Below are 115,343 nucleotides of genomic sequence, written 5' to 3' on the forward strand. Positions count from 1 at the left end.
AGCAAAGCGCGTTTAGACGGAAACGCTGTTTTGCTCTCGCTCTTTGGTTCGACGCGTCTTTGCGATTCGAGATGATTCCGTCTAATCGCAAAACGCTCCAGCGCTTCCTGTCGCGAGCGGCAACACATCAGGCCGCCACTGCCCCGCCTGGCCAGCCGCGACGTGATGGCAGATTGCCGAGCCGGCAAATTGCAAGCACGATACCGATACAACCGGTGCAGCGCTCGACAGGTCGAAACGATGCAACAGCAGCTTCCCTCCGTTTACCAACAATTGGGCGGCGAAGACGGTATCTCCCGCCTTGTCGATTTGTTCTACGACATCGTCGAGCAGGATCCGGCGGCGGCGCCCCTCCATGTCCTGCATCTGGACGGCCATGGCGTCGCCCATTCCCGGGTCGAGCAGACCCGCTTCCTGATGGGCTTCTTCGGCGGGCCGCGCCTCTATGTCGAATTCCACGGGCATTCGGACGTCCGCGCCATCCATGCCCATGTGCCGATTACTGCCGAGACCCGCGACATCTGGATCCGCAGCATGGACAAGGCCTTCGACCAGGCCGGCCTGCCGCCTGACGTCAAGAACAGGGCCATGAAGGCGCTGACCACGGCCGCCCGTCTGGTGCACGACGTCAATCCGCTACGCAATCGCAACGACGGAACTGCCGATCGAGCGGGTTCGGACCGCTCCTAGAGCGAGCCTTTTTAGCCGAAGCTCAGCTTGCTTTTCTGCCGGCCGTCCGCCTCGAAATTGGCGGGGTCGAGCCACGCTTCGTAGCCTGCCTTGAGGCGCGGCCATTCACCGTCGATGATCGAGAACCAGGCCGTGTCGCGGTTCTGTCCCTTGGCCACCATGTGCTGGCGGAACACGCCTTCGAAGGTGAAGCCGAAGCGCAGGGCCGCGCGTTTGGAAGGCTCGTTGAGATTGTGGCACTTCCATTCGAAGCGGCGATAGCCCAGCGTCTCGAAGGCATGGCGGGCGAAGAGATAGAGCGCTTCCGTCGCCACCCTGGTGCGGGCGATCGCCGGCCCCCAGAGAATGCTGCCGATCTCGATGACGCCATGCACAGGGTCGATCCGCATCAGGGCCTGGCGGCCCTCGGCCTTGCCGCTCGCCTTGTCGACCACCGCGAAGAACATCGGATCGGCGGTCGAGGAGGCCTTGTCGAGCCAGGCCGAGAAGTCGGCGGCGCTCCCCGGCACGCCCTCGAACAGATAGCGGAAGCGCCCATCGGCCCCGGGCTCCCGGGCCGAATGCAGGAGGTCGGCGCCATGGCGCGCCGGATCGAGCGGCTCCAGGCGGGCATAGCGCCCATCGAGTACCACGCGCTCCGGGCGCGGTACGCCCTTCCAGGTCGAGAGATCCATCGAATGTCCTTCGCGCAGATGCGATCAGATGATCACATTATTGCGGCGTGGCGATGCGTTGTTCAAGCGAAAGCACCTGCTGGCGAACAACGCCGGACAGGGCCTTGGAGGAGGCGACCGAGGTGAAGTCCGTATCGGGATGGGGCACATTGCCGGCACCGCGGAACACCTTCAGGCCATCCGGCATCACCACGATATCGCCATTGCGCAAGGTGGGGTCGACCGAGATCGGGATCTGCGGCAGGCCCCGCGCATTGGACTGGCAGGTACAGGCCGGGTTCTCGCTGTCGCGGAAAGCATAGGCGGTGGGCAGCGCGGTATAGAGGGCGCCGGCCTTGTCGACAGCCGACTCGATCGCCGGCTTGGTGTTGCCATTGCTGCCGTCATTGGAACCGCTCGCCTTGTACAACACCATCTGGCCGCCGGAGCAGGAGGCTTCGCACATCGAGGTCTGCATGTCCTCGTCGCGCTGGGAGCGGATGAATCCCGTGGCGAAATAATAACCGTCGCAGGTGCGCACGCAGTAGCCACGCGCCTTCGGCGTACTCACCACCGGCGCCGGAGCCGGGCGCGAACGCTGCTGCTGCGGCTGCTGTTGCGGCACGGGTGCCGGCGCCGGCCGCGATTCCTGGCGCGGACGGAACAGGAAATCGAACAGGCCGGCCTGAGCGCTGCCACCCACGGCGACCGTCAGGAGCATTCCAGCGGCAAGGGGGGCGGCAAAGCGTCTCAAAGTCATGGTACGGGTCCTACAGATCGTGAAGGGCCGGCAACAGCCGGCCCCGCCTTCTATGCGAGCATCCCGTCAAAATCATGTCGGTGGCGGTTCGTCACCGATTAGTGATTGTCGCGGGGAACCCCATAGGTCTGGGCGACCTTCTGATACTTGACCGCGGGCTTGAGCACCATACCGTCGCCGAGCTGGTCCACCATGGCGCGCTGGATTTCCTGCCAGGGCGTCTGGCTCGGCGCATAATGGAAGCCGCCTGCCGCAGCGAGATCGGCGCGGCGCTTGGCCAGTTCCTCGTCGGAGATCAGGATATTGGCCTCGCCCTTGTTGAGGTCGATGCGCACCTTGTCGCCCGTCTGCAGGATGGCAAGGCCGCCGCCAGCCGCCGCTTCCGGCGAGGCGTTGAGGATGGAAGGCGAGCCCGACGTGCCCGACTGGCGCCCGTCGCCGATGCAGGGCAGCGAGGTGATGCCGCGCTTGATCAGGGCCGCCGGCGGCTGCATGTTCACCACTTCCGCCGCGCCGGGATAGCCGATCGGCCCGGTGCCGCGGATGAACAGCATGCAGTGCTCGTCGATGCCGAGCGAGGGATCCTCGATGCGGTGATGATAGTCCTCCGGGCCCTCGAACACGATGGCCCGGCCCTCGAAGGCGCCGGGGTTCTTGGGATCTGCGAGATAGCGATCGTGGAATTCCTTGGAGATCACGCTGGTCTTCATGATCGCCGAATCGAACAGATTGCCCGAGAGCACGATGAAGCCGGCATCCTGCACCAGCGCGGTGTCGAAGCTGCGGATCACGTCGGGCAATTCGACCTTGGCATCCTTGCAGTTCTCGCCGATCGACTTGCCGTTCACGGTGAGCGCATTCTCGTGGATGAGCTTGTGCTTCATCAATTCGGCGACCACCGCCGGCACGCCGCCGGCATGCTGGTAGTCCTCGCCGAGATATTTGCCGGCCGGCTGCAGGTTCACCAGCAGCGGCACCTTGTGGCCGATGGTCTGCCAGTCGCGGATGTCGAGCTCGACCCCGATATGGCGGGCGATGGCGTTGATGTGGATCGGCGCATTGGTGGAGCCGCCGATGGCCGAATTGACGACGATGACGTTTTCGAAGGCCTCGCGCGTCATGATGTCGGAGGGCTTGAGGTCCTCGCGTACCATGTCGACGATGCGCTTGCCGGTCTCATAGGAAATCTGCTGGCGCTCGCGATAGGGCGCGGGAATGGCGGCCGACCCCGGCAGCTGCATGCCGAGCGCCTCTGCCAGAGAGTTCATGGTGGTGGCGGTGCCCATGGTGTTGCAGTAGCCGGTCGAGGGGGCCGACGAAGCCACCATCTCCATGAAGTTCTCATAGTCGATCTCGCCGGTGGCGAGCATCTCGCGCGCCTTCCAGACCACCGTGCCCGAACCGGTACGCTCGCCATGCCACCAGCCGTTGAGCATCGGGCCGACCGACAGGGCAATGGCCGGAATATTCACGGTGGCTGCTGCCATCAGGCAGGCGGGCGTGGTCTTGTCGCAGCCGATCGTCAGCACCACGCCGTCGATCGGATAGCCATAGAGCAGTTCGACCAGGCCGAGATAGGCCAGGTTGCGGTCGAGCGCGGCACCGGGACGCTTGCCGGTTTCCTGGATCGGATGCACAGGAAATTCGAAGGCGATGCCGCCTGCCTCGCGGATACCCTCGCGCACGCGCTCGGCCAGCACGAGATGGTGGCGGTTGCAGGGGGAGAGGTCCGAACCGGTCTGGGCGATGCCGATGATCGGCTTGCCCGACTGCAATTCCTTACGGGTCAGGCCGAAATTGAGCTGGCGTTCGATATAGAGCGCGGTCATGCCCGGATTGTCCGGATTGTCGTACCAGGCCTGCGACCGCAATCTTTTCGTCTTGTTCTTGGTGTCAGCCATGGCAAGCCTCCCTGTCTTCGTGCCCCGCCTGCGTCGTCGGCAGGTGGCAGTCTTCCTGCAACCAGACGACTTAACACTTTTGTCAGACTATTCGCAACGCCTAAGCGACGAATAGCAGGACGATGCCTTGGGCGGCTTTTTACGGCGAGATCGGAGGCCAAGGCGCTTTGCGGTCCGGCGGAATCGCCGCGAATCGCAGACGCGCGGCACCACCGTCGATAAGCTGTTGTTTCTACGCACTTTCTCAATCGAAAAGTCTAGCGGCTTTTCGGGAAAATGCTCCAGGAATTATTCGGGGAAGGATGGCAATCGACGAGGCTCACGCACCGGCCGATGATGCCGGCCGATAGGTCCAGCGGCGCACGCCCTCCGCCAAGGCCCGCCGCAGCGGTTCGTCATAGAGCTTGAGCAGGACGAAACTCGCCACGCAGACGATGACGATCACGGCCGGCCCTTCGATGCCGGCGTTCTGCTCGCCGAAACGCAGGCGATAGAGGCCGTTGATCCAGCAGAACAGCGGATAATGCAGGCAATAGATCGGATAGGACAGGTCACCGCTGAGGGAAGACCAGGTGGCAAATCGTCCCTGCAGGGCCGTGCGCGCGCCGGCCAGGATCAGCAGGGGCGCCAGCAGCGCGATCCAGACGAGCTGCATCCAGAGCGGCACCTCGAAGGGCAGATAGAACAGCACCGCCATTCCCGCCGCAAGCGTCCAGAACAGGCGCGGGCCGCCCAGCCAGCGCGGCAGGCGGTCGAGCAGGTGAAAGACGGCGACACCGGCGAAGAAGGAGGCTCCGACGCGCGGAAATCCGCGCCAGAACGTATCCGTGGTATCGCCGCCCAGGCCGGTGAAGGGCAGGACCGCCAGGCAGCCGAGGAAGAGAGCGATCGCGAGCGGGAGCTGGCTCACCCGCCGCGTCGTCCACCAGAACGCATTGACGGCCAGTTCCAGGAACAGCGAATATTGCGGGCCGTTCAGCGGGAAGACCTGGGGCCCGCCGATGGCGCCGGGCGCATCGGGATAGGGCAGATTGACCAGGCCGAGCAGCAGGGCCAGCGTCAGCGCGGCAAAGGGCACCTCGCCCTCGAGATGCCCCGAACGCAGCCCGACATAGAGCGCGCTGACCACCAGCCCCAATACGATCAGCGGCATCAGCCGGATCAGCCTGGCGCGCATGAAGCCGGAAAACGACAGGGACTGCCGGCGCTTGCCATAGGCCAGGCTCAGGACGAAACCGCTCAGGCAGAAGAACAGGTCGACGGCGAGGCTGGCATTGGAAGCCAGGCCCGGGATATCGAACCAGTGGCCGAGATGGAAGATCAGCACGGATAGCGCGGCAAAGCCGCGCAAGCCGTCCAATGACGCCAAGTGCTGCGGCGAGCGGCCGGCCTCCCGCTCCCCAGAGCCAAGCGCTTGAGGCGTCGTCACGGCCATCGCCAGTAACCTTCAGTCGTCGATCTTGTTCAAGATCAACCTGAGCCAGATCGCGCCTGTTTCGTCAATTCAGCCACATGGAGGCGTCGCCCTACGCCGACTAGACTTCGGAAGGAGGCAATCATGCCTGGCCTGCCCGGCACTCCGGCTTTCGGATGAAGTCGAAATCATCCTTGACACGCGCCCTACTGCGATTTGCAAAGACAGGAGGATGCGCCCGCATTAAATCTTGCCTTGCTCGCGATTCCCGCCATAGCCCTTGCACCGCCAGGACATGCCATCCCGATGACTTCCCCCAGCGCGCCACATCTCGTTCCGGCCTTCTCGCGCATCGGCGAGGAGAATGCCTTCGCCGTGCTCGCCAGGGCGACGGATCTCGCACGCGAGGGGCGCGACATCATCAATCTGGGCATCGGCCAGCCCGATTTTCCCACGCCCGACCATATCGTCGAAGCCGGCATCAAGGCGCTGCGCGACGGCCATCACGGCTATACGCCGGCCACCGGCATCCTGCCCCTGCGCGAAGCGGTGGCCGAGGACGTCGAGCGCCGCACCGGCGTCGCCGTCTCGCCCGACGAGGTCATCGTGGTGCCGGGCGGCAAGGTCACCATGTTCATGGCCATCCTGATGTTCGGCGAGCCCGGCGCGGAAATCCTCTATCCCGATCCCGGCTTTCCGATCTATCGCTCGATGATCGAGTTCACCGGCGCCACGCCGGTGCCGGTGCCGATCCGCGAGGAGAACGGCTTTGCCTTCTCGGCGGCCGAGACGCTGGCCCTGATCACGCCGAAGACCCGCCTCCTCATCCTCAACTCGCCGGCCAACCCCACGGGCGGCGTCACGCCCAAGGCCGAGATCGACGCGCTGGTGAAGGGGCTGGAGGCCCATCCCCATGTCGCCATCCTCTCCGACGAGATCTACAGCCAGATGAGCTATGACGGGCTCCAGCACGTCTCGCTCCTGAGCTACCCCTCCATCCGCGACCGCCTGATCCTGCTCGACGGCTGGTCCAAGACCTATGCCATGACCGGCTGGCGCATGGGCTTCTCGCTCTGGCCGAAAGCCTGGGGGGATGCCGCCCGCAAGCTGGCGGTCAATTCCTATTCCTGCGTCAATGCCAGCGCGCAATGGGCCGGGCTCGCCGCCCTCACCGGCCCGCAGGACGCGGTGCATGCCATGGTCGCCGAGTTCGACCGGCGCCGGAAGATCGTGGTCGACGGCCTCAACCAATTGCCCGGCGTCAGTTCCGTGGTGCCGAAGGGCGCCTTCTATGCCTTCCCCAACATCCGGGCGACCGGCTGGAAGGCCAAGCCCCTCGCCTCCGCCCTCCTCGAAAAGGCCGGCGTCGCCACCATCGGCGGCCCCGATTTCGGCGTCTATGGCGAAGGCTATGTCCGGCTCTCCTACGCCAATTCCGCCGAGAACATCCGGCGGGCCCTGGCGCGCATGGGCGAGTTCCTCCACGCCAATCCGGGCGCGGGGGCGTAGAAGACGGACGTTGCGATCCGCGTTGGACGAGGCAGGATGAAGCAAGCCGAGGCGCAACGCCGATGTCCCCCTCGCCCCGCGAGCGGGGAGAGGGTAAGGGTGAGGGGCAGCTCAATACTCGCCCACCCCCTTGCGCCGCCCCTCATCCTCACCTTCTCCCCGTAAGAACGGGGCGAAGGAGCGGCCAGCGTCGCGCCACCATCATGCTGGCATAGTGCCCCACGCTTCCACTTCGATCTGAATTCGCAAGGAACAACGACATGACCGATCTCGTCTCCATCGGCGAATGCATGGTGGAATTGTCGCGCCGCGGAGACGGCATGTCGCTGGGCTATGGCGGCGACACCTTCAACACCGCCGTCTACGCCGCCCGCCTCGGGCTCGACGTCGCCTATGCCACGGCGCTGGGGGACGACCCCTATTCCCAGGCGATCGCCGACCTTGCCGCCGGCGAGAAGGTCGGCATGGCCGGCGTGCCGCGCCTGGCCGGCCGGGTGCCCGGCCTCTATGTCATCGAGACCGATGCCAAGGGCGAGCGGCGCTTCTATTATTGGCGCGACAGCGCGCCGGCCCGCAGCCTGTTCGAGCTTCCCGAGGCCGACGCGCTGATCGCCCGCATCGAGAGCGCGGGAATCGTCTATTTCTCGGGCATTACGCTGTCGCTCTATGCGCCGGCGGGCCTGGAGCGCTTCGCTGAGGTGCTGGGCCGCGCCAAGGCCGCCGGCGCCGCGATCGCCTTCGACGGCAATTACCGCCCGCGCGGCTGGGGCGGCGATCCCGCCCGCGCCCGCCAGGTCTTCGGCCGCTTCCTGCCGCTGGTCGACATCGTCATGCCGACCTTCGACGACGAGCAGGCCCTGTGGGGCGATGCCACGCCGCAGGACAGCATCGCCCGCCTCGCCGGCCATGGCATCGGCGAGATCGCGGTGAAGGACGGCACCAACGGCGCCTTCCTGCGCCAAGGCGGCATCGATGGCCATGTGCCAGTGCCGCAAACCGTCTCGCCCGTCGACACCACCGCCGCCGGCGACAGCTTCAACGCCGGCTACCTTGCCGCCCGCCGGCGCGATCGCTCCAATGAAGAAGCCGCCCTGCAGGGCCACCGCCTTGCCGCGCGCGTGATCACCCATCGCGGCGCCATCATTCCTTCCGAGGCGATGGCGGGATTGTGACTCACAATTCACGCGGCTGCCGTTGGAATGCCATGTTCTGTCAGCATGAACGGCCCGTCTCCTGATCCTGGACTGAACAATTCAGGAGTGGATACCGGGCACGGTGGCCACTTCGAACCCGTTCTACTGCTGACAGGGGGCTCTGATCGTATAGAAACGATCCAGCAGCTGGGACAATCGCATTGAAACGGGAACAAGGCATGGCTGAAGTGGTGGGCTCGCTCGACCGCGCCGTGGCGCGCGACGACGGTCCCAAGGTCCCGGCCGCCGCCATCCCAACGGCCGAGCGCCCGAAGACCGGGCTGCTGCAGCGCATCGACTGGAGCAAGGCCGGCCTCCTGGTCGGGCTCGCCATCTTCACCATCGCCGCCGCCGCGCTCTACCAGATCTTTTCCGGCATCACCTGGTCGGAGGTGAACAATGCGGTCTCGCGCATCGCCTGGGGCCAGGTGGCGCTCGCCTTCCTCGCCACCGCTTTCTCCTACAGCGCCCTGATCGGCTACGACCTGCTGGCCCTGCGCCATGTCGGGGCGCGGCAGGTGCCGCTGCCGATCATCGCCTTCACCTCCTTCATCAGCCACGCCTTCACCTACACGCTCGGCTTCGGCGTGCTCACCGGCGGGGCCGTGCGCTGGCGCATCTACCAGTCGCACGGCGTGAAGCCGAGCCTGATCCTGGCCGTGGGCGCCCTGACCACCCTCACCTTCTGGCTCGGCATCGCCACGGTCGCCGCGATCTGCCTGTTGTTCCAGCCCTCGGTGCTGGCCCCGCTGGACGGGCTCGCCCCCGGCCTCAACCTCGCCATCGGCCTCGCCGTGCTCGGCGGCGTCGCGCTCTGGGTGATCGTCTCGGCCGTCCGCCCGCGCACCATCCGCGTCGGCGAGCACGCCATGCCCCTGCCCGGCCCGAGGGCGACGCTCGGGGCCATCCTGGTCGGCCTGCTCGACACGGTGGCCGCCGCCGGGGCGCTCTGGCTGATCATGCCGGCCGGCCCCGATGCCGGCTTCATGAGCTTCCTGGCGGTGTTCGCCGTCGCCACGGTGCTCGGCGTCATCAGCCATGTGCCGGGCGGCGTCGGCGTGTTCGAGACCACCCTGATCCTGGCCCAGCCGCAGATCCCGGCGGCGGACATGCTGGTCTCGCTGATCCTGTTCCGCCTGGTCTACTACGTCATTCCCTTCGCCATCGCCTGCCTGATGTTCGGCGGCTACGAGATCCGCCAGCGCCAGCATTCGGTGGGCCGGATCGCCCGCACCATCCACGAGATCGCCCGGCCGATTATCCCGCGCGCCGCCAGCATCGCGGTGTTCATCGGCGGCGTCATCCTGTTGTTCTCCAGCGCCACGCCCGAGGAGCATTACCGCATCGCCATCCTGCGCGGCGTGGTCCCGCTGCCCTTCGTCGAGGTCTCGCAGCTGGCCGGCAGCATTTCAGGCCTGGTCCTCCTGGTGATCTCCTACGGCCTGGTCCGGCGCATGGCCAACGCCCAGCGCATCGCCGTGCTGCTGCTGGTCGCCGGCGCCGTCTTCGCTTTGTTCAAGGGCCTCGACATCGAGGAGGCCATCATCTGCTCGATCGTCGCCGGCCTGCTCGTGCTCTACAAGGACGAGTTCTACCGCCAGGCGGACCTGTTCTCCGTCCGGCCTTCCTTCGAGTGGATCCTGGCCTGCGTCGTCGCCATCGGCGCCACCATCTGGCTCGGCTTCTTCGCCTATGCCAATGTCGACTACCAGCACAAGCTGTGGTGGGATTTCGCCTATAATGCCGATGCCCCGCGCTTCCTGCGGGCGACCTTGGCCATGGCGGTGGTCGCCATCGGCATCGCCGCCTATATCCTGATGCATCCCAGCCGCGCCGCCTTCGATCCGGCGACGCCGGAGGAGCTGGAAACGCTGGTGCCGCTGATCAGCGATTCCACCCGCTCGGACGCGCATCTGGCCCTGCTCGGCGACAAGCGCTTCCTGCTCTCGGCCAGCGGCAGGGGCTTCACCATGTATGGCGTGCAGGGGCGTAGCTGGATCGCCATGGGCGATCCCGTGGCGCCCGAGGACGAGATCGACGCCATGGTCTGGCGCTTCAAGGAGCTGGTGGACCGCAATGGCGGCACGCCGGTGTTCTACCAGGTCACCACCGGCCATCTGCCCGCCTATCTCGATGCCGGCTTCTCGCTCGCCAAGCTCGGCGAGGAGGCCTGGGTCGACCTGACCAAGTTCACGCTGGAAGGCAGCGAGGGCCGGCGCCTGCGCCAGGCCCGCGCCAAGGCCGAGCGCTCCGGCGCCTCCTTCGAGATCGTGCCGGCGGCCGAGGTCGAGGCCATCCTGCCCGAGCTGCAGGCCGTCTCCGACGCCTGGCTCGACGAGAAGGGCAACAAGGAGAAGGGCTTTTCGCTCGGCTTCTGGTCCGCCGACTATATCCGCCGCTACGACCAGGCCGTGATCCGCCAGGACGGCCGCATCGTCGCCTTCGCCAATATCTGGCGCGGCGCCGACAGGCAGGAATACACGGTCGACCTGATGCGCTATCTGCCTGAGGGCCCGGCCGGCATGATGGACCTGCTCTTCATCGGCCTCTTGGCCCAGGCCAAGAGCGAGGGCTTCGCCTGGTTCAATCTCGGCATGGCACCGCTCTCCGGCCTGCCGCGCCACCGCCTCGCTTCGCTGTGGAGCCGTGTCGGCTCCTTCGTCTACAAGCGCGGCGACCGCTTCTACAATTTCGAGGGCCTCAGGGCCTATAAGGACAAGTTCAAGCCGGATTGGCGCCCGAAATATCTTGCCTTTCCGGGGGGCTTGGCCCTACCGCAGATTCTCATGGATGTTACCGGCTTGATCGCTTCGAGCCCGAGACGCGCTTTGCCCGAGGAGGCCAGTTGATGCGCCGCATCGCCCTGTTCTGTTTCGCCCTGCTGGCCTCCACGGCATCGGCCCTGGCGGCCCCGCGCGAGATCAAGGTGCAGGAGGAGATCCTCGGCACCGTCACCGTGCTCGCCCCCGAGGAGGAGCCCACCAAATTCGTCGCCTTGCTCTCCGACAAGGACGGGCTCACGCCGGCCTATCGCGCCGTGGCCGACAGACTGGTGGATCAGGGCGCCGCCGTGATGCTGATCGATAGCCAGGCCTTCATCGACGGCCTCGCCAAGGGCGACGAGGAGGATTGCCACTACGCCTTCGGCGACATCGAGGATTCGGCCCGCGAGGCGCAGCGCCAACTGGGCATGCAGACCTGGCGCTGGCCGGTGGTGATGGGGCTGGGCACGCTGGGCGGCACCTTCGCCTATATCAATCTCGCCCAGGCGCCCGAGAACACCGCCGCCGGCGCCGTCTCCACCGGCTTTTCCGACGAGATGGCCTCCAAGCTGCGCATGTGCGAGGGCGCCCCCGTCTCCAAGGCGGCCGACGGCAAATGGCAGTACAAGCCGCTCGCCAAGGTGCCCGGGCGCTGGACTTATGTCGGCGCCGCCGCCCCCGACGCGACCACCCAGGCCTTCGTCGCCGGCACCAAGGATGCCCAGGCCGTCGTCGCCGATGGCGGCCCGGATGCCCTCGTCGATGCCGCGGTGAAGGCCGCCGTCGAGATGGGCGCGCCGCCCAACCAGGAACTCGGCGACCTGCCCCTGGTGGAGCTGCCGGCCTCGGGCCCGCCCACGGGCCTTGCCATCTTCATCTCCGGCGACGGTGGCTGGCGCGACATCGACAAGACCATCGGCGAGATCCTGCAGAAGGAAGGCGTCGCCGTGGTGGGCGTCGACTCGCTGCGCTATTTCTGGAGCACCAAGGAGCCCGACGTCATCGCCGGCGACCTCACCCGCATCATCGGCTACTACACCAAGCTGTGGGGCGCCAAGCGCGTCGCCGTGATCGGCTATTCGCTGGGCGCCGACGTGATCCCCTTCGTCTGGCAGAAGCTGCCGCCGCCCATGCAGAAGAAGATCAACCTGCTCGCCATGCTGGGCCTGGAGCCGACCGCCGATTTCGAGATCTCCGTCTCCGGCTGGCTCGGCGTCGCCTCCTCCTCGGACGTCGACCTCAAGCCCTATCTGCCCGGCCTGCCCTTCGAGAAGACCATGTGCTTCTACGGCAAGGAAGAAGTGGTGGAGAACGGCACCGCCTGTGTCTTCCCCGAAATGAGCAAGGCCACGCTGGTGGAGAGGCCGGGCGGGCACCATTTCGACGGGAATTACGAGCCGGTGGCGCGGGCGATTTTGGAGAGGCTGAAGAAGTAGGGTGTGGGGCTAAGCGGAGATCAGGATAGGGATGGGTCTCAGCGAGAGGCTTAGGGCAGGATGCTGGCAGCTTTCCAGTCATGTTAAACGGTGGGGTGAGTCAGCTACGCCCTCGAACGCAGCCTTTCACCTGAGCTATGCGCCGATGAATTTGCACTATATTTTTCATTCAGATTCACCCATGAAACGACGATTTGGATGCGAGCCTCCAAACTACCGAATAGAGCCAGAAGCAAAAAGGAAACTTTTGGTACTGCCAGGGTAAATAGCGGACGCTCAATTCGATGAGCCAGAGTCCTTGAGGACTGTTCTATTAAGCTCTGCCGCGTGGATAACACCACACTTCAAGTTACAGTGTCTCAAAAACGCGGTATTCTCAGAGCAGTTTGAATCTGAGATTTTGTGGGCATCTCGTGGCGGAAGAAGAGAGCCAGAAAACACGACCCTTGGACCCCGATCAACTGGGGAAGATGGCGCAAACGCAATTTGGGTCGCACTGTGTGGGTGGTGGCCTTATTCCCAACGAGTCCAACTATGATCGGACAGGTTGGGACTACATCGTCGAATGGCCCCAAAATATAAACGTAGCTACACTCGATACCAGACCGACACCGATCGCCTGCCACGTCCAGACGAAAGGAGCTTGGGTCGGTAACGTCTCAATCCGGCTTCGGCTGTCTTCCGCTGAGCGATTGGCGAAAGAACCTAAACCAACCTTCATCTATATCTTCGCCGTAGATACCTTGGATGACACCCCCCGATTCGACCATGCCCATGTCATTCATGTTCAAGGCGATTTTTTAGCACTAATTCTGAAAAAACTGCGCGAGACCGAAGCTTCCGCGCAACGCGCAAACGATGTTTATTTCGATGTCACCGTCCCGAAATGGGGAACAAGGGTCGAGCTTGGTGGACGAGCTTTCCGCAAGTTTGTCGAGGACGCAGTCGGCGGATCAATGGCGGACTACATCACGCGCAAGCAGGTGGAGTTACAAACGCTCGGTTATGGCCCGGGTCGCTTCAGGCTGACGACAACGTTCTTTGCGACATCCGAGGACATAGTCGAGGCATTTCTCGGGCTAAAGCGCATTGAGGGGGAGGTAGACGAGCACATAGAAGAGCGGTTCGGAATTAGTCTTCCCATGCCTAGCCTCGATATTGGCAAAGGAACAATCGATTTTCAACCTAACCCCTCGGGCAAATGCGAGATCCGCTTTCGCAAGGACAGCAACCATCCGGCCAGTTCGTTCAAGGGTGACCTATATCGAGTTCCGGAAGCGCTCGTTGATCCACAGACGGCTAGGATTGCGGTCAAAACTGATCTCCTTACCATCACCCTCACTTTGAGGAAGGAAGGAGCGACCGAGGGCGGCCAGGATTTCCGAATTCTGCCTCATCAAGATGTTATCAAAGAAGAGCGTTTCAAGACAGCGAAGTGGAAGAGTTTCTATGATTTCTCGGCGTCGAGCCGTGAGGGACCGATACTAATCGAGATCATCAATCCGAAGTCCGGAGCGAGTATGGTCCACGGCATCATAACACCAGGCGACGACGCGCGAGCAGAGGGCCGTAGGTTGCGGCGCACTTGCTTTCTCCTTCAGAAACTCGAAAGAATTCTCCATGTCGCTGGCAGACCAAATATGAAATTTCGGATTCGAGAACTCCTCGACAAGGCCAGCGACATTGAGATTGCGGCAACCCTGATCGAAAATCCCGCTGCACTATCATCCCTGGGTTTCAAGACGGAGCTAGCACAAGGATTGACGGCAGGCCTATCGGTGCCAATGCTATACTTTCGGTCTTTCGAACTCGGTGGCCATGAAATGGCTTACTGTGCCAAGCTTAATGTTGAAACGATGAGCATCAATAGCGAGGTGACTTGGCGTGGAAGTGAGATGAAGCTCGTCACCCTTGAGCGAATTGGGAAGGCATCAGGGCAAAAAGAGGTGCCCTCGCCGGAGCTGAAGTTATTCCTAGAGCGCACGCAGCGGCAGACGGGTGTTAGTAGCTATTTCCTCGCCGATCCATATGCCCCCAGCGATCGAGGGAGCTAATACCCGCTGCGACGGAGCCTGTTGCCACTTGCAATCCCACCACCATTCCAGTGACTCAATTGAAGACATCAAATCCAATGGAACCAAGTTCAATATTTTTGAATATTCACCCCAGATATATATTAGGAATAAATATCTTAAATATAAATAATATATAAAAATTATATTTAAATGTAAATGACATATAGTTCATAAATTCATCACCTCCAGCAATACTGACTTACCGAGAAAATATGCAAGATAGGACATCTACGCGCCACATATTATGTGGAAACCTGACAATTGAATTGGCTTTTTCGAGTTAAAATAGATACCATCTTCTCTATCTGGGATAAGGCTCTGTGGTGGTTTTGATATGATGATCGATTGGATTGATTTTGGCCAAGTCTCGGCTGAAAGAGATGAAAATCTATCGAAATATTTTTTTGAAAATGGTGTTCTCCAGGCTGTCATTCAAAATCGTCATCAATTCCTAGTTTTGGGGCGGAAAGGTGCAGGAAAGACCGCTGTATTCCAACATCTAAGCGAAAACCCTCAGAGATATATTTCCACTCAAGATATTTCTGTAAACTTATCATTGCAGAACTATAGTTGGGATGTTCACGGCCTTCTTGCAACAGACGGGAAAGCTCAATCTTTAGCATACATTCAGTCTTGGAAGTATGTGATTTATCTTCTTGCAATTAAAAATTTATTAGAAAAATCTGAGGAAAATAAAAAGATAAAGGCTGCCGGAAAAATCATATCAAAGATATATACCTCTCCAACTCCAAGCCTAGGACAGGCTATAGGTCAAAAACTACTTCAGCTTAGCAAATTTAAATTTCCAAGCGCAGGTCTTGATCTTGATGGAGAAAGCATAGATAGTATTTCTGCTGACGGTGGTGAGATTTCATTTGCTGAAGTTCGTGACGACAATCAGCTCCAGGTATCATTGAATAGATCAATCGAGCGTCTTTCTGAGATATTTGAAGACGCCCTGCTTGATGCGCTCAGCAAGAATAGAAGGATATTCGTGTCATTCGACAGAATTGATGAGGCTTGGGATTCTGTTTCTTTTGAAAATAGCCAAAGAATTATCGCTGGCCTTATTGGTGCATCTGAATATATTAATTCTAAATTTAAAGGATACCTTCGCCCAATCGTGTTTTTACGCGAAGATATTTTTGAGACAATAGACTTAAACGATAAGAATAAACTTAGGTCTGACTGCGGGCAACTTCTAGCTTGGAGCAAGGATGGATTAACTCGCATGATTCTCGAACGTGTAAATTTCTTTGCTAAAGCCTCAGACAACCCTGAATTGGCACGAGTTGAAGATCTCTTTGATCGAGATCAAATGCGTCAGCAACGCGCACCTTTCGATCACGTCATGCTTCGAACGATGCTGCGCCCCCGAGATTTCATTAGATTCTTTCAGCTTATTAAAGCTGACATGATAAATAGACGGGACAACCCATTTGAAGAAGAAGCTGTTAACGAAAGTCGATTGGAATGTCAGGCAATATACAATGCTGAGCCGGCTTATTCTGAATGGTTAGTTGAGGAATTACGTGATGAATGGCGCGCTCAATTTCCGGTGATCAACACGCTATTTTCGGCAGTTCAAAGCAATGGTAGAACAAATTTTACTAGAGAAGATTTTTCTCAAGCTCTAATTCAGGTTGGCGCGCAGGCCAATGCCGGCGATGTTAGTGGATACCTCAAGTTTCTATTTGATAATTCGATTATTGGTTTCAGAGTAGGGAAGTCAAACCAGTGGCGTTACAAGTGCTTTTTTAGTTCACAGGGCTTTGTAGAATCCGACCTTTATAAGGTACATGATGGCCTGCACCGTGGCCTAAACCTCACGGAGAGCCGATCTACTTCAGAATCTGCATAATACGATTCCTCCGACTTGCCCCCGTCACATCCCTGTGGAACTTTCCCCCTTCCACCGCCTTTCGGGATGCCCGCCATGCCTCGTCTCAACCGCCGCCAGACGCTGGGCCTCGGCCTGGCCGCCGGCTTTTCCGTCACCATGCTGTCGGGCGCGGCCGAGACCGCCGAGGCGGCGCCTGCCGGCACCACCTTTTCGCTGCTGCTCGTCAACGACATCTACAAGGCCGGCGACACCAAGGGCCGCGGCGGCTTTGCCAAGCTCGCGGCCGTGGTCAAGGCCGAGCGCGCCCGCGGCGTGCCCATGCTGTTCTGCCACGCGGGGGATTGCTTCTCGCCCTCGCTGATGTCGGGCTTCGACCAGGGCGAGCACATCGTCGCCCTCACCAACATGATCCGGCCCGACATCTTCGTGCCCGGCAATCACGAGTTCGATTTCGGCACCGAGGTCTATTTCAAGCGCATGGGGGAAGCGAACTTTCCCTTCTACGCCGCCAATATGCGCCGGGCCGATGGCAGTCCCATCCCCGGCATGAAGGACAATTCGATCCACGAGCTCGGCGGCATCAAGGTCGGCGTCACCAGCCTGGCTTTGGCGGCGACGCCCCAGATGTCGCAGAGCGGCGACCTCGTCTTCGCGCCGGAGCTGGAGACGCTGAAGCGCGAGGTGGAGATCCTGCGCAGAGAGGGCGCCGAATTCATCGTCTGCGTCGCCCATACCGATCGCGACATGGACAATCAGATCGTGCGCTCCCGGCTGGTCGACGTGCTGCTCACCGGCCACGACCACGATCTCGCCATCAGCTATGACGGCCGCACGGTGATGGTGGAATCCAACGAGGAGGGCAATTTCGTCACCGCCATCGATTTCGTGGTGACGGCGAGCGGCGAGGGCAAAAGCCGCAAGATCGCCTGGCTGCCGAGCTTTCGCGTGCATGACAGCCTGTCGGTCGAGGCGGACCCCGAGGTGCAGGCCGCGGTCGACAAGCTCGAGGCCGAGCTCTCGCGCGAGCTCGACGTCGTGATCGCCACCACCGCCGTCGAGCTCGACAGCCGCACCGCCAGCGTGCGGTCGCAGGAAACCGCCATGGGCGATCTCATCGCCGACGCCATCCGCGCCCGCACCGGCGCCGATTGCGCCATCACCAATGGCGGCGGCATCCGAGCCAACAAGCTCTATCCGGCCGGGGCGCGGCTGACCCGCCGCGACATCCTCTCCGAACTCCCCTTCGGCAACACCACGGTGCTGGTCGAGCTCGAGGGTGCCGATATCAAGGCCGCGCTCGAAAACGGCGTCTCGCAGCTGCAGAACTATGCCGGCCGCTTCCCGCAGGTCTCGGGCCTCACCATCACGGTGGATGCCAAGGCGCCGGTGGGCGCGCGCATCGTCTCGGTCAGCGTCAATGGCGAGGCGCTCGATCCGGGCAGGCGCTACAAGCTCGCCTCCAACAACTTCATGCTGGCGGGCGGCGACGGCTATGACGCCATCGGCCGCGGCCGCGTGCTGATCGGGGCGACCGACGGCAAGCTGCTCGCCAATGAGGTGATGGTCTATCTGCGCGAGAAGGGCACGGTGACCACCGGCGCCGGCGGGCGGATCAGGGTGGAGGGCTGAGGGGGGTGGCGTTGGAGCGCGGGCTCTTTACCCTCCCCTCGATGGGGAGGGTCGACGCGAAGCGTCGGGGTGGGGTGACCTTCTTATGGGAAACTGTCCTTCTGTTGACGACGGCCTGCGCAATCCCACCCCACCCCGGCCTTCCAGGCCGACCCTCCCCATCGAGGGGAGGGTACAAGGCGTGCTCTCATCGCAAAGCAAGCCCACGGACGACGCCCCCGCGCTCCCGGGCCCGCCCTCAATGCACGTGGCTTGCCGTCTTCGCCTGGCGCGGCACCGGATCGGCGGAGAGCAGCGGCGCCACGATGATGTCGGCCAGCCTTTCGGCATCGCCGCTGAAACCGTGGCCGCCGGCCTCGCGCAGGATGGCGAAATCCGGGCGCGCCTTGGCCAGGGCCGGACAGGCCAAGGCGGCCATGCGGTCCTCCTGGCCGTAGATGCACTGGACATTGGGCGCGTCGATGCGCGCCGCCTCGGGCAGGAGCGCGATCTCGTTGGGATAGTCGTCGTCGCTGAGTTCCACCCGCATGTCGGTCGCCGGCGCGATCGATAAGAGGGAGACCACCGCGACGATGCGCTTGATGCGCAGGGGCAGGCGGTTATAGACCAGCGGCAGGGCGTCGCCGCCGAAGGAATAGCCGACCAGGGCCACCCGATCGACCGGCCAGGCGGCGCGGTAATGCTTGATGATGCGCTTGAGATCGGTGGCGACCTCGCCCGGATCGCGCTTGGCCCAGAAATAGCGCCTGGAATCGATGGTGACCACGCCGACCCCGCGCCGGGTCAGGGCCGTGGCCAGATCGACGTTGAGCTGGCCCATGCCGCCATCCCCCGTCAGCACCACGGCGAGCCGATGGGCCGGCTCGGCGGGTTCGGAGACGTAGAGCGGCAGGTCGGAGAGCTCGTCCGGGCCATGCGGGCCGGCATCCTTGCCGAGGGCCTCGGCCGCCTCTTCGGCGGCGCTCTCGTCGCCATCCTCGATTTCCCGCAGCGCCATGAAACTGGCGGTGGTCGCCGCCGAGACGTCGGCGCTGGCCAGGGCGGCCTTGTCGATGGCGCAGGCCGAGATCGTATCGGGCCTCATCGTGGTGGTGTGGACGGCGATCACCCCGGCGATGCGATGGCTGTCGGCCTGCAGTGCGAGCGACCGCGCGGCGTCGCGGCCGAGGCCGGCGCCGGCCAGCACAGGCGTGACATAGGGCGCGATCGCCTGCTCGCGCTCGATGCGCAGCGTGGTGTCCTCGATATGGCCGGCGAGTTCGGGGCAGGTCATGCGGCGGTGGCCGCCGGCGGTGCGCCTAGCCGTCGGCCAGTTGAGGCCGATCACCAAATCGCCGCGCTGGCGGAATTCGCTGGCGAGGGTGTCCTCGTCGCGGCCGAAGCCGTCGGCGTCGGACAACAGCACGATGACGTTGGCCGGCTTGTCGGCGGGCTTGTAGAGCTTGACGTCGTCGAAGATCGCGTCCTCGACGTCCTGCGGGGCGGCGGCCTGCGCGGCAGCCGGCAGTTGCGCGAGGATCATCAGGGCGGACAGGGCAAGGAACAAACGCATGGATCACCTGAGGGCATGCGACGGCCCACCGCTTCGCATGCACAAGAACATGTCGTCGGTTCTGGATTGCAGTCCGATCCAGAACCGACGACATGCCCTGAGGTAAACTATGCCCGGCTCGATGTGCTGTCGAGTCCGCGATTGGGCGTAGGCCCATCACTTCATGTTGATGCGCGTCATCACCACGGCGGCCAGGATCAGCACGCCGCCGACAAGCTGGTCGAGGCTCAGCGCCTCGCCGAAGACGAAATAGGCGATGATGGCCGACAGCACCGGGTGCGAGAGCAGGATGATCGCCACCACGCCGGCGGGCAGCCGGCCGATGCCGACCGCGCTCAGCCCCTGGCCGAGCACCTGGCAGATCAGGCCGAGGCCGATCACCACGGCCCAGCCCTGCGGCGACTGCGGCAGGAAGGGGCCGCCCTCGACCAGCACGATGGCGATGAGACCGATTGACGCGACCACGGTGGAGACCAGCGAGGCGTCGGCAGCCAGGCGGGTGTTGCGCGCCACGCGCAGCGCCACGAGATAGAAGGCATAGGCGAGCGCCGCGCCGAGGGCCAGCAGATCGCCCCTGCCCATGGTGAGGCCGGTGCGATGGGCGCCGCTGGTGATGGCCACGCCGACCAGGGCGATGGCCAGAGCCCCCAGCACCGCCGGGCGGATGCGGTCGCGCAGCAGCACGAAGCCGGCGACCACCGAGGCCACCGGCGCCAGGTTCGAGATGAAGCTGGCATTGGCCACCGAGGTCAGCGGCAGGGCGGCATGGTAGAAGGCGAGATCGGCGGCAAAGGCGACGCCCGCGAGGCTGGCCGCCAGCAGGCCCGGCCGGGTCAGCAAGGACGCCATGCTGCCGCGCCCGGCCCGCCGCCGCTCGGCCTCGGCCCAGACGAACAGCACCGGCAGCGAGAATACCAGCCGCCAGAAGGCGGCGGCGGCCGGCGCGACATCGGCGAAGCGGATCAGGATGGGCGACCAGGCGATCGCCAGGACGGAGGCGATCATGGCGCCCAGGCCCACGGAATCGAGGGCAGGAAGACTGGCCGAACGCGGGGCGGAAGCGATGTCGCTCATGACGGACTCGGAGGGGCTGGTACGCGTATTTGGACTCGTCGATGGATAAACGGATCGAACTGGCTCGACCTTTGTCATTGCCGGGCTTGACCCGGCAATCCACGCCCCTTTCAGGCCGGGAAGACGGAGCCGCTGGATGCCCGGGTCAGGCCCGGGCATGACAAAGGCGGAGCTTCAATTGGTTCCGGCCCATGACTTGCCGCCAGAATAAGCCGCGCTTCACATAAGCGAAAACGAATGTATCTTATGGCAGGATTTCATTTCCTTATGGATCTACCTCAATGCGCCATTTCGATACCGACAGCCTGGAAACGCTGGTCACCATCATCGATCGCGGCGGCTTCACCGCCGCCGGCGAGGCGCTCGGCAAGACGCAGGCGGCCGTCAGCGTGATCGTCTCGCGCATGGAGGCGCGCATCGGCAAGCGCCTGCTGGAACGCTCGCGCAAGGGGGTCACGCCGACCTTCGCCGGCGAGATCCTGATCGGCTATGCCCGCCGCATCCTCAGCCTGGAGGACGAGGCGCTCGCCGCCATCGGCGGCGACGAGGCCGCCGGCCGGGTGCGCCTTGCGGTGCCAGACGACTTCGTCGACATGATGGTGTCGCCGCTGATCGGCGCCTTCTCCCGGCGCTTCCCGCGCGTGCAGCTCGAAATGCGCTGCGACCTCTCCTTCCGCCTCGAGCCCATGCTGGAGCGCGGCGAGGTCGATCTCGCCATCATCACCCAGGACCCGGCCCATCCGCTCGGCGAAGTGCTGCGCCGCGAGCCGAGGGCCTGGTGCGCCGCGCGCGATCATCGCCCCGAGCTGATCGATCCCCTGCCGCTCGCCATGTTCCCGGAAGGCTGCCGCTGCCGGCCCGATGCGCTCGCGGCCCTCGATGCCATGGGCCGGCCCTGGCGCATCGCCTATACGTCCAGCCACATGCCCGGCATCCATTCGGCCGTGAATGCCGGCATGGCGGTCACCATTCTCGGCATTTCCTCCATTCCCAAGGAATGGCGCCGCCTGGGCGAGGAGGAGGGTTTTCCGGAGCTGCCGCATCTCGACATCGCCCTGGTCGTGCCCGCCAATGCCAGCGTCGCCACCAAGCGCTTCGCCACCTTCCTGCGCGAAACCGTGCTGCAGCAGGAAGCGCTGGCGGCCTAACACCAGCGGTCGCGATGTTTGACTCATGCGTCATTGCGAGCGCAGCGAAGCAATCCAGGAGCCATGGCTACCGCCTGTTCGGGCCGTGGATTGCTTCGCTGCGCTCGCAATGACGGTACCTGATCGGTCAATCATCGATACCGTTGGTATAAGCAGTTTCCCGAGAGAGAAGCGTCAATCGGCCAAGAGGTCAAACGGCCAAGACGTCAATCGGCCAGGACGCGGTCGTTGCGGCAGACATTCACATTCGTGAAGGTTGCCTCATAGCCGTCGCTGAACCGGACCTTGATGTCGAAGAAGCAGTTGGACCCGCTCATGCTCAGCACCTTCGAGCTCTGCGGGGCGACGGGGGATGCCAGGTCGGCAGGCTGCCAGGGATCGCTTTCGCCGGCATTGGCAAAGAAGACTTCCTGGATGGAACGGCCCGAATTACGATTGACCACCGTCACCGTCCCATCTGCAAAAGCCGATGTAGAGAGCGTCAGGCCTACCAGAACGACCGATCCAAAAGCAAAAATTGTCGTATTTATATTTCTCATTTCTTCTACCGCAGCATTGATAGGGGAATACAATATTAAACTCGACGGTCACTGCCGAATAGACGTTCGGATCAACCTCGACATGACAATGAATCGAAGTCTTTCACCCGCATTCATTCCCGCTACGGTTACTCCTGCCCCAGAATCATTGTCAAGGCACCCCGATGCACTGAAGCAAAGATGTGTTTAGGCGGGAACACTCCCGGCCTCAATTCTTCGTTTCGCTACGTTGTCGTGCTTTCCGGCACCGCCGCCTTTCGGCAAAACGAAGGGCGCCATAGGCCTGCCCTGGCGGCCGGCAGGCCCCAATGAACCCGATATCGCCGGTGCTGTTGCCGCCTCAGGCGCCCAACATGGCGCCATTGATCGCAACGGCGCGGGCAGACAGCAGAAAAGCGACGCTGTCGGCGAGTGCTTCGGCGTCCTTGCCGATCAGATTGATACGGCCGGCGGCCTTGCTTGCGAAATGGCCGATGACGGCTTCCAGCCCGCCGCGGCATGCCGTCGCCGGCCAGTCATTCCCCGATTTCGGCGCCACGAGAACGATAGCGCCCGGCGAGGCCAGCACGGGAAGCACGGCCTCGACGGCCTCGACCGCATGGCCGAGATTGAGCGCCAGCTCGGCCTGCCAGGCCTCCCGTTCCTGCCCCTCGCGCCCCTGCCCTACCGCCATGGTGGCATTGCAGACCAGGCCGTCCAGGCGCCCGAAGATCTCGGTCACGGCGCCGATGAAGGCGGCCGCCTCGCCCGGCACGGAGAGGTCGCAGGCATAGGCGAGGCAGCGTCCGCCATGGCCTTCGATCACGGCATGGGCCTCGGCCAGCTCCTGCGCCGAGCGCGCCGCGATCGCCACCGCCGCGCCCTCCGCCGCCAGGCGCTCGGCAATCGCCCGCCCGACGCCCCGCGAAGCACCCGTCAGCGCGATGACCTTGCCGGCAAGTTCCAGATCCATGCGGCCCCCATTCACAACCGAGCAGCGACAGTATCAGATTGGCGTGTGGAGCGCGGACATCTTGTCCGCTCTTGTAAGGGCGGACAAGATGTCCGCGCTCCATCCCTCACCGCATCAGGCGCGGCACCGTCCCGGTCAGGCCGGTGGCCTCCCGGATGAACAGCCGCTTGGCCGCCGGGAAGCGCTCCACCAGGCCGAGACCGACATCGCGCACCAGGCGGATGGCGTCGTGGTCGTTGGAGAACAGCCGGTTCAGGCCGTCGGTGGCGAGGCCCATCGAGACGGTGTCGAAGCGCCGCCAGCGCTGATAGCGCTCCAGCACGTCCGGGCTGCCGATATCCAGCCCGAGAGCCGCCGCATCCACCACGCATTCGGCGAGAGCCGCCGCATCACGGATGCCCATATTGAGGCCCTGGCCGGCGATGGGATGGATGATATGGGCGGCATCGCCGACCAGGGCCAGCCGATCGGCGATGAAACTGCGGGCAATGCGCATCGAGAGCGGGAAGGCGGCGCGCGGCCCGATCACCTTGAGTTCACCGAGCTTGAGGCCGAAGCGGCGCTCCAGTTCGGCATGGAAGCCGGCATCGTCGAGGCCGAGGATGCGGGTCGCCTCATCCGTCTTCTCGGTCCAAACGAGCGAGGAGCGGCGCCCGGTCAGCGGCAGGATGGCGAAGGGACCGGCGGGCAGGAAATGCTCTTCCGCCCGCCCTTCATGGTCGAGTTCATGCTCGACGGTGGTGACGATGCCGGACTGGCCATAGTCCCAGCCATGCATGGCAATGCCGGCCTGCTCGCGCAGGCGCGAGCGCCCGCCATCGGCCGCCGCCAGCAATTGCGTGGCGATGTCGTCGCCGGAGGGCAGCTCGGCGGTGATACCGTCCTCGGTCAGCTTGTAGCGGCTGACGGAAGCCCCCTGCCCGCGCAGCTCGATGCCGAGGGCTTCGGCCCGCGCCACCAGGGCATCGAGCAGCAGCCGGTTCTCGACCATATGGCCGAAGGGCTCGCCCGGCTCGACATCGCCGGCGAAGGACAGGAAGCTCGGCCGGATCGGATCGTCGAGCTTGGAATCGGTGATCACCATGTCCAGGATCGGCTGGGCCTCATCGGCCACCGCCTCCCAGACGCCGAGCTTTTCCAGGAAGCGCCGCGCGCCGGTGGCGATGGAGGACGAGCGCGGATCACGCGAAGGGCCCTTGCCGAGCATGGGATCGACGATGACGACCGAAAAGCCCGCGCCGAGCTCGGTCTTCAGCGCCAAGGCGAGACCGAGGCCGGCGAACCCGCCTCCGGCGATGACAAGATCGGCTTTGCTGGCCATGTCCGAACCCCACGCTTGACTTTCCAAAGCGTTTTGCGATTTGACGGAATCACCTCGAATCGCAAAGACGCGTCCAACCAAAGAGCTAGAGTAAAGGGCGTTTCTACCAAAACGCGCTTTGCTTTAGGAAGGATCGCTGCTCTGCCTTCCATCAAGGAAAGCTTCATGTCCGATCCCTTTGCGAATCTCATCTCGATACTCGATCTCGAACAGCTCGAACACAATCTTTACCGCGGCACGAGCCCGCAGGGTGGCTGGCAGCGCGTTTTCGGCGGCCTGGTGATCAGCCAGGCCCTGGTGGCGGCGACGCGCACCGTCGAGCCCGACCGCCATGTCCATTCCCTGCACGGCTATTTCCTGCGCCCCGGCGATCCCAGCGTGCCGATCATCTACCAGGTCGACCGGCTGCGCGACGGCAAAAGCTTCACCACCCGCCGCGCCATCGCCATCCAGCATGGCCAGCCGATCTTCTCGCTGTCCTGTTCCTACCATCGCCCCGAAGAGGGCTGGCACCACCAGGCGACCATGCCCGACGTGCCCACGCCCGATCAATTGCCGAGCATCGCCGAGCTCAAGGACCAGTTCCTCGGCCATCTGCCCAAGGTCGTCCGCGACTATTGGGAGCGCGAGCGCCCGATCGAACTCAGGCCGGTCGACATGAAGCGCTACACCGCCCGCACGCCCCGGGAGCCCCGGCAATATATCTGGATCCGCGCGGCCCGTAAGCTGCCCGACGACCGGCCTCTGCACGAAGCCGTACTGGCCTACACCACCGACATGACCCTGCTCGACACCACGCTCGTCGCCCATGGCAAGAGCGTGTTCGATCCCGACGTGCAGCCCGCGTCGATCGACCATGCCATGTGGTTCCATGCCCCGTTCAAGATGGACGAATGGCTGCTCTACGCGCAGGAAAGCCCGTTCACGGGCGGCGCCCGCGGCTTTGCCCGCGGCGAGATCTGGCAGGAAGGCCGCCTGATCGCCTCGGTGGCCCAGGAAGGCCTGATCCGCAAGCACTGGGGCAAGCCGCCGGGCTGAGACATCACCTCGAGGGTGTCCGGGTTGGCCAGCCCTATTTCGCCGTGAAGAAGGTCAGGAGCACCTTGCCCTTCTCGCCGATCAGGCAGACGAAGCGGTCGGGCCGGCCCGCCTCCTTCCCTCTCTTGATATAGGCCTCGCCCAGGACGACGGCCCTGACCGGCACGTCGCCGACCTTGGTGTCCGCCGCCGAGACCGCAATGCTCTCCTGGTCGATGACGAGATCGGCGATGTCGGGCGCCTTCTGCTGGAGCGCCAGCAGGCCGCTTGCCTTGCAGGCCGCCACTTCGGGGGCCTCGGCCGCCCGGGCGTCGAGCGCCAGCATCATTCCGCCCGCGGCCAGAAGTGAACGCAAAATCATCGCCATATGGCCAGTTCCCCACTCTTGCTCCAGCAAAATTGCCCATAGCGTCTTGCGATTTGACGGAGTCACCAAGAATCGCAAAGACGCGTCGAAACAAAGAGTTAGAGCAAAGAAGCGGCTTCGCTAAAACGCGCTTTGCTCTAGTTAACGCAAGGTGAGGGCGTTTGTTCCGCGGCTATCGGCCGATCGCAGCGAGAATGGATCGTTCCAGTGCGGCGCCGTCGCCTTCCACCTGCACCATCTTGATCCGGCTGGTCGCTCCCTGCGCGATCGACACGCGGCTGGCGGGCACGCCCAGGGCCTTGGCCACCAGCTTGACCAAAGCCTGGTTGGCCTCTCCGTCGGCAGGCACGGCACGCACCTTCGCCGTCAGCACGGCCCGGCCGTCCGATAGGGTCTCCACGTTGCCGAGCGCATCCCTGCTGCCGCGCGGCGTCAGGCGCATCGCGACGAGCAGCCCGGCAGGCGTGATTCGCCAGGGGGCGACAGGATCGGAAGCGCTCAAGGCACGTAGGGATAGATGTAATAGGCGATGATCCGCTCGATGAAGATCGCGATCAGGATCGCCACGAAGGGCGAGAAGTCGATACTGCCGAAATCGGGCAGGCGGCGCCGGATCGGCGCGAACACCGGCTCGGTCAGGCGATAGAGGGCATCGCCGATCGCCGCCACCGTCGGATTGCGGCGGCTGACCACGTTGAACGCCACCAGGTATGAAAACACCACGGAAGCCAGCACGATATAGATATAGAGCTGCAGCAGGATGAGGATGATGTCGAGGATCGCGCGCATCGGGTCTCCAAGCCTTCCGGGCCATTCACACCTGCCCCTGATCTAGCGACCGGGACGGTGCACCGCAAGGGCGCGGATCGAGAACCGGCGGATGTCACAGCGACATTGCCTCTCACCGCGATCTCTGCGACACATTTGCCATGAGCACGCATGATCACGATCACGACCATGACGACGACCATCATCATGGCGCGCCGCCCTCCCCCATGGCCGAGCGGGTGAAGAAGCTCGAAGCCGTGCTGGTCGAGAAGGGCTATGTCGACCCGGCAGCCCTCGACGTCTTCATCGACACCTATGAGACCAAGGTCGGTCCGCGCAACGGCGCCCATGTCGTTGCCCATGCCTGGCGGGACGAGGAATTCCGGACCTGGCTGCTGGAGGACGCCACCGCGGCGATCGCCTCGCTCGGCTATTCGGGCCGCCAGGGTGAGCATATGAAGGTGGTGGAGAACAAGCCGGGACTCCACAACCTCATCGTCTGCACGTTGTGCTCCTGCTACCCCTGGTCGGTGCTCGGCCTGCCGCCGGTCTGGTACAAATCCGCGCCCTATCGCTCGCGCGCCGTGATCGATCCACGCGGCGTGCTCGCCGAATTCGGTGTCACCCTGCCCGAGGACACCGAGATCCGGGTCTGGGATTCGACGGCGGAACTGCGCTACCTCGTGCTGCCCCAGCGGCCCGACGGCACCAAGGGCTGGAGCGAAATGGCGCTGGCCCAGCTCGTCACCCGCGATTCCATGATCGGTACCGGCCTCGCCATCCAGCCGGGCGGGCTGTGATATCTGTCGGCAGCAAACACCTCTTGTCATCCCCGGCGAGGCCGCAGGCCGAGGGTATCGTCACAAGCTTCGCTTCTGACTGGGATCCAGGGGTTTGTGAAGCTCTTCCTAGGCCCCTGGATCCCCTTCCCCTCGCCCTCTCTCGCTATGCTCGGGAGTGGCTCGACCGGGGATGACAATCCATCCGTTTTCGAAAGATCTCAAAGCCCATGACCCGCTTCATCGCCAATGCCCGCATGTATTCCGTCACGCCTGAGGTCGAGGAGCATTGGAAGGTCCTGCTCGGCCATGTCATGGCGAGCGCCGGCGTGGCCTTCGACTATGAGCCCTATCCGGCCCCGCAGCCCCTGGAAGTGCTGTGGGAGCGCGACGACCTCGGCTGCGTCTTCATGTGCGGCTATCCCATCGCCTTCCAGCTCTCGGAAGTCATCCCGATCGCCGCGCCCATCCCGGCCGCCGAATGGGCGGGTGGCAAGCCGCTCTACCGTTCCGACCTGATCGTGAAGGCGGACAGCCCCTTCCGGCGCCTCGAGGATACGTTCGGCCATCGCATCGGCTGGACGGTGGAGCACTCCCACTCCGGCTTCAACGCGCTGCGCCATCATTTGCTGCCCCATCGCTCGCCCGATCGCCCGGCGCTCTACCGCGAGGTCGTCGGCAATCTCATCACCGCGCGCGGGATTCTTGACAAGGTGCTGGCCGGCGAGATCGATGTCGGCCCACTGGACGGCTATTGGCACGAACTCATCCGAGCCTATCGCCCCGACCTGACCGAGGGCATTCGCGTGATCGGTTCGACCGGCCTGGCGCCGATCCCCTCCTTCGTGGCGGCTCCAGGCCTGCCCGCAGAGACGATCGTGCGGCTCAAGGCCGCCTTCGCTGCCGCTCACCATCAGCCCTGGTTCACCCCGCTCGGCGAGGCACTTCGGCTCAGCGGTTTCGCGCCGGTGGAGCAGGCCGATTTCGACAGGACGCTGGCCTGGGACCGCGAAGCCCGGGAACAGGGCTACGCCACAATCGCCTGAGCGCAGGCACCCCTTCACCCGATCCAGGCAAAGAAAAAGGGCGGAGAGACCCCCTCATCCGCCCTTCGAAAGCCCTCCCGTAAATCCGCAAGGGCGTCATCTCTGATGCAAGCCGATCAGTACAGTGGTTCCGGCTCCAGGCTCGAACGCCTCTTGTTGGTCCTGGGCTGGGGGGCCGGCTCAGGCATGCCGCCCATATCCGCCTGTACAGTCTCGGGCTGGATACGGACCGTGGGTACGGTGCGCGACTGGGCCACCATGGGCCGCCGCGGCTTGGCCGCAGGCGCCGATGCCTCGACACCGGACGGTCCCTGCTGGAAGTTGAACTGCGGCTGGGCGTTGCCACGGGCCGGCGGCAAGGCGATGTGGGAACCATCCTGCTGGGCTGCGCCCAGATGCACCTTGCCGACGGAACCGCGCGGCCGCACCGGCGGCAAGGCCTCCGGCACCATGCCCGCATCCGGATCATTCTGGGCGACCTGCACGTCAGGCACAGCGCGACGCTTGGCCTGATACAAGCGGGGACGGGTCGGCGGCAGGATATCGATGACAGGATCGGCCTGCGGAGCGGCATCCTGATAGGCCACGGTCGGCAGAGGCCGGGCGGCAGGGCGCGAATATCTGCGCGGCTGCGGCGCGGGCATCGGCTCGGCGGCGGCCACCGTCGTCGGCAGCGGCGGCATTTCGGCCTGGGCCACCATCACCGGCGGAGCGGAAGGCGCATCGCCACCGCGGCGGCGCTTCTCGTAGAAGGCATTGCCGCCGGCTACGGCCACGTAATGCATGTTGTTGTAGGGGTAGGTGTAGCCGGCCGTATGGAAGAAGTGCACGTTCTTCGACATGCCGGGATAGCGCTTGCCGCTGATCACTGCATCGGCGATGCGGAAGGCGCGCTCGCGGCCGGAATCGTTCATCTTCTTGGTCAGCACGCCCGGGGCGAACTGCACGCGCTGGCCAACCGTGCCGCAGATCGAGCGCGGATATTTGCCGGACTCGACGCGGTTCATCACCACCGTGCCGACGGCGAGCATGCCGTCGTCGCTGGAGCGGTTGGATTCGAAATACATGGCACGCGCCAGACACTCACGCTCATTCGTGGTGCTGGCCACACGCGAGGTCGAAAAGAGGGCGCAGCCGCCAAGAGCCGAGGTGACCGCCGCAATCGCGAGGAAACGCAGGGCAGATGTGAGGGTTCGTGTCTTCATGCGCTCGTTGTGTCGTGAGAAAGTTAACGACCGGTAATCATTTTTGTGGCGGAATTGCAACGAGCCTGCAAAACTTCTCCATACGGGTGTCTTTTTAACGGGATGGTTACCCGAATCTTGCCAGCCGTGCCCGATTTGCAACACTTTTGCGGCGTCGGAAGTGCCCTATGGTTAACGGACTCAAGCACTGGGTGCCCGCTCGCCGATCTCCTGGCGCAACCATTTGAGCAGGGTCGATATGGTGCGATGGCGCCAGCGCGCTTCGGGCGCAATCAGCCAATAGCTGCCGAGCGAGACGTCGGTGCCGAGGAGCTCGACTAGCCGTCCCGCCGCAATGTCCCCGTCCGCCTGCAAACTGGTCGACAGCGCCACCCCCTGGCCCGCCAGGGCCGCGTCATGGGTTGATGAAGCCGACCACAGCCACGGCCCCTTCAGCGTCGCCGCCCGGTAGCCGGCAAGACGGAAGAAGCGATGCCATTGGCTGGCATTGTCTTCATGAATGAGCTTCTGGCCGGCAAGATCGGCCAGGCTTGCAATCGGCGCCTGCGTCGCCAGCCAGGCCGGGCTGGCGACGGGAAAGATGCGCACGCGCTGGAGCAGCGCAGCCGTCACGGGCGATGCCGGCGCCTCCTCGGCGAAGATGATGGCGGCATCCGCTTCATGCCGAGCGAAATCGGGCTGGTCCGAAGTCGCGCGTACCACAATGATCGTATCCCGCAGCACGGCCTGCAAGGCATCGAGCCGCGGCGTGAGCCAGCGGGCCGCCAGGCCCGGCGCACACCACAGTCGCAACTGGCCGCGCAGGCGCTGGGCCGGCCGCAGCTCCATGGTGACTTCGGCGAGCTGGCCGAAAGCCGCGGTCGTCACTTCGAACAGCCGGGCACCGGCCTTGGTCAGCCTGACGCCACGCGCCCCGGAGGTAACGAGTTGAAGATCGAACCAGGCTTCCAGGTGGCGAACATGCCGGGACACCACCGTGTGGCTGACCCCGAGCGCTTCGCCGGCCTTGCGCATGGATGAAAAGCGCCCGACCGCCTCGAAGGCCCGCAGCATGGACAGGGGCGGCAGCCGGCCGCCGAAGGCCGACTCGGCGCCATCGCCGGCATCCTTCTCCTCGGTGCCGAATGCACCGTCGCTCGAAGGCCTGTCGCCTGGACCCGCCATTGCGCCGTGCCCTTCTCATACCCAAACCCGTTCCGCAGCCCCGCTTGTGGCACTCCGCGAGGTGACTGGTGCCTCAAGGCTTCAGTGGTTACAAATCCGCACCATCGCGGCAGGCATAAAGCACCTGCCGCGCGGCAGCAAGACATGGCAGGATTCCAGCCAAGCGCCTGATCAGCCGCAATCCAAGAGCGTCGTCACGGAAAGGCTCCGAACCGATCGGACAACAGTCCGTCGATGGTCCCGCACGGAGATTGACGAGCCGATCGCACAGCGCCATAGCATGCGCCCACAGCGCATTGATCAAGCAATCGGAGTTCGATCCATGAATGCACCCGCCACCAAGGCGCATGGCGCCAACCGCACCCAGACGGAGGACCTTCTGGAAAGGCGCGCCAGCGTCTTCACGCGCGGCATGAGCGCGGGCCAGCCGGTTTTCGCCGCCAAGGCCAAGAACTCCGAGATCTGGGACGTAGAAGGCCGCCGCTTCATCGATTTCGGCGGCGGCATCGCCGTGCTCAACACCGGCCATCGCCACCCCACCGTGATGAAGCGGGTGCAGGAGCAGCTCGACAAATACACCCATACCTGCCTGATGGTCACGCCCTATGAGCCGGCCGTGCAGGTCGCAGAAAAGCTCATCGAGATCGCGCCGATCTCCGGCCCCAAGAAGGTGATGCTGGTCACCACCGGCGCCGAGGCTGTCGAGAACGCCATCAAGATCGCAAGGGCCCATACCGGCCGTTCCGACGTCGTGGTGTTCAACGGCGCCTTCCATGGCCGCACTTTGCTGGCGATGGCGATGACCGGCAAGGTCGTGCCCTACAAGACCAAGTTCGGCCCCTTCCCGGGCGGTATCTGGCGCGTGCCCTATCCGATCGAGCACAAGGGCATTTCGGTCGAGGACACCTTCGAATCGCTGAAGTGGCTGTTCAAGACCGATGTCGACCCCAAGAACGTCGCCGCCATCGTGATCGAGCCGGTACAGGGTGAAGGCGGCTTCTACATCGCCTCGCCGGAATTCCTCAAGCGCCTGCGCGCTTTGTGCGACGAGCACGGCATCCTGCTGGTCGCCGACGAGATCCAGACCGGCTTCGGCCGCACCGGCAAGTGGTTCGCCATGGAGCATTCCGGCGTCGAGCCCGACCTGATCACCACCGCCAAGAGCCTGGCCGGCGGCTTCCCCCTCGCCGGTATCGTCGGCAAGGCCGATATCATGGATGCACCGGAGCCCGGCGGCCTCGGCGGCACCTATGCCGGCAACCCGGTGGCCTGCGCTGCCGCGCTCGGCGTGTTCGAAGCCTTCGAGGCCGAGGATCTGCTCGACAAGTCGGCCAAGCAGGGCGAGCTCATCCTCAAGCGCCTCAAGGCCATCAAGCGCAAGAAGACCGGGCGCCCGATCGGCGATATCCGCGGCCTCGGCGGCATGACGGCTTTCGAGCTCGTCACCAGCCATGGCGGCAACGAGCCCGATCCCGCCGCGGCCAAGGCTCTCGCCGCCGAATGCCTCGAGCGCGGCCTGATGATCCTCACCTGCGGCGTCTATGGCGAGACGGTGCGCCTCCTGGCCCCGCTCACCATCCAGCCGAAGGTGCTCAAGGAAGGCCTCGACATCCTCGAAGCCGCTTTGCTCGGACAGAAGTAAGCTCGGCGCGATGGGCCGTTTGCGGCTCCTCGTTCTATCTATCCTGCTGGCGCTTGCGAGCGCCGGCGGGCCTGCTCTTGCCGAGGTCCGCTTCGGCAGGAACGTCTATATCGGCGGCCATGACTTCTCCAACCGCCGCTACGGATCGGTGCATATCGAGACGACGACGCGGCGCCCGCCCTGGTATGGCTGCCGCTGGTACCGGCCCGGCTCGCGCTATCAGGGCCGTCTGATCCGCACGCGCACGCAGATCTGCAATCTCAGGCAGATCCCGTATTCGCAAAGGCGGCGATAAATCGCTGGGATCGCAGGCATCTTGCCTATAGGCGCTAACTTAAGGCGAGAGGGCTCGCGCGCTTAGCCTAATCTTCAACCCGATCATCTCGCCCGCCCCCTAAAATCCCTACACCACCTCCCATGCGCCGCTCTTTTCCGAGCGGAACAGCGCGTCGATGATCTTCATGTTCTGCACGGCGTCGGCCGGCCCATAGGGCAGCGTGATCTCGCCGCGGATGGCGGCGGAGAAGGCATCGACCTCCTCGGCATATTGGTCGACCGGGGCGATGGTCTCGGCCAGCGCCGAGGCGTCGCCAAGCCTGGAGCCATCGTCAGTATAGACGGTGACGGCCTCGGCCTGGGGTGCGTTGAAGGGGATGGTGATCTCGAAGCGCTTCTTGGTGCCGACGATATCGACCCGCTGCAACGGCGTGAGCTGCGTCGAGACCGTGAATTCGGTGCGGCGCCCCTCGCCGAAATCGAGGATGGCCGAGGTGAGACGATCGACGCCCGTCGCCGGATCGCGGTCGACGAGGGCGATCACCCGCCGCGGTTCGGCCTCGAAGATGAAGCGGCCGGCGACAATCGGATAGCAACCAATGTCGAGGATGCCGCCGCCGCCGATGTCGAGCTGGTTGCGGACATTGGCGGGATCGACGTTGTAGTAGGAGAAGAAGGCCTGGACGGCCCTGACTTCCCCGAGTTCGCCCGAGCGCGCGGCCTCCCGCGCCCGCAGCCATTGCGGATGGAAGCGCACCATGAAGGCTTCCATCACCAGCCGGTCGCGCGGCAGCACCAGGAGCTGCGCCGCATCCTGGGCCGTCAGGCCGATCGGCTTTTCGCACAGTACATGCTTGCCCGCCGCCACGGCCTGCAAAGTGAGCGGCACATGAAGATGGTTGGGCAGCGGATTGTAGATGGCATCGATATCCGGGTCGGCCAGCAAGGCCTCATACGAGCCATAGGCCTTGGGAATGCCGAGCTCCTTGGCGACGGCCTCGGCGCGGGCAAGGTCGCGAGAGGCGATGGCGACCGCTTCCGCGCCCTTTGCCCGCTGGATGCCGGGAATGACCTTGCCGGTACCGATCTTTGCCGTCGACAGGATGCCCCAACGCGTCTTGGCCATAGCGATTCGCTCCCGAGAATAGTCCGACATATGGATTCGGCTCATTCTTGGCATGGCCGGAGACGGGAGGGAAGACCTGCCGTTGCACGCCGCCCTGCCGCGATTTGCGTCGCACGCCGCGGTCGAGGATGACCAAGCGCTTTTGCGCTGCCGCATCGGGCCCAGCTCTGGACTCGACCTTCGAATTGGCGGCAGATAGACAGATCCGACCCTTCGCCAACAGAAACAGTTTCAGCCCATGAGTAACAACAGAACACGCCGCCCGGGCGATCCTTGGAAGAACGCCGAGGCGGTCTTCAAGCCCGCGGCGCCCAAGGCGCCGGCAGCTGCCGCGCCGCGGCCGGCGCTGCCCAATGCCAAGGAATTGGTTTCGCTGCGGATCGACCGCGACGTGCTGGAGCACTTCCAGGGCGATGGACCCGGATGGCAAGACCGCATCAATGCGATCCTGCGGGAGGCTTCCGGCGTCGATCACTAGAGCAAAACGCGTTTTCACGAAAACGCTTTTTTACTCTAACTCTTTGGTTCGACGCGTCTTTGCGATTCCAGGTGACTCGGTCAAATCGCAAAACGCTTTAGCCCGGGCTTCGGCCGGACGAGCTGAATGCGGAAAACGACGGCTGAAAACGCGATTTCAGCCCGTCACCAGGAATTCCGGATCGGCGGGAATCTGCATGGCCGTGACCAGGTGATTGGTCTTGCCGGCGAGGCCGATGATGGCGAGCAGTTCGCCATATTGCGCGTCATCCATGCCCTTGGCCCGTGCGGCGGCCGTATGGGAATGCACGCAATATTGGCAGGAATTGGCCGTGGAGACCGCGATATAGATCAGTTCGCGCGTGAGCGGATCGAGGGCGCCCTCGCCCACCATCACCGCCTTGACCTCCTCCCAGGTGCGTTTCAGCAGCACCGGATCATTGGCGAGGCCCCGCCAGAAATTATTGACGAAATCGGATTTGCGCGTCGCCCTGATATCGTCGAACACCGCCTTCGCGGCCGGATTGGCCGCGACCTCGTCGTCGCTGAGAAGTCTTACGGTAGCCATGGTGTCTCCTGCGTGGGTTCCGGGGTTCGGCAGAACACATACTCTTCCCTCCCCTAGACATGCACATATCTCGAGGTTTCAGGATTGAGCGCGAGAATCCTTCCACGACTTCGGGGAAGGTGTCGCCGCGCAGAGGCGACGGAAGGGGGAGCGTGGCGCAATCCGCACTCAAATGGCATTGGGCAGCGCCACTCGCCCCCAACCCGACCTCGCTTCGCGAGGCCACCCTCCCCGAAACCGGGGAGGGATTCTCGCATTTCTTCTGCGCGGTTGAGATATGAATATGCCCCGGTCCGTCCTCCAAAGGAGGATAACGATAGCCTCTACCCCAGCCGCTCCCCATTTTCGCCGTCGAAAAGATGCAAGGCCCTGTCGTCGAAGCCGATGCCGACCTTTTCCCCGATCTCGCGCTGGAACTCCTTGTCGACCTTCACCGTCACGCTGGCGGCCCCGCAGCGGCAGGTGACCAGCGAATGGTCACCGATCAGCTCGATGGCGAAGACCTCGCCGGCAAACTTGCCGAGATCGGGCTCGGTCACCCGGCAATCCTCGGGCCGGATGCCGGCAACCGCGCGTGGCGCCGAGCTGGTATTGGTGGTGCCGAAGCCGCCCGCTTCGGAGGAAAAGCGCCCTTCCTTCAGCTCGCCTTCCAGGAAGTTCATCGGCGGCGAGCCGATGAAGCCGGCGACGAACAGATTGGCGGGCCGGTTGTAGATATTGGCCGGCGTATCCAATTGCTGCAGCACGCCCTTGTCGAGCAGCGCCACGCGATGAGCCAGCGTCATCGCTTCCACCTGGTCATGGGTGACATAGATGGTGGTGATGCCGAGTTCGTGCTGCATGTGCTTGAGTTCGGCGCGCATATGGCCGCGCAGTTTGGCATCGAGATTGGACAGGGGCTCGTCCATCAGGAAGGCGGCGGGGCGGCGGATGATGGCCCTTGCGAGCGCCACGCGCTGGCGCTGGCCGCCGGAGAGCTGGCGCGGCAGGCGGTCGAGCAGATGATCGAGCTGGACCTGGCGGGCCACGTCCTTCACCGCCGCCTCGATCTCCGCCTTGGGATGCTTCCGCACCGTCAGCGGGTAGGCGATGTTGGCGAACACCGTCTTGTGCGGATAGAGCGCATAGGACTGGAACACCATGGCGATGTCGCGATATTTCGGCAGGACATGGGTGACGTCGCGCTCACCGATATGCACGGAGCCTGAGCTTACCGTCTCCAGCCCCGCGATCATGCGCAGGGCCGTGGTCTTGCCCGAACCGGAGGCGCCCAGCAGCACCAGGAACTCGCCGTCCCTGACCTCGAGGTCGAGCCCCTTGACCACGTCGACCGCGCCGAAGGATTTGTGGACGTTGTTGAGCGTGACTTGCATCTTCAACCCTTGACGGCGCCGACCATCAGGCCTCGCGCGATGTGCTTTTGCAGGAATGCGGCGATCACGATGACGGGCACGATCATGATGACGATCAGCACCGACATGTACCACCATTGCGGGCCGCGCGTGGTGTTCTGGGCCGAGACCAGCACCGGCATGGTCTGCGCATTGGCATTGGAAAGGAACAGGGCGAGGAGATATTCGTTCCAGGCCAGGATCAGCACCAGCATGAAGGTGGCAGCCAGGCCCGAGCGCACCAGCGGCAAGGCGATGGTGAAGAACACGCGCAGCTTGGAGGCGCCGTCGATCTCCGCACTCTCCTCCAGATCCAGCGGGATGCCGGCGAAGAAGTCGCGCGTCAGCCAGACCACGATCGGCAGGTTGACCGCGGTGTAGGTCGAGATCAGCGCGACCTGGGTATCGAGGAGCTTCAGGTTCTGGAACATCACATAGATCGGCAGCACGGCCACGATCGGCGGCATGATGCGGTTGGAGATCATCCAGAATTCGATGTCGTTGTTGCCGAGCGCCGCCTTGAAGCGCCGGCCGATGGTGCCGAGGATCATGAAGAACAGCACCAGGCCCGCCGCCACCGCCGCTGGCCAGGGCACGGCGAACGCGGCCACCGCGACGATGACGCCGGCGGCCAGCACGATGAAGGCAATGATCGCCGCGAGCTTGACCTGGAAGCGGATGCGCACCAGGGCATAGGCGGCGAGCGAACCGATGATCAGGGCCAGGATCGTGCTCACCAGCGCCACGATGATCGAGTTCACATAGGGCCAGAGCGTGTTGTTCTGGAACAGCATGAAGTTCCAGGCGTCCAGCGTCGGCTGGAAGTCGACGAAGGGCAGATAATAGGGTCCGGCATCGACCTGGATCTGCACCTTCAGCGAGGTGACCAGCACCCAATAGAGCGGGAAGAGCACCACGAAGGTCCAGCCCAGCAGCGCGGCATAGGTCAGCGCCTTCGGGATCGGCGCCAGTTCCTCGAGGCTGCGGCGCTCGAACAGGCGGCGCAGCAAGGGGCGGTCGTCGGTTCCAGCACTCATCCCTGATACCTCCGGCTGGGTCGCACCACGAAATTGAAGAAGGAAACGCAGGTGATCGTCGACACGAACAGGAGCAGGTAGCCGACCGCCGCCGAGCCGCCGAAATCCTGGGTCCGCCAGGCGATGAAGGAATGCAGGGTCAGCGACTCCGTCGCCAGCCCCGGGCCGCCCGCCGTGAGCACGTTCGGCATGTCGATGATCTTGAAGGCCTCGATCAGGCGGATCAGCACCACCGTGGCCGCCACCGGCGCGATCGCCGGCCAGGTGATGTCCTTGAAGATCTGCCAGGGGCCGGCGCCATCGAGATGGGCCGCCTCGAGCTGGTCGCGCGGCTGGTTCTCGATGGCGGCCAACAGCACGATGAACATGAAGGGCGTCCATTGCCAGGTATCGCCGACCAGCACCATCAGCCGCGCCGACCAGGCTTCCGTCGCCCAGGACCACTGGCTGACGCCGAACAGCTGGCTGAGCGGGGCGAAGGGCCCCTTCTGCATGTCGGCCAGCATGCGGAAGATGTAGGCGACGCCCACCGGCGTCACCATCACCGGGATGAAGAAGACCACGCGGAACCAGCTGCGGGCCCGGATCGGCTGGGCGCAGAGCAAAGCGAGGCCGAGCCCGAGCAGGAACTGGACTGAGACCCCCACCACGACATAGAGCAGCGTGTTCAGGAGCGTGCCGGGAATGCCGCCCGCCACCGTGGTGGCGAGTACGACATAGAAGATGCCGGCGATCAGGCTGGCGGTGATCAGTCGCCCGAGGAAACCGAAGAGCTTGAATCCGCTGGTTGCGAAGCGGATCAGCCAGAACCCCAGCAAGGCGAGAAGGGCCGTGAACAGCAGCCATTCCAGCCAGCCGAAGGCCTTGAGCGTGCCGAGGAAATGATATTGCTGGGCGCCGAGGAAGAGACGCAGATAATTGTAGAAGCCGATGAAGGTGAGCGTGAAGCTGCCGCCGGCAAGCTTGAAGCGCGACAGCGACAGATAGGCCGAGGCGACCAGCGGAAAGATAGCGAAGGCCAGCAGGATGAGCACGGCCGGCAGCACCATGATGCGGCCGGAATGGCGATCGACCCACTGGGAGAGACGCTCCCGCCGGTCCGTTTCATCGGGGATGGAGAGGTTGACGGCCATAGCATAATCCGCCTGGGAGCGCGGACGTCCTCGTCCGCTCTTCCCCTGTCGTAAGCGCAATGTATCCAAGAGCGGACGAGGACGTCCGCGCTCCCAGGGGCGAAAAAGGCTCCGGCATAGCTATGGCCGAAGCCTTGCTTCCTACGTTCTACTTCGCGCCCAGCGTGTTCTTGTAGAACTTCAGCTGGTCCTCGGTGCCGATCTGGTCGTTGAGGTCCTTCCAGCCATCGGCGACCGCCTTGACGGTGGCTTCCTCGTCGATCTCGCCGGCCAGGAAGCGGGCGATCGCCTCGTCAAGCACCACCTGCTGATATTTCTGGTTCTGCGGGATGCGCAGGTCCAGGATCATGTTCGGGCTGTTGAGGCTGTCCTTGATGGCGCCGAGATAGGAAGCCGCCGCCTTCTCGCTCATGCCGGCCTTCTTCCAGCCTTCGTTGTAGCTGAGCTGGGACGTGCGATAGGCGTTGAAGCCGGTCTTGCCGATGGTGACGTCGACATTCGACTGGGCCGGGGCGCTCATATAGGAGAAGAAGGCGTAGGCCGCGTCCTTCACCTTGTCCTGCGCCTTGACATTGATGCCGCCGCTCCAGCCGCCGAAGGCGGCATAGGGTGCGTGGTTCACGCCGTCGATGGCATTCGGGCAGGTTTCCTTCGAGCAGGCCTCGAGCTTGCCGGTGTCCCAGTTCAGCACCTGCTTGGCCCCCGGCATGATGGTGGCGCCGGTCTTGTCGATCACCTTGGAGGTCGCGGGATCAATGGCGAGCACCCCGACATCGCCCCAATCGAGATTGAGCGCGCATTTGCCGGAGGTGAACAACGGGCGGGTGTCCGACACGTCCATGTTCAATTCGTCCGGCGGGCCATACTTGCCGGACTCCTTGAGGAAGGTCAGCGCCTTGCGGAAGGCCTCGTTATCGACGAGCGGCGCCATGTCCTTGGTGTTGAAGAAGGTGCCCTGAGACGTGCCCTTCGACTGGGTCATCGAGCCGACCACGTCGGTGACGAACCAATAGCTCTGGGCGTTGCGCTTCTTGGCGATGCAGGAGCCATAGACCTTCTGGCCGTCGACCTCCATGCCGTTCAGCTTCTTGGCCGCTTCCAGATATTCGTCCCAGGTCGTCGGCGGCTTCAGCCCCGCCTTCTCGAAGATATCGGTGCGATAATAGAGCATGTGAAAATCGCCGTCGAACGGCACCAGATAGGTCTTGCCGCCATAGCTCGACGAGAAGTCGCGGAAGAAAGGGGCGATATCGTCCCAGGCAATCGCCTTGTCCTTGGCGACCCGGCCGCCGATGTCCTCGAGATAGCCGCCGGCGACATAGTCCACCATCCATTGCGGCGCGAACACGGCTGCATCCACGGAATTGGTGCCGCTCGCCCAATCGGTCAGCACCTTCTGGTAGAGATCGGAAAAGGGTACCGCGATCACGTTGATCTTGGCGCCGGTCAGCTTTTCGAACTCCGGCGCACGCCGCTGCAGCGGCTCCTGGATGGCGCCCGTCTGCGTCATGATGTTGACGGTGACGCCATCGAATTCGCCCGCCTTGGCCGGCAGCGCCACTCCCGCGAGCGCCGCAGCCATCAACGCAGCGCCAACAACTCCGCCTTTCGAAGCCATTCGTCCCTCCCAAATGTCGTTTTTGTGTTTTTATGCCGATGTCGGACGCTGCATTGACGCAACACATGCCTGCAGCAGGACATCGCGCGCCGATTATGGCACCGGCGCTGAGAAAACGTCAAATGTCGGATCAATGGCAGGACGATCGCTTTTATTGTAGAATCAGCTATAGGATCAGCGGGGAACTCTTGGACGCTATACCATCGATGAAAGCATTGTTTACCTGTCCGCCAAGTTCACGTCTCCGCCTCCTTGCCCAAAGGGACAGTACAGTCTATCGTTCAATATTCTCGCATTGTTTACTCTACTGTAATCTCCTGGTTTAGTCGCGGATAACCGCAAAGGCCAAAGATCAACGACGACATGTCTCCCCGGTTCGTGATGAATGACTGGCCATGTGAGGAAGCGGCATCGTGTTTGCGCCCTTGATGAAAGGCCATAGGGGGCTGGTTCGCGTCGGGGCATCGCAGTGGAGCGTGCGCGAGGCCGATCCCCACTTCGTCTTCAAGCTCGGCCCCTGGCCCGCCAGATATATCGCCATCGAAGTCATTTCGAACGGTCCCGAACTCGAACCGCATCTCTATATCGATACCGGCTATGGGTTTCGGCCTGAACAAGTGCTGTCGCTGCCGCCGGCACGCCACGGCGTCTATGCCTTCCGGTCCGGCGGCATCAAGGGATTCCGCCGTGTGCGCTTCGACCCTTGCGAGGACTATCCAGGACCGAACGAGGAGCAAGGCAGCTTCACCCTGAACATCCGCACGGCCCGCTCCCTGGCATCCCTGCGCCGGCAGCTCGGTGCCGCCGCCGACCGCCTCCATCTGCTCGAACTCGACGAATTGGCCAAGGCTCCTCCACCGCCACGCCAGCTTCCGCCGGAAGAGCATTTCCGTGCCGTCCTGCAACTGGCCGAGGCAGGCCTTCGCCACACGGCGCCATCCTCCGAAAGACCGCCGGCGCCGCTGCTGTCCTTCGTCGTTCCGCTGCGCGATACGCCGATCGCCTTTCTCGATACCCTCCTGAATTCGCTGCGCAGCCAGGGCGCCGGCAACTGGGAACTGCTCCTGTGCGACGACGCGTCCGGCAACAGGGCCACCCTTGCCTGGCTCGAACGCTTGGAGGGGCAGCCCCAGATCCGCATCCTGCGCAATCCGCGCAACCTGGGCATTGCCGATACGACCAATCTCGGCCTCGCAGCGGCGCAGGGGGAGTGGGTCGGCCTCATCGACCATGACGACGCCCTCGCGCCGCTGGCCCTCGACTATCTCAACGAGACCATCCGGCGTCATCCCGACGCGCAGTTCATCTATACCGATGAAACCATTACCGACGCCAAGCTGAAGCCGACGGGGTATTTCTTCAAGCCGGCCTATGATCCGGTGCTGCTGTCGGGGGTCAATTACATCAATCACCTTTCGCTCTACCGCCGCCAGCGCCTGCAGGCGCTGGGCGGCCTGAGCACCGGTTTCGACGGTTCGCAGGATTATGAACTCCTGCTGCGCTATCTCTCGGGCCTTCCCGCCGAAACCATCGTCCATCTGCCCTACCCGGCCTATCTGTGGCGGCGGCACCGGACGTCCTTTTCCGCCGCCAACTTGGCCACGGCGGTCGACCATGCCCGCAGGGCCCTGGCGGCCCATTATGCCAGCGACGGCATCGCTGCCCCGGTTGGTCCGGCGCTGGTACCGGACCTGCACCGCGTCGAGCTTTCGCCCAATCGCCGCCAGTGGCCCCGCGTGAGCATCGTCATTCCCAATCGCGACAGCCCGGCCCTGATCGGCCGCCTGCTGGCCGATCTCTATGAGCGTACCGACTATGCCGATTGCGAAATCATCATCGTCGACAATGGCAGCACGAACGCCCAGACACTGGCGCTCTACGAAACCATGCGCGGGCGGCACGGCAACTTCCGGACGGTGATGACAACCGAACCCTTCAACTTCTCGCGCCAGGTCAACCGGGGCATGCGGGAAGCCAAGGGGCAGGCGATCCTCCTGCTCAACAACGACATTGAAGTCATCGCAGCCGAATGGCTCAAGGAAATGGTGAGCTGCCTCGATTATCCGGAAACCGGCATCGTCGGTGCCCGCCTGCTCTACCCCTCCGGCCGGCTGCAGCATGCAGGCGTCATCGTCGGGCTCGGCGGCCTGGCCGGCCATTGGTACGCCAATGCAGCGCAGGATTCGTCGGGACCGATGAATCGTCTCAAGGTGCGCCAGACCCTGAGTGCCGTTACGGGTGCCTGCATGCTGATCTCGCGCCAATGCTACGCAAAGGTCGGTGAATTCGACGAGACGGCTTTCGCCATCGCTTACAACGACGTCGATTACTGCCTGCGCGCTGCAGCCGCCGGCCTGCGGACCGTGTGGACGCCCTTCGCCACCCTCACCCATCATGAATCCGCCTCGCGCGGCAGCGACGAGACCAAGGCGAACAAGGAACGCTTTCAGCGCGAAAAGGAGGCCTTGCGCCAAAAATACCGCACGGATGCCTTCGAGGATCCAGCCTACAGCCCCTGGTACTCCAGGCACCTGGCCACACCGCGCGAAATTCTGCCGCCAAACCTGCCATCGCCACGTTCCTGGCGGACAATCCCGGCCGGCTCCGGCGAAACCGACACGTCCCTCCTGTTCAAGGCCGACCAAGCATGATCGTCATCACCGGGCGTCAATCCCGCATGGCACGGCCGCCCGCATGAAGCTCACACCGCTCGTCGATGTCGTCCTGCAGGACGGCCGGACCGTGTCGCAGAGTGACCTGCCCTGGCTCAGGATCGAAGCGCCGGCACGGCAATGGGCCGGATATTGGGTTCGCCTCGTCTTCGAGGCCAGCCTGCTCGATCCCCTGACCCGGCCGATCCTGCGCATCGTCCGTCCAGGCGGCGAGGAGGATGTGATGCTGCCTGCGCCGTCCTTTGGCCGCGGGAGCTGGATCGGTTTCCTGCCATCCGACGCGACCGAACTGCAGCTGTCGCCTGCCGATTGGACCGGCTCGTTCGCGTTCCGGCTGGTGAGCCTTGACCGTGTCGGCGCGCTCCGGCGGTTGGCGAGAGGCGCGCAGCGCCATCCCAAGGCGGTGATGAGTGCTCTGTGGGCCGGCATGCGCGGCAATCGACAGGTGGAACAGGCTCGGCTCAGGCGTGCCCTGGGAGCCACTCCTCTCAGCATGTACCAAGCCTGGCGTCGCGAACGCAGCCGCGCCATCGAATGGACGGGCCTCGACATGCCATCGCCGGCGGCCCTCGGCATACGCTTCCATCTCGTCATCGTCGGGGATCCGTCGAAGCAGGCGGCGACATGGCACAGCTTCCTCGCCTCCCAGCCGCTCGAGAGCATCGCCCTGTCATGGGCTTCCTCCCGAACGCCGCTCGCCCCCCTCCTGGACGGGATCGGAGAGGAGGATCTGGTGATCGGCCTGCGGGCAGAGGACCGCCTGAACGATTTTGCCCTGGCTGCTGTCGCCCAGCGAGCCGTCGCAGACCCCGCAGCCCTCTATTATGGCGACGAGGAATATAACGGGACGCCCCGCTTCAAACCCGATTGGAGTCCCGTCCTTGCCCGCCATGCCGCGTTGGTCGGGCAGGCCTGGTTCGCGCGCGCCCATTGGCTGCGCCAGGCCATGCCCGCCGGCGCCACGGTCGAGGACCTGCTGTTTCGGCCGCCCGTCGACGCCCTCGTCCGGGCCGTGCATGTCCGCCGCATTCTGCTCACCGCTTCGCATGCCAGCCCGGTCGTTGCTCTTCCTCCGCTCAGCCCGGCCGTCATGCCCGCCGGCGGGCAGCCGCCGATGTCGACGATCATCATTCCGACCCGGGATCGGGCCGACCTGCTGTCGGCCTGCATCCGCAGCCTGCTCGACCGTACCCCACAGGACCATTTCGAGGTCGTCATCATCGACAATGGCAGCAGGGATCCGGGCACCCTGACCTATCTGGAGAACGTGACGAAGGACCCTCGCTTTTCCATCCTGCGCAGCCCCGGATCCTTCAACTTTGCGGCCATCTGCAACGAGGCGGCCGGGCGGGCTCGCGGCGACAGCCTGGTCTTCCTGAACAACGATACCGAGATCCTGTCCGATGATTGGCTGTCCCGGCTGACAGGCTGGGCCCGGCAATCGGACATCGGAGCCGTCGGCGCAAAACTTCTCTACAAGGACGATACGCTGCAACATGGCGGCGTGGTGCTCGGCATGGGCGGGCGGGCCGCCCATTTCGAGCGACGCCTGCCACGCTCCGATACCGGCTTCTTCGGACGGCTCTCCCTGCCGCATGAATTGTCGGCGGTCACGGCCGCCTGCCTGGCGGTTTCGCGCGAGAAGTTTCGCGATATCGGCGGCTTCGACCAGCAAAACCTTCCGATCGACCTGAACGACATCGACCTGTGCCTGCGCCTCAACGAGCGCGGCTGGCGAACCTTGCTGGATCCGTGCGTGGTACTTCATCATCACGAGTCAGCCTCACGCAGCAACAAGACGCCGTCCGAGGTCCTTTACAGAAAAGAGATAGGATATTTTCGCTCGAAATGGCTCCACCTGCTTAGGAACGACCCCTACTTCCATCCCGCGCTCTCGCTGGAGTGGTATAGGGCAGCACTCGGTTGAGTGCAGTTTTTTGAGATTTTGTCTCGAGGTAGATTATTTGGACATAAATTTCGGGCTACATATTGCGGCGCAGCGATTTTAAGATCTCATCCATGCTGAATTGCGCTATGAAGAGACGGAGGCTGGGCCATCATAGTGGCATATCGAGAAACACTTCTGACTGGAAAAGTAAATGCTATCGAGATGGCTTGGCAAGCTGCGGCGCCAATCGGTTCCCGCATTCTTATCCGAGCAGAAATCGCTAAAAGTATTTGATCGCTATGTAGTTTCGATGCCCAGCCATCAGAACGCCGTCGATGTCATCCCAGGTTGGAACAGTGGCTTTCCGCCGGAGCTGGGTATTAGCGCCGGGCCGCTGGCAACCTATCTGGACCCGCGGATCGCCTGGATGATGAACCAGCACGGCCCGCTCGAGGGCAAGGTCGTCCTGGAGTTGGGGCCGCTGGAGGCCGGCCATACCGTCATGCTCGAACGCGCCGGTGCCATCGTCGATGCCGTCGAGGCCAATCAGTCAGCTTTTCTGCGCTGTTTGATCACCAAGGAGATCTTCGGCCTGTCACGCTCGCGCATCTGGCTCGGCGATTTCGTCAAATGGCTGGAGAATACCGAGAAAACCTACGATCTCATCGTCGCTTCCGGCGTGCTCTACCATGCCGACGATCCCCTGCACCTGATCGAACAGATCGCCAAGCGAACCGACGCAGTCTATTTCTGGACCCATTTCGTGGACGACGAGCTCATGCCGCCATCGGATCCGAGACGGGCCGTCTTCGCGCGCACGCCGCAGATCCAGGATTTTCATGGCATCGCCGTGCGAACCTATCCGCGAACCTATCGCGGTGCCGCCAAACATGCCGAATTCTGCGGTGGTCCCATGGATCGGCATCGCTGGCTCAATCGCGACGATTTGCTGGCCGCCCTCCGGGCGGTCGGCTTTGCCCACATCACCTTGGAGGACGAGGATCCCGCCCATCGCTACGGGCCGGCGATGTCGATCTATGCGCGAAAATAGAACGGTCGATCCCGAGATCCTCGAGCAGGCCGGCGCCCGCGGCAGGCTCGATCAGACAGGAATAGCGGTGCGGATGAGCGCGATCTGGATATGAGAACGGATCTGAAGCAGCAAAAGGACGGCGAAGCCAAGGAGCTCCTGCCGCCCCCCGGCCCGGAGGAGCGGCCCAGGCGGACCGGACTTGCCTTGCGCCAGTTCGCCAATGCCACCAAGGTGTTCCGCGGGCGGAGCACAGATGTCACCGTCGTCGACGATACCCGTTCGCCTGAAGCCGTTCCCGACCTCGGTTCGCGCCAGTCCAGACCTTATCTGTGGAGTTTCGTTCTGCTGGTGCTCATCCCGAGCATCGCCGCGTTCGTCTATTTCTTCGTCATCGCATCGGATCAGTTCCAGTCCGAAGCCCGTTTTACAGTGCGGGCCATGGAGCCGGAAATGTCGGAGAAAGGCGGCGAATCGGAAACCGCGGCCACCCCGACGAGCAGCTCGATGATACCGATAGCTACCGCCCAGAACGCGCATATCGTTGCCAATTACATCCGCAGCCGTGCCATCATCGACGACATCGGCGCCCAGCTGAACATCCGCGAGATCTTCCAGCGTCCGGAAGTGGACCGCATCGCCCGCCTGTCCAGCAACGCCTCGATCGACGAGCTCACCGACTATTGGCAGCGCAAGGTGGACGCCTATGTCGACCCGGTCTCCAACATCGTCACGGTGGATGTCACCGCCTTTCGCGCCGTGGATGCCCTGCGGCTGAACCAGGCGGTGCTGGCCGAAAGCGAGAAGCTGATCAACCGCATGTCGGAGCGGGCACGGCGGGACGCGACCCAGGCCGCCGAGACCGAAACACGCCAGGTCTTCAAGCAGTTGCAGGACAGCCTCAGGGCGTTGCAGGACTTCCGCAACAAGGACGCGCTGATCGATCCGAGCCAATCGGGTACCCAGATCGCCACCTTGCTGATGCCCCTGATGACGGAACGGCTGAAGCTGAAGAATGACGAGGCAGTGATGGCGGCCGAGCTTCAGTCCGACGCTCCCAGCCTGCGCGTCCTGCGCAACCGCATCGCCTCGCTGGACGAGCAGATCGCGGCGTTGCGCGGACAATTGACCGGCAGCGACTCCCAGACCCTGGCAAACTCGCTTGCCAAGTATGAGGAGCTCGACGTGGACCGCCTGCTCAACGAACGCAAATATGCCCGGGCACAGGCAGCGTTGGATCGCGCCGAGATCAGGGCGCAGAGGCAGGCCGTCTATCTGAGCATGTTCGTGCCGCCGAGCCTGCCCGAATTCGCCAAATATCCCTACCGCCTCGTCTATCCCTTGATGTTCTTCCTGTCCCTGCTGATCATCTGGGCGATCGGCGCCCTCACCTATGCGTCCGTGGAAGACCATCGGCTGTGAGCAACGGCGACCGGCACTCCAGTTCGGCGATGCGGGTGGGAGGCCACGGCCGGTGAAACGGCTCAGATCCTTGTTGAAATCGTTTCGTGAACGCCCGACGATCGCGGCGGATTTCGATCCTGTCTTCTACGCCGCCCATCATCCCGATCTGCAGGAGCTGCGCAGTGCCGAACGCCTGTGGGCCCACTATGTCGAGCATGGCCGGCGCGAAGGGCGGCCACCCAATCTTGGCGAGGCAATCGCGGAGTGGGAGCGGCGCTTCGGGCCGTTGCCGCCTGCCTTCGACGTCACGGCCTATCGCCTCCTCAATGAGGACCTCGCCCGCGCATACGTGCACGACCACCAGTTCATCCGGCATTTCCTCGAGCATGGCAGGCAGGAAGGGCGGCCCTTCCTCGTCGACATGCCGATCGGCGGAACGAACGGCGTTCCCGGCGGCCCCTGGCCGGCTCTGTTCCGCACGCCCGAATTCACGGCCATGGCCCAGGATTGGCTGCCCTCGGGCGCCCCGTCACGCACCGAGGCGCTGCGCATCTTCGTGGAGCAAGGCATCGAGCGCCTGGCCCCGATCAGCTTCAAGCATGGCTTCGATCCGCAGTTCTATCGCCAGACCTACGAACTCACCGAGGCAACCGACGCGGCTGAGCTTTACCGGGCCTGGCTCACCGAAGGCATTTCGGCCGGCCGCGCGCCCAACGAAACCGCATTCCTGGAGCCCTATCTCGGAGGGCGCCGTTATCCCGCGGATTTCGCCTGGCAGGCCTATCGGGCGGGACTGCCACCGGCTGAAAGCGCCGGGATAGCCAATCGCGCCGGGGCCCTGGCGCATTTGTTCGAACGCGGTTTCGAGACAAACCGGGGCGTCGGCGACATCGCCGGTTTCGACCTCCTGGCGGCGATCGGCGACTTTCAACTCCGGCGAGGCCGCCTCGGGCTGGCGGCCCGAGCCTATGACCAGGCCGAGGCATACGATGCGGCGAGGTTCGACGGCTCGCTGCTCTACCGGCGCGGCAAGGCCCGGCAGGCTCGATCTGCCGGCGAAGCCCTATCCGACTTCCGCCAGGCAATCGCACGAGACGACCATCCCTGGGATGCCGTGCAGGCGGCGATCGCCTTGTTGATCGACGAGAAAGCCTTCGAGGAGGCCCTGCGGGTCCTGCGCGAACAACGGGAACGCTGGAACGGGCGGGCCGACTTCCTCGCCTGCGTCCATCGCACCCTCCAGGCCTGGTTCGATCATGCCAGGGCCGGCGCGCTCGAACTCTACGCCCTCGGCAGGCGCAAGGAAGCCGACGGCCTGATCGAGGCCGCCCTCGCCGGCATTGAGGCGGCACTCGTCGCGCTCGACCGCCTGCCGCCCGCGCTGCCGCTCCCGGCCGAGGGCGCCGTCGTCATCCTGGCCAACCAGGAACTGCGCCAATGCCGGCACTACCGGGTGGAGCAGAAACTGCGCCAGTTCGAGCAGGCCGGCCTGCAGGCCGAGGCCTTCGAGGAGACACAAGCCGAGGCGTTCATTGCCGCTCTCGCCGGCGCCAAGGCCGCGCTCTTCTATCGGGTGACCGCCACACCTGCCGTGCAACGGGCCATTCTTCATGCCCGCGCCCTTGGCCTGCCGACCTACTATGAGATCGATGATCTCCTGTTCGACGGCCGCTATTTTCCACCGGATCTCGCGGCCTATGAGGGGCAGATCACGCCGCACGAGCACCTTCACCTCCAGCTCGACGTACCGCTCCATCGCTTCGCCATGAGGCTGTGCGACACGGCGATCGCCTCCACCTCCGCGCTCGCCCGGCACATGCAGCCGCAGGTTCGCCTGGGCATGTCCCTGGTGCTGCCCAACGGGCTCGACGCGCACAACGATGCCTTCCTCGCGCGCGGGCGCCAATTGCAGCCGGCCGATAAGCCGGTGACCTTGTTCTACGGATCGGGCACCAAGGCGCATAATCTCGATTTCACCCGGGAGCTTGCTCCCATCCTTCTCGACCTCCTGCGCGACTATCCGCAGTTGCGCCTGGTCGTCGCCGGCCATCTGCGGCTAGGGCCGGAATTCGCTATTCATGCCGACCGGATCAGCCGGGTCGGCTTCGTCGAGGATATCGGCGAATATTGGAGCGTATTGCAGGCCTGCGACATCAATCTCGCCGTGCTTTCGCCCGGGGAGAGCGCCGACTGCAAGAGCGAAATCAAATGGCTGGAGGCTGCGGCCTGCGCCATTCCCTCCGTGGTCAGCGCCACCGCCACCTATCGCGAGGTGCTCTCGCACGGCGTCGACGGCTTTCTGGCCGAGACTGGAGAGGACTGGCGCGATTGCCTGAAGGCTCTGATCGACTCCCCCGAGTTGCGGCTGGACATGGGGAACCAGGCCCGTGAGAAAGCCCGGCAGCGCTACGCTCTCGGCAGGGGCGCCGCAATTCTGGCCGAGACCTTCGCCCCTGCCGAAGGCGAGAGCATCTCCCCGTCATTTTCATCGCCATCGCCGCTCAAAATACTGGTCTGCAACGTCTTCTTCGCACCGCAAAGCCATGGCGGCGCTACCCGCGTGGTCGAGGACAATGTCGACCACTTCATCGATCATTGCCCGGATATCGAGGTCAGCGTCTTTGCCAGCGACGAGGGGCGCCTGCCTTACGAGACCTTGAGCTGTGACAGCTATAGAGGCCGTCCGGTCTTCCGGATTTCCGCCCGGCCCGACCCTCTGCGCGACTGGTGTCCCTTCAACCCGAACCACGGCAGGCTATTCCGCCGAGTACTCGATCGCGTCCGGCCGGACATCGTGCATTTCCATTGCATCCAGCGCCTGGGCGCCTCCATCGTCGAAGCCACGGAGCAGGCCGGAATTCCCTATCTCGTCACCCTCCACGATGGCTGGTGGATCAGCGATTCCCAGTTCTTCATCGATCGCGATGGTATCCTGCGGCTGCCGGATCAGAACCCGTTCAATATCTGCCCGCTTGAGGGAGTGAGCCTGTCCCAATCGGTCGCGCGCCGCCAGGCGCTGGCCGCGCTGCTGGGCAAGGCTGCAGCGGTCCTCGCCGTCTCGCAGCCCTTCGCCGCTCTCCATCGCAGTGCCGGCATCGCCGCGGCGGACGTGCTCGAAAATGGCGTGCCCGCGCTGGAACTCCATCCGCACCGCCCCAGAACGGACGGCCGTCTCGCCCTCGGGCATCTGGGCGGCCGCTCGATCCAGAAAGGTGCCGTCCTTGTCGAGGCCGCCCTGCGCAAGGGCCGCTTCGAGCGCCTGGCCCTGACCATGATCGATCATGCACTCGCGCCGGATGAACATCTGTCCACTTGCTGGGGCGCCACGCCGGTTCTCCTGCGCGGCCCCTGCCCTCCGTCAAAGGTGGCGGCGCTCTATGCCGAGCTCGACGCGGTGCTGGCGCCATCGGTCTGGCCGGAGAGCTTCGGCCTGGTGGCCCGGGAAGCGGCCTCGCTGGGCCTGCGCGTGGTGGCCTCCGACAGGGGAGCGATCGGCGAATGCATCCGCCTGCCCGAGCAAGGCGCGGTCATCGACGTCTCCAGCGATGCGGCGCTCGCCGAGATCCTGGGTGCGATGAACGCCAATCCCGAGGCATGGCGGGCCGGCTCCCTTCCACCGCAAGGCCTTCTGCGCAGGGCGGCCGGCCAGGGCCGTGAACTGGCGGATCTCTATCGTGCCATTGCGCTGCGCTGAACGCAGCCCAACGGCCCGTCTCAAGCCAGTCGGCGACGAATGACACCCACCAGGCCGATACAGATGAACCAGGCCAGGATCGAACCCAGCAAGACCAGGCCGATACTGAGCCAGCGGCGCGGATAGCGGGGTTCCTCGGCCTCGGCCGGCATCTCCACGGTATGCAGATACAGCATTTTCCGTTCGCTGTAGATGCGCGCCATGTTCAGGCTGATCGAGGCCTGGGCATAACGCTTTTCCGCGATCTTCTGCTCGAGATCGAGATTGGCGAAGAGGCTGAGCTTCTGGGACAGGGCACCGTTGTCGTCCTGCTGCTGCATCGTGGTGATGCGGTTCTGCACGCCCTTCACCTGCTCCTTGAGCGAGGCGATCCGCTGGGCGGCCAGGCGCATCTGGGGTGCATCGGCGGCGACATAGGCCGAACGGGTCGCATATTCCGACTGCATCATCAGCAATTGGCCCTCGAGCTGGGTCAGGAGCATGCCCAGATTCTTGCTCTCTTCCTTGATGTCGAAGACCCCTTGTGCGTTGCGGGCCTTCTCATAGGCGACGCGCGTGGTCTTGAGAGCTTCCCCGGCCAGTTGCAGATCCCGCTCCGAGGCCGAGACGGTGTCCTTGAACATGCGCTCGTTGAGCTGGTTGATCATCGCCTCGCACTGCTGGATCACCGCGGTCGCGATCGTCTTTGCATCCGCGGCACTGAACGCGCGCACGCGGAGCGTGACGATACCAGCCGGCATGGAGACCGCCGCCGAGGAGCGCCGCGTCCAATAAGCGGTGAATTTCTCGATCGGCAACGCCGGATTGAAGCGGGAGAAACGGTCGATCTTGTCCGAGCTGTAATATTTACGCAGATCGATTGAGTCCTGCAGCTTGGCCACCAGGGCCTGGCTCTCGGCATAGGACACCACGATCATCGTATCCTGCACGATCGCCATCGGCGGCAGGCCGGTGGCCGAGCCGAGATCGTCCATCTTGGGCAGGGCACCGCTGGAGACCGTGAATTTGGCGATCGATTCATACTGGTCGGAGGCGATGAAGCCGAAATAGGCTATCGAAGCGATATTCGGCAGAACCACGACAAGGACGAGCAGAACCAGGCGAATGATGCGTTCGCGCGCCCGGCGGCGCAGACCCTGCGCCCCGTAGAAGGCCTGTTTCGACCGGCTGGAGAAACGGGCACGACGCGAGGCATCGGACAGCGCCTTGGAAACGGACCGCGCGCGTTCGATCGACCTGCTTTGCCGATCGTCGATTTCAGTCTGGATATCGTTCATCGATCCGTCAGCGGTTCAAGCGGTTATACATGGCAATGGCATCGGGCACGTTCGGGTACATGGTCAGCCGACCATCCGCCAGGACACCGCCCCGGTCGCAAAAGGTCGAGATCGTCCCCATCGAATGCGAGACCACGATGAGGCCGGCATTCTTCCGCCTCTCGTCGAAAGCCTGGCGGCAGCGCAGCTGGAACTTGGCATCGCCGACAGCGATGATCTCGTCGATGAGATAGACGTCGAACTCGATTGCCATCGACAGGGCGAAGGCAAGACGGGCCGCCATGCCGGAGGAGTAGGTCTTGATGGGCACGTCGAGATAGTCGCCGAGTTCGGAGAAATCCTCGACGAAGCGGGCTGCCTTGGCGATGTCGGCGCCATAGGCCCTGGCGACGAAATGCACGTTCTCGCGGCCCGACATGGCGGGGTGAAAGCCACCTCCAAAGCCGATCGGCCAGGATATGCGGACGGATCGGCGGATCTTGCCGCCATTGGGCATCTCCGTCCCGGCAATGAGCCGCAGCAGGGTGGATTTTCCTGCCCCGTTCACGCCCATGAGGCCGTAGGCGTAGGAGGTGTCGAAGATCATCGAGACGCGGTCGAGGATCATCTTTCGATGTTTCTCAACCTTGTAGTACTTGGTCACATCGCTGAGTTGAATCATGTCGACCGAAGAACTGCCATCCAGGATTGACGCCCCATCCCTCGCGGACAGGGCCACCATATCAGGTTCACGCCCAATTCACTATTCAAATGGCCGGGCATCGGCATCACCGCGACCGATGGAGGGCAGGCAGGACATGTGACAAAGCTTCCCTATACCTGTCCTCATTGTGCTCTGATTGGAGCCTGTTGCAGCAGCCTTGCCGGAGACGCTGCCACAACTCTTCGGAACGATAGAGCCGGACGATCGCAGCGGCGAAGCCCTCCGTGTCATCCACGGGTACGGCCAGCACTTCCCGCTCGTTGCTCCAGCCAAGCTGTCCAAGAAGCAGGTCGGTGATCACGGTGGGAACACCGAACGAGGCCGCTTCATAGACCTTGTAGGGTGTCCCGGCAGCAAAGCGCGTCGGTGCGATGGCAATGCGGCAGGCATCGTAGATCGGAGCGAGATCGGCCACGGGCCCGTGCCAGGTGACCCGGCTATGCGACAGGAAACGGTCGAGAGCCAGGCCCGGGGCGACATGCCCGACCAGGTTGAGCCGGGTTTCCCAGCCGAGCTCCGCCTCGACACGCGGCAGGATTTCCTCGATGAACCAGTTCAATGAATCGTAGTTGGGCGTATTCTCGGCATAGAGGCTGCCGACGAAGACGAGGCCGGCCCGATCCTGGAAGCTGCGAGGGGTCGGGGTGACGGGCCGGTAGGTTCCCACCACCCTGGCATGGGGGAAACCGAACTTGTGCAGCACGGCTGCTTCGGACGGGCTGACCGTGACAATCTCCTGGCAGAAATGGCCATGCTCGAATTCCCGGGCCATGGCCTCGCCAAGATCGAAGGGCCTGTTTTCACGCTTTGCCTGCAGCTCCTCCCGCAGCGAGAAGACCGCCTCCGTATCAAGGACAACGCTCGTCTTGTTCGGGTTAAGATTGAGATCTTCAAGATATCTATAAAGAAAATTCAGGTTGTGAGCCCGGCAAATCCAGATACAATCAAAATAATTCTTTCTATCATTGATAAACTTATTGAAGTCATGATGATTGAGGTCGTGAATGATCTCGATGCTATCAGGAAAATCCGCATAGATTTCGGCAATCGGCGCTGCAGTCCCATGAACCGGGAATACCGTCACCTGATAGCCCATCCCCGCCATCACCCGGATGAGATCGTTGCTGCGGACCGCACCGGCTCCCAGGCTGCGCAGCGGAATATAGTCCTCGACATAGAGGATCTTCGGTTGGGTCTTGCCGGCAAAACGGGCCTCCAGCAGGGCTTCCGGCGTGTTCGGAAAACGATGCTTCAACGCCTGCAAATGTTTGGCGTGGAAGGCCTTCTGGTTCTTGTGCATCAGTCCGAATGCCGCGCCCGAGTCGCGCGAGCTACCATATTCGTAGTGATAGACCACCACATTGGGGTCGTAGACGACGCGGTAGCCTTCCTTCCACACCTGCAGGCAGAGGTCGGCGTCTTCGTAATAGGCCGGGGCGAATTGCGGATCGAAGCCACCGATCTGCGCAATCAGATCGGCGCGCGCCATCAGGAAGACCCCGGAGACGAAATCGACGTCGCGCACGAAATTCGCTTCCGGGCTGAGCGGGGCCCAATCCCGCATATAGCCGTTGGTCTTGCCGTCCCGCCAGATGATGCAGCCGGCCTCCTGCAGCTTTTCATTGGTACGGATCACCTTCGCGCCGACCACGCCGATCTGCGCATCGGCCTCCAGACGCGCCATGGCGGCGGCGATCGCCCCGGTGGACAGCCTCACATCATTGTTCAGGAACAGGATGGCGGGGGCATTCGCATGCAGCAGTGCGCTGTTGCAGGCATGAATGAAACCGATATTGGTCTCGAAGCGCAGATGAACCATGCCCCTGACATAGCGCTGGATCTGCTTGACCTCGTCCGTCGAGCCCGAGTCGACCAGAATGAGCTGGATCCCACCGGCGTAGTTGTCCCGTAGCGACGCCAGCGTCATCAACGTCATGGCCAGGTGGTTGTGCACCACGACGATGACGCAGACATCGGCGCGGCCGTCGACGGTGAAATCGATCGGCCGGCGCGCATGCTGGGGAGCCATGTTCTCGGCATGGCTGAGAAACAGGGCACGGGCCTGCTTCTCCGGCACGTCGATCGGGGCTCCGGTCGGCGCGAAGGGCAGCCCCTTCAGGAGACCGACGGTGAGGAGATGGGCGAAGGGATCGACGACCTTGGCCAGTTCCGCATTGACCACCACGCTGGAGCGGCGGGCCCAGTAATACTGCAGATTGATGTAGTTGGTCGGGTTGCGCAGCTCATGTTGGCCATAGCGCAGGAAATGCAGATAAGCGTTGCGGAACCACTTGCCCCGGCCGATGACCTTTTCGATGTCGCTATAGCGTTCGATATAGAAGCGCTCGCGGAAATATTCGAGCGGATCGAAGGCCGACGGATCCGGGTTCGACAGATAGTGATGCAGAGCGCCTTTGAACTGCTGCTCCGCGACGGCCTGCTCGACCTCGGGATAGTGCAGAAAATACCAGGCGGCATCGAAATAGGGCGAGGTGGGGACATCGCCCCTGCCCTCGTCGATCCAGGCCAGATAGTGCTGAAACGCGCCCATGCCGTTCGGAACGGGCTGGCCGACAATGTCGGCCATGTGCCGACGATAGATTTGCGGCGAGAACAGCAGATGGGCTTGCCGTCCCTCCTGCGCTCCCCTTTTCAGGTAATGGTCGTAGAGATTGGCAAAGCCGCCCTTGATCAGGGCGGCATCGGTCAAATCCGCGTAGAGCTGGCGATAGAAACCCGGTTCGAACAGCCAGTGTGCGGAGCGCTCATTGCGACCGCTCTGGCAATAATGCTCGAAACCGCAGGTGATCCGCCCCTCGGTGATCGCCTGGGCAACCTGCTCATGCTCGGAAACGTAGAAAGCCTCGTCGAAATAACGATTGGGCGAGTGCCCGAGCTTCATGCCCTGGGTGAGATAGAACTCCAGGGGATCCGCCTCGTCGGCGGCAATGGGATAGGTTCGCCGATACCAGTCCGGGTCGAACCGGCCCCATAGCGGCCCGCCTCCGCCGGCCGAACCCGTGAGCGTGTCCAGAACCACCCCTTCCAACGCCTTCCACTCCCCAAAAATCCGACAGCGCCTGAGAAACGCATCCCGGAAAAACGAACTTCTTCTACAACTCTTTGTTTCTGCTTATCTTTGTAGATTCGAGCGACGTCATCGGGCACAAGGACCAAGCTTCATCTGGTGCCACTTCCCTTGGTGTTGCCGAAATCGGCAAAGAAGGTCTTGCGCTTGCCCTTCAACCAGTCGCGATCCTCCTGGCTGGCATCCTCGTCTTCGACGAAGTCGCCGGTCATGAAGTAGGGCCATGGTTCCTGTTCGGGCGGGCGCTTGAGAATGTCGCGATAGATCGCGATCAGGTCGCGCGCCTGGTCCGCGGCGGTGCGGGGCTTGACGGCCAGGGCCGGCGGCGAAGCGAGATAGTGCTCGGGGGAGGCGTTGATCTCCTCGAGCGTACTCAACAAAGGTTCGATCGTGGCGACGTCGAGCACCCAGCCATTGACGCCATGCTCGATGCCTTCTCCGATCGCCCCGCGGTCGGAGGCGATCACCCACAGGCCGGCGGACGTGGCTTCGCGCGAGACCAGGCCGAAGCTTTCGGGCCAGACCGAGGGCACCAGCAGGACGTCCTGCTGCGCGTAGAGCGTGTGCATGTCTTCCTGCTTGGTCTTGCCGACGAAGCGGACCAGCGTCTCGCCCCAGCGCGTTTCCAGGGCCGGCCCCCCGAAGCGCTGATGATCGACGATCGTCAGTTCGAGATTGGCAAAGCGCCCCTGCTTGAAGGCGGCCTGCACGAGGTGGAAGCCCTTGTGATGGGTTTCGCCGCTGACCTGGACCAGGCGCACCTTGCCATTGGGGGAGCGGGTCTTCCTCACGCGTTCCATCGCCGGCACGCCATTGGGCACCGAGCGCGCTGCGGGGTAGCCGGCGCGATGCATGATCTGGGTGAACGCATCCGAGACCCCCAGGATGGCGGCCGAACGTTCGAGCAGGATGCGCAGGCGGCGGCGGCGTTCGAGCGAGCGCCCGATCGATTTGCCGAAGGGAGGCCTGGAGGGCAGTGCCTCCTCCGGTTCGACCGGCGCCCCGGTGATATCGGTGAGGAAATTATAGTCCGACACCCACCAGCCGTCATGGACGGTGTTGATATAGGGCACGCCTGCCCGGATGCAGGCGGTCATCAGTGAGGCACTCCCCCGCTGCGGAGAGTGGATATGCACCAGGTCCGGCCGCCAGAACTCCAGCACGCGGGCAAAGAGCTGGCCATAGCGCTCGTTGAAAGGGCGCCATTCCTGGATGTCCTCGATCGGGGAATTGGCCCGGAAGACCGGGATGCCCTTGTAGTTCTCGACCCGCAGCTGGTAGGGCTTGCGGTTGTCGTTGTCCGACGTCATCACCGCAAAATCGCATTCGGTGGCGAAGTTCGAGCCGACGAAGCTGTCGATATTGTCCCGGATGACGCGGGTCGAGCCACCGATGGTCTGGGGTGGAAAGAAGATGTTGAAGAACAGGATGCGCTTCTTGCGCCGGGAAAGCTGCAGCCGGGTGTCGCTGCGATTGAAGGCCGGCGCCAGCAACTCCTTGAACCGTTCGGCATTGCGCTCGAGGCTATAGAAGCTCACGGCCTTGGCGCGCGCCGCCTCGGCCATGGCCTGGCGGCGCTCGGGCGAGCGGATCAGGGCCTCGAGCGCGGTTTCCCACTCCTCGGGCGTGCGCGCGAGAAAGGCGTCGACACCGTCTTCGAGCACTTCCTCATAGCGATGGGTGGCGCTGACCACCGAAGGCACGCTGAAGGCGGCGGCCTCCAGCCACTTGATCTCGCTCTTGCCGTTGGTGGTCGGCGCCGGCACGAGCACGGCCATGTTGATGTCGGCTTCGGCCAGCAAGGACCAATAGGACTGCACGTCCTTGGTCCATTCGAGCTGGGTGATGCGCTCGCGCACCGCATCGAAACGCTCATCGAGGGACAGATAGCCCACCACCATCAGGCGCACATTCGGGTGGCGCTCCATCAGGTTCAGCAACGGTCCGCCGACGAGATCGAGGAAGTCGCTGTTATGCGCCTTGGTGCCCGAGCCGTAGAACAGCACGACGTCGTCGTTGCGCCGCACCCGCGGAATGCGCTGTTGGAAATGGTCGGCGTCATGGCTGTCGATGCCGTTGGGCAGCACGAAGCAACGCCCGGTTCGCACCAGCTTTTCCATATAGCCGGCGAGCAGGGTCGTGGAGGCGATGCCATAGTCGCACATCGCAAGCGCCGCCCGGAACAGCGGCACCCCCATCTGCAGCGAATGATAGAAGCTCTTGCTGACCGAGGCGCCATAGGTCTCGATCGGCTCGGGATAGTGGGTGCCGTCGAAGATCAGGTCGTCGATGTCGTAATAGCTGGGGATGCCGAGCGCCCGGCAGATCGAGATCGCCCGGATGTTCGACGGCAAGGCCGGCAGGCGATAGAAGATGGCGGCGCTGGCACCCGGCATGGCCGTGATGAAATCATCCACCTCCGCCTGGGTGTAGACTTCCAGCTTGAGGCCGGCGACCTTGGCGATCTCGATCTTCTGGGTCACGCGATATTGCGTGCATTGCCGCAGATCGACATTGGCCAGCATGACGACGCGCTGATCGGGCGTTGCCGGCAGCGGCGGACCGGGTGGATCGAAGGTGTTCCACCAGCTTGCGATATCGGCGACCACCTTGGTCATGACATCGTCCGCTTCCTGGCGGCGCTCCTTGGCATAGAGTTCCTCGGCCGCCATCCAGGCTTCCCGGAATGCGGCATCGATGGTCTGGCGCAGCGCCTCGCGCCAGCGGATGTCGCCGCCGGAAGCCGTCCTGGTCTGGAGAAGCACCTCCACCGCCTGCTCGGGCTCGCGCAGCTTCAAGGCAGCCTCGATGGCCTTGACGGCAGTCTGGACCTGGATCGAACCGGCGTCGATGGCCTGGCGATAGAGGGGTAGCGCCTCCTCCCCCTTGTCCCGCGCGGCCAGGCAATCGGCCCAGCGCTCCCGTTCCACCGGCCCAAGCGGGCTCTTGCGGTCGAGGAAGGCATAGAGGCTGGTCGCACGATCGGGATTGCGCGCCTTCAAGGCGCCTGCCAGCGCCAGCAGGAAGTCCTGCCCGCCGTCCGGCCCGAGTGGAATCTCGTGCGCCGGGATCGCGTCATTGACGGTGAGATGATAGAGCAGGTCCCAGCGATGCTTGGGCGTCACGCCAGGCCGGCTGCCATAGGCACGCCAGTCGAACCCGGCCGGATATTCGAGCAAGGCAAGGCCGTGCAGCTTGAGATGCTCGGCGGCATTGCCGGGCACCTTGGCTTTCAGGCCGGTAAACAGCCAATATTGATAGAGTTCGGCCGGCGTCTTGCCGGCCTGCGCCGGATTGGCATCGGCAAAGTAAACCGGATCGAAGGCATGCACGAAGGAGATCGGCGCCAGGCGCTCGAATCCTTCGCGGATCATCGCCTGCAGGGCCTCCTGCTTGTTGGCGGCCTCCCCGACCCAGCGCGAGTTCAGGAGGTTGAACTCCTCCAGATTGAGGAAACGCAGCCAATATCCGTCCTGCAGTCCCTCGCTCTGCGCGAGCTGATCCAACGTTCCGACCGCACCGGCCGGCTTGCCGACGGATTGGTAGTGTTCCAGCAGGGCATCGTTCGGGATCTGAATGCCCTTGAAATAGAGGGCGCGGTAGAGATCGGCATCGAATTGGTAGGGAACCCGCCCTTCCTTGCGGCCATGCAGCAGGAAGTGCCTGGCGGCCGCATAGGACGAGCCGAGGGAGGAAAGGTCGGAATAGCGCTCGATATATTCCTTCCAGTCGAACAGCTCCGGCAACTTGCCATGCTCGGCTTCGAGCTCGGCAATGTAGTGGCCGATGCCCTTCTCGCTATAGAGACGACCTTCCGCCGCCCCATGGCTGGCATAGTGTTTTTCGGCCCTGGCCTGCGAGAAGGATTGCAGATCGGTGTGCGAGCTGACGTAGACCTGCCAGTCGAAATCGCTCGGTAGATTGAGGTCCGGATTGGCCTGATGCCCCGACGACGCGAAAGAAGGCATCTTCTTGATCGGTGCCAATTTTGTCCAGAAACGAGAGCTCTTGCCCATACTACACCGGTATTCAAACACGCTTTTGGTTCCGATCGCGGCGGCAGGTCAGTATCGGTCCTGCATCCACGCCTCGGGCGGTCGAGACGCCCCACCCAACGGGGAGGCTTAGCCAAACGGCAAAACAATCATCCCTGGGCTTCAAGCTCCTGATAGGTACCTTCATCGATACGTCGAACACATTACTATCTGTTGACGATCGACGTCGCCATGACAATTACATCTTGGTCCAGCACGACATGCATTTTGTGGATATAGTGCCATAGGACATCACGGGGGCGGAAAAAGACTGCAGGCGATTGGTTTCCTGCCTGTTGTCCCCTTCCGGCTGGTGATCTTCATCGGTTCGGCAGTAAATATCGCGCAATTTCACGAACCAGATCGTCCGGAAGAATCTGCTGGGGAGGAACGCTGCCCGTCATGAATACAGCAATGAACGCATCATTCCGGTAATTCCACCTTGTCTTTCGAAAACTTTTGCCAGCCACGAACGCTCCGCTACGCCGCTGCGTTTCCGCCCGCCAAACCATCGGCGGTACTGCCGCCCTCGCCTGGATCGACCCGATAGGCTGACAGTTTCGTGTGAAGGTGGATCTCGATCAGATCCGGCGCAGAGCCATCGTAATCCAGCAGATCGGCAGGAAGCTGAGCGTCGCCGTTCGACCAGCGCCACATCACCTCCCCCTCGCGCTCGCAAGCATAAAATCCGTGTTCCAGCCTGGGGTGGTCGAGCGCGATCTCGCGAAGGCCATGCTTGCCGCGCAGGCAGATGCGCCCGACCGCCACGCCGAGCACACGCTCATCCTCCTCCACAGGTTCGACCTGGCCGGATCGCGAGACGAGCCGTGCTTGCCTGAAGTCCGGCGGCACGACAAAGGTATGAATGGCGCCTTCGATCGAGACCGGCCGGCATTCACGTTGATCGAACCAGAGGCGCAGGGCCGGATCACCCACCATCCTGTGATCCGCCGTTTCGGCCGGAGGCAAGGAATCCAGCATGTCCTTACCCTTTATGCCCCGGAAGTGACGGGAGACAGGCCAGAGGGCCGGGGCGAATATGGCGGCTTCGCGAAACTGACCGACACCAGGCAATCCCTTCCGAGGTTAGGAGCCAGCCCGTCGCCCGCAGGCGGCGTCGACGCAGCGGCAATAATACCTATTTTGACTCTATATAATTCTACTTTTGGCTAATCCAGTCCATTTCCGGAATGGTGGCGCGACGCCCGGGGGACGCTCTGCCCGGTCGCCATTGCAGGGGCTGCAGCATTCTCCGCAGGGGCCGGCAGATTTTCAGCCAAGAAACCATTCAAAAACAAGAAGCCCGGAACAAGAAGCCCGGCACCAGGATCGAGACGAGGAGATTGCATCTCGCCCAGGCGCGGACGCCTCATCCATCATCCGGTTCGCGCTGATTCGTCTGGCGTTCCAGCCATTTCTGCGCGCTCAGCTTCCGGCTCGGGCTGAGCATGCGATAGAGCGCGATGAGATCGGCCTCGTCGGGCGACAGGGTGGTCTGGATACGCTCCTCGGCGAGTCCGTTCAGCAACGTGTCTTCGCCGACCCCCAGGGCCTGACAGAGCGCTGTCAGATGTTTGTTGATGCTGCCCTCTCGCCCGGTTTCCCAGAAGGCGACCGCCGCCCGCGAAACCTCGACCGCATCGGCAAGCTGCTGCTGGGTCATGCCGGCGGCCTGCCGCAAGGCCCGGATCCGCTTTCCGAGTTCGGCGCTGGGCGAAACCTTCTGCCCGGCCTCGGCATCCTGATCGGTCAATTCGGCGCTGTTGTCGGCAATCCAGCGCCGGAACGCACTGCGGGAGGCCTCCTGCGGCGCATCATCGGCCGATTGCGACGCCAGGCGATAGAGCACCTTGCCCTTGAAGACGTCGACGACGATTCGCTGGGAATCCTCGCGACCGGAAGACATCCAAACCTGGCCAGGCTGCAGGATCGTGGCGTAGCGCATGCCCCTGAAAAGCATGTCAGCCAGCCCTGTTCAAGGGCTGGCTGTTCTTGTCGTCGATATTGTCAGCCGTTCAGCGCAGCATCCGCGGCAGCGTCAGCGTCGACCACATAGGGACCGGCAGCCAGGACCTGCAGGCCCAGCATGGCGATCGCATTGGGCGCGCGCTCGCCGAGCGGCAGCACGGCATCGCCATCCGTCCAGCGGCGAGCCCCTTCCGGCACCGACCAGCCGCGCAGCGTGCGGGAGGTCAGATGGGTGTCGATCTCGCGGCGGACATTGCCGTCCTGCAGCGTGACGGCACCGACGAGCACGCCGAGGAAACGGCGGTCATCGACATAGGGCCCGATCGTGTCGGCCGGACGGCTGGCGCGCGAGACGATGCGCACCGACCGCACATTCGAGGGAATCATGAACAGGGCCATGCCATCGGCTTCGCGAGCCTGGCGGATGACCCGGCCGCTCTCGGTGACCAGGTGCAGGTCGGCTTCGCGGGTCAGTTCGACCGGCTGCGACTGCACCGGATCGTTGCGCAGGGCTGACCGGGCCTCGATGGTGCGGAAGATCGGCTCGACGAAGGCGCGATCGACGCAGAGCGGCGCCGCGGCATCGACCGACCAGTCCTTGGCCTTGCCGGGGAACGGCACCACGCCATGCTGGGCCACGAAGTTCTTGCGATTGCCCGTGTCGAGATAGCTCTCGGAGAGCATGCCGTTGGCATGGATGATGCCATGCTGGGCCAGTTCGACATGGTAGTAGGTGTAGGTCTGGAAGGAGCGGTCATAGAAGATGCTCCGGCCATTGACCAGCATGCGGATCGGCACCAGCTTGCCTTCGAAGAAGAAGCTATGCTCGGCCGTAACCAGCAGATCCTGATAGGGCACGCCCTCGGCGATCGCATCCTTGAGGATGCGGACGGGGTAGCCGCCCATGTCCATGGGATATACCGGGTTGCTCAGGACATGGCCCGAGCCGATCCAGGTCACCGGACGCAATTCATCCTTGCCATCGATGGAAACGAAGACTTCGTCGCCGACCTGGATATTCTCGATCACGACTTCGCCGGTGGCCGTGCGGATGAGCGTGCCAGCGAGGAAGCAAACGATGGCTTGATCGGTGACCGTGAGAGTGCTGCCATTCTGGCCAACCGTGAGAGGGCCGTTCTGGCCAACCGTATAGGTCCCAGCATTGAGCGTTTGACCTGCAATGGTGACAGTTGCAATGGTGCCATTGCTGCTGTCCAAAACAGTGATGACCTGATTGCCGCCCGAATTGGTAACCGTGTAAGTGGCTGCCGTACCAGCGGTATTAATAAACTCGAGATGGTTCAGACCATTGTTCGTGGCAAAACCGTTGATGGTGGTGCCGGAGAGGTCGATGAGCGTATTGCCGCCATTAACGGTGAAGGTACCGCCACCAGGACCGTAGTTGATGGTCGTGCCGTTCAGAATGCTGGTGAGATTGTTGCCGTTGGTGAATGAGCCGCCATCGGTCAACGTGACGTTCGTGCCATTCAAGGCGCTCACATTGAGGTTATTAGCCAATGTGGCGCTGCCGCCGGTGACATTGATATTGGTGTTGCTCAGCAGGCTAACGGCAGTGGAGAGTGTGGCCGTACCGCCGATATAGACGTTGCTGGTTCCGAGAGCATTTGCAACCAGAACGACATTCGCAGTAACACCCGGTGCGACGGCATAGTTCGACGTGCCGAGCAGACTGACAAGGTTAAGTGTCGTACCGTTGGTTGTGGCAATATTGCCTTCAGGAACATTAGTGAGTGTACTAGTTCCGTTTGTGCCGCCTGAGATCACTACCTGGTCCAGGAAACCAGTTAATACGTTTCCGCCAGTACGGGTAATGTCATAGCTGACACCGCCGGCGTTGGGTCCAAAAACAGCCATTCATTCCTCCTGCATCCGTCGGAATTCCGGCCTGTCCCCCACGGCCACCCGTACTTCCGATTAGGTATCGTGTACGCCTTTTGAAATAGCACAAAAAGTTTGTTTTCTGCAAACATAAATTCGCCAATACCGACATATCGACAGGGCGACGCAAAAACAGCATTTCTTCAGCTTGGTCAGCCGCCGCCTGCGACCGCCGTCTTGACCTGCGAGTAGATGTCGAGGTCGGCCTCGAGCAGCACCTCGGTCTCGGGCAATCTGCGCAGCCGCTCGGCCAAAGCCTGCACGGGCGGCAACAGGGGCGCGATCTGCACGGCGCCCTGGGGCATGCGCATGATCTGTTCGAGATCCTCGGCGAAGACATGCGGGTGTTCGCGGATGCCGACGACCCCGGCCGTGGCAAGATTGGCCAGCGCCGTCGCCACGGCGCCGCGCGGCAACAGGGCGTCGAAGCCCTCGGCGGCGAGCTGGCGCGCAAGCGGATTGGACAGGATTGAAATCACCGGGCCGGGCATCTCGGCGAAGGCCTTGGTCAGTCCCTCCTCGTCCGTCTCGAGATCGGCAACGAAATCGATCGCGGGCTTGAAGACGGAAAGATCGCGCTGGCCCAGCAGGGCATCACCATATTTGGGCACCAGCTTGAGGGCCATCAGCCGCTCGGCCAGTTCGTAATAGGGATCGTGCAGCAACGTCACCCAGGTAAAGCGCTCATGAATCAGCGCATCATATTGCCTCAGCGTGAGCCGCCCGCTGACATAGAGCGAGGTGGTGTTCAACAAATGAAAGATCTGGGTCGCCGTCTCGCTTCCCAGCCGCTCGATGCCCCGGTGGAAATAGTTGAAATGCTGCTTGAGCGCCGCATCGAGCCCCCAAAGCGGGAATAGATGCGTTTCCAGCCGGAACAGGCGGTTGGGCAAGCCGGGCGCGTCCAGATTGCGGCGATAGATCAGGATGCCGCTTTCCTCGTCCACCACCTCGACATAGCGCATGGCACCGAGGCCGGGGACATTGGCATCGTTGAGCAGGAAGCCGCACAGGCCGTTGATGTGCCGCCCCGCCGCGACCAGGGCCGGGCGCGGCTCGCTGCAGCGGATACGGGCGGCTACCTGTCCGTCGACGAGGACATGCAGGATCGGCGTCTTCTCGAAATCGTCCGGGACGACATAGCCGGTGATCTCGCCGCCCTCGTCGGATTCGATGTTGAACAGCATGACCTCGCCCGATTCCCAACCTGATCTCTGGGCCGCACGGCCCTCACCACAGGAGCGACGCTTCCTCCAATACGCGCAGGAGATATTTGCCGTAGCTGCTGTTCTCGACCTTCCTGGCGAGGTGGCGCAGTTGATCGGCGTCGATCCAGCCGCTGGAAAAGGCGATCTCTTCTGGGCAGGCCAGGCGCACGCCCTGTCGGTGCTCGAGCACGCGCACGAATTCGGCGGCCTGCAGCAGGCTGTCGGGCGTGCCGGTGTCGAGCCAAGCATAGCCTCGCCGCATGCGCTCCACATGCAGGCCGCCCCGCTCCATATAAATGCGATTGACGTCGGTGATCTCATATTCGCCGCGCGCCGAGGGCTTGATGGTCCGGGCGATGTCGACCACTTCGGCATCGTAGAAATAAAGCCCCGTCACCGCCCAATTGGATTTGGGCTGCCTGGGCTTTTCCTCGATCGAGGTCGCCACCGCATTCTCGTCGAAACCGACCACGCCATAGCGTTCGGGATCGGTGACGTGATAGGCGAACACGGTGGCCCCCTCCCGCCGGGAGACGGCCGAGCGCATCAGGCCGGGCAGGCCGGCGCCATAGAACAGATTGTCGCCCAGGATGAGCGCCGAAGGCTCGCCCGCCACGAAATCGGCTCCAATGACGAAGGCTTGGGCCAAGCCGTCCGGGCGCGGCTGCTCGGCATAGCTGAGCTTCAGGCCCCATTGCGTGCCGTCGCCGAGCATCTTGCGGAACAGCGGCAGGTCATGCGGGGTGGAAATCAGCAGGATTTCGCGAATGCCCGCCTGCATGAAGGTGCTGAGCGGGTAATAGATCATCGGCTTGTCGTAGATCGGCAGCAACTGCTTGGAGGTGATGCTGGTCATCGGATAGAGCCGGGTGCCACTGCCGCCGGCCAGTATGATACCGCGCATTCTCAATAACTTCCTTGATCAAAAACAACACCACGGGCGGCCGATTGCGAAGGCCGTTAGGACGAAGCAAGTGGAGAAACGAGAGAGGATGAGCCAGCGCCGGCACGCCCGGCCTGCAGGCGCGATACGCAGTCGCCGACCGAGGCGTGCCAATCGGGCAAGGCAATACCGTAGCGTTCCCGCAGCCTGGCCGTGTCCAGCCTTGAATCGGCAGGACGGCGAGCCGGCGTGGGATAGTCCTTGGTCTCGATCCGCCTGACGCGGGGCGAGGGGCCACCTGAAGAGGCAGACGCCGCAAACACCGCCTCGGCGAGATCGGCCCAGCTCGCCTCCCCGCCGCCGGCAACATGAAATACGCCGAACAAGGGCGAGGCGGCCGCCTCTTCCTCGACCACCTTTCGGGCGATCCGCAACAGCGTATCGGCGAGATCGAGGGCATAGGTCGGGCAGCCGAATTGGTCGGAGACGACGCCGACCTCGTCGCGTTCGCCGGCGAGCCGCAACATCGTCTTCACGAAATTCTGGCCATGGGGCGAATAGACCCATGAGGTGCGGCAGATCACATGCCGGGGATTGGCGGCGGCAACGTGCACTTCGCCTTCATGCTTGGACGCACCGTAGGCGCCGAGCGGACAGACCCGATCCTCCTCACGATAGGGATGGCGTGCGGTGCCGTCGAAGACATAATCGGTCGAGACATGCACGATCGGCACGCCGAGCCGTTGCGCGGCCTCCGCGACGAGCCCCGCGCCGACGGCGTTGACCGCATGGGCCTTCTCCGGTTCGCTCTCGGCCCGGTCGACCGCCGTATAGGCGGCGGCATTGATGATTGCATCCGCCCCGGAGGCGAGGAGCGCCGCCGGAATGCTCGCCGGCACGGCCAGATCGAGCTCAGGCCGGCCGAGACAGACGATATCCACGCCCAAGGAGGCGCCAACGGCCTGCAGGGAGCGAGCCACTTGCCCTTCCCTGCCCGTCACCACAATACGCATCGCGAAACCTCCTGGATCCGGATGACCGGCAGGCTCAGGCGCTGACGAGCCCCAGCCGTTCGCCGGCATAGACCCCCGAGCGGATCGGGCGCCACCACCAATCATTGTCGAGATACCACTGCACCGTATGCCGTATGCCGGATTCGAAGGTCTCGAGGGCGCGCCAGCCCAGATCCGCCTCGAGTTTGCCGGCATCGATCGCATAGCGCTGGTCATGGCCCGGACGGTCGGGCACGAAGGCGATCAGATCCCGCCGCGGACGCGAACCACCGACGAGCCCGTCCAGAACGTCGCAAATGGTCTCGACGACGCTCAGATTGCTGCGCTCGCTGCGCCCGCCGACATTGTAGGTCTCTCCCGGACGGCCCGTCCGCACGATCGTCCACAGGGCACGGGCGTGGTCTTCCACGAAAAGCCAGTCACGCACATTGCTGCCATCGCCATAGACCGGCAGAGTGCGCCCCTCCAATGCGTTCAGGATGACGAGCGGGATGAGCTTTTCGGGAAAATGATACGGACCGTAATTGTTCGAGCAATTGGAGATCAGCACCGGCAGGCCATAGGTGCGCATCCAGGCCCGGGCCAGGTGGTCGGATGCCGCCTTGCTGGCCGAATAGGGCGAGCTCGGATCGTAACGTGTGGTCTCGGTGAAGAGACCGTCACTGCCGAGCGAGCCATAGACCTCGTCGGTGGAGACATGCAGGAAGCGGAACGCGTCGCGCTCCCGACCCGAAAGCGTACGCCAATAGGCGCGCGCCGCCTCCAGCAAGGTATAGGTCCCCACGATATTGGTCTGGATGAAATCGTCGGCTCCGGCGATCGAGCGGTCGACATGGCTCTCGGCGGCCAGATGCATCACCGCATTCGGGCGAAAAGTCATCATGACCGCATCCAGCTTCAGCCTGTCGGTGATGTCGCCGCGCATGAAACGATAATTTCGTGAGCCGGCTATCGAGCGCAGGGAATGGGGATTGCCCGCATAGGTCAGCTTGTCGAAGTTGAGCACCTCGACATCCCCCTCGCCCACCAGCAACCGCACCACGGCCGAACCGATGAAGCCTGCACCGCCTGTTACCAGAACACGCATCATGCGACACCTTCCTGTTCGGAGTTGTAATGAAACTGAGCCGGCAAGTCTTTCAGGAGCGGCAACCCCTGATCCTTGACCGAAAGCACGGGGCCCTGTGCCGGCACGGGCCACTCGATACCGATTGCCGGATCATTCCACAGGACGCCGCCATCGTCGTCGGGGCTGTAGTAGTTGGTGACCTTGTAGGCAACCAGCGTGTCCGGCTCCAACGTGCAATAGCCATGGGCGAAACCGACGGGTACCCACAGTTGATCGCCGTCGACCCCGTCGAGACGGGCCGAGACATGTCTGCCATAGGTCGGCGAGCCCTGGCGAATATCGACGGCCACGTCGAATATCGCACCGCGAATGACCCGGATCAGCTTGCCCTGCGCCATCGGCGAACGCTGGAAATGCAAGCCTCGCAGCGTACCGGCGGCGCCGGACAACGCCTCGTTGTCCTGAACGAATTCTACTTCGGCAACATGCTGGCAAAACCCGCGCGCACTGAACACTTCCGAGAAGTAGCCACGGGCATCACCAAAACGTCGAGGGCGAACTCGCACGACTTCGGGGATGGCTAGGCGCTCGACAATCATCATACTAGCACTCACCAGAACTTTAAATGATGTATTTGATACAAGACATTCATGTCAAGTCTATATTTTGGATCAAAATGAACAATATAGTATAAAACTCAATTCTCGCTAATCTACGTCACGGACAAGACAATAAGAATTAAAATCAAGTACAATTTACATCGAATTTTAGTATAGATTGCATAAAATAGAAGTCTTTGAGAGGTAAAATACTGCTTACGAATACAAAATATACAAATACAAACTAAAATTATCCTGACGATACCGAGAAGTTTTTATGACAAAACTATTGTGCCGCTACAGCAACGGCGCAAGTAAGTTTATTCGTGCCGCGAAATAATATGCCGACCTCAGCTTAATTTCAGAAATATCGAGAAAGTCTGTAAATAAATTTGATCTAAATTATATAAATATTGAAGCACGCACAACAATATCAATCCAAGGCAATTCCCTATAAAGATAGATCACACAATTATAAATTGTTATTATGCTATGAGATGCACAATAAAATTTCACCAATTGCTCAAGTTTATTGATTTATCCGGGTGTTTTACAAATTCTCATGCCGATTGAAAAGTTTACCTGATCGTAAGCGGATGCGTGGCCGGACGTTCAAAACCATCAGGATAGAAACGTCCTCACGCTTCTGCCGCCGAACCCGAGTACTTTCCAGACACAATCGCGGGAACAACGGCATGCGATGCGACAGCCCAGCCCGGAAGATGGCGGCAAAGATCAAGGGCGGGGTGAGGAACCCAGGCAGAAAGGCCGACTACAGCATCGAACCTGATTTCTGAATCAGGCTCGATGCTGTAATTCCTTGTTGCCGCATCTTTTTGCCGAAAACCGGTACCCACTTTTCGGCGCGATGCTCTATCCGGGTTTCCCCATCGATGAAGAGCGGCAGCCCCGTGGGGGCCCTGCCTCAATCCGCCAGAGGATGCAGGTCGCGTACCATCGCCTTCACCCGCTCATCCAGCACATGCGTATAGATCTGCGTCGTGGCGATGTCGGCATGGCCCAGCATCATCTGCACGGAACGCAGATCCGCACCGTTCTGCAGGAGATGGCTGGCAAAGGCATGGCGCAGCACATGCGGGCTGATGCAATCGGCGCGCATGCCGGCGCTCACCGCCAGCATCTTCAACTCCCGCGCAAAATGCTGCCGCGTAAGATGGCCGCTCTCGCCGAAGGACGGGAACAGCCAAGGAGAGGCGCCGTCCCTGCCTGCCTGAGCGAGCAAGCCGAGATAGGCCTGCATGGCTCGCCGGGCAGCCTCTGTGAGCGGCACCAGCCTTTCCTTGGCGCCCTTGCCGACCACGTTCAGCATGGCAAGCCCAGGCCGCGCCGCAGTGCGCTTGAGGCTGACGAGCTCCGAGACGCGCAGCCCCGAGGCATAGAGCGTCTCGAGCAGGGCGCTCATCCGTGCCGCCCTCAGGCGCTCCGACAAGGGGCGGGCAGCGTCCTCGATCCCCTCGGCCGCCGCCGCCAGCAGGCGATCGACTTCGGCAACATCCAGCACCTTGGGAAGGGCACGCCCGCGTTTCGGCCCGTCGAGCACAGTGGTCGGGTCGTCGGTGCGGAAGCCTTCGGCGTAGAGGAATTTGTGCAGCTGCCGGATCGCCGACAGATGGCGCGCCAGGGTGGTCGCCTTGAAGCCGAGATCACTGAGGGCGGCGAGATGCGCCCGGGCCTCATCGGCACCCGCCGTGGCGATTGCGGCGCCCCGCCCCTTCAGAAAGTCACTATAGTCGGTGAGATCGCGCCGATAGGCCTGCAGCGTATTGTCGGCGCCGCCGCGCTCGGCGGACACCATGTCGAGAAAGGCATTGATCAGGCGGCTGTCGCTGGCGGGCTTGGACATGGCACCAGACTAAGCCCGCCGAGGTTAACAGCGGGAAAATCATCCGCCATGCCGCCTCCCTGCCAGCCTCAGAAATAGAGCGGATGATCCTCCAGGGCCAAGGCGATCACCCTGAGCGAGGCGGCCGCCTGCAGATGCGCGTTCGGGCTGGTTTCCTTGACGATCTCGGCCGCCAATTCCCGCAGCGACACGATCATGTCGCGCAGCAGCTTGGCATGCGGGATGCGGATGGCGAGGAGACCGGCGACACGCACGAGCATCTCCGAGACGGCAGCGGCATGGGCGGGCTCGATCAGGCCCTCGCGCAGGAAGCGGCGCAGGCGCAGGATCTCCAGCCCCATTGTCACCGCTGCAAGGCTCCCGTCCAGCACATATTGGCCCTTGCTGCCGACACGTTCCAGCGGCGCCATCAGCTGGTTGATGCGGTCATAGGCCAGGCTCTCGAAGGCCGAGGGCTTGGGCAGGCGCTCATGCAGGCAAAGCCGGGTCAGGTCGGCCCGGAAAGCCTCCACCACCCGCTCGACCACGCTTTGCGGCCGCCGGGGCAGGACCACCGCGAACACGGCGAGGCTGAGCAGCCCGCCGCCGAGCACCGCGATCGCCGCGTTCATGAACAGCCAGGGCTCGGCCACCATGGGCTGGCGCGGATTGAGGAAGAGCAGGAAATTGATGGCGAAGGCGGTGGCGATCGGCGTGAAGCGCGGATTGGCCATGCCCAGCGCCGCCGGCAGCAGTACCAGCCCGATCAGCGCCAGCAGCCAGGCAAGCCCCGGCAGATGCGGCAGCATGAGCTGGCCGACCAGGAAGGCGACCGGCACCGAATAGGCCGTGCCCTTGAGGAAGTCCCAGGCCGACCGCAACGGATTGGGCATGGTGGCGAACAGGCTCGACATCACCGCCACCATCACCGCCGCGCCGGCGAGATCGGCCCAGCGCGTGGCGATCCAATAGGCGGTGACGATGGTGGTGGCGATCGCCGCCCTGATGGCGTTGACGGCCGCCACCTCGTAGTCGCGATCAATGGTGAGGGCCGGCAGCTTCCACTGGCCGGGCGGGTCGGGCGCACGCAGCCGCAAGGCGGCCAGTCCCTCCAGCACCTGGCGGATGGCAGTGAGGAACTCGATCAGCAAAGTGATGCGGGCCGCCGCCGCGGCTCGGTCCTCGTGCGGCTGCAGCGGCGCGCCACGCATCGCCTCGGCCTCGCGGCAGAATTCCTCGATCTGCCGCAGCCAGGGGCGGACGTCCTGGGTGAGCCAGTCGCCCTGGGCGATACCGTCCAGCATGGTCCTGATGCGGTTGAGCAGCGGACGCCAGCTCGAATCGGGCGCGCTGGCATGGGCAAGCAGGGTGTGCACGGCCGAGATGGCCGAGAGCATGTGGCCGATCGTGTGCCGGGCCATGCGCCCATGCGTGACCAGGCTGGGTGCTTCCAGCCGGGCATAGGCGCGCATGCCCGCCAGCGCCTCGATATCGACGATCAGGCGCTGATAGCGGGTGTCGAGCTCGGCCTTCGCCGTGCCGCCGATCGCGCCCGCCCCATAGCGGGCAATGTCCCTGAGGCTGGCGCCGGCCCGCTCCACCAGCACGTCGCGGGCGAGTTGCGGCAGCAGGAAGCGGCTGGCCAGGCCCGCACAGACGATGCCGAGCATGATCTCGATGCAGCGCGCCACCGCCAGCTCATTGACGAGATGGGGATTGTCGAAAGCTGGCAAGCCGATGATGGCGGCCGTATAGCCGGCCAATACCGCCCCATAGGCTTCGGGGTTGCGCAGGGTCGAGGCCACGAAGGTGCACAGGCCGATCCAGGCGGCCAGCAGCGCCAGGAAGAGCAGATGCTCGCTCCCCGTCAGCTTGACCATCGCCACCGAGGCGAGGGCACCGATCAGCGTGCCGGCCAGCCGGAACAAGCCCTTGGCGAGCACCATACCGGCGACGGGCTGGCTGACGATATAGACGGTCATCATCGCCCATTGCGGCTGCTCGAGCCCGAGCGCATAGGCGATTGCCAGAGCAACGAGCCCGATGACGGTGGTGCGGAATGCGAAGATCCAGTCGGCCCGCGGCGGCATGGCCAGATGCGGCAGGCTGAACGACGGACGGGCGGGAAGGAAACTCGGGCGAGGCATCACACCGGCCATACAGGGTTTGTCGCTGATTTGGTACCGGATCATGCCGCGAGATGATGAAGGGCGTACTGCCGCCGAGAGGCCCATGCCGCAATCGCAAGAATAGGAAACGATCGTTTCCGAACCTATCCCAGCCTCACCAGATCCCGGGCAGCATGCGATAGCGCACGCGCCGGGCGTAATCGGCATAGCCCGGCAGGCCTGTCATCAGGGTGCGTTCCTCGATGCGCGAGCGGATCGCGAAGGCCAGGAAGAACACCGGCATCATCGCGAGCCCCCACCAGGAGCCGATCAACAGCGGCGTACCGATGAAATAGAGCATGACGCCCGCATACATGGGATGGCGGACGAAGGCATAGGGACCTGTCGAGACCACGTGATGGTGACGCTCGGCCTGCACCTTGACCACCGGCGCGGCGAAGGAGTTTTCGCGAAACACCCACATGATGAAGAGTGTGGAAGCCAGATAGAGCGCGAGCCCCAAGGCCTCGAGCGGGAGGGGCATGGCCGAAGCCTGCAGGCGCCGGTCGAGCCCGATCACCACGAACCAGACCACGGCGACCACGAGGAAGACCAGCATGAACCATTTGTCCGCTCTGGGCTGCTCCGGCGCTCTCAGCCTCATGCGTTCGGCGAGCAGGCCCGGGTCGGTCCTGGCGAGCCACAAGCCGGAGGCGAGGCCGACAGCCAGGGAAACGGCCAGGTAGGCCCAAGCCGAGGCCCAGGCCAGCGTGCCGGCGGAAAGGAACAGCACCAGGGCCATGATGGCGACGAACACGAGATTTTGCAGGACCAGCTTGACGATCATGGCCATTGTCCCCATGCGGCAACGGCATCATCCGGCATGTCTTGGGCGAAAATGCAGTTGCCGGAACCCTGAACGGATACCTGGGCCGCCGGATACTCGGGCCGCCGGATACCTGGGCCGCCGGCAGGCGGACAGGTCAGGGCTTGGCGGGCTCCTTTGGCGGCTCCAGGTTCTTGAGCGGGACGTCCTGGCTCATCGGCCGGGTCGCCGGCTTCACATAGGTGCCCAGCGCATAGACGAGGCCGAACCCGGTGAGCCCCAGCAGCAGGAGAATGAGAAGGAAGCGGAAGAGGCTGGGCATGAGGAAGCTGGGCATGAGGACTCGGAACACAACGGTGCCAGGATAATGTGCGATTGAGGGCAGCACCATGGCGTTGTGCCCGCCGCTTGCCCCTGAGGCTCTTGCATCGAGGCCCCTCTCCGGTTCATTAGAACGATGGACTTGTTGATGCAGGACGATATGAGCGGCTTTGCGACACCCCCTGTCCCGGCCGAGCGCGAGAAGAAAGTGGCGGAAGCCCTCGCGGGGCGGTCGGTCGTATTGGTGGGCATGATGGGTGCGGGCAAGAGCGCCGTCGGCCGGCGCCTGGCAGGCCGGCTCGGCCTCGAATTCCGCGATGCCGATACCGAGATCGAGGAAGCCGCCCAGAAGACCATTTCGGAGATCTTCGCCTCGGATGGCGAAGCCTTTTTCCGTGACAAGGAACGCCGCGTCATCGCCAGGCTGCTCGCCTGCGACAAGCCGATCGTGCTGGCGACCGGCGGCGGCGCCTATATGAACGAGGAGACCCGCGCCCTCATCGCCAATTGTGGTATCTCGATCTGGCTGAAGGCGGAACTCGACGTGCTGATGCGGCGCGTTCGCCGCAAGCCGACCCGCCCGCTCCTGCAGACGCCCGATCCGGAAGGCACGCTGCGCAAGCTGATCGAAGTCCGCTATCCCGTCTATGCCGGCGCCGATGTCACCGTGCTGTCGCGCGACGTCGCCCAGGAGACGGTGCTGGAGGACGTCGTCACCGCCCTCGAACATCATCTATCGACCGAAAGATCGGACAGACCGGCATGAGCCAGCCCATCGTCGTTCCCGTCGCGCTGGGCGCGCGCTCCTATGAGATCGCCATCGGTCCGGGCCTCCTTCCCGAGGCCGGCCAACGCATCGCCGCCCTCGCGCCCAAGGCGCGCCTCGCCATCGTCACCGACGCCAATGTCGCGGCCCTGCACCTGGCGACATTGACGGCGAGCCTCGATGCGGCCGGTATCGAGCACCAGACCATCACGGTCGCGCCCGGCGAGGCCTCCAAGAGCTTCGCCACCTTCGCCGAGGTCTGCGAGGGCCTGATCGCCACCCGGGTCGAGCGCGGCGATCTCGTCGTCGCCTTCGGCGGCGGCGTGATCGGGGACCTCGCCGGCTTTGCGGCAGCGGCGGTCCGGCGCGGCATGCGCTTCGTGCAGATCCCCACCAGCCTGCTGGCGCAGGTCGATTCCTCGGTGGGCGGCAAGACCGGCATCAATTCCCGCCACGGCAAGAACCTGGTGGGCGCCTTCCATCAGCCCAGCCTCGTGCTGGCCGATACGCAGGTGCTCGATACCCTCTCCAGGCGCGAATTCCGCGCCGGCTATGCCGAGGTCGCCAAATACGGCCTGATCAACGACGCTCCCTTCTTCCATTGGCTCGAGACGAATTGGCAGGACGTGATGGCGGGCGGGCCGGCGCGCGTCGAGGCCATCGCCACCTCCTGCCGCTCCAAGGCCGGCATCGTCGCCCGCGACGAGACCGAGACCGGCGAGCGGGCACTCCTCAATCTCGGCCACACCTTCGGCCATGCCCTGGAAGCGGTCACCGGCTACAATTCCGCCCGCCTGGTGCATGGCGAGGGTGTCTCGATCGGCATGGTGCTGGCCCATGAGTTCTCGGCCCGGCTCGGCCTGTGCTCCCAGGAAACGCCCTCGCGCGTCGCCGCCCATCTTGCCGCCGCCGGACTGCCGACCCGCATCGACGAGGTGCCGGGTGGTGCCGGCACCGCGGACGAACTGATGAACGCCATCCTGCAGGACAAGAAGGTCAAGCGCGGCAAGCTCACCTTCATTCTCACCCGCGGCATCGGCGAGAGCTTCATCGCCAACGATGTCGATCCCCATGCCGTGACGGGCTTCCTGGAAGAGAAGCTCGCCGATGCCTGAGGCAAGCCATCAGAACAGGGCGCGGCCAGCCTTCTCCCCTTGCGGGAGAAGGTGGCGCGTAGCGCCGCATGAGGGGTGTCGGCGAACGAGCGGCAAGCATTGCGCATCTCCCCTCATCCGTCCCTTCGGGACACCTTCTCCCGCAAGGGGAGAAGGCTGGCCGCGCCCTTCCGTTGAAGGTGTTCCGCTCCCATCCCATAGGCGCTGACCATGCATCCCGAGGCCTGGTACTCGCTCTTCATCGTCTTCCTGCTCCTGCTGGCGGGCTTCTTCTTCGCGGGCTCGGAAACCGCCCTCACCGCCGCCTCGCGAGCGCGGCTGCTGTCGCTGGAGAAGAACGGCAGCCAGCGCGCCAAGGTCGTCAACAAGCTGCTCGACATCCGCGAGGCGATGATCGGCTCGCTCCTGGTCGGCACCAGCATCGTCAACACCGCCGCGGCGGCATTGACCACCGGCATCCTGCTCGACATCTTCGGTGATGTCGGCATCTTCTACGCCACCATCGTCATCTCGGTCCTGACCATCATCTTCGTCGAGATCCTGCCCAAGACCATTGCCATCAACTATCCCGAGAGCTTTTCCCTGGCGGTCGGCTGGCCGGTCCGGCTGGTGGTGCTGGTCTTCTCGCCGGTGACGGGGGTGCTGGGCTGGCTGGTGCGCGCCATCCTGCGCCTCGTCGGCCTGGAGGTCGGCAAGCATCCCTCCTTGCTCTCGGCCACCGACGAGTTGCGCGGCACCGTCGACCTCCTGCACAGGGAAGGCTCGGTGGAGAAGACCGATCGCGACATGTTCGGCGGCCTGCTCGACCTGCAGGAACTCACGGTCGACGACGTCATGGTCCACCGCACCAAGATGTTCTCCGTCGACCTCGACGAGGGCGCTGCCCAGATCGTGCAGAGCGTGCTCGCCGCGCCCTATACCCGCATCCCGGTGTGGAAGGAGAGCCCCGAGAACATCATCGGCGTGCTGCACGCAAAGGACCTCTTGCGCGCCCTCGATGCTGCCGGCAACGACCCCCTCAAGCTCGACATCGAGGAGATCGCCCTGCCGGCCTGGTTCGTGCCCGACACCACCTCGCTGGTCGACCAGTTGCGCTCCTTCCGCCGCAGGAAGCAGCATTTCGCCTTCGTGGTCGACGAATATGGCTCGGTGCTCGGCATCGTCACGCTGGAGGACATCATCGAGGAGATCGTCGGCGACATCTCCGACGAGCACGATCTGGTGGTGACGGGCGTGCGCCCGCAGGCGGACGGCGCCGTCAATGTCGATGGCTCGGTGCCGATCCGCGACCTCAACCGCGCCATGGACTGGACCCTGCCGGACGAGGAAGCCACCACCATCGCCGGCCTCGTTATCCACGAGGCCCGTACCATCCCGGAGGCCGGCCAGACCTTCACCTTCCATGGCTACCGCTTCCAGGTGCTGAGGAAGCAGAAGAACCGCATCGCCTCGCTGAGGATCACCCCGATCGTGGCGGAGACGCCGGAGGGATGAGAGTGGCACCCGGCACACGCATCCAGCCCGCGCAGCAGCGCGACCGCCCGGAACTCACCGGCATGGGACACACCATCCAGCCCCCTCCCGCCTCGCCCTTCCGTCAGCGCCGCCAATAGCAAACGTTGATGTAGCGCGGCTTCGGAATGGCGGCGAGGTGCGGACGAAAGGCTTCGTAGGCCCCAAACTCGCCCGCGAGCCAGATGAAATAGTCCTTTGCGCCTGCATAGACCTCGATCTTCTCCCTGACGGGCTCGATGAAGCCGCGGCGAGGCCCCTCATTGCTTGGCATCCGGTCGACCCATCTGATCGACATGCCGGCCGGTGCGGCGAAGGGCAACCGGTCTTCAGGTCCGCATGTCTCGATGACGATGTCGCCCTGGACATCGGGCGGCAGCGTTTCCGCGATCCGCGCAATGGCCGGCAACGCCGTTTCGTCGCCCGCCAGGAGGTAGCGGCTCGCCTTCTTGACGCCGAGACCGCAGGGGCCGGAAATACCGCAGATGTCGCCGGGCTTTGCCTGCAAGGCGAAATTGCAGGCGGGTCCCGCATGGTCATGCAGCACGAAATCGATGTCGAGCCAGCCGGCGGCGGCATCGATGCGCCGGATCGTGTAGTAGCGCGTCACGACATTCGACGAAGCACTCTTGCGGTTCGCACGGCCTTCGGCGCCCCGGACCGGCCTGTCGGCTGCCGCGTCGAAGCCTTCCTGGACGCCGAGGCGTTGCTGGACATGGAGCCGGACATGCAGATTGCCGAGCGTGTCGAAATGGGCGAGATCGTCACCCGCCAGGCGCAGGCGCTGCATGTGCGGCGCGATACGCTCGACGGTGACGACCCTCATCATGCGGAAGCCGTCGTCTTGCTTGCTCATCCTCGCCTCGCGATCAGTACCAGCAGGAAGGGCCCGCCGACCATGGTGGCGAGCAGGCCGGCAGGGATCTGGAATGGAAAAATGATGTTGCGGCCGAGCCAGTCGGCGACCAGAAGGACCAGCCCGCCAATGATCGCCGAGGCCGCGAGCTGCGTACCCGCTCGATGAAAGCCGGCAAGGCGCGCGATATGCGGCCCCATCAGCCCGGCAAAGCTCAGGGGTCCGACCAGGATGGTCGCCCCTGCCGTCAGCAGGGCCGCAATCGAGAACAGGATGTTGCGGCTATGGGCGATGGGCACGCCCGAGGCCGAGGCCGTGGCAAGGCCGAGTGAGAACAATTCGAGCCAGCGCCGGATGAAGGGAATGGAGGCAAGGGCCACGACCAGCAGGACCGTCGACAGCAGAGCCTCCCCTGGCCGCACCGCATAGGTCGAGCCCGACAGCCAGGCCAGCAATTGATCGAGGCGCGGATCCTGCGACGTCATCAATACGGCCATGACGAAGCCGGAAACGGCTCCCAGGGTGATGCCGATCAACAGCATCCGATCGCCGGAAAAGCCGGGTTTGCGCGACAGGGCAAGCATCAGGAAGAGAACGGCCAGGGCACCGGCGGCGCCTGCCGCTATCTGCTCGGCGCGGGTGGGGGCAGCGGCCGTCAGGAGCAGAAGGATCACACCCAGCATGGCGCCGGAGGAAACGCCGAGCACCTCGGGTGAGGCCATGGGATTGCCCGTCATGCGCTGAAGGATGGCGCCAGCCAAGGCCAGCATGGCTCCTCCGCTGAACGCGGCGAGCGCGCGAGGCCCCCGCCAATCCAGCAGGGGCGCGATCTCCTCTCTCGCCGCGAACGACCAGCCATCCGGTCCCTGCCCCAGCGACAATGCCACCCAGAAGGCGGGGACGAGCAAGGACGCCAGCAGGAAGAGCGCGACGACCGGATATCTCAGCCTGCCCGGAGCAGCGCCTGGCGTCACTTGCGGGGGAGCCAGCAGTTTCAGGCGCCTGATCAGCATGAACAGCAGCGGGGCGCCCAGCAGGGCCGTCACCGCTCCCGTTGGGAAAAGCCGGTAGGTCACCGGCAAGGAGAGCACGATCTGGTCCGTGGCCATGAGCAGCAAGGCCCCCAGCAAGGCGGACCAGACCAGATGCTCGCCTGCCCGCCTGGCACCACAGGCGCGTGCCAGTGCGGGACCGGCAAGCCCGACAAAGCTGATGATGCCAACCGAGGCGGTGACGATCGCCGCCAGGGCCGCGGCGGCAACCAGCGCGATCAGGCGATAGGCTGCAACGGACAGGCCGAGGCTCCTGGCGCTGTCGTCATCGACGCCGAGCAGCGTCAGCGGGCGCACGAGAAGGGCCAGGAGGATGGCGACGAGCAGGAGCCGCGGGTACAAAAACTGCACCCCGCTCCAATCCTGCTGGTCGAGATAGCCGGCTCCCCAGAGAAAGATACCGGTGAGAAAATCGTGGTTGAACAAGGTCAGCGCAGCGCTGACGGCCCCACAATAGAGGCTGACGATCATGCCCGCCAGGGTTACGGTGACGGGAGACAGCCCCTTGCGCCAGGACAGGGAAAGCACCGCGAGAAGCGCCAGGGCGGCGCCGGTAAAGGCAATCCACTCGCGGCCCAATGCCAGCCATGCCGGGAACCACAGGGTGACGATGGACAGGACGAGATAGGCACCGGCCGAAATGCCGAGCGTGGCCGGCTCGGCCAGGGGGTTGCGCAGGATGCGTTGCAGGACGGCGCCGGCAAGGCCAAGCCCGGCTCCGACCAGCAGGCCGACGACGATGCGGGGAAGCACGGTGTGATGCAGCAGCATCTGCGCCGTGACATCGGGATCCGGAGATACGATCGAGCCCCACGAGGCGTTGTCCGGCAACAGCCCCTTCACGTTGAAGGCGGCCAGGGAGAGAGCCACGATGGCAAGAAGAAGCGCCGGGATCGGCGTGACGGCGTGCGGCCTAGCCATTCGGTCCACCTGCCGAAAGAGCGGCGGATACCAGCCGCGCGAAGCGGCGCACGGGTGGCAGGCCTCCGTAGAAGAGGACGTCCGGAATGCGCACGATACGGTTCTGCTTCACGAAGGGCAGGCTGGCGATAACCGGCGCTTCCAGCAGGCTCTTCAACGTATCGTTGCTGGTGTCGCCCACGCAGAGCAGCCGTGCTTCGGGACGGTCCGTGAGCCGCTCGGCGCTGACGGTCGTATGGCCGTAGCGGGACACGGGGCCGGTCCAGGCGTTCTCGATGCCGAAATGATCGAGAACGTCCTGAAAAAGGCTGTTCCTGCCGAAGATCAGCAGGCGCCTGCCATCGATCACCGTCGCCACGTAGAGGGGGCGACGGTCATATCGGGCCATCAGCTGTTTTCCCGCCGCCAGTTCCGCGTCCACCGACTGCACGAAGCGATCGAACGCGCTCGACACGCCGAGCTGCCCGGCGAGGGCCGAAAGGGCCCGGCGGGCATGCGCCAGGCGGCCGGACTCCCCGAAATGATCGGGATCGAAGAAACATATCGGCGCGATCGCCGCCAGGCGCTCCCGCATTGGCGCAAGGTCGCCATTCATGACCACCATTTCGGGCTTCAGGCGATAGATCAGCTCGAGATTCGGCTCCGAGCGCAGGCCCAGTTCGCGCATGTCCGATGCCGGCGCCGGCTCCACCACCAATTGGGAGTAGCGTTCGATTTCCGGCATGGCGAGGGGCGCGATACCCAGGGCGAGCAGGTTCTGCCCGCTCACCCAATCCATCGCCATGGCCCGCCCGGCAGGCATCTCGGACGAACGAGCGGCAGGGGCAAGACACATCCCTGCCGCTCCGCCGAGAAGCGCCCGGCGGGACAAGCCTCCAGCCTGCATCCCCATCAGAACTTCATCTGGGCGGAAAACGCGACCGTTCTCGGGGCTCCCAGATAATAGCTGTTCTGCCAGTAGTTCTTGTTGGTGACGTTGCTGACATTCAGCCGCAATGTCAGCGGATTGCCGAACCGCTCGGTCGTGTATCGCATGCCGACATCGAGGGTGGTGTAGGCGGCAAGGCGATCGTCATTGACGTCGTTCGCCCATTGCTTGCCGGTGTAGTAGACGCCCCCGGTCAGGACCAGGCCCTGAATGGCGGGAATCTCATATTCGAGATAGAGCTTTGCCAGCACCTTGGCCACGTTCATCGGCTGCTTGCCGTCAAATTCGCCGCCCTCCACCTTGGCATCCAGCACGGTGACGCCGCCCAGAAGCGTGAGCTCGTCGGTCACCTTGCCCGTTGCCGTGACCTCCACGCCGCGATGCCGCTGCCGGCCGTCCTGGGTGTAGACGCCGCTCGCATTGGTGAATTCATAGGCCTTTTCGATATCGAACAGGGCGCCGGTGAGGAGCATGCCGCCCACTTCCGCCTTGACGCCGATCTCCTTTTGCTTGCTCACCATCGGGGCCATGACCTGACCGTAATTGCTGCTCGTATCGGGAGCGACCCCACCCTGCTCCAGACCTTCGATGTAGCTGCCATAGACCGTCATCCACGGCACGGGCTTGAAGAGGAGCGAGGCCGAGGGCGAGAGCCGCCCCTCGTCGTAGTCGGGCTGACTGCGCCTGCCCGAAGCTTCGAGCGAACGGCTCATGATGCGGCTGTAGTTGACGCCCACCAAGGCGGACCAGCGCTCGTTGAATTCGATCTGGTCGCCGATGACGAAATTGTGGTTGCGGACATAGCCCTGGTAGTAGGGCGACGAGGTATCGTTTGGGAAGGTCGGCCTGGGAAGATGAACGGGCGAGGACATCGGAAACGGCCCGATCCAACCCGTGTTCGGGCTGTAGGGCGTCTGCCAGGCCCGGTCCGAATACATCTGGTAGCCGGCCGTGACCTTGTGGGAAATCGGCCCGGTATCGAACGTGACATCCGCAAAGGCCTGCGCCGCGTCGAAGATATTCTTGGTTCTGCCCGAGTGAATCCCGATCTGATAATATTCCCCCGGCGACCGCACGGAATTCATCGTGTGGTCCTGGACCGGCCGATCGAGATATTCACGCATATAGGCGCCGCGCAGCGTGATGAAGTCGTTGAGCTTGTAGGTCAGCTTGCCGGAAAGACGCGTCTTCTCGAATTCATCGCGAATCCAGGGCTGGCTCCAGTTTTTGCTGGCATCGGGCGCGGCTCCATGAGGAACGCCGGGGTTGAAGAACCAATAGGAGTTGGGAACATTCGTCCTGTATTTGCCGTATGACGCGTTGAGTTCCAGTTTCAACTTGTCGGTGATGTCCCAATCGAAGGCGCCGCTCACGAGGAAACGATTGACGCTCTGGTCGTCTATCGCGGTGTCGCCGCCCTGCTTGACGATGTTGAGGCGATATCCTGCCCGGCCTTCCGCATCGATGCGGCCACCAAAATCGCCATGGATGTATTTCTGCTCGGCGCCATAGGTGCCGATGGTCAGGCTGTTCAGGCGCTCGATCGTCGGGCGCTTGTAGACATAGTTGATCATGCCGGCCGGCGCGGCCGCCCCATACAGGAAGCCCGAAAGGCCGGTGAGGACTTCGATGCGCTCCTTGTCCTCGAGATTGGTGGCGTGGCTGTAGGAACGCCGCAGGCCGTCCTCGGCGGTGTCATAGGTGGTGAAGCCGCGCATGTTGACCATCGGCGACCACCCCGAGGACTGCGGCGTCTGAATGCGGGTCGTCGGGCTGATCCGGAAAATGTCGTCGGGAGACTGGGCCTGGATATTCTGTATGAGTTCGCGCGGCACGACGCTGACCGAAAAGGGCGTGTCCCGGATGGACGTCTGCCCCAGGGGGCCCAGCGAGGAAATGGTGTTCGTGCGATAGCCGTCCTTTGCAAGTCCGTCCCGCTGGATCGCTGCAGTACCCTTGGCTTCGACGATGACGGGATCGAGAACGATCGTCCCATCCGCGCTTTCGCCGCCTGCCGGTTCCGCCGACATGGCAAGCAGGGTCACGGCGTTGCCGCCGGTAAAGGAATAGCCCAGCCCCGAGCTCGACAGCAGCCGGGCCAGCGCGGCCTGCGTGGTCATGCCGCCGGTTACGCTCGGTGCGCGCGTGTTTGCCGCGATGGAGGTCTGGTAGGCGATCTGAACGCCGGACTGGTCTGCAAGCATGCGCAGTGCCCGGGCCAGCGGCTGGCTGGGAATGTTGAAGTTGTGCGTGATTGCGGTCTGGGCGGCAACCGGCGACAGCGGCACGAGCAGCGCCGGCACTCCGGTACAAAACGCCGTGCTCACCAGGAGCCTCGTCACCAGACCACAAGGCGCGCTTCGCCTCGATCCCTTCTCTACCTTGCCTGGCACCACCGAGCCCCCTCAACATGTCCCCTGAAAACAGCCCTCGCGGGCCCATGTGAAGGGAGTGGGTGTGCTGCCTCGGCCCTTCGCTCCATTGACGCGCGAGCGAGGCGATCGCCTAAAGACGGCGTCCCAATTTTTTTGAAGGGATGGTGCGTCAGGAAATCAGGAGCAGGACACCGGGAATCCGGCGCACCGAAAGTCCCTGGGTTTTCGCCAGCGCCTGGACGGCGGCAAATGCCTGCGCCGTCGAGAAGACCGCGCTTACCGGAACGGACGGATCGATGCCGGGCCGCATCACGATTCGCTCGGGGACATAGCGGCCGAGTTCGGCCATCGCCCGGGAAAACGGCCGCCCCTCGAAGATGATGCGGCCCTTCCGCCATGCCAGCGCCGCCTGGACATCGGCGGACTGCGCCGGCCGCGGCGCCTCTCCCCGCGCATACAGGGTTTGCTGGTTCGCAGCCACCTCGACGCCCGCGACGCCGGAAGCGTCGGTCGCGGTCGGGCTGGCGGGGCCGGCAACGTCGATGCGCCCTTCGGCTGCGGTAACCGTTGCCACGTCCTCCAGTATCCCGACCGAGAAGCGGCCGGCCTTGGCGGTGCTGTTGCCGCCCAGCGCCGCCACCCGGAACACCGAGTTCCGATCCGGAGCGACCTTGAATTCGGCTTCGCCTTTTAGAAGCTCGACCAGTCTGAGGCCGGGCCGGTAGCCGATGCTGACGGCGCTATCCGTGTTGAGGGTGGCGACGGACCCGTCCGGCAGGGTGAACTCGGCCTGGTCGCCGACGGCCGTCGAGAGGTCGGCGTTCCACCAGACCTGCAGCCTCGGCACTGCCACGAAGCCGATGGCCGCCGCTGCCGCAGCCGCACCACCGAGGACAAAGCTGCGCCGCCCCATCAGGGCCTGGCGGTTCGGCGTGGCGGCAGCCGGCGGAGGCATGCCGGCCGATCCGGCATCGATGGCCTGCAATTGCTGCCAGAACGAACGCTCGCGCTCGAAAGCCAGCTTGTGATCGGCAGACTGGTCCCGCCAGGCCTTGAAGCGCTGGAGGTCGGCGTCGCTGACATTGCCCGAGGTCAGCCGCACGATCCAATCGCGTGCGTCCAGGCCGATGCGGCGTTCAATGTCCTTGCGATGCTTATGCTCGTCCATGCGCTCGAAAGCCGGTGCGGATAGGGACTCGATTCGAGCTGTTCTAACCTATTGACGCGTGAACGCACCCGCCACCTAAACACGATCCGGAAAATTTCTCAGTCGGAGAGTTCGCCGCGCAGATCGGCGAGATGTTCCAGGGCCCGGCGGATATGATAGTAGACCGCCTCGCTGGTGATGCCGTGCAGCTCCGCCAGCTGGCGATGCGATATGCCGTCGATGCGGTTCATCAGGAAGATCGTGCGGGTCCTTTCCGGCAATTCGTCCAGGGCCTTCCTGACTGCCTTCAGGCTTTCCCGGCCGATCAGCGCCCGTTCCGGCGAAACCAGGTCGCAGTTTTCCCACAGGATGTCGGTGAGTTCATCGTCGATTTCGTTGCGCCTGCGCTGGCTGCGCAGATGGCTGGTGACCGCATGCTGCGCAACGCGGGTGATGAACCCGGCCGGGTTGCGGATCGCATTGTCTTCCAAACCGGCGTTTTCCAGTTTCAGCCAGGTGTCCTGCATCAAGTCCTCGGCTGCCGCCGGGCAACCGGTTCTCGCCCTTGCCACCGCCTGCAGCCGTGGCCGCATTCTTGCAAAGGCATCGATCAGTTTTCCGAGAGACAGCCTGTCCACGCCAGCCCGCAACATAGGTAAGAAGGACGATAATGCTCCTGAAGGTGAAGCAATCCCAACCTAGAGGATGAAGAAAAACCCTGCAATAGCAATGATTTAGAGAACTTCTAACCTGGGGAGGTCCTGCGCCGGGGCTGTTCGGCCGATTGCTTGCCGCATCGTCCGGATGGGTCCTGCCATCGACAGCCCGATCGCCCCCGCAGCCCCCTCCCCCGATCCCCGTGTGCCCTACGTCACACGCCAGTTGCGGCGGCCTGACCTCGCCCTTTAAACTTGCCTCGATTTCCCCTATCTGGTTGCTCAATAGTCAAAGCGTCTTGCGAATTGGCGCAATTGCCAAGAAACGCAAAGAAGCCCTGGCCAATCCGCTGGATCGGCCAGGAAGCAACGAGCCTGGAGCAGACAAGCGTTCGGCATGAACGCGCCTTGTTCCGGGGATGCCAAACCGAGGGGAGAGCCGCATGGCCGAGTTCGACGCCGCGATCAAGTCCGCCGAAGCTGAAATCAAGGCGGCCCAGGCCAAGATTTCCGAGGTCAGCTCGAAGATCGAGCTCGCCCATTCCAAGATGGAGAAGGGCGAGGACATCTCCATCGACATCCAGAACGCGACGCTCGACGACGTTCACGCCCATTCCAACGCGATGAACGCCAACATCGCCGAGCTCATCATGGGTCTCGACGACGTCACCGCCGGCTTCTCCAAGGAATTCGACGCCATGCGCGAGAAGTCCGGCTGGGAGAGCTTCGTGGGCATTTTCTCCTCCGCCAAGTCGGACTCCATGCGCGAGGAGCGCCTGCGCGCCGCCTCCATCGACGACAAGCTGCAGGACCTGATCTCCAAGTCCGACATCATCGTCAATCTGCTGCAGAGCCAGCTCGGCGTGCTCAACGACCACAAGACCCGGGTCGAGAAGAACCTGTCCGGCACTCTGTCCGATCGCGAAAGCACCGTGGCGGACTTGGAGAAGATCCGCGCCCAGGTCCTGGCCATGGATCCCCGGATCATCGATCTCGAGAACAAGATCTCGATGGAGCAGGATGCCGCCGCCCGCACGCGGCTCGAGACCGAGCTCGCCCAGACCAATGCGGCCTACAACAATCTCGTGCAGGAAGAGCAGGTCAAGCTCGCGCAGTCGCAGACGCTGGAGCGCTATATCGAGCAGGGCAAGAGCTGGGTCGACAGCCTGCAGAACCAAGCCGCCACCCAGATGGTGCTGATCAACAAGCTGCAGACCGACACCAAGCAGCGTGTGGTGCTCTATGATGCGCTCACCAAGTCGCTGAAGACGGCCCAGCAGCAGGACGTCGCCCACCGCATCAACGAGATCGGCGTCAAGACCGACCAGGAAGCCCAGGCCGCCATGGCTGCCATCGGCTCGGCCACCAACCAGCGCATGGCCGAGATGATGGAAAAGCACGAGGACCACATGGTCTTCGCCCGCAAGATCCTGGAGGAAAAGGCCAAATCCGACGAGCGCTTCGCCCGCCGCTTCGCCAAGATCGTCGAGAAGCACGACAAGAACCTCTATGGCGGGGCGTGAGGCCAGCTTCCCCGCTCCGGCACCGTGCATGCAGCGATGCTTGCCGTGGCTCGACCCTTGTCATTGCCGGGCTTGACCCGGCAATCCAGTCGCCCCTTTCATCGAGGATGGACCGACACTGGATGCCCGGGTCGAGCCCGGGCATGACAAAGTCGGTGTTTCCACCATCAGGAACTAGAGGCCGCCCTTGACCCCTCCCGGTAACGACCATGTCACCCTGCCGGACCCCCAGGCGATGCGGCGCTATTTCGGCAAGTTCTCCCGCATCATCCGCCATCTGCGCGAGATCGCCGGCCAGACCGGCCAGGGAAACCAGGCGAGCCTGGCCGATGACGCCAAATATGGCGGTGGCGAGTTCGCCAGGATCCAGCTCGACCTGATCGAGAACTATCTCCAGCGCCTGGCCAAGACCTTCACTGCCCTCAGCCTCAAGCACCTGATGTCGGGCCGCGTCTCCTCGCTGCCCCTGACCTTGGCGATCGACCGCTCGGAGAGCGGCTTTCCGGTGTTCCAGGAGATCATGACGATGGCGAACGACCTGGCACAGGTCGACCGCCACCTCGCCAACCAGCCCGACCAGATCAGGCTGAAGGAGGCGATGATCGCGGCCATCCTCTCCGAACGGGCGAGGCCGACCAACCTGCAATATGCGATGAGTCAGCGCATCTATTACGAGACGCTGAAGTCGCGTGGCCTGTTCTTCGCCCAGAACCACCCGCAATTCGTGCTGCTGTCCGACCCCAAGGCGCAGCGCCGGCGCTATCTCCTGCACTGGGCCGTCTATGACAGCGCCCTCAGCCTGCCGGTGATCTATCTCCTGGTGGTCGAGGATACCGGCCATGTCATCCTCAACGAGGACCAGATGCGCTGGCCGCAGGTGCAATCCCACCTGATGGCGCAGTCTCTCTCCAGCCTCAAGCTCCTCACCATCGCCCGCGGCTTCGACGTCGATTTCGACAATCTGCATCCCAAGCTGCTCCGCCGCATCCATGTCGGGCCGATGTATTCGCACGCCTTCACCGAGCAGACCGGGCCTCTGCGCGAGATCCTGGCCGAGGTCTCGCGCACCGAGGAGAGCGACTGGGCATTGGCCTGGACCGTCGAGACGCTGGTCTCGGCCCGCAGCGAAAGAGTGCCCGCGGGCCTGCTGTCCACGGTGGAGCGCGAGATCTTCGACCTCGACCAGTACCAGCCCGCCGCCGCCGAAGCCGGCGTGACCCGGCTCGAACGCTCGCTCGTCCTGCCGGTGCTGCCCTATCAGGTTCTCGTCGACCGCGATCCGCCCGGTTTCCGGGACGTGCGCAAATATGTGGTGGGCGAGGACGGGTCGCTGCTGACGGGGCTGTGATGGGAGTGCGCAGAATAAAGCGCGACCGGCCTTCTTCGCGAAGCGGGGAAGGTGGCCCGACGAAGTCGGGTCGGATGGGGTGTGGGCCGCTAGCTGCGCCCTGTCCGGCTCGAGTACCGTTAGTGGGCCGCAACCCATCCGCCGTTGCTTCGCAACGCCACCTTCCCCACTACGTGGAGAAGGCATTCCGCGCCCCATCCTGACCACGAGGACCCCATGACCGCTTCCCTCAATCTGATGGAAATCCGCGAAGCCGCGATCCGCGCGCACTATCCCCAGGCCCTGGCCCTGATGGAGGGCTTCGAGCATGCGCCGCGCATTGCCAAGGTGAGGCCCGCCCAAACCGGCGCCGCGCCGGCTGAACGCTCGCCCGGTATTCCCACCGCCACCGGCCGGCTGTTTCGCGCCACCACGCCGGGCCTGACCGCGCGCTCCAGCGCCGCGCAGGACGGCGTCCACCTGATCGCGCGCATCAGCCAGGCCGATCCCGGCGAAGCCCTGATGAGCCCGGCCCAGGCCAGCGTGCTGCAGGCGCTGCGCCGGTCCTTGGCCACCGCCATGGCCGTCGGCGAACTCTATGAGGAACGCACCGCCCTCGGCCAGCTCAAGCGCGACAACCGCGAGGGCCGCCTCGACCCTGCCCGGCGTACCGAATTCGCCGAGCTCCTCGCCGCCGCCTCGCTGATCGGCCTACATGTCACCGCCAACATGCTCTCCTTCCTGCTCGCCGCCCAGGCGAGCGAGGGCCAGGCCGAGGTCGGCGAGCTGGAAGAGATCCTCACCGACAATCCCGCCCTCGCCTTGCAGGGCGCCTTGTGGGAACTCGACGCCATCCTGAGCCGCATGGAGGGCAGCCTGAAGCTGGTGCCCACCCTCACGGCCTGGTGCGAGCGTCTGATGGAAGCAGTCGCCATGCGGGCCAGCACGGCGCCGCGGCTGGAAGCCTTCACCAGCGCCGCCTATCGCGTCGAGGCCGACGATTTCCAGATCAACGGCTTCACCCCCGCCACCCACAAGCGCTCCACGGCGCTGAGCATGGCCTTCAAGAAGCCGACCGAGGTGGTGGGCAACCACATCGCCAAATACCAGTCGATGAAGCTGGCCAAGATGCTGATGGCCTATGATTTCGACAGGCGCCTCAACCCCTTCGCCGAACTCGGCGGCTTCATCTTCACCTTCATGGGCGACGGCAAGCCCGGCACCGGCAAGACCACGCTGATCCAGATGATGGCCGGCCTGCTCAACGAGTATTGCAGCAATGCCGGCTACCCCTTCCGCTATGCCAACCTCTCCACCGAGAGCATCGACAGCTACCAGGGCAAGTCGGCCCAGAACGCCAAGGCCTTCATCCGCGAGATCATCGACCCCGCCGTGATCGGCTTCGGCACCATCGACGACATCGACCAGCTCGCCGGCAAGCGCGGCGACCGGCAATCCTCCTCCGGCCAGCTCGAGATCACGGCCGTGCTGATGGAGAGCTTTGCCGGCGCCAACACCGTGGTACGCGGCAACTGCACCTTCGGCATGTTCTCCAACTTCCCGGAGAATGTCGACGATGCCCTGCGCCAGCGCGCCGGCGCCCGCTTCCTCGTGGACGGCCCGCAGAGCAAGGAGGACTATATCGACCTGCTCTCCCTGCTGCTCGGCAAGCGCCACCAGATCCCGCTCGGCGAGCACGACCTCTTCGCCGCCCAGGAGATCAAGAAGGCGGTGGCCGCCTCCTATGACGCGCATTCACGCCCGCAGGAAGAGGCCCTGAAGAAGGTGTTCGACACCGTGCAGGGCAAGATCGGGGCGCTCGACACCATCGCCAGGCTCGGCGCCTATCTCAAGGCGATCCAGGAGGCCGACGAGCGCTTCACCGGCCGCGCCATCAAGAACATCACCGATGCCATCAAGGTCAGGGCGATGGATTTCGAGCTGCCGGACGAATGGATGGAAAAGCCCGAGCTGTTCCTGACCAAGGACTATGCCACCAAGCTCGCAATGATCGCCGAGCTTGCTAGGCCGATCACGGTCGAGATGGTGATCCAGGAGATCAACCGCTACGCCGACAGTGAATTCCGCTATGCCGACAAGTCGGACGAGGCCGCCATCGACAATGCGGTGCGCGAGATGGGCCGCATGGAGGAAGCCAAGAAACGCTATCTGGAGCAGCGCGGGGCATGATGGAGCGCCTGATCGAAGCGGGGCTGATGTTCGGGAACCTCATCGAGGTCTCCTCCCCCACCATGGTGGCGCGCTACAACGCGGCGCTGGAGAAACTCATCGGCAAGCGCACCGCGCTCACCGAGTTCCATATCGACCTTTCCGGCTTCTCGCCGGAGGTCGGCGACGAGCTCGACGACATCCGCTACCTCAATCCCGAGGGCTGCAACCGGATGTTCATCCTGCTCAGCCTCGACCAGCTCAAGGCGCCGCTCCTCAACGCGCAGTTCTCGACCATGCGCTCGGTGCTGCGCAACTTCATGCAGGACAATGCCAGGGAGCTGATGGCGCTGAGCGTGCGCGAGGCCGTGATGGGCGAGCTCGTGCATTCGATGTGGCGCATCAAGAGCCCGGCCGACCTGTTGGAGCTGCGCTCCGTCACCGTCGAGGCCAATACGCCGACGGACCGGCTCGGCGAGGCCGAGCAGTTGTCGCGTCTGGTCGAGGACTTCCGCGCCAAGGATGATCTGTGGCAGGACGACGCCTATATCGACACCATGATCAGGCTTGCCGGCCGGGTGGGCGACATCGCCCGCAACCCGGTGCGTTTCCGCAAGACCGACTACAGCCAGGGCAATTTCTACACCAACTATTTCGACGGGCTCTATCTCTTCAGGGACATGTCGTACCCCGCCATGCTCTATCGCGGCGTGGCACCGGGCTTTCCCAAGATCGGCGCCGTGGAAACCAAGAATCTCGAAAGCGCCGTGGATGTCTGGCACTTCCTGCAGCTCAACGGCCTGATCACCTCGGTCTTCGAGGCTGCCGACCTCAATGCCAAGGCACTGCTGCGCCAGCGGCTCGACTTCATGCTGGCCAATGTCCTTGCTGGCAAGGCCGACGCGCCGGCGGAACTGGCCCGCCTCAACCGGCAAGACCTGCGCCGCTTCGCCATGCGCCACGCCGATGACCTGCCGCCGGAATTCGAGGTGGTCGAGGCTGCCTTGCGTGCCGCCGAGCAAGGACTCCAGCCCCGCCTGCCCGGCCCGACGGAGCCCGGCTGCTTCTATCTCTATCGGGCCGCCCAATTGCCGGACCGCGACCTCGTCAACCAGCTCCTGAGCGAGTTCACGCCTCTCGACATCCGCCAGCTCTTCCTGTGCAACAAGCCCGCCTTCTACAAGGCCTATCAGGGCTGGACCGAGCGCAAGCAGGACTATGTGGTGGAGTTCCTGTCCCGGGATGAAGCGCTCAAGAACGACGATGCCTGGGAGGACCTGTTCGGCGACGGCACGCCGGAGGAAGAGCCCGAACCGCAGGCGGGACCCTGGGGAGCGATACCGAGGGGGTGAAGTGGAGCGCGGACATCTTGTCCGCCCTTTGGAAACACCCTACCTCTCACATGGTCAAGAGCGGACAAGATGTCCGCGCTCCGGGAGTATCCATGCTGCGCCTGTTCAAATGGTTCCTGATCGTCCTGGTGCTGGTGGTCGGCTATTGCTGGCTCGACCAGGTGCTGCCGCGCTACGACGTGGTACGCATCGTCGGCACCGACACCAAGCGCCTCGACAGCTCCGGCTTCTTCGACAGCGAAGCGCCCAATGTGCAGGCGACCAACACGCGCGACGTGCGCTTCATCAACACCGTCTATCCCGGCGGCACCCTCAGGGTCTACCGCAACGAGGATACCGACTGGGGCTTTCCCTGGTACTACAAGTTCGACTCCGGCAACCTGATGGCGGCCGCCCAGTCCTTCCAGTCCAGTTCGGAAAGTCCGAAATGGGTGGTGATCAAGAGCTATGGCTGGCGGGTCACCTATCTGACCATGTTCCCCAACGCGCTCTCGATCCGGGCCGCGACCGGGCCGGACGAATATGTCATTCCGTGGATGCGGATCTTCGTGTTCGGCGGCCTGGCGATCGGACTGATCTGGCTCTATTTCCGGCTGCGGCGGTTCAAGCGCGAGCGAATCGACCCGATGCTCATGCGCATCGAGGATCACGTCAGTGCCGCCGCCGACGCTGTCGACGAAAGGGCGGTGGCCGTATCGAGCAGCGCCACCGGCTTCATGGCCCGGATCCGGCGCTGGCTCGACAGCTGGAAGCCGAAGAACCAGCGGCGCTACAAGTAGGATCAAGTCTCGAGGATAGCTGACCTCGAGACTTCAGCCGCTCAGGCCGCCGCTCTGGCGATACCGTCGCCCACGATCGTCAGGGTCAGCGGTCCCGGCAGCATGTCGCCGATCGCCTCGAAGGCGGGATGCTCAAGCGTCACCGCCGGATCGAGTTCGATCACGCCCATGGTCTCGCCCTGCGCGAAGCTGAGCTTGGCGTTGAAGCGCCGGGCCAGCGCTTTCATGCTGGCGTTGTCGGCATGGGTGGAGACCTCGAGGCGGGTATAGCCGAGGCCGAGCGCGTGCAGCAGCAGGCGCGCGAACAGGCGCCCGCCAATGCCCTGATGTTGGCGGTGACGTTCGACGCTGAAGGCGATCTGGGCCGTCGGCTCCGCCAATTCGGGCAGTTCGTGCAATTCAGCCGCGCCGAGAACCTGGCCATCCTCGACATAGCCGATGACGGTTGCACCATCGCGGAAGCTACGCTCGGCATAGTCGGCGACGAAACTGGTGCTGATGCCGCCGTTGAAACGGTCATGCCGGCTTTCGCGGTCCAACCGCAGCAGGTGATCGCGAAACTTCGGCAAATCGGACGGTCTCAACTGCCGGATAATGCCCCTGGGGGCCATGGTGGTGATCTGGTTCATCTCGCAGTCCTCGTGGCTTACCCCCGAGTCGTCACCTCCCTATGCGCGAAATATTGTGCACTGCAGCATGAATTGCAAGAAATCTCTGCCGCACCGCACACAGGGCTGCCATGCAGGAAATGACACCTGCTGCCTGGCCCTCCGGCCATGCTGACCTGCCGCGCCCCCGGATGGGGTTGGGCGCGTCACCTATATGCTTCCCGAAACCTGCCTGCGGATATCGTCGGCCAGCGGATGCAGCGCGTCGGCCGGCATCGATCCCACCAGGCTGTAACCCATGCCGCGGCTTGCCCAGGTCCAGCCGTCGACCTTGCCTTCGGAATGGGCAGCCATCGCCTTGTCCTGGTCGACGGCCATCGGCCTGGTCAGCATCACGAGGCGGCCACCGCGGTCGTCGTCATACATCAGCATGAGCGCCGGGCCATGGGGCGTGGATACCACCCGCCCTCCCATCAGCCGGTAGCCTGCCTTCGACAGGTCCGGCAAGACTGGCCTGCGCCCCATCCGTGCACTCGCCCAATCGATGAGTTCCATCGCCTTGTCGGCACGGATTTCGACGGGCCTGACGGTATCGGAGGCATAGGCGCTGAAATTCGCCGATGCTTCACGGGCCAAGGCACCTACCCCTTCCGAGGGCGCGGACGTCATCTCGCGTAGAAGCCATCCCCCGGAACCGCCGGCAGCAAGAAGCAGGATGGCGGCTGCCGCGGCTCGCCATCCGGAGACGCGTGGCCGCCGCGGCGTGCCGATCATATGGGCCAGGTTGAGCCTGGTTGGAATGGGCTCATCTGCGACTGCAGCGAAAGCAGACCGCAAACCGGAACGATGATCGGCATAGGATCCAAAACGGCTGGCGATCTCGGGATGCGCCTCGAGATAGGAGGCGATCTCCCCCCGGCGGGCCTCATCGAGAGCGCCGTCGACATAGGCATGGAGATCATCCTCGGAAATCGGCTTGTCGGTCATTTCACGCTCCGCAGATGGCCGCCGCGCCTGGGGGCAGATTGGTCAGAGTCTTCAAGCATTTGCCGCAGGCGTTCACGGGCGCGCGACAGCCTCGACATCACGGTTCCGATCGGGATCGCCAATATCTCGGAAACCTGGGCATAGGAAAGATCCTCGACGCCGACCAGGAGGAGCAGGCTGCGCTGATCATCCGGAAGCTGCGCCAGCGCCGAGACGAGATCGGCCTGCACCAGGGCGTCTTCCTGAGCCGGCCGGCGGGCGAGAACGCCTTCCTCGACATCCTCGAACGGCAGGTGATCGCCGCGCCGCGCCTTCTGACGGAGCCGGTTGACGGCGAGATTGTGCAGGATGGCAAAGACCCAGGTGCGCGGATCCTTGCCGCGCCGCTGCTGCCAATGCGCGATCACCCGCTCCAGGCAATCCTGAACCAGGTCGTCGGCAGCGGCGGTGTCCCTCAGCAAGGCACGGGCATACCGTCGCAAGGCGGGAATCATCGGCTCGACAAGCCTCTGCAGGTCACTCACGATCTGGGTCACTCATGGCTTGGGGTCACTCATGGCTTTGACACAGCTTCCGGCCGATGGCGCACTCGCCGGAATGGCCGAGACGAGCGCGCCCGCTACTCATTGAACCTGCACCTGGACCACGTCACCGGGTTTTCCTTCGGTGGAGGTTGCAACCACCAGAAAACGCCTTTCATCCTCATGCCTGGCTTCGACGATCTGGCGTATCGGTCCGACGGCGTTGACGATGGCGGAACCAGCCGGGTTCGTGGTGAAGGTCGAGAGCGGCTGCAGCGCCCCGCCCCCATCCGGCTGGCTCGACAGCGCAAGGACATAGGGCTTCTTCGGTTCGAGGCCGCTGACCGCCGCCTGGAGAATCTGGGTCAGGCCCTGGTCGAACAAGGATACGCTGGTCGCAGCGGTCTTGCTACCGGCTCCCCTGGGCGCGAGCCTCAGATGGGCAGCTTCGCCGGCAGTACCGAGCGGCATCAGGTTCTGCAGGCCATCGCCGTCAGGCACCGCATTGGGAACATAGGCCACGGCCTGGGGCGCCTGCCCGATCGGAATGGTGGCGATCACCCTGTTGGTCAAGGTGTCGATGACGGCAAACTGGTCGGCATTCTCGAGCCCGACATAGACCCGGCTGCCATCGCCCGAGGGCCAGATGCCGTGCGGCAAATTGCCGACCGGAATGGTCGCCACCTGCGCGAAATCGTCGGTGCGGAACACCTTCACCTCGTTCAATCCGCCAACGGTCACATAGGCGAAGCTGCCCTTCTTGTTGACCACGAGATTGACGTGATTGGTAATCGGGCCGGTATCGAGCGTCTTGACGAGATCGAAGGGAGGTTCGGCCTTGAAGACCTGCGTCTTGCCGATGTCCTTGAGGGTGAACCATACCTGCTTGCCATCGGCCGAAGCGGCGATGTTCGGGCAGAAGGGGCTCGCCTGCTTCACGCTCCCGACGATCTTATGGTCGGCGAGGGAAACGACGACGGTCTGCGGGTTGAACGACGAGCAGACATAGCCGTATTTGCCGTCCGGCGAAAAGATCTGCATGCCCGGCCCGCCCGGGACCTTGATCCGGAGCTTTTCCTCGAAGCTGCCGGTATCGATGACGGAGACATAGTCCTCGCCGCGCACCGTTACCCAGACCTCGCGGCCATCGGGCGTGAAGAAGGCTTCATGCGGGGAACGCCCGACATAGGTGGTGTGCTTGACGGCATTGGTCGCCGTATCGATGAAGGTCACCGAATTGGAGCCGATGGAGACCACGGCCAGCGTCTTGTGGTCGGGCGAGAACCCCATGCCGTGGACCAGCACCTGGCCCTTGTAGAGCGGGCTGAGATTGCCCGGCTGAGGATCGCCGAGCCGGATGACGCCCAGCAGCCTGTTGTCGACGGGATCGCTGACCGAGACGGTGTTCGAGAACTGCTCGGCCGCATAGAGGCGGTCCTTGTGGCTGATCGGGATATCCGCCGCCGATGCAGGGCCGGGTATCTGTCCAGCGGAGGCGACAGCCGGTGCCAGCATGGTGCCTGCGAGAAGTCCGAGAGCGAAGAGAGTGCGATGCATGAATGAGTCCTTCATTTGCCCGCTCCCGTCATCGACATGGCGGGAGGCGGGGAACCGCCGTCGGCGGGTGGATTGAGGGGGAGGTCAACGGCGGGGCCGACCTGCGTGGGAGCGGCAGCCGGAGCCGGCGGCGGGTCCCCGAGTGCCAGGCGCATGGCGGCGATTTCCTGCTGCTGCTCGACGATGATTTCCTGGGCGATGCGCCTGAGCTGCTCGTTGCGGCCATAGCGCAGATAGGTCTGCGCCATGTCGATCGCCCCCTGGTGGTGGGGGATCATCATCTCGGTGAAATCACGATCGACATTGCCGGTCGGCTTGACCGCCATGTCGTTCATCATCCTCGACATGGCGGCATCGTTTTCCTGGAGGAACGGCGCCTCGGCGGAGTCCGGCTTGGCCTCGTGCCCGTGATGCGCGGCATCATGGGCGGCAGCCGGCAAGACGCCGGCTGCCAGGATCCAGGCCAGCCCGACGAGGGCGGCGCAGCGCTGAACGGTCATGTTTGCGGTCCCGGTGGTTGGAGCGAGTTCATCTGGGTGGACAACCGGGGGCGGCGTTTATTCCACCGCCTGGAGCGTTTTTTCTCTGCGGTCCCGTTTCTGGCGGTTGAGCCCCTATATTCACCCGGATAATATTGACATCCATTCCACCCGGGCCTATCCTGCATGTCCAACAGGATCAGGGATCATGACCCATCTTGCCCTCATCGCCTTTGCCGGGCGCAGGTGCCTGGCCGAGGGCGATGCCATTACCGTTGCCCTGGCCATCCGCCAGGCCCAGGATGCGGGCGAGGCTTCGCCTGTTCAGGTATTCGAAGATGCCACCGGCCGGCCTGTCGATCTCGACCTGCGCGGCACGCCGGAGGACATCCGCGCCCGTTATGCCCTGATCGAGCCGCCGCCGCGTGGGCCGGGACGCCCCAAGCTCGGCGTCGTCGCCCGCGAAATCACCCTGCTGCCGCGCCATTGGGATTGGCTGGCCTCCCAGCCGGGTGGCGCCTCCGTGGCGCTGCGCCGCCTGGTGGACGACGCCCGCCATGCCTCCGAGGGGACGGACCGGCTGCGCGAGGCCCGCGAGGCTGCTTATCGCTTCATGAGCGCCATGGCCGGCAACGAGCCGCATTACGAGGAAGCGATTCGCGCCCTGTTCGCCGGCGACGACGAAAAATTCGCCGCCATGATCGCCGACTGGCCCGGTGACGTCAGCAGGCATGCGCACAAGCTGGCGGAAGCCGCCTTCACCACCACCGCGGCGGCAGCCGAGGGCAGCGGCAACGGGCAGCTCCGTTATCAGTCCGCAAATGGCGGTCTTCGCGCCTGAAACCGGCCCATGAACCCGCTCCTGCGCCCTCAAGGGGCGCGCGAGCGGGCCGTCGGCATAACTCCTTTGCCGGCCACGTGAATTTTAACTTTTTGCAACGCAGAAAAATTTCGCCCCGGGCGAAAATTTTTCTTGCATATGACGCCCATTCTTCCTATTTCCCGGCTTGCCCAATTTCGCACGTGCCTGTGGCCGCGTGTCGGTCGGTGGACATCCAGACAAGAGGCTGGACGGTCGCCAGGGATGGACTAGGGATCGCGGCAGTGGTCCCTTGAGGTGATCAGGCACAGAGTGCCGAAGTCATCGAATCCCGAACAACGATCGGCAGCCGGAGGCGACCGGTGAACCCCGTACTCCGCGGGGGACGCAGCTTGAAGCAACGACGAAGCGGGCTTTTTTGGTCTCGGCTGGTTTCCATATCCAGCGACTGAAGAGGCTTGTTTCTCTTTGCCAGGCGTGCGGACCGGGTATCCCGATCCAATCCAAGGCAGTTTCGAACCATGCAGCGGCTTGATCCGTTGCGTGGCGATTTGCATCCCGTCGCGGCGAGGCATCCGGCCTTTCCGGCGGTGGGCGGCGCGTCAGCATCGAACGTCCGCGGCTCCACCCCGCGGCGGCGGTGAGGTCGCACCGATCTGTGACACCCTTTGGATTTTGGGGAGACCCGCCATGACCGACCGCATCCTCGACTATCTCCGACGTACCCCCGCCGACGGCCCCCGGCTCGTCGTCGATCTCGACGTGGTGGAGCGGAATTATTCGGCGTTCGCGCATGCGCTCCCCGACACCCGCGTCTTCTATGCCGTGAAGGCCAACCCGGCCCCCGAGATCCTCAACCTGCTGGCCGGCCTCGGCTCCAGCTTCGACTGCGCTTCCGTCGTCGAGATCGAGCAGGTGCTCGCCACCGGCGCCGATGCCGATCGCATCTCCTTCGGCAACACCATCAAGAAGGAGCGTGACATCGCCCGCGCCTTCGAGCTCGGCGTGCGCCTGTTCGCCGTCGACTGCGTGGCCGAGGTCGAGAAGATCGCCCGCGTCGCTCCCGGTTCGCGCGTGTTCTGCCGCATCCTGTGCGACGGCGCCGGCGCCGAATGGCCGCTGTCGAAGAAGTTCGGCTGCGCGCCTTCCATGGCGCCCGACGTGCTCGAGCAGGCCCAGGTCCTCGGCCTCACCGCCTATGGCGTGTCGTTCCATGTCGGCTCGCAGCAGGGCAATGTGCAGGCCTGGGACAGCGCCCTGGCGACTGCTGCCGGCATCTTCCGCGAGATGGCCGAGCGTGGCATCACGCTGTCGATGGTGAATATGGGCGGCGGCTTCCCGGCCAAGTATCTGCGCGCCATGCCGGGCGTGCCGGCCTATGGCGAAGCGATCTTCAATTCGCTGCGCACCCATTTCGGCAACCAGCTGCCCGAGACCATCATCGAGCCGGGCCGCGGCATGGTCGGTGATGCCGGCATGATCGAGGCCGAGGTGGTGCTGGTGTCCAAGAAGGCCGAAACGGACGAGATCCGTTGGGTCTATCTCGACATCGGCAAGTTCCATGGCCTCGCCGAGACCATGGACGAGGCCATCCGCTACCCGATCCGCACCGAGCGGGACGGCGACGCCAAGGCGCCCTGCGTCCTGGCCGGGCCGACCTGCGACAGCGTCGACGTGCTCTATGAGAAGACCCCCTATGATCTTCCCGTGAGCCTGTCGATCGGCGACAAGGTGCTGATCGAGGCCTGCGGGGCCTACACCACCACCTATTCCACCATCGGTTTCAACGGCTTCCCGCCGCTGGCCTCCGTGGTGATTTGATCGGAGCGCGGACATCCTGTCCGCTCTTCTCTCAAGCCTCCCGTTTCCAAGAGCGGACATCGCGACATGCAGGCATGTCGCTGTGATGTCCGCGCTCCATTCATCGTCCCGTACGGCCGTTTCATCGGTGCGAGGGCTGTCGCTCTATCCTTTCGAAGGAGCCACGGCCATGATCCGTATTGTCCAAGAATCCCCGTCCCATCTCGAAGCTCGCGAGGCCCTGCTCGACGCCTGCTTCGGCCCGGCCCGTTTCGCCAAGACCAGCGAGCGCCTGCGCGAAGGCCGCCTGCCGGCCAAGGGCCTGGCCTTCACCGCCGTCGATGACAACCGACTGATCGGCACGCTGCGCCTGTGGAACATTTCCGCCGGCCCCGGCCGTCCGGCCCTGTTGCTGGGTCCGCTCGCTGTCGATATCAGCTATCGCAGCGAAGGTCTCGGCGCGCGCCTGATGTGGCACGGCATCGGCTATGCCCAGGAATATGGCCACAAGGCTATCCTTCTGGTGGGCGATGCGCCCTATTACAGCCGCTTCGGCTTTTCGACCGATCTCACCGAGCGCCTCTGGCTGCCTGGCCCAGTGGAGCGCAACCGCTTCCTCGGCCTGGAACTGGTGCCCGACGGGCTGGTGGGAGCGGCCGGCCTGGTGAACGCCACCGGCGAACTTGAAACCGCGCCCGACTTCGCGGCGCTCGTCGCCCAGGCCGCCAACGACACCGCCTTCCGCTTCGCGGCATAATTTTCGGGGAGTATCCCCTCCCCCGCGACGCTCCCTGCGTCATCGCGTCTTCACATATTCGCGACAAAACTTGCACCCGCGGGTCCCAGCGCCTAAACGCTGGGGCTTGCACATTTTGGAGGATTGAATGGCTCAATGGCCTGTCTACGGTAAGATTTCCGGCCCCGTCGTGATCATTGGTTTCGGTTCGATCGGTCGTGGCGTGCTGCCGCTGATCGAGCGTCATTTCGAATATGACAAGGAGCGCATGGTCATCATCGACCCGCATCCGCTCGATGCCGACCGTAAGATCATCGAAGAGCACGGCATTCGTTTCGTGCAGGAGGCCGTTACCAAGGACAACTACAAGAGCCTGCTGCAGCCTCTGCTCACCGCCGGCGGCGGCCAGGGCTTCTGCGTCAACCTCTCGGTCGATACCGGTTCCGTCGACCTGATGGAATTCGCCCGTAGCCTCGGCGCACTCTACATCGATACGGTGGTCGAGCCCTGGCTCGGCTTCTATTTCGACAAGAACGCCGGTCCGGAAGCGCGCACCAACTACGCCCTGCGCGAAAGCATGCTGGCCGCCAAGCGCCGCACGCCCGGCGGTCCCACCGCCGTTTCCTGCTGCGGCGCCAATCCCGGCATGGTCTCCTGGTTCGTCAAGCAGGCCCTGCTCGACGTCGCCGAGGCAACCGGCCACGGTTCGGCCGATCCCAAGACCCGCGAGGAATGGGCCGCGCTCGCCCGCAAGGTCGGCGTCAAGGGCATCCACATCGCCGAGCGCGACACCCAGCGCGCCAAGCATCCCAAGCCGCGCGGCGTGTTCGTCAACACCTGGTCGGTGGAAGGCTTCATCTCCGAAGGCCTGCAGCCGGCGGAGCTAGGCTGGGGCACGCACGAGACCTGGATGCCCGAGACCGGGCGCACCCACAAGGAAGGCTGCGGCGCGGCGATCTATCTGCTGCAGCCTGGCGCCAACACCCGCGTGATGAGCTGGTGCCCGACGCCTGGCCCGCAATATGGCTTCCTCGTCACCCATAACGAGGCGATCTCGATCGCCGACTACCTGACGGTGCGCGAGAATGGCGAGGCGGTCTACCGCCCGACCTGCCACTACGCCTATCACCCGGCCAACGACGCCGTGCTCTCGCTGCACGAGATGTTCGGTGCCGCCGGCAAGGCGCAGGACAAGTTCGTCATCCTCGACGAGAAGGAAATCGAGGACGGCGCGGACGAGCTCGGCGTGCTGCTCTATGGCCATGGCAAGAATGCCTATTGGTACGGCTCCCAGCTCACGGTCGAGGAGACCCGCAAGCTCGCGCCCTACCAGAACGCCACCGGCATGCAGGTCACCTCGGCCGTGCTGGCCGGCATGGTCTGGGCGCTGGAGAATCCGGAAGCCGGCATCGTCGAAGCCGACGAAATGGACTTCCGCCGTTGCCTCGAAGTGCAGAAGCCCTATCTCGGCCCGGTCAAGGGTTACTACACCGACTGGACCCCGCTCGACGGCCGCCCGGGCTTCTTCGCCGAGGACCTCGACACCGCCGATCCCTGGCAGTTCCGCAACATCCTGGTGCGGTGAGCAAGTTCCCTTCTCCCCTTGCGGGAGAAGGTGCCCGAAGGGCGGATGAGGGGTGGACGAAATCCATCCCAATAATAAACTGCTCAGGCCTCTGGACGGAAAACCATGAAGCCTGAGCAACGCGACTTCGCCCGCAAAATGCGCGGCGATCCGACAGACGCCGAAGCTGCCCTTTGGCGTCTGTTACGCGGACGAGGGCTCGCTCATCTGAAGTTCCGCCGCCAGGTGCCGATCGGACGCTATGTCGTCGACTTCGCCTGCTTCCGATATCGGCTCATCGTCGAAGCAGATGGTTCCCAGCATGCGGAGAGCACGCATGACCAGGAGCGCGATGCCTGGTTGGCAGCGCAGGGTTACACCATCGTCCGGTTCTGGAATGCCGAAATCCTGCAGTCTCCTGGGGTGATTCAGGACACCATTCTGGCTCGGGCCGGGCTGCCTTGGTAGGATGGGGCACGTCCACCCCTCATCCGCCCCTGCGGGGCACCTTCTCCCGCAAGGGGAGAAGGAATTTTACACCGGTGCGAAGCGAAAATGCCCGGTTTGCGGGAAGGCGAACAGCGTATCCTCTTCCCGCGCACCTTGGCCGATATTGTGGATCGCCAGCCGGCGCCCCGGCACATCGGCCGAGACCTGCGACGAGACGATCAGGATATGCGGCAGATTGCCGGGCAGCGTTTGGGTGACCAGATCGCCCGGCAGGTAATCCGCCGGATCGGCGGTCACCGCCAGCACCGCGCCCTTGCGCTTGAAGAAGGCGATCAGATTGGGCACGCGGCGGTGGTCGATATTGGGATCGGGCGCCCGCATGCCCCAATTCCTGGGATAGGCGGCAAAGCCGGCCTTCATGTCCTCGTGCACGAGACGCTGGAGATCGAGGGCGAAGGCCTTGCGATACGCACGCACCACCACGTCGGTGCACACGCCCCGCTCGGGCGCCACATCCCCGCCGGGATAGGCGATACGCCTGTAGGCAGGGTCATAGAGGGTGGTGACGCCGATCTGGCTGCGCGCCGCGTCCACCAGGGCCATGCGCCAGTCCGGCCCTGCGCCGGATGCCTGCGCCAGCGCGGCGTCGGCGGATCCCCCAGCCAGGGCAAGAAGACCGAGCTGCAGAACCCTGCGACGCGTTGTTTCATTCATACCAGGCCCTTGCTTGCCACCAGTTTCTCTAGCGCCGACAGCCAGTGCTCGTAATAATGCGAGCCATCGTCGGGGGCATCGGCCGCGATCTCGCGGCCCAGCGCCTCGGCCCATTCCGGCCAGGTGAACACGCCTTTTTCATGGAGGGAGACGGCCAGCGCGAAGGCACGGGCCTCCCAGGGCTCTCGGAACACGGGTTCGCCGCGATCGCGCGGAATGGAGGGAATGGCGTCAAGCGGGGTCAAGATAGCTCTCCCACAGATCGAGCATCACGGTCAGCGTCGGATCGGCCTGCGGTCCCCAGAGCTCGGTGCCGGTGAAGCGGACCGTATAGAGCCATTCGGGGTTCTCGCCTTCGCCATGGGCGTTGGTGTCGGGCAGCACGAACATGCCATGCGCCTCCACGACGGTGCCGAGATGCCCGCGCGCATAGCGCGGCAGCCTCGTATGAGTGATCTTGTGCTCGTTGCGCGCCCTGACACCCTCGCCGGCGGCAAAACGCGCGGGTTGGCTGACCGGACGGTCGCAGCGCGTGCCCGCGGCCAGCGCAGCCGGCACCTCGGAGGCCTTGATCACGCGCTTCACTGGTTTGGCCGGCTCGATCGCCTGCCCCCCGGCAAGCTCGGCCTCGCTGACCATCGCCTTGGCCAGCATCAGCTTGATCAGGGCCTTGATCCAGATCTCGTAATAGGAGGAGGAGAGATAATCCGCCGGCGGCAGGCTCTCGCGCGCATAACGCCCGGCATCGAGCGGCCAGGAGCCGGTGGCGCCCATGGCGAGCGTCACCGCCATCGCCCGCTTCTCCCAGGCGGCATGGAAGAAAGGTTCGTCCTTTTCCGGCGCGATCGGCCCGAAGCCCATCATGCCGCCGAGGTCCTGCGCACCGTTCATGCCAAACTCCGAGCAAGGCAAGGCCAATAGCCTGTCTTACGCGGAGTCGGTCCTGCTTGGCAAAAGCAATGAAGCCTCAGCCCCGCCCCGGCAGCATGCTCTGCAGCACGCCGTCGCGATCCCACAGCCAGTGCTTGAAGGCGGCAGCCACATGCAGGAGGACCAGGCCGATCAGCACGAAGGCGAGACGGTGATGCAGCGCCTTCATCTGTTCGGAAAGCTCGAAATCGGGCGCAACCAGGTTGGGAACATGCCCTCCCCCGGGTAACTGGATCGGCAGCGGCAGCGGCGAGGCCGAGATCATCACATAACCGGTGACCAGCATGGCGAAGATCAGGCCATAGAGCGCGACATGCACCGCCTTGCTCAACACGCGCTCGTGACGCGGCATGCTCTCCGGCAACACCGGTGCCCGGGCCAGGAGGCGCCAGGCAGCGCGTAGCGCCATCAGCAGGAAGACGAGGGCGCCCAGGCTCTTGTGCAGTTGATAGAGATCGAAGCGCTGGCCCTGATCCTCAACCCATTCCACCATGGCGAGGCCGAGCCCCAGCATGAACAGGATGAGGGCAGCGCAGGACCAGTGCAGGAATTGCCCGGTCGCGCTCCAGCGATGGCCGTGGGAAGCCGCCCCCTCCATCACCACGCCCCCGTCACTGGGCCAAATCTTCTCATCCAACCAAGTCTTTTCATTGAGCCTGGGCTTCGGTGGTGACGATCAGGTCGACATCGTTGCTGATCGCCGGAAAACCAGCGCTCATGTTGAAGGCGAGCCGCTTGATCACGCCGGTCGCCCGGAAGCCGATCTGTGCATTCGCCTTGTCGGCCGGCTTGTCCAGGGCAACGTCGATGGTGAGCGGACGGGTGATGCCGCGTATGGTCAGCTCGCCCGTGACCCGGGCATGGCTGCCATCGAGCTTCTCGACCTTGGTCGAGGTGAAGGTGATGGTCGGATATTGCGCCACGTCGAAGAAGGCATCGGTGCGCAGATAGTCGTTGAAGGAGGGCGAGCCGACATCGACGGATTTCGCCGCTACCTTGAAGCTGACGCGACTGGCGGCCGGATTGTCGAAATTGATCGAGATCTTGCCGTCGAAATCGTGGAAGCGCCCCTTGGTACGCGGCCAGCCGATACCGTCGACGACGAAGCCGACCGATGTCCTGGCCGGATTGATGCGCCAGTTGCGGGCTTCGGCCGAACCGGCCTGGCTGGCGCCAAGCAGGCAGGCGATCAGGGGGATGGCTCCCAGCGAGAGCCTCTTCAATCTTGCGGTGGTCATACTTGCGGTGGTCATGGCTCGGTTCCGTCTCGATCCGTCACGCAGGAGGTTCGTCTGGAAAACACACCGTGCTGGATTTTATTCGTGTTCCCGATGATAGGCCGATCACAACGGGGTGAGCGGCCCGTTGGCGTCCCACCTTCTCGTTCAGCGGCATTGACAAGACCGCCTGCCTGGCGCATTGGGCTCGCCCCCAATTTTCATGATCGGTGCCACCATGCTGCCCACGACCGTGAAAGACTTGGCCTGTCTGGGCGAGCGCATCGTGGTCCTCGGCCCTTCCAACGCCGGCAAGTCGACGCTCGCCATCGCCCTCTCCAGAAAGCTTGGCATACCTGCCGTGCATCTCGACCAATTCAGCCATCGGCCCCATACCGATTGGCAGCCTCGGCCGGAAGCCGAGTTCAAGGCCCTGCACGATGCCGCCATCATGGGCGAGCGCTGGGTGATGGAGGGCAACTACTCGCGCCTGATGCCGCAGCGTTTCGCCCGGGCTACCGGCGCGATCCTGATCACCTCCCATCACTGGCTGCGCTTCTATCGCTATCTCAAGCGCACGCTGGTCAACCGCTCCAGCCGCGCCGGCCATCTGGAGGGCGCCAAGGACAGTCTCAAATGGGAGATGGTCCACTGGATCCTGGTCAAGACACCTGGAAACGGCTCCAAATATGCGGCGATCATCCGCAAATCCGGCCTGCCCGCCGTCGAATGCCATACGGCGAAGGCGCTCAGTCAGCTCTACCGGGCCTGGGACTTGTAGGGGCTATGCCCAACACGGTTCAATCACACGTCATTCGAATTCACGCGAACTTTGTCATTGCCGGGCTTGACCCGGCAATCCAGTCCCAACCCCAGTTGCGCACATGGCTTCTGGGTAGCCGGGTCAAGCCCGGCTATGACAAATCGGACCGTGCCTCGCAGTGAAGCATATTGGGGGCTACCCCCCAATCTCCTCCTTACGCCCAGCGATATAGGCGTCCACCGCCTCGCGCACGGCGGGATCGAGCGGTGGCGGGACATAGGCGTCGCGCGTCTTCTTCCACACCGCCAGCGCGCGGTCGGTCGCGGTGCGCTCGCCGGCGTCACGCCAATTCTCGAAATTGGACCAGTCGGAGAGCACGGGGCGGTAGAAGGCGTTCTCGTAGCGGGCAAGCGTGTGGGGGGAGCCGAAGAAATGGCCGCCCGGCGCCACGCCCCTGATCGCATCGAGGGCGATCTCGTCGTCGCCGAACTCGACGGGCTTGAGGATCTCGGCCCAGCCGCGCAGCAATTCGGCGTCGATCACGATCTTTTCCAGGCTGGCCGACAGGACGCCTTCGAGCCAGCCGGCCGCATGGTTGATGAGATGGCTGTGGCTCATGATCGCGGCCCAGAGCGAGAAGCTGGTCTCCCAGGTCGCCTGGGCATCCGGGGCCGGGCTGGCATTGACGGCGCTGGTGCGCACCGGCACGCCGAGGCGCCGGCCGAGCTGGGCGGTGGCCAGGGCCGCATTGACATATTCCGGCGTGCCGAAGGCCGGCGAGCCGGTCTTCATGTCGACATTGGAGGTGAAGCCGCCCATCACGCAAGGCGCGCCGGGCCTCAGCATCTGGCAAAGCGCGATGATCGACAGGGCCTCGGCCGTCTGCTGCACCAGGGCACCGGCGAGCGTCACCGGCGCCATCGCGCCCATCAAGGTGAAGGGGGTGATCACCACGCATTGGCCGTGCTCGGCCATGATCATGATGCTGTCGAGGATGTCCTCGTCGACCACGCGGGGCGAATTGACGTTGGTCACCGTCATCAGGGTCGGGTGTTCGGCCAGGGCCTCGATGCTGCAGCCGTGCTCGATCGCCGAAAGCGCCAGCGCATCGCGGGCCTGCACGCCGCCGACGCCGCGCGCCGCCCAGACGAGGTCCGAGAGTTCGATATGGGCGCGGTACATTTCCAGATGCCGCACGGGGACGGCAATATCGACCGGCTCCACCACCACGCCGCCCTGCCAATGCAGGAGGCCGAGGCCGTTGGTGATCTTGAGAATGTCGCGAAAAGCCTCGAGATCGCCATAGCGGCGGCCCCGCTCGAGGTCGCGGATGTTGGGCGCGCCGTTGACCGGGCCGAAATTGACGACATTGCCGCCGACATGCAGGTCCCGCTCGGGATTGCGGGCATGCAGCACGAAACTACTGGGCGCCTTGGCCAGCATGGCCTCGACGATGTCGCGGCCGAGGCGCACCATCTGCGTCGCCTCGTCGACCAGGGCACCATGGGCGGCATAGGCCTGACGCGCCCGCGGGCTGAGGATCTTCATGCCGTCGGTTTCGAGCAGGGTGTAGGCGGCGTCGAGGATGCGCTCGACCTGCTCGGGCGAGAGGATGTCGACCGGTGCGAAGCGATTGGTCAGCCGCGGCAATTGCGTCGTGAACGGTCCGGTGTTGCGGGCGCCCCGCTCGCGGCGGCCGGCACGGCCGTGCTCAGACCCGGTGTTTTCCCGGCTCATCCGCGCAGCCTCCCGCCATTGGGATCGTGCAGGGGAGCCGCCCGCAGGATGGCGGGACGGTCCTCACCAAAAATGTCGATGGCGAAAGCGGCACCGTCCTCGTGATACTCGCTCTTGACGTAGCCGATGGCCAGGCTCTTGCCGACATAATGGCCATAGCCGCCCGAAGTGACGTGTCCGACGACCTTGCCGTCCTTCAGGATTGGCTCATAGCCGATCACTTCCGTATCCGTGTCGACCTCCAGGACGGCGAGGCGCCGCTTGGGCCCGCGCTCACGCTCCGCCAGAGCGGCATCCCGGCCCGTAAAGCCTTCCTTCTTGAAATCGATGAAGAGATCGAGCCCGGTTTCGGCCGGGGTATAATCGGGCCGGAAATCCTTGTTGAAGGAACCGTAGCCCTTTTCGAGGCGCAAGGAAGAGAGCGCCCTGCCGCCGAACAGTTTGAGCCCGAGATCCGCGCCCGCTTCGACAATCTCGTCATAGAGCGTGTCCTGGAAATCGGGCGTGGTCCAGACTTCATAGCCGAGCTCGCCGGTGAAGCCGGCGCGCGATAAGATCACCGGAGACATGCCGACGGCCGTCTCCTTGACGGCGAAGAGCTTGAAGGCGTCCGGCGAGAGATCTTCGCGCACCAGGCGCTGCATCAGCGTGCGGGCATTGGGCCCGGCGATGGAAAAACCCGTCAGGGTCGAGGCGGCCGAGCGCACATGCACGTTCTCGGGCGGCTTTTGCTGCCAGAACCAGCGCATGTGATAGGCCTCGGCGAAGCCCGAGCCGATCAGGAGATAGCGATCCAAGGCAAGGCAGGCGATGGAGAGGTCGCCGACGATGCGGCCCTGCGGGTTGAGCATCGGCGCGATCGCCATGCGACCCGGGCGTGGCAGCTTGCAGGCCAGGAGCTTGTCGAGCCAGGCGCGCGCGCCGGCACCGGTGATCTCGTATTTGCCGTAGTTGGAGGTCTCGTAGATGCCGACGGCCTCGCGCACCGCCAGGCACTCGGCCTTGACATGGGGGAAGGCATTGGAGCGCCGGTAGGTCGGGTTCTCGGCAGCTTCGACGCCCGGAGGCGCGAACCAGAGCGCATGCTCCAGGCCGAAATTGGCGCCGAACACGGCGCCGGCCTTCTTCAGCCGGCCATAGACAGGCGTGCGGCGCAGCGGGCGCGCATCCGGCAGTTCCTCGTTCGGAAAGGCCAGCCGGAAGCGGCGGCGATAATTCTCGATCACCTTGGCCTTGGTATAGCGGGGGGTAGCGAACACGCCGAAACGGGCGACGTCCATGGCCATGATGTCGGCGCCCGGATCACCCTCGGCCATCCAACGCGACAGGGTCAGGCCGATGCCGCCGCCCTGGCTGAAGCCCGCCATCACGGCGCAGGCAACCCAGAAATTCGGCAGGCCCTTGACCGGGCCGACCAGCGGGTTGCCATCGGGGGCAAAGGTGAAGGGGCCGTTGATCGACTTCTTGATACCGGCGCGCCCGACGGCCGGGAAATGCTCGAAGCCGACTTCGAGCTCGGGGGCGATGCGATCGAAATTGTCGGGCAGCAGCTGGGTGGCGAAATCGTCCGGGGTCTTGTCGACGGACCAGGGCGTGCAGTTGTGCTCATAGGTGCCGAGCAGCGCACCTTTGCCCTCCTGGCGCACATAGATCTCGCCGGAGAAGTCGGTGGTGTTGATGATTTCCTTGTCGAGGCCCTCCAACTCCGGGATGGCCTCGGTGACGATGTAATGATGCTCCATCGCCAGCACCGGCAGCTCGATGCCGACCATGCGGCCGACCTCGCGGGCCCACAGGCCGCCGGCATTGACGACATGCTCCGCATGGATCGAGCCTTTGTCGGTGGCAACGTCCCAGGAACCGTCGGGACGCTGGCTGAGGCCGGTGACCCGGGTGAAGCGGTGGATCTCGGCCCCGAGCTTGCGGGCTGCGGCGGCATAGGCATGGGTGGTGCCCCAGGGATCGACATGGCCGCCATCCGAGCGCCAGAGCGCGCCGGTGAAATATTTCTCCTCGATCAGCACGTTGCGGCGCTTGGCCTCGGCCACCGGGATGATCTCGGTTTCCATGTCGAGATAACGGGCCCGGCTGGCGACCAGGCGCAGATAGTCCATCTCGCCCTCATTGGCGGCGAGCATCAGGCCGCCATTGGCGTGGATGCCGCAGGACTGGCCCGTCAGCGCTTCAAGCTCGCGATAGAGGTCGATGGTGTATTTCTGCAGCTTGGAGACGTTGGCATCGCCGTTGAAGGTGTGCATGCCGCCGGCGGCATGCCAGGTCGAGCCCGAGGTCAGTTCGTTCTTCTCGATGAGGGCGACGTCCGTCCAACCGATCTTGGCCAGGTGATAGAGGATGGAACATCCCACCACGCCACCGCCGATCACCACGGCACGCACTTCGCTCTTCATTCTCGGGACCCTTTCAAAGCAGGAGTCCCTGATACACGACATCAGCCCGCTTCGCGACGATGGCGGGGAAAACGTCCTGATGACAAAACAAACATGATGAGAGTCAACTTATCTGCCTTTCCAGGCGAAAAGTTTGAATCCTAAACAATTGATGGAAATAGAAACGCACTGATCCTGGGATCGCAGGCTTCCAGCCTGCGTCTTCCCTCGCCCCTGGAGATAGCGTTGCCAAGATGCAGGCTGGAAGCCTGCGGTCCCAGGGTTCACCCCACCGCGAAGCGGGCTTCGAGCAGATCGAGCTCGCGCACCAATCTGCGGGCCACCTCGTCAGACAACCGCCTGGTGCGCGCAAACTGGAAGATCTGGTCGCGCTCGGCCCTGAGACCCGCCAGGCGCAACTGGCGCTCGATTTCGTCGATGCGGCGTGTCAGCTCGGCTTCCTCACCGGTCTGCAACCGCCCGTCTATGCGCTGGCGATAGAGGTCCATGATGCGCACGCTCGCATCGGCATAGAGGTCGGCATCGCTGCGCCCCAGTCCCAATTCGTGCTGGGTCCGCTCGATCGCCTTGATGGCAGCTTCGGCCGCGGCGATGCGGGCCTCGTCCTCCTCCTCCTGGTGCGAGGGCTCGGGCGGTAGCTCCAGGCCCTTGAGCAGGCGGGGAAGCCCGACGCTCGCGGCCACCAGGGACATCACGATCACGCCGGCCGCCAGGAAGATGGCGAGATCGCGCGCCGGGAAGGGTGTGCCGTCGGTCAGGGCCAAAGGCAGCGTCAGCACGCCGGCCAAAGTGATGGCGCCGCGCACGCCGGCGAGCGAGGCGGCGGCGATCAGCCGCCAGCTCGGCAGCATGATCGCCTTGCCCTTGCGGGCAGCGCGGAACAGGGTGAAGCGCAGCGAGGTCCACACCCACAGGAAGCGCAGGATCGCCAGCGCCAGCGTGATGGCGAGGACATAGACGATCATCCAGATCGCGCCATGGCTCTTGGCCGCCGCTGCCACGATCTGCGGAATCTGCTCGCCGAGCAGCACGAAGATGATGCCGTTGGCCGCGAACTGCACCATGTCCCACACGGCGCCGCCGCGCATGCGGGCGGCGACCAGCGATTGGCCCAGGCGCTCGACATAGCTCATGGTCATGCCGGCGGCGACGGCGGCCAGGATGCCGGAGCAATGCAATTCTTCGGCCAGGAGATAGGCCGCGAAGGGGATCAGCAGGCTGACCAGCACCTGGGAACCCGCCTCGTCGCCGAAGCGGCGGGCGACCCAGCGATTGGCGAGGGAGGCGCCCCAGGTCACGGCGATGCCGATGGCGATGCCGCCAATCGCCACCCAGAGGAAGGTGCCGAGCGCGCTGGTGAAGGAGAAGGTGCCGGTCAGCGCAGCCGCGACGGCAAACCGCATGCAGACCAGGCCCGAGGCGTCGTTCAGCAGCGACTCGCCTTCCAATACGTGCATCAGCCGCTTGGGGATGGGCACCCTGGCCGCGATGGCGGACACTGCGATCGGATCGGTCGGCGACAACACGGCCGCGAGCGCGAAGGCGACCGCCAACGGCATGGATGGGATGATCCAGTGAATGAAGAAGCCGACGCCGACCACGGTGAACACCACCAGGCCGAAGGCCAGCTCGAGGATCGTGCCCTTGTCGCGGAACAGGCCGTCCTTGGGGATGCGCCAGCCATCCAGGAAGAGGAGTGGCGGCAGGAACAGTAGGAAGAAGACCTGCGGGTCGAGCTCCACCCTGAAACTGGCGAAGGACGCGATGAGCGCGCCGAAGCCAATCTGGACCAAAGGCAGCGGCAGGACGATCGGCAGCATCCTCGCGAGCGCGCCGCTGAGAACGACCGCCAGCAACAACAATAGAATGACCGAGATCGTCTCCATGCCCGCCTTATCCACTCGTGACGCGGCCAAGCTAGGAAGCGGCTGTTAAGATATTGTTGACCAGTCGGAGTTTTCACCAAGCGGCAAACGAAGGAGCCGGCCGGGCAGCCCGGCCTTGCGATCGCGCCTCTCCTAAGGAATTCGGCTCTGTCGAAACCTCATCGTCGGAATAGCGTCCAGCAATAGTGCGAGGCGCTCAATGGATTGGGCATAGACGCAATTGTCCATTGCGCGACATGTTGGCTTAATTCTAGGTTGAACCAGACGGCGGACCTACAAAACATCTGGGCTGCCTTGCCGGTAAAGCGGCGTCGGGGGAAACGACATGTCTTCTTACAAATCCATTGAGGCAAATCCGAAATATCAAGAACTGGTGCGGCGGCGAAGAACGCTGAGCCTGACGCTTTCGGCGATCATGATGGTCATCTATTTCGGCTTCATCCTGGTCGTTGCCTATCTGCCCGGCGTGCTCGGGCAGCATCTGGGCACCGGCGTCACCACCATCGGTATTCCGATCGGCATTCTCGTCATCGTCGCCGCCTTCATCCTCACCGGCATCTATGTCCGCAAGGCCAATGCCGAATTCGACACGCTGACCCAGGAGATCGTCAAGGAGGCACGCGGATGAAGCGCAGCACCCTCATCCTCGCGGCCTTCCTGCCGGCCCTCACGGCCACCCAGGCCCTCGCCGACGCCGTCTCCGGACCGGTCCAGCAGCAGGCGACCAACTGGCACGCCATCGTCATGTTCGGCCTGTTCGTCCTTCTCACGCTGGGGATCACGGCCTGGGCCGCCAACCGCACCAAATCGGCCTCGCAATTCTACACGGCGGGCGGTGGCATCACCGGCTTCCAGAACGGCCTTGCCATCGCCGGCGACTTCATGTCGGCGGCTTCCTTCCTCGGCATTTCCGGCCTGGTCTACATGAAGGGCTATGACGGCCTGATCTATTCGATCGGCTGGCTGGTCGGCTGGCCGATCGTCACCTTCCTGATCGCCGAGCCCCTGCGCAATCTCGGCAAGTTCACCTTCGCCGACGTCGCCTCCTTCCGCTTCAAGCAGGCACCGATCCGCGTGCTCGCCGCCTTCGGAACGCTGGTGACGGTGGCCTTCTACCTGATCGCGCAGATGGTCGGCGCCGGCAAGCTGATCCAGCTGCTGTTCGGGCTGCAATACAGCTACGCCGTCGTCATCGTCGGCGTGCTGATGATGCTCTACGTCACCTTCGGCGGCATGGTCGCCACCACCTGGGTGCAGTTGATCAAGGCCTGCCTGCTCTTGGGCGGCGCCACCTTCATGGCCCTGATGGTGCTGCTCACCTTCAACTTCAGCCCCGAAGCCCTGTTCGCCAAGGCGGTGGAGGTCCACCCCAAGGGCGCGGCGATCATGCAGCCGGGCACGCTCGCCAATCCGCTCTCGGCCATCTCGCTCGGCCTCGCACTGATGTTCGGCACGGCCGGCCTGCCGCATATCCTGATGCGCTTCTTCACCGTGGCCGACGCCAAGGAAGCCCGCAAGTCGGTGTTCTACGCCACCGGCTTCATCGGCTACTTCTACATCCTCACCTTCATCATCGGCTTCGGCGCCATCACTTTGGTGTCGACCAACCCGGCCTTCCTGACCGATCCGGCCAAGGGACTGGAGGCGATCCGGGGCGGCATCAACATGCCCGCCATCCATCTGGCCGACGCCGTCGGCGGCGACATCTTCCTCGGCTTCATCGCCGCGGTCGCCTTCGCCACCATCCTGGCGGTGGTGTCGGGCCTGACGCTGGCGGGCGCCTCGGCCATCAGCCACGACCTCTATGCCACGGTGATCAAGGGCGGCAAGGCCAAGGAACAGGACGAAATCCGCGTCTCCAAGATCACCACCGTCGTGCTCGGCGTGATCGCCATGGGGCTCGGCATCACCTTCGAGAACGTCAACGTCGCCTTCATGGTCGGCCTAGCCTTCGCCATCGCGGCTTCCTGCAACTTCCCGGTGCTGCTGATGTCGATGATGTGGCGGGGCATGACCACGCGCGGCGCGGTGATGGGCGGCTATCTCGGCCTGATCTCCGCTCTGCTCGGCGTCATCTTCTCGCCCGGCGTGTGGGAAGCCGTGCTCCAGCATCCCAAGGGCTCGGCGCCGTTCCCCTATGAGAATCCGGCGCTGTTCTCGATGGCGCTGGCCTTCGCCGGCATCTGGCTGTTCTCCAAGCTCGACAACAGCCAGCGCGCCGCCGAGGACCGGGCCGGCTTCGACGACCAATATGTGCGCTCGCAGACCGGCATCGGCGCCACGGCGGCGAGCAAGCACTGAGGCTCGCAGTATCGTTCGCAAATGAGCGTTCCGCCTTCTCCGGCGGAGCGCTTTTCCTGGGACCGCCAGCATCCTTGCTGGCCCTCACTTTCTGCACACGCAGCGTGTCAAAGAGCCAGCAAGGATGCTGGCGGTCCCAGGATCAGTCCAGCCTCAAGCCATATTCGGCCGCGCTCTCGACCAAGGTCTCGGCAAAGGCCTGGGCCAGGGTCGAGGGAGCGAAGAGGTCATAGGCCGGCTCGTCGGAGACTTGGTGCAGCAGGACAGGGATCTGCGCCATCAGGGTGCGCGCGACATGGCCTTGCCCGAACACGCGCGGATGCAGGTCGATCCGGCATAGTTTCATCAGCGCCACGCGCGCCTTGGGCCCCGACAGGCGCAGCACGCCGAAGGCCGAAGAGAGATCCACCACCGAGGCGCTCTCGCCGAGAGCATGTTTGAGGCTGACGGCAAGGCTGCCCGGACGTCCGTGCTTGTCGAGCACCAGCCAGTCGCCAGGCCCCAGCGAGAGCAGCTTCAGCGCCCCCGAGACCGCAGACCGGCCGGGCTCCGGCAGATCGAGCCCGAACTCCGCCTGGAACGAGCGGCGCAGGCCCACCTCCCCGTCCCGCCGCAACTTGATCTGCGCGATATCGGGGCTTCGCTCGGCCAGTTGCACCTCGGCGACGCGATCGGAAGGCCGGTCGGGGATCAGGGCGTGATGACCGGGCACCGAACGCGGCAGGACCAGCGGCTCGACGGCCCCGACCGGTGAGCCATCCTTCACCCTGAGATTGTCCGGATCGACGAAATGCGGGGAAACGATGATGACGTCGCAGGCCTGCCCGCGCACGGGATCGGCGGTATGCAGCCGCTGGCCGATCCGCTCCCTGCCGCCGCGCAGCAGAGCGAGGCCGATGAAGCCCTCCCCCTGCGTGATCGGGCAGGCCGCGGTGACGAAACCGAGGCTCTCCTTTGCTTCGGCCGAGGCGGTGAGATGGGCACCGGCCCGCAGCTTCTGGCCGGCATCCACGACTTTCACCCCGACCAAAGCGAGGCGCCCGGGGTCGGCAAGGCCAAGGCGGCCCGCCAGGACGCGGCCGACATAATCGCCCTTCTTCTTGAGCATGCGGCCGAGGCCGAGATCGGCGGCCGTGGTCTGGCCGTTGAGCTCGCTGCCGGCGACATGCCCCTTCTCGATCCGAAGCAGGTTGAGGGCATCGAGCCCATAGGGCTTGATGCCGAAGGGCTTGCCGGCCGCGAGGATGGCTTCCCACACCGGCTCGGCATGGCCTGAGGGCACGCTGACCTCATAGGCGAGTTCGCCCGAAAAGGAGATGCGGAAGAGCCGGCCGGAAACCCCGGCGATGACGGCCTCGGCAACGGCCATGAAGGGGAAGGCCGCATCGTCGAGGTCCTGGCTGGTGATGCGGGCGAGCACCGCCCGGGCCTTAGGGCCGGCCACCGCGAAAGTCGCCCATTGATCGGCGACATTGGTGATCTGGACGTCGAGATCAGGCCATACGGCCTGGTGATGGAATTCGAGATGCTCCAGCACCAGCCCGGCATTGGCCGTGGTGGTGGTGACGAAATAATGATCCTCGGCCAATCGCGAGGTGGTGCCATCGTCGAGGACGATGCCATCCTCGCGCAACATCAACCCATAGCGCGCGCGCCCGACCGGCAGCGAGGAGAAGGTATTGGCATAGATGCGATCGAGAAAGACGCCGGCATCGCGGCCCTGGACGTCGATCTTGCCGAGCGAAGAGGCGTCGGTGACGCCTACGGCCTCGCG

At 63.8% G+C, this 115,343-nt stretch carries 92 protein-coding genes and 1 pseudogene (1 of these 93 running past the window's edge); 37 read left to right on the top strand and 56 right to left on the bottom strand.

The window, feature by feature from the left end; translation table 11 throughout:
* Positions 1-240 precede the first annotated feature (240 nt).
* Positions 241-690 (top strand): group II truncated hemoglobin, encoded by a 450-nt coding sequence (locus BA190_RS23505; RefSeq protein WP_068293195.1) that lies wholly within the window; start codon positions 241-243, stop codon positions 688-690.
* Positions 691-701: 11 nt separating this feature from the next.
* On the opposite strand, the gene BA190_RS23510 is transcribed toward BA190_RS23505, so the two are convergent.
* From BA190_RS23510 to BA190_RS23525, 4 genes are all read right to left on the bottom strand, one after another.
* Positions 702-1,364, bottom strand: a complete 663-nt coding sequence (locus tag BA190_RS23510; RefSeq protein ID WP_068293199.1) for a GNAT family N-acetyltransferase — start codon at positions 1,362-1,364, stop codon at positions 702-704.
* Positions 1,365-1,401: 37 nt separating this feature from the next.
* Positions 1,402-2,103 carry a DUF2865 domain-containing protein gene (locus BA190_RS23515; RefSeq protein WP_082979991.1) on the bottom strand — a complete coding sequence of 234 codons (702 nt, stop codon included), beginning with the start codon at positions 2,101-2,103 and terminating at the stop codon, positions 1,402-1,404.
* A gap of 98 nt (positions 2,104-2,201) precedes the next feature.
* A complete protein-coding gene (locus tag BA190_RS23520) occupies positions 2,202-4,004 on the bottom strand; it encodes an IlvD/Edd family dehydratase (RefSeq protein ID WP_068293206.1) in 1,803 nt (600 codons plus the stop codon).
* 319 nt (positions 4,005-4,323) lie between these two features.
* Positions 4,324-5,433, bottom strand: coding sequence for an acyltransferase (locus BA190_RS23525; protein WP_162275189.1), 1,110 nt, complete (start codon positions 5,431-5,433; stop codon positions 4,324-4,326).
* A 291-nt stretch (positions 5,434-5,724) separates the two neighbouring features.
* Between BA190_RS23525 and BA190_RS23530 the strand changes: the two genes are divergently transcribed.
* The 7 genes from BA190_RS23530 (at position 5,725) to BA190_RS23555 (ending at position 17,865) form a co-directional block, all read left to right on the top strand.
* Complete coding sequence (locus BA190_RS23530; RefSeq protein ID WP_068293209.1) at positions 5,725-6,927, top strand: pyridoxal phosphate-dependent aminotransferase; 1,203 nt, start codon at positions 5,725-5,727, stop codon at positions 6,925-6,927.
* 260 nt (positions 6,928-7,187) lie between these two features.
* Complete coding sequence (locus tag BA190_RS23535; protein WP_068293211.1) at positions 7,188-8,099, top strand: sugar kinase; 912 nt, start codon at positions 7,188-7,190, stop codon at positions 8,097-8,099.
* A 200-nt stretch (positions 8,100-8,299) separates the two neighbouring features.
* Positions 8,300-10,969 carry a bifunctional lysylphosphatidylglycerol flippase/synthetase MprF gene (gene mprF, locus BA190_RS23540; RefSeq protein ID WP_082979993.1) on the top strand — a complete coding sequence of 890 codons (2,670 nt, stop codon included), beginning with the start codon at positions 8,300-8,302 and terminating at the stop codon, positions 10,967-10,969.
* Positions 10,969-12,318: a virulence factor family protein gene (locus tag BA190_RS23545; protein ID WP_068293213.1), complete on the top strand. Its 1,350-nt coding sequence runs from the start codon at positions 10,969-10,971 to the stop codon at positions 12,316-12,318. Before mprF ends, BA190_RS23545 begins: the two co-directional genes overlap by 1 nt.
* 446 nt (positions 12,319-12,764) lie before the next feature.
* A complete protein-coding gene (locus BA190_RS23550; RefSeq protein WP_068293223.1) occupies positions 12,765-14,372 on the top strand; it encodes a hypothetical protein in 1,608 nt (535 codons plus the stop codon).
* 355 nt (positions 14,373-14,727) lie between these two features.
* On the top strand, positions 14,728-16,254 hold the full coding sequence (locus BA190_RS36095; protein ID WP_156771675.1) for a P-loop ATPase, Sll1717 family: 1,527 nt from the start codon (positions 14,728-14,730) through the stop codon (positions 16,252-16,254).
* 75 nt (positions 16,255-16,329) lie between these two features.
* Positions 16,330-17,865 (top strand): bifunctional UDP-sugar hydrolase/5'-nucleotidase, encoded by a 1,536-nt coding sequence (locus BA190_RS23555; protein WP_068293651.1) that lies wholly within the window; start codon positions 16,330-16,332, stop codon positions 17,863-17,865.
* A gap of 238 nt (positions 17,866-18,103) precedes the next feature.
* Here the strand turns inward: BA190_RS23555 and BA190_RS23560 are convergent, their stop codons facing one another.
* Positions 18,104-19,417, bottom strand: coding sequence for an AcvB/VirJ family lysyl-phosphatidylglycerol hydrolase (locus tag BA190_RS23560; protein WP_068293229.1), 1,314 nt, complete (start codon positions 19,415-19,417; stop codon positions 18,104-18,106).
* A gap of 156 nt (positions 19,418-19,573) precedes the next feature.
* Complete coding sequence (locus BA190_RS23565) at positions 19,574-20,491, bottom strand: DMT family transporter (protein WP_068293231.1); 918 nt, start codon at positions 20,489-20,491, stop codon at positions 19,574-19,576.
* Between the two features lie 281 nt (positions 20,492-20,772).
* On the opposite strand from BA190_RS23565, the gene BA190_RS23570 reads away from it, so the two are divergent.
* Positions 20,773-21,639 carry a LysR substrate-binding domain-containing protein gene (locus BA190_RS23570; protein ID WP_068293233.1) on the top strand — a complete coding sequence of 289 codons (867 nt, stop codon included), beginning with the start codon at positions 20,773-20,775 and terminating at the stop codon, positions 21,637-21,639.
* Positions 21,640-21,845: 206 nt separating this feature from the next.
* On the opposite strand, the gene BA190_RS23575 is transcribed toward BA190_RS23570, so the two are convergent.
* The 3 genes from BA190_RS23575 to BA190_RS23585 all read right to left on the bottom strand — a co-directional run bounded on the left by BA190_RS23575 (position 21,846) and on the right by BA190_RS23585 (position 24,451).
* On the bottom strand, positions 21,846-22,088 hold the full coding sequence (locus tag BA190_RS23575; protein WP_068293234.1) for a hypothetical protein: 243 nt from the start codon (positions 22,086-22,088) through the stop codon (positions 21,846-21,848).
* 430 nt (positions 22,089-22,518) lie between these two features.
* The gene (locus BA190_RS23580; RefSeq protein WP_068293237.1) at positions 22,519-23,130 is read right to left on the bottom strand and encodes an SDR family NAD(P)-dependent oxidoreductase; all 612 of its coding nucleotides are present in this window, start codon (positions 23,128-23,130) and stop codon (positions 22,519-22,521) included.
* A gap of 106 nt (positions 23,131-23,236) precedes the next feature.
* Entirely contained in the window at positions 23,237-24,451 is a 1,215-nt protein-coding gene (locus BA190_RS23585; RefSeq protein WP_068293240.1) for a ubiquinone biosynthesis hydroxylase, read from the bottom strand.
* 165 nt (positions 24,452-24,616) lie between these two features.
* Between BA190_RS23585 and tesB the strand changes: the two genes are divergently transcribed.
* A complete protein-coding gene (tesB, locus tag BA190_RS23590; protein WP_068293243.1) occupies positions 24,617-25,489 on the top strand; it encodes an acyl-CoA thioesterase II in 873 nt (290 codons plus the stop codon).
* A 34-nt stretch (positions 25,490-25,523) separates the two neighbouring features.
* Here the strand turns inward: tesB and BA190_RS23595 are convergent, their stop codons facing one another.
* From BA190_RS23595 to BA190_RS23605, 3 genes are all read right to left on the bottom strand, one after another.
* Positions 25,524-25,856, bottom strand: a complete 333-nt coding sequence (locus tag BA190_RS23595; protein ID WP_068293245.1) for a hypothetical protein — start codon at positions 25,854-25,856, stop codon at positions 25,524-25,526.
* Positions 25,857-26,028: 172 nt separating this feature from the next.
* On the bottom strand, positions 26,029-26,358 hold the full coding sequence (locus BA190_RS23600; RefSeq protein ID WP_245314928.1) for a DUF167 family protein: 330 nt from the start codon (positions 26,356-26,358) through the stop codon (positions 26,029-26,031).
* A complete protein-coding gene (locus BA190_RS23605) occupies positions 26,355-26,645 on the bottom strand; it encodes a YggT family protein (protein WP_068293246.1) in 291 nt (96 codons plus the stop codon). The genes BA190_RS23600 and BA190_RS23605 overlap by 4 nt, the downstream gene beginning before the upstream one ends.
* 140 nt (positions 26,646-26,785) lie before the next feature.
* Here BA190_RS23605 and nthA point away from each other — a divergent pair, with 140 nt between their 5' ends.
* Positions 26,786-27,424, top strand: coding sequence for a nitrile hydratase subunit alpha (gene nthA, locus BA190_RS23610; protein WP_082979995.1), 639 nt, complete (start codon positions 26,786-26,788; stop codon positions 27,422-27,424).
* 209 nt (positions 27,425-27,633) lie between these two features.
* Positions 27,634-28,449: a phosphate/phosphite/phosphonate ABC transporter substrate-binding protein gene (locus BA190_RS23615; protein ID WP_068293251.1), complete on the top strand. Its 816-nt coding sequence runs from the start codon at positions 27,634-27,636 to the stop codon at positions 28,447-28,449.
* A gap of 116 nt (positions 28,450-28,565) precedes the next feature.
* Here the strand turns inward: BA190_RS23615 and BA190_RS37250 are convergent, their stop codons facing one another.
* Positions 28,566-29,654, bottom strand: a complete 1,089-nt coding sequence (locus BA190_RS37250) for a cell wall hydrolase (RefSeq protein WP_068293257.1) — start codon at positions 29,652-29,654, stop codon at positions 28,566-28,568.
* Positions 29,655-29,834: 180 nt separating this feature from the next.
* A complete protein-coding gene (locus BA190_RS23625; protein ID WP_156771676.1) occupies positions 29,835-30,818 on the bottom strand; it encodes a LysR substrate-binding domain-containing protein in 984 nt (327 codons plus the stop codon).
* 322 nt (positions 30,819-31,140) lie between these two features.
* Between BA190_RS23625 and gabT the strand changes: the two genes are divergently transcribed.
* Together gabT and BA190_RS23635 are read left to right on the top strand one after the other, a co-directional pair.
* On the top strand, positions 31,141-32,460 hold the full coding sequence (gabT, locus tag BA190_RS23630) for a 4-aminobutyrate--2-oxoglutarate transaminase (protein WP_068293260.1): 1,320 nt from the start codon (positions 31,141-31,143) through the stop codon (positions 32,458-32,460).
* Between the two features lie 10 nt (positions 32,461-32,470).
* Positions 32,471-32,755: a hypothetical protein gene (locus BA190_RS23635; protein WP_202908511.1), complete on the top strand. Its 285-nt coding sequence runs from the start codon at positions 32,471-32,473 to the stop codon at positions 32,753-32,755.
* A gap of 108 nt (positions 32,756-32,863) precedes the next feature.
* On the opposite strand, the gene BA190_RS23640 is transcribed toward BA190_RS23635, so the two are convergent.
* Complete coding sequence (locus BA190_RS23640) at positions 32,864-33,862, bottom strand: Gfo/Idh/MocA family protein (RefSeq protein ID WP_068293263.1); 999 nt, start codon at positions 33,860-33,862, stop codon at positions 32,864-32,866.
* A gap of 238 nt (positions 33,863-34,100) precedes the next feature.
* Between BA190_RS23640 and BA190_RS23645 the strand changes: the two genes are divergently transcribed.
* Entirely contained in the window at positions 34,101-34,340 is a 240-nt protein-coding gene (locus BA190_RS23645; RefSeq protein ID WP_068293266.1) for a BrnA antitoxin family protein, read from the top strand.
* A 156-nt stretch (positions 34,341-34,496) separates the two neighbouring features.
* Here the strand turns inward: BA190_RS23645 and BA190_RS23650 are convergent, their stop codons facing one another.
* The 5 genes from BA190_RS23650 to BA190_RS23670 all read right to left on the bottom strand — a co-directional run bounded on the left by BA190_RS23650 (position 34,497) and on the right by BA190_RS23670 (position 40,086).
* Positions 34,497-34,907 (bottom strand): carboxymuconolactone decarboxylase family protein, encoded by a 411-nt coding sequence (locus BA190_RS23650; protein WP_068293269.1) that lies wholly within the window; start codon positions 34,905-34,907, stop codon positions 34,497-34,499.
* Between the two features lie 323 nt (positions 34,908-35,230).
* Entirely contained in the window at positions 35,231-36,280 is a 1,050-nt protein-coding gene (locus tag BA190_RS23655) for an ABC transporter ATP-binding protein (protein ID WP_068293272.1), read from the bottom strand.
* A gap of 2 nt (positions 36,281-36,282) precedes the next feature.
* Positions 36,283-37,335 (bottom strand): carbohydrate ABC transporter permease, encoded by a 1,053-nt coding sequence (locus BA190_RS23660; protein ID WP_068293276.1) that lies wholly within the window; start codon positions 37,333-37,335, stop codon positions 36,283-36,285.
* Entirely contained in the window at positions 37,332-38,468 is a 1,137-nt protein-coding gene (locus BA190_RS23665) for a carbohydrate ABC transporter permease (protein ID WP_068293278.1), read from the bottom strand. The genes BA190_RS23660 and BA190_RS23665 overlap by 4 nt, the downstream gene beginning before the upstream one ends.
* A gap of 148 nt (positions 38,469-38,616) precedes the next feature.
* A complete protein-coding gene (locus BA190_RS23670) occupies positions 38,617-40,086 on the bottom strand; it encodes an ABC transporter substrate-binding protein (protein WP_068293280.1) in 1,470 nt (489 codons plus the stop codon).
* Between the two features lie 413 nt (positions 40,087-40,499).
* Here BA190_RS23670 and BA190_RS23675 point away from each other — a divergent pair, with 413 nt between their 5' ends.
* The 5 genes from BA190_RS23675 to BA190_RS23695 all read left to right on the top strand — a co-directional run bounded on the left by BA190_RS23675 (position 40,500) and on the right by BA190_RS23695 (position 50,774).
* Entirely contained in the window at positions 40,500-42,737 is a 2,238-nt protein-coding gene (locus tag BA190_RS23675; protein WP_245314929.1) for a glycosyltransferase, read from the top strand.
* 43 nt (positions 42,738-42,780) lie between these two features.
* Positions 42,781-44,685 carry a glycosyltransferase family 2 protein gene (locus tag BA190_RS23680; protein WP_068293289.1) on the top strand — a complete coding sequence of 635 codons (1,905 nt, stop codon included), beginning with the start codon at positions 42,781-42,783 and terminating at the stop codon, positions 44,683-44,685.
* 271 nt (positions 44,686-44,956) lie between these two features.
* Positions 44,957-45,697 carry a bifunctional 2-polyprenyl-6-hydroxyphenol methylase/3-demethylubiquinol 3-O-methyltransferase UbiG gene (locus BA190_RS23685; RefSeq protein ID WP_245314931.1) on the top strand — a complete coding sequence of 247 codons (741 nt, stop codon included), beginning with the start codon at positions 44,957-44,959 and terminating at the stop codon, positions 45,695-45,697.
* Between the two features lie 90 nt (positions 45,698-45,787).
* Positions 45,788-47,098 (top strand): hypothetical protein, encoded by a 1,311-nt coding sequence (locus tag BA190_RS23690; RefSeq protein ID WP_068293293.1) that lies wholly within the window; start codon positions 45,788-45,790, stop codon positions 47,096-47,098.
* 73 nt (positions 47,099-47,171) lie between these two features.
* On the top strand, positions 47,172-50,774 hold the full coding sequence (locus BA190_RS23695) for a glycosyltransferase (RefSeq protein ID WP_162275191.1): 3,603 nt from the start codon (positions 47,172-47,174) through the stop codon (positions 50,772-50,774).
* Positions 50,775-50,794: 20 nt separating this feature from the next.
* Here the strand turns inward: BA190_RS23695 and BA190_RS23700 are convergent, their stop codons facing one another.
* From BA190_RS23700 to BA190_RS23775, 16 genes are all read right to left on the bottom strand, one after another.
* Entirely contained in the window at positions 50,795-52,051 is a 1,257-nt protein-coding gene (locus tag BA190_RS23700; RefSeq protein WP_068293302.1) for a hypothetical protein, read from the bottom strand.
* 7 nt (positions 52,052-52,058) lie between these two features.
* Positions 52,059-52,712: an ABC transporter ATP-binding protein gene (locus tag BA190_RS23705; RefSeq protein WP_068293666.1), complete on the bottom strand. Its 654-nt coding sequence runs from the start codon at positions 52,710-52,712 to the stop codon at positions 52,059-52,061.
* A 106-nt stretch (positions 52,713-52,818) separates the two neighbouring features.
* Complete coding sequence (locus BA190_RS23710; protein WP_245314942.1) at positions 52,819-55,794, bottom strand: glycosyltransferase; 2,976 nt, start codon at positions 55,792-55,794, stop codon at positions 52,819-52,821.
* A gap of 140 nt (positions 55,795-55,934) precedes the next feature.
* The gene (locus BA190_RS23715) at positions 55,935-59,810 is read right to left on the bottom strand and encodes a glycosyltransferase (RefSeq protein ID WP_162275193.1); all 3,876 of its coding nucleotides are present in this window, start codon (positions 59,808-59,810) and stop codon (positions 55,935-55,937) included.
* A gap of 546 nt (positions 59,811-60,356) precedes the next feature.
* Positions 60,357-60,857 carry a hypothetical protein gene (locus tag BA190_RS23720; protein WP_068293310.1) on the bottom strand — a complete coding sequence of 167 codons (501 nt, stop codon included), beginning with the start codon at positions 60,855-60,857 and terminating at the stop codon, positions 60,357-60,359.
* 388 nt (positions 60,858-61,245) lie between these two features.
* Positions 61,246-61,836: a helix-turn-helix domain-containing protein gene (locus tag BA190_RS23725; RefSeq protein ID WP_202908512.1), complete on the bottom strand. Its 591-nt coding sequence runs from the start codon at positions 61,834-61,836 to the stop codon at positions 61,246-61,248.
* Between the two features lie 47 nt (positions 61,837-61,883).
* On the bottom strand, positions 61,884-63,719 hold the full coding sequence (locus tag BA190_RS23730) for a Hint domain-containing protein (RefSeq protein WP_082979998.1): 1,836 nt from the start codon (positions 63,717-63,719) through the stop codon (positions 61,884-61,886).
* A gap of 176 nt (positions 63,720-63,895) precedes the next feature.
* Positions 63,896-64,930: a hypothetical protein gene (locus BA190_RS23735; protein ID WP_068293314.1), complete on the bottom strand. Its 1,035-nt coding sequence runs from the start codon at positions 64,928-64,930 to the stop codon at positions 63,896-63,898.
* A gap of 43 nt (positions 64,931-64,973) precedes the next feature.
* Entirely contained in the window at positions 64,974-65,855 is an 882-nt protein-coding gene (rfbA, locus tag BA190_RS23740) for a glucose-1-phosphate thymidylyltransferase RfbA (protein WP_068293317.1), read from the bottom strand.
* A gap of 56 nt (positions 65,856-65,911) precedes the next feature.
* Positions 65,912-66,847, bottom strand: a complete 936-nt coding sequence (gene rfbD / locus BA190_RS23745; protein WP_068293320.1) for a dTDP-4-dehydrorhamnose reductase — start codon at positions 66,845-66,847, stop codon at positions 65,912-65,914.
* 34 nt (positions 66,848-66,881) lie between these two features.
* Positions 66,882-67,934, bottom strand: coding sequence for a dTDP-glucose 4,6-dehydratase (rfbB, locus tag BA190_RS23750; RefSeq protein ID WP_068293675.1), 1,053 nt, complete (start codon positions 67,932-67,934; stop codon positions 66,882-66,884).
* Complete coding sequence (gene rfbC, locus BA190_RS23755) at positions 67,934-68,515, bottom strand: dTDP-4-dehydrorhamnose 3,5-epimerase (protein ID WP_068293678.1); 582 nt, start codon at positions 68,513-68,515, stop codon at positions 67,934-67,936. The genes rfbB and rfbC overlap by 1 nt, the downstream gene beginning before the upstream one ends.
* 925 nt (positions 68,516-69,440) lie before the next feature.
* Positions 69,441-70,379, bottom strand: a complete 939-nt coding sequence (locus BA190_RS23760) for a site-specific tyrosine recombinase XerD (RefSeq protein WP_068293323.1) — start codon at positions 70,377-70,379, stop codon at positions 69,441-69,443.
* A 68-nt stretch (positions 70,380-70,447) separates the two neighbouring features.
* Positions 70,448-72,505 carry an FUSC family protein gene (locus BA190_RS23765; protein WP_068293681.1) on the bottom strand — a complete coding sequence of 686 codons (2,058 nt, stop codon included), beginning with the start codon at positions 72,503-72,505 and terminating at the stop codon, positions 70,448-70,450.
* A 136-nt stretch (positions 72,506-72,641) separates the two neighbouring features.
* Entirely contained in the window at positions 72,642-73,313 is a 672-nt protein-coding gene (locus BA190_RS23770; RefSeq protein WP_068293684.1) for an isoprenylcysteine carboxylmethyltransferase family protein, read from the bottom strand.
* 136 nt (positions 73,314-73,449) lie between these two features.
* The gene (locus BA190_RS23775) at positions 73,450-73,629 is read right to left on the bottom strand and encodes a hypothetical protein (RefSeq protein WP_245314933.1); all 180 of its coding nucleotides are present in this window, start codon (positions 73,627-73,629) and stop codon (positions 73,450-73,452) included.
* Positions 73,630-73,761: 132 nt separating this feature from the next.
* Between BA190_RS23775 and BA190_RS23780 the strand changes: the two genes are divergently transcribed.
* From BA190_RS23780 to BA190_RS37075, 4 genes are all read left to right on the top strand, one after another.
* Positions 73,762-74,379 carry a shikimate kinase gene (locus BA190_RS23780; RefSeq protein WP_068293687.1) on the top strand — a complete coding sequence of 206 codons (618 nt, stop codon included), beginning with the start codon at positions 73,762-73,764 and terminating at the stop codon, positions 74,377-74,379.
* Positions 74,376-75,494 carry a 3-dehydroquinate synthase gene (gene aroB / locus BA190_RS23785; protein ID WP_068293331.1) on the top strand — a complete coding sequence of 373 codons (1,119 nt, stop codon included), beginning with the start codon at positions 74,376-74,378 and terminating at the stop codon, positions 75,492-75,494. Before BA190_RS23780 ends, aroB begins: the two co-directional genes overlap by 4 nt.
* Positions 75,495-75,704: 210 nt before the next feature.
* Positions 75,705-76,988 (top strand): HlyC/CorC family transporter, encoded by a 1,284-nt coding sequence (locus BA190_RS23790; RefSeq protein ID WP_068293334.1) that lies wholly within the window; start codon positions 75,705-75,707, stop codon positions 76,986-76,988.
* Complete coding sequence (locus tag BA190_RS37075) at positions 76,985-77,107, top strand: hypothetical protein (protein WP_256390546.1); 123 nt, start codon at positions 76,985-76,987, stop codon at positions 77,105-77,107. The genes BA190_RS23790 and BA190_RS37075 overlap by 4 nt, the downstream gene beginning before the upstream one ends.
* On the opposite strand, the gene BA190_RS23795 is transcribed toward BA190_RS37075, so the two are convergent.
* From BA190_RS23795 to BA190_RS23820, 6 genes are all read right to left on the bottom strand, one after another.
* Positions 77,092-77,862: a siderophore-interacting protein gene (locus BA190_RS23795; protein WP_068293337.1), complete on the bottom strand. Its 771-nt coding sequence runs from the start codon at positions 77,860-77,862 to the stop codon at positions 77,092-77,094. The two genes, BA190_RS37075 and BA190_RS23795, sit on opposite strands and share 16 nt — an antisense overlap.
* On the bottom strand, positions 77,859-79,835 hold the full coding sequence (gene fhuB / locus BA190_RS23800; RefSeq protein ID WP_068293341.1) for a Fe(3+)-hydroxamate ABC transporter permease FhuB: 1,977 nt from the start codon (positions 79,833-79,835) through the stop codon (positions 77,859-77,861). Before fhuB ends, BA190_RS23795 begins: the two co-directional genes overlap by 4 nt.
* Complete coding sequence (locus BA190_RS23805; protein WP_162275195.1) at positions 79,828-80,670, bottom strand: ABC transporter substrate-binding protein; 843 nt, start codon at positions 80,668-80,670, stop codon at positions 79,828-79,830. The genes fhuB and BA190_RS23805 overlap by 8 nt, the downstream gene beginning before the upstream one ends.
* Positions 80,671-80,726: 56 nt before the next feature.
* Positions 80,727-83,090 (bottom strand): TonB-dependent receptor, encoded by a 2,364-nt coding sequence (locus tag BA190_RS23810; protein WP_245314935.1) that lies wholly within the window; start codon positions 83,088-83,090, stop codon positions 80,727-80,729.
* A 217-nt stretch (positions 83,091-83,307) separates the two neighbouring features.
* On the bottom strand, positions 83,308-84,306 hold the full coding sequence (locus BA190_RS23815; protein WP_068293344.1) for a FecR domain-containing protein: 999 nt from the start codon (positions 84,304-84,306) through the stop codon (positions 83,308-83,310).
* A gap of 98 nt (positions 84,307-84,404) precedes the next feature.
* Positions 84,405-84,938, bottom strand: a complete 534-nt coding sequence (locus BA190_RS23820; RefSeq protein WP_082979999.1) for an RNA polymerase sigma factor — start codon at positions 84,936-84,938, stop codon at positions 84,405-84,407.
* 446 nt (positions 84,939-85,384) lie between these two features.
* On the opposite strand from BA190_RS23820, the gene BA190_RS23825 reads away from it, so the two are divergent.
* The 5 genes from BA190_RS23825 (at position 85,385) to BA190_RS23845 (ending at position 92,091) form a co-directional block, all read left to right on the top strand.
* On the top strand, positions 85,385-86,464 hold the full coding sequence (locus BA190_RS23825) for a hypothetical protein (RefSeq protein WP_068293349.1): 1,080 nt from the start codon (positions 85,385-85,387) through the stop codon (positions 86,462-86,464).
* A 187-nt stretch (positions 86,465-86,651) separates the two neighbouring features.
* Positions 86,652-87,812 (top strand): hypothetical protein, encoded by a 1,161-nt coding sequence (locus BA190_RS23830; protein ID WP_068293354.1) that lies wholly within the window; start codon positions 86,652-86,654, stop codon positions 87,810-87,812.
* Between the two features lie 216 nt (positions 87,813-88,028).
* Positions 88,029-89,981 carry an ATP-binding protein gene (locus BA190_RS23835; RefSeq protein ID WP_068293356.1) on the top strand — a complete coding sequence of 651 codons (1,953 nt, stop codon included), beginning with the start codon at positions 88,029-88,031 and terminating at the stop codon, positions 89,979-89,981.
* Positions 89,978-91,312, top strand: a complete 1,335-nt coding sequence (locus tag BA190_RS23840) for a DUF6638 family protein (protein ID WP_156771678.1) — start codon at positions 89,978-89,980, stop codon at positions 91,310-91,312. Before BA190_RS23835 ends, BA190_RS23840 begins: the two co-directional genes overlap by 4 nt.
* A gap of 92 nt (positions 91,313-91,404) precedes the next feature.
* On the top strand, positions 91,405-92,091 hold the full coding sequence (locus tag BA190_RS23845) for a DUF1523 family protein (protein ID WP_202908514.1): 687 nt from the start codon (positions 91,405-91,407) through the stop codon (positions 92,089-92,091).
* Positions 92,092-92,132: 41 nt separating this feature from the next.
* Here the strand turns inward: BA190_RS23845 and BA190_RS23850 are convergent, their stop codons facing one another.
* The 5 genes from BA190_RS23850 to BA190_RS23870 all read right to left on the bottom strand — a co-directional run bounded on the left by BA190_RS23850 (position 92,133) and on the right by BA190_RS23870 (position 96,264).
* The gene (locus tag BA190_RS23850) at positions 92,133-92,720 is read right to left on the bottom strand and encodes a GNAT family N-acetyltransferase (RefSeq protein ID WP_068293362.1); all 588 of its coding nucleotides are present in this window, start codon (positions 92,718-92,720) and stop codon (positions 92,133-92,135) included.
* A gap of 189 nt (positions 92,721-92,909) precedes the next feature.
* A complete protein-coding gene (locus BA190_RS23855) occupies positions 92,910-93,686 on the bottom strand; it encodes an anti-sigma factor (RefSeq protein WP_068293364.1) in 777 nt (258 codons plus the stop codon).
* Positions 93,683-94,210: an RNA polymerase sigma factor gene (locus tag BA190_RS23860; protein ID WP_068293700.1), complete on the bottom strand. Its 528-nt coding sequence runs from the start codon at positions 94,208-94,210 to the stop codon at positions 93,683-93,685. The genes BA190_RS23855 and BA190_RS23860 overlap by 4 nt, the downstream gene beginning before the upstream one ends.
* Before the next feature lie 99 nt (positions 94,211-94,309).
* A complete protein-coding gene (locus tag BA190_RS23865) occupies positions 94,310-95,764 on the bottom strand; it encodes a YncE family protein (RefSeq protein WP_068293703.1) in 1,455 nt (484 codons plus the stop codon).
* Between the two features lie 11 nt (positions 95,765-95,775).
* Positions 95,776-96,264, bottom strand: coding sequence for a DUF305 domain-containing protein (locus BA190_RS23870; RefSeq protein ID WP_068293367.1), 489 nt, complete (start codon positions 96,262-96,264; stop codon positions 95,776-95,778).
* A gap of 187 nt (positions 96,265-96,451) precedes the next feature.
* Here BA190_RS23870 and BA190_RS23875 point away from each other — a divergent pair, with 187 nt between their 5' ends.
* The 5 genes from BA190_RS23875 (at position 96,452) to BA190_RS23895 (ending at position 101,631) form a co-directional block, all read left to right on the top strand.
* Positions 96,452-97,084, top strand: coding sequence for a DUF2239 family protein (locus tag BA190_RS23875; protein ID WP_068293369.1), 633 nt, complete (start codon positions 96,452-96,454; stop codon positions 97,082-97,084).
* Between the two features lie 669 nt (positions 97,085-97,753).
* On the top strand, positions 97,754-98,884 hold the full coding sequence (locus BA190_RS23880) for a type III PLP-dependent enzyme (protein WP_068293372.1): 1,131 nt from the start codon (positions 97,754-97,756) through the stop codon (positions 98,882-98,884).
* A 169-nt stretch (positions 98,885-99,053) separates the two neighbouring features.
* Positions 99,054-99,620, top strand: a complete 567-nt coding sequence (locus BA190_RS23885) for a GNAT family N-acetyltransferase (protein ID WP_068293375.1) — start codon at positions 99,054-99,056, stop codon at positions 99,618-99,620.
* Between the two features lie 127 nt (positions 99,621-99,747).
* On the top strand, positions 99,748-101,184 hold the full coding sequence (locus BA190_RS23890; protein WP_068293379.1) for a homospermidine synthase: 1,437 nt from the start codon (positions 99,748-99,750) through the stop codon (positions 101,182-101,184).
* Between the two features lie 105 nt (positions 101,185-101,289).
* Positions 101,290-101,631, top strand: a complete 342-nt coding sequence (locus tag BA190_RS23895; RefSeq protein WP_068293381.1) for an endonuclease domain-containing protein — start codon at positions 101,290-101,292, stop codon at positions 101,629-101,631.
* A gap of 66 nt (positions 101,632-101,697) precedes the next feature.
* Here the strand turns inward: BA190_RS23895 and BA190_RS23900 are convergent, their stop codons facing one another.
* The 5 genes and pseudogenes from BA190_RS23900 to BA190_RS23920 all read right to left on the bottom strand — a co-directional run bounded on the left by BA190_RS23900 (position 101,698) and on the right by BA190_RS23920 (position 104,510).
* Positions 101,698-102,327, bottom strand: a complete 630-nt coding sequence (locus BA190_RS23900; RefSeq protein ID WP_068293387.1) for a DUF1287 domain-containing protein — start codon at positions 102,325-102,327, stop codon at positions 101,698-101,700.
* A gap of 2 nt (positions 102,328-102,329) precedes the next feature.
* A pseudogene (locus tag BA190_RS23905) lies at positions 102,330-102,590 on the bottom strand (nitrile hydratase accessory protein); the annotation flags it as partial.
* Positions 102,559-103,218 carry a nitrile hydratase subunit beta gene (nthB, locus tag BA190_RS23910; protein WP_068293393.1) on the bottom strand — a complete coding sequence of 220 codons (660 nt, stop codon included), beginning with the start codon at positions 103,216-103,218 and terminating at the stop codon, positions 102,559-102,561. The pseudogene BA190_RS23905 and the gene nthB, both read right to left, overlap by 32 nt.
* Before the next feature lie 76 nt (positions 103,219-103,294).
* The gene (locus BA190_RS23915) at positions 103,295-103,894 is read right to left on the bottom strand and encodes a cytochrome b (protein ID WP_082980001.1); all 600 of its coding nucleotides are present in this window, start codon (positions 103,892-103,894) and stop codon (positions 103,295-103,297) included.
* Positions 103,895-103,904: 10 nt separating this feature from the next.
* A complete protein-coding gene (locus BA190_RS23920) occupies positions 103,905-104,510 on the bottom strand; it encodes a YceI family protein (protein ID WP_068293396.1) in 606 nt (201 codons plus the stop codon).
* Positions 104,511-104,712: 202 nt separating this feature from the next.
* Between BA190_RS23920 and BA190_RS23925 the strand changes: the two genes are divergently transcribed.
* Complete coding sequence (locus tag BA190_RS23925; RefSeq protein WP_068293709.1) at positions 104,713-105,255, top strand: AAA family ATPase; 543 nt, start codon at positions 104,713-104,715, stop codon at positions 105,253-105,255.
* Between the two features lie 177 nt (positions 105,256-105,432).
* Here BA190_RS23925 and BA190_RS23930 read toward each other — a convergent pair whose 3' ends face one another.
* The 3 genes from BA190_RS23930 to BA190_RS23940 form a co-directional block, all read right to left on the bottom strand.
* On the bottom strand, positions 105,433-106,974 hold the full coding sequence (locus tag BA190_RS23930; protein ID WP_068293397.1) for a trimethylamine methyltransferase family protein: 1,542 nt from the start codon (positions 106,972-106,974) through the stop codon (positions 105,433-105,435).
* Entirely contained in the window at positions 106,971-109,382 is a 2,412-nt protein-coding gene (locus tag BA190_RS23935) for an FAD-dependent oxidoreductase (RefSeq protein WP_068293399.1), read from the bottom strand. The genes BA190_RS23930 and BA190_RS23935 overlap by 4 nt, the downstream gene beginning before the upstream one ends.
* A gap of 263 nt (positions 109,383-109,645) precedes the next feature.
* Positions 109,646-111,268, bottom strand: a complete 1,623-nt coding sequence (locus BA190_RS23940) for a Na+/H+ antiporter (RefSeq protein WP_068293401.1) — start codon at positions 111,266-111,268, stop codon at positions 109,646-109,648.
* Between the two features lie 325 nt (positions 111,269-111,593).
* On the opposite strand from BA190_RS23940, the gene BA190_RS23945 reads away from it, so the two are divergent.
* Complete coding sequence (locus tag BA190_RS23945; protein ID WP_068293404.1) at positions 111,594-111,896, top strand: DUF485 domain-containing protein; 303 nt, start codon at positions 111,594-111,596, stop codon at positions 111,894-111,896.
* Positions 111,893-113,569, top strand: coding sequence for a cation acetate symporter (locus BA190_RS23950; protein WP_068293407.1), 1,677 nt, complete (start codon positions 111,893-111,895; stop codon positions 113,567-113,569). The genes BA190_RS23945 and BA190_RS23950 overlap by 4 nt, the downstream gene beginning before the upstream one ends.
* A gap of 142 nt (positions 113,570-113,711) precedes the next feature.
* Here the strand turns inward: BA190_RS23950 and BA190_RS23955 are convergent, their stop codons facing one another.
* Positions 113,712-115,343: the end of a 2Fe-2S iron-sulfur cluster-binding protein gene (locus BA190_RS23955; RefSeq protein ID WP_068293409.1), read on the bottom strand. 1,821 nt of this gene lie beyond the right edge of the window; only the last 1,632 of its 3,453 coding nucleotides appear in the window; its start codon lies off the right edge, out of view — the gene reads right to left on this strand; it ends in the stop codon at positions 113,712-113,714.

The sequence above is a fragment of the Labrys sp. WJW genome, assembly GCF_001676615.1.
Taxonomy (GTDB): Bacteria; Pseudomonadota; Alphaproteobacteria; order Rhizobiales; family Labraceae; genus Labrys; species Labrys sedimenti.

Bases quoted from the DNA above. Each gene is read 5' to 3' on its own strand.
- BA190_RS37250 (WP_068293257.1), bottom strand. From the start codon at position 29,654: ATGAAGACACGAACCCTCACATCTGCCCTGCGTTTCCTCGCGATTGCG.
- fhuB (WP_068293341.1), bottom strand. From the start codon at position 79,835: ATGGCTAGGCCGCACGCCGTCACGCCGATCCCGGCGCTTCTTCTTGCC.
- BA190_RS23805 (WP_162275195.1), bottom strand. From the start codon at position 80,670: ATGTGTCTTGCCCCTGCCGCTCGTTCGTCCGAGATGCCTGCCGGGCGG.
- BA190_RS23815 (WP_068293344.1), bottom strand. From the start codon at position 84,306: ATGGACGAGCATAAGCATCGCAAGGACATTGAACGCCGCATCGGCCTG.
- BA190_RS23515 (WP_082979991.1), bottom strand. From the start codon at position 2,103: ATGACTTTGAGACGCTTTGCCGCCCCCCTTGCCGCTGGAATGCTCCTG.
- BA190_RS23655 (WP_068293272.1), bottom strand. From the start codon at position 36,280: ATGCAAGTCACGCTCAACAACGTCCACAAATCCTTCGGCGCGGTCGAC.
- BA190_RS23605 (WP_068293246.1), bottom strand. From the start codon at position 26,645: ATGCGCGCGATCCTCGACATCATCCTCATCCTGCTGCAGCTCTATATC.
- BA190_RS23520 (WP_068293206.1), bottom strand. From the start codon at position 4,004: ATGGCTGACACCAAGAACAAGACGAAAAGATTGCGGTCGCAGGCCTGG.
- BA190_RS23685 (WP_245314931.1), top strand. From the start codon at position 44,957: ATGCCCAGCCATCAGAACGCCGTCGATGTCATCCCAGGTTGGAACAGT.
- BA190_RS23835 (WP_068293356.1), top strand. From the start codon at position 88,029: ATGACCGCTTCCCTCAATCTGATGGAAATCCGCGAAGCCGCGATCCGC.
- BA190_RS23595 (WP_068293245.1), bottom strand. From the start codon at position 25,856: ATGGCGATGATTTTGCGTTCACTTCTGGCCGCGGGCGGAATGATGCTG.
- BA190_RS23720 (WP_068293310.1), bottom strand. From the start codon at position 60,857: ATGCTGGATTCCTTGCCTCCGGCCGAAACGGCGGATCACAGGATGGTG.
- BA190_RS23560 (WP_068293229.1), bottom strand. From the start codon at position 19,417: ATGCGTTTGTTCCTTGCCCTGTCCGCCCTGATGATCCTCGCGCAACTG.
- BA190_RS23945 (WP_068293404.1), top strand. From the start codon at position 111,594: ATGTCTTCTTACAAATCCATTGAGGCAAATCCGAAATATCAAGAACTG.
- BA190_RS23730 (WP_082979998.1), bottom strand. From the start codon at position 63,719: ATGGCTGTTTTTGGACCCAACGCCGGCGGTGTCAGCTATGACATTACC.
- BA190_RS23650 (WP_068293269.1), bottom strand. From the start codon at position 34,907: ATGGCTACCGTAAGACTTCTCAGCGACGACGAGGTCGCGGCCAATCCG.
- BA190_RS23920 (WP_068293396.1), bottom strand. From the start codon at position 104,510: ATGACCACCGCAAGTATGACCACCGCAAGATTGAAGAGGCTCTCGCTG.
- BA190_RS23865 (WP_068293703.1), bottom strand. From the start codon at position 95,764: ATGCATCGCACTCTCTTCGCTCTCGGACTTCTCGCAGGCACCATGCTG.
- BA190_RS23855 (WP_068293364.1), bottom strand. From the start codon at position 93,686: ATGACCGACAAGCCGATTTCCGAGGATGATCTCCATGCCTATGTCGAC.
- BA190_RS23580 (WP_068293237.1), bottom strand. From the start codon at position 23,130: ATGGATCTGGAACTTGCCGGCAAGGTCATCGCGCTGACGGGTGCTTCG.
- BA190_RS23875 (WP_068293369.1), top strand. From the start codon at position 96,452: ATGACCCATCTTGCCCTCATCGCCTTTGCCGGGCGCAGGTGCCTGGCC.
- rfbD (WP_068293320.1), bottom strand. From the start codon at position 66,847: ATGCGTATTGTGGTGACGGGCAGGGAAGGGCAAGTGGCTCGCTCCCTG.
- BA190_RS23935 (WP_068293399.1), bottom strand. From the start codon at position 109,382: ATGAAGAGCGAAGTGCGTGCCGTGGTGATCGGCGGTGGCGTGGTGGGA.
- rfbA (WP_068293317.1), bottom strand. From the start codon at position 65,855: ATGCGCGGTATCATACTGGCCGGCGGCAGTGGCACCCGGCTCTATCCG.
- BA190_RS23700 (WP_068293302.1), bottom strand. From the start codon at position 52,051: ATGAACGATATCCAGACTGAAATCGACGATCGGCAAAGCAGGTCGATC.
- BA190_RS23565 (WP_068293231.1), bottom strand. From the start codon at position 20,491: ATGAGCGACATCGCTTCCGCCCCGCGTTCGGCCAGTCTTCCTGCCCTC.
- BA190_RS36095 (WP_156771675.1), top strand. From the start codon at position 14,728: ATGATGATCGATTGGATTGATTTTGGCCAAGTCTCGGCTGAAAGAGAT.
- BA190_RS23775 (WP_245314933.1), bottom strand. From the start codon at position 73,629: ATGCCCAGCTTCCTCATGCCCAGCCTCTTCCGCTTCCTTCTCATTCTC.
- BA190_RS23940 (WP_068293401.1), bottom strand. From the start codon at position 111,268: ATGGAGACGATCTCGGTCATTCTATTGTTGTTGCTGGCGGTCGTTCTC.
- BA190_RS23845 (WP_202908514.1), top strand. From the start codon at position 91,405: ATGCTGCGCCTGTTCAAATGGTTCCTGATCGTCCTGGTGCTGGTGGTC.
- BA190_RS23545 (WP_068293213.1), top strand. From the start codon at position 10,969: ATGCGCCGCATCGCCCTGTTCTGTTTCGCCCTGCTGGCCTCCACGGCA.
- BA190_RS23505 (WP_068293195.1), top strand. From the start codon at position 241: ATGCAACAGCAGCTTCCCTCCGTTTACCAACAATTGGGCGGCGAAGAC.
- nthB (WP_068293393.1), bottom strand. From the start codon at position 103,218: ATGAACGGTGCGCAGGACCTCGGCGGCATGATGGGCTTCGGGCCGATC.
- BA190_RS23635 (WP_202908511.1), top strand. From the start codon at position 32,471: ATGGGCCGTTTGCGGCTCCTCGTTCTATCTATCCTGCTGGCGCTTGCG.
- BA190_RS23950 (WP_068293407.1), top strand. From the start codon at position 111,893: ATGAAGCGCAGCACCCTCATCCTCGCGGCCTTCCTGCCGGCCCTCACG.
- BA190_RS23885 (WP_068293375.1), top strand. From the start codon at position 99,054: ATGATCCGTATTGTCCAAGAATCCCCGTCCCATCTCGAAGCTCGCGAG.
- BA190_RS23570 (WP_068293233.1), top strand. From the start codon at position 20,773: ATGCGCCATTTCGATACCGACAGCCTGGAAACGCTGGTCACCATCATC.
- BA190_RS23735 (WP_068293314.1), bottom strand. From the start codon at position 64,930: ATGCTGTTCAACATCGAATCCGACGAGGGCGGCGAGATCACCGGCTAT.
- BA190_RS23790 (WP_068293334.1), top strand. From the start codon at position 75,705: ATGCATCCCGAGGCCTGGTACTCGCTCTTCATCGTCTTCCTGCTCCTG.
- BA190_RS23665 (WP_068293278.1), bottom strand. From the start codon at position 38,468: ATGGCCGTCAACCTCTCCATCCCCGATGAAACGGACCGGCGGGAGCGT.
- BA190_RS23930 (WP_068293397.1), bottom strand. From the start codon at position 106,974: ATGAGCCGGGAAAACACCGGGTCTGAGCACGGCCGTGCCGGCCGCCGC.
- BA190_RS23820 (WP_082979999.1), bottom strand. From the start codon at position 84,938: ATGTTGCGGGCTGGCGTGGACAGGCTGTCTCTCGGAAAACTGATCGAT.
- BA190_RS23535 (WP_068293211.1), top strand. From the start codon at position 7,188: ATGACCGATCTCGTCTCCATCGGCGAATGCATGGTGGAATTGTCGCGC.
- gabT (WP_068293260.1), top strand. From the start codon at position 31,141: ATGAATGCACCCGCCACCAAGGCGCATGGCGCCAACCGCACCCAGACG.
- BA190_RS23825 (WP_068293349.1), top strand. From the start codon at position 85,385: ATGGCCGAGTTCGACGCCGCGATCAAGTCCGCCGAAGCTGAAATCAAG.
- BA190_RS23890 (WP_068293379.1), top strand. From the start codon at position 99,748: ATGGCTCAATGGCCTGTCTACGGTAAGATTTCCGGCCCCGTCGTGATC.
- BA190_RS23870 (WP_068293367.1), bottom strand. From the start codon at position 96,264: ATGACCGTTCAGCGCTGCGCCGCCCTCGTCGGGCTGGCCTGGATCCTG.
- BA190_RS23645 (WP_068293266.1), top strand. From the start codon at position 34,101: ATGAGTAACAACAGAACACGCCGCCCGGGCGATCCTTGGAAGAACGCC.
- BA190_RS23705 (WP_068293666.1), bottom strand. From the start codon at position 52,712: ATGATTCAACTCAGCGATGTGACCAAGTACTACAAGGTTGAGAAACAT.
- BA190_RS23615 (WP_068293251.1), top strand. From the start codon at position 27,634: ATGACCCGCTTCATCGCCAATGCCCGCATGTATTCCGTCACGCCTGAG.
- BA190_RS23670 (WP_068293280.1), bottom strand. From the start codon at position 40,086: ATGGCTTCGAAAGGCGGAGTTGTTGGCGCTGCGTTGATGGCTGCGGCG.
- BA190_RS23880 (WP_068293372.1), top strand. From the start codon at position 97,754: ATGACCGACCGCATCCTCGACTATCTCCGACGTACCCCCGCCGACGGC.
- BA190_RS23795 (WP_068293337.1), bottom strand. From the start codon at position 77,862: ATGAGCAAGCAAGACGACGGCTTCCGCATGATGAGGGTCGTCACCGTC.
- BA190_RS23760 (WP_068293323.1), bottom strand. From the start codon at position 70,379: ATGTCCAAGCCCGCCAGCGACAGCCGCCTGATCAATGCCTTTCTCGAC.
- BA190_RS23770 (WP_068293684.1), bottom strand. From the start codon at position 73,313: ATGATCGTCAAGCTGGTCCTGCAAAATCTCGTGTTCGTCGCCATCATG.
- rfbB (WP_068293675.1), bottom strand. From the start codon at position 67,934: ATGCGTGTTCTGGTAACAGGCGGTGCAGGCTTCATCGGTTCGGCCGTG.
- BA190_RS23850 (WP_068293362.1), bottom strand. From the start codon at position 92,720: ATGAACCAGATCACCACCATGGCCCCCAGGGGCATTATCCGGCAGTTG.
- BA190_RS23725 (WP_202908512.1), bottom strand. From the start codon at position 61,836: ATGCTTTTCAGGGGCATGCGCTACGCCACGATCCTGCAGCCTGGCCAG.
- BA190_RS23765 (WP_068293681.1), bottom strand. From the start codon at position 72,505: ATGCCTCGCCCGAGTTTCCTTCCCGCCCGTCCGTCGTTCAGCCTGCCG.
- BA190_RS23690 (WP_068293293.1), top strand. From the start codon at position 45,788: ATGAGAACGGATCTGAAGCAGCAAAAGGACGGCGAAGCCAAGGAGCTC.
- BA190_RS23585 (WP_068293240.1), bottom strand. From the start codon at position 24,451: ATGGCCAGCAAAGCCGATCTTGTCATCGCCGGAGGCGGGTTCGCCGGC.
- BA190_RS23895 (WP_068293381.1), top strand. From the start codon at position 101,290: ATGAAGCCTGAGCAACGCGACTTCGCCCGCAAAATGCGCGGCGATCCG.
- BA190_RS23530 (WP_068293209.1), top strand. From the start codon at position 5,725: ATGACTTCCCCCAGCGCGCCACATCTCGTTCCGGCCTTCTCGCGCATC.
- BA190_RS37075 (WP_256390546.1), top strand. From the start codon at position 76,985: ATGAGAGTGGCACCCGGCACACGCATCCAGCCCGCGCAGCAGCGCGAC.
- aroB (WP_068293331.1), top strand. From the start codon at position 74,376: ATGAGCCAGCCCATCGTCGTTCCCGTCGCGCTGGGCGCGCGCTCCTAT.
- BA190_RS23680 (WP_068293289.1), top strand. From the start codon at position 42,781: ATGAAGCTCACACCGCTCGTCGATGTCGTCCTGCAGGACGGCCGGACC.
- tesB (WP_068293243.1), top strand. From the start codon at position 24,617: ATGTCCGATCCCTTTGCGAATCTCATCTCGATACTCGATCTCGAACAG.
- BA190_RS23900 (WP_068293387.1), bottom strand. From the start codon at position 102,327: ATGAATGAAACAACGCGTCGCAGGGTTCTGCAGCTCGGTCTTCTTGCC.
- mprF (WP_082979993.1), top strand. From the start codon at position 8,300: ATGGCTGAAGTGGTGGGCTCGCTCGACCGCGCCGTGGCGCGCGACGAC.
- BA190_RS23780 (WP_068293687.1), top strand. From the start codon at position 73,762: ATGCAGGACGATATGAGCGGCTTTGCGACACCCCCTGTCCCGGCCGAG.
- BA190_RS23640 (WP_068293263.1), bottom strand. From the start codon at position 33,862: ATGGCCAAGACGCGTTGGGGCATCCTGTCGACGGCAAAGATCGGTACC.
- BA190_RS23925 (WP_068293709.1), top strand. From the start codon at position 104,713: ATGCTGCCCACGACCGTGAAAGACTTGGCCTGTCTGGGCGAGCGCATC.
- nthA (WP_082979995.1), top strand. From the start codon at position 26,786: ATGAGCACGCATGATCACGATCACGACCATGACGACGACCATCATCAT.
- BA190_RS23510 (WP_068293199.1), bottom strand. From the start codon at position 1,364: ATGGATCTCTCGACCTGGAAGGGCGTACCGCGCCCGGAGCGCGTGGTA.
- rfbC (WP_068293678.1), bottom strand. From the start codon at position 68,515: ATGATTGTCGAGCGCCTAGCCATCCCCGAAGTCGTGCGAGTTCGCCCT.
- BA190_RS23660 (WP_068293276.1), bottom strand. From the start codon at position 37,335: ATGAGTGCTGGAACCGACGACCGCCCCTTGCTGCGCCGCCTGTTCGAG.
- BA190_RS23715 (WP_162275193.1), bottom strand. From the start codon at position 59,810: ATGCCTTCTTTCGCGTCGTCGGGGCATCAGGCCAATCCGGACCTCAAT.
- BA190_RS23840 (WP_156771678.1), top strand. From the start codon at position 89,978: ATGATGGAGCGCCTGATCGAAGCGGGGCTGATGTTCGGGAACCTCATC.
- BA190_RS23625 (WP_156771676.1), bottom strand. From the start codon at position 30,818: ATGGCGGGTCCAGGCGACAGGCCTTCGAGCGACGGTGCATTCGGCACC.
- BA190_RS23555 (WP_068293651.1), top strand. From the start codon at position 16,330: ATGCCTCGTCTCAACCGCCGCCAGACGCTGGGCCTCGGCCTGGCCGCC.